Annotated in this window: 86 protein-coding genes and 1 tRNA gene; 26 read left to right on the top strand and 61 right to left on the bottom strand. The window is 43.4% G+C overall.

Features of this window, described 5'->3' with window-relative positions; genetic code table 11:
• Positions 1-155: 155 nt before the first annotated feature.
• From ACFQZX_RS05650 to ACFQZX_RS05600, 11 genes are all read right to left on the bottom strand, one after another.
• Positions 156-1,334, bottom strand: coding sequence for a FecR family protein (locus ACFQZX_RS05650; protein WP_377112382.1), 1,179 nt, complete (start codon positions 1,332-1,334; stop codon positions 156-158).
• A 62-nt stretch (positions 1,335-1,396) separates the two neighbouring features.
• Complete coding sequence (locus ACFQZX_RS05645) at positions 1,397-1,990, bottom strand: RNA polymerase sigma factor (RefSeq protein ID WP_377112379.1); 594 nt, start codon at positions 1,988-1,990, stop codon at positions 1,397-1,399.
• Between the two features lie 157 nt (positions 1,991-2,147).
• On the bottom strand, positions 2,148-3,065 hold the full coding sequence (locus tag ACFQZX_RS05640) for a helix-turn-helix domain-containing protein (protein ID WP_377112376.1): 918 nt from the start codon (positions 3,063-3,065) through the stop codon (positions 2,148-2,150).
• Between the two features lie 90 nt (positions 3,066-3,155).
• The gene (locus ACFQZX_RS05635; protein WP_377112374.1) at positions 3,156-3,929 is read right to left on the bottom strand and encodes an SDR family oxidoreductase; all 774 of its coding nucleotides are present in this window, start codon (positions 3,927-3,929) and stop codon (positions 3,156-3,158) included.
• Between the two features lie 124 nt (positions 3,930-4,053).
• Positions 4,054-4,941, bottom strand: coding sequence for an NmrA family NAD(P)-binding protein (locus ACFQZX_RS05630; protein WP_377112371.1), 888 nt, complete (start codon positions 4,939-4,941; stop codon positions 4,054-4,056).
• A gap of 72 nt (positions 4,942-5,013) precedes the next feature.
• A complete protein-coding gene (locus ACFQZX_RS05625) occupies positions 5,014-6,078 on the bottom strand; it encodes an alkene reductase (protein ID WP_377112368.1) in 1,065 nt (354 codons plus the stop codon).
• 98 nt (positions 6,079-6,176) lie between these two features.
• The gene (locus ACFQZX_RS05620) at positions 6,177-7,160 is read right to left on the bottom strand and encodes a helix-turn-helix transcriptional regulator (RefSeq protein ID WP_377112365.1); all 984 of its coding nucleotides are present in this window, start codon (positions 7,158-7,160) and stop codon (positions 6,177-6,179) included.
• A gap of 118 nt (positions 7,161-7,278) precedes the next feature.
• Positions 7,279-8,370 carry a phosphoglyceromutase gene (locus ACFQZX_RS05615; RefSeq protein ID WP_377112362.1) on the bottom strand — a complete coding sequence of 364 codons (1,092 nt, stop codon included), beginning with the start codon at positions 8,368-8,370 and terminating at the stop codon, positions 7,279-7,281.
• Positions 8,371-8,424: 54 nt separating this feature from the next.
• A complete protein-coding gene (locus ACFQZX_RS05610; RefSeq protein WP_377112359.1) occupies positions 8,425-10,023 on the bottom strand; it encodes a SusD/RagB family nutrient-binding outer membrane lipoprotein in 1,599 nt (532 codons plus the stop codon).
• Positions 10,024-10,044: 21 nt separating this feature from the next.
• The gene (locus tag ACFQZX_RS05605; RefSeq protein WP_377112357.1) at positions 10,045-13,329 is read right to left on the bottom strand and encodes a SusC/RagA family TonB-linked outer membrane protein; all 3,285 of its coding nucleotides are present in this window, start codon (positions 13,327-13,329) and stop codon (positions 10,045-10,047) included.
• A 185-nt stretch (positions 13,330-13,514) separates the two neighbouring features.
• A complete protein-coding gene (locus ACFQZX_RS05600; protein ID WP_377112354.1) occupies positions 13,515-14,102 on the bottom strand; it encodes a phosphonate degradation HD-domain oxygenase in 588 nt (195 codons plus the stop codon).
• Between the two features lie 160 nt (positions 14,103-14,262).
• Between ACFQZX_RS05600 and ACFQZX_RS05595 the strand changes: the two genes are divergently transcribed.
• The 4 genes from ACFQZX_RS05595 (at position 14,263) to ACFQZX_RS05580 (ending at position 18,059) form a co-directional block, all read left to right on the top strand.
• Positions 14,263-14,850: a helix-turn-helix domain-containing protein gene (locus ACFQZX_RS05595; protein WP_377112352.1), complete on the top strand. Its 588-nt coding sequence runs from the start codon at positions 14,263-14,265 to the stop codon at positions 14,848-14,850.
• Between the two features lie 74 nt (positions 14,851-14,924).
• Positions 14,925-15,629: an HAD-IA family hydrolase gene (locus tag ACFQZX_RS05590; RefSeq protein WP_377112349.1), complete on the top strand. Its 705-nt coding sequence runs from the start codon at positions 14,925-14,927 to the stop codon at positions 15,627-15,629.
• Positions 15,616-16,923 carry a DUF5690 family protein gene (locus ACFQZX_RS05585; protein ID WP_377112347.1) on the top strand — a complete coding sequence of 436 codons (1,308 nt, stop codon included), beginning with the start codon at positions 15,616-15,618 and terminating at the stop codon, positions 16,921-16,923. The genes ACFQZX_RS05590 and ACFQZX_RS05585 overlap by 14 nt, the downstream gene beginning before the upstream one ends.
• Positions 16,920-18,059 carry a TIGR03364 family FAD-dependent oxidoreductase gene (locus ACFQZX_RS05580; RefSeq protein WP_377112344.1) on the top strand — a complete coding sequence of 380 codons (1,140 nt, stop codon included), beginning with the start codon at positions 16,920-16,922 and terminating at the stop codon, positions 18,057-18,059. Before ACFQZX_RS05585 ends, ACFQZX_RS05580 begins: the two co-directional genes overlap by 4 nt.
• Positions 18,060-18,264: 205 nt before the next feature.
• Here the strand turns inward: ACFQZX_RS05580 and ACFQZX_RS05575 are convergent, their stop codons facing one another.
• The 3 genes from ACFQZX_RS05575 to ACFQZX_RS05565 all read right to left on the bottom strand — a co-directional run bounded on the left by ACFQZX_RS05575 (position 18,265) and on the right by ACFQZX_RS05565 (position 22,684).
• Positions 18,265-19,518 carry an alkaline phosphatase family protein gene (locus tag ACFQZX_RS05575; protein WP_377112342.1) on the bottom strand — a complete coding sequence of 418 codons (1,254 nt, stop codon included), beginning with the start codon at positions 19,516-19,518 and terminating at the stop codon, positions 18,265-18,267.
• A gap of 93 nt (positions 19,519-19,611) precedes the next feature.
• Positions 19,612-21,870: a TonB-dependent receptor gene (locus ACFQZX_RS05570; RefSeq protein ID WP_377112339.1), complete on the bottom strand. Its 2,259-nt coding sequence runs from the start codon at positions 21,868-21,870 to the stop codon at positions 19,612-19,614.
• A gap of 76 nt (positions 21,871-21,946) precedes the next feature.
• Entirely contained in the window at positions 21,947-22,684 is a 738-nt protein-coding gene (locus ACFQZX_RS05565) for a DoxX family protein (protein ID WP_377112337.1), read from the bottom strand.
• 152 nt (positions 22,685-22,836) lie between these two features.
• Here ACFQZX_RS05565 and ACFQZX_RS05560 point away from each other — a divergent pair, with 152 nt between their 5' ends.
• Positions 22,837-25,455 (top strand): glycoside hydrolase family 2 protein, encoded by a 2,619-nt coding sequence (locus tag ACFQZX_RS05560; protein WP_377112334.1) that lies wholly within the window; start codon positions 22,837-22,839, stop codon positions 25,453-25,455.
• A gap of 133 nt (positions 25,456-25,588) precedes the next feature.
• Here ACFQZX_RS05560 and ACFQZX_RS05555 read toward each other — a convergent pair whose 3' ends face one another.
• The 16 genes from ACFQZX_RS05555 to ACFQZX_RS05480 form a co-directional block, all read right to left on the bottom strand.
• Positions 25,589-26,623 carry a LacI family DNA-binding transcriptional regulator gene (locus tag ACFQZX_RS05555; RefSeq protein ID WP_377112331.1) on the bottom strand — a complete coding sequence of 345 codons (1,035 nt, stop codon included), beginning with the start codon at positions 26,621-26,623 and terminating at the stop codon, positions 25,589-25,591.
• Between the two features lie 77 nt (positions 26,624-26,700).
• Positions 26,701-27,933, bottom strand: a complete 1,233-nt coding sequence (locus ACFQZX_RS05550) for a sugar MFS transporter (protein ID WP_377112328.1) — start codon at positions 27,931-27,933, stop codon at positions 26,701-26,703.
• A gap of 103 nt (positions 27,934-28,036) precedes the next feature.
• On the bottom strand, positions 28,037-30,334 hold the full coding sequence (locus tag ACFQZX_RS05545; protein WP_377112325.1) for a GH92 family glycosyl hydrolase: 2,298 nt from the start codon (positions 30,332-30,334) through the stop codon (positions 28,037-28,039).
• A gap of 179 nt (positions 30,335-30,513) precedes the next feature.
• Entirely contained in the window at positions 30,514-33,642 is a 3,129-nt protein-coding gene (locus ACFQZX_RS05540; protein WP_377112323.1) for a SusC/RagA family TonB-linked outer membrane protein, read from the bottom strand.
• Between the two features lie 36 nt (positions 33,643-33,678).
• A complete protein-coding gene (locus ACFQZX_RS05535; protein WP_377112321.1) occupies positions 33,679-35,382 on the bottom strand; it encodes a RagB/SusD family nutrient uptake outer membrane protein in 1,704 nt (567 codons plus the stop codon).
• 19 nt (positions 35,383-35,401) lie between these two features.
• Positions 35,402-38,530, bottom strand: a complete 3,129-nt coding sequence (locus ACFQZX_RS05530) for a SusC/RagA family TonB-linked outer membrane protein (protein ID WP_377112318.1) — start codon at positions 38,528-38,530, stop codon at positions 35,402-35,404.
• Positions 38,531-38,639: 109 nt separating this feature from the next.
• The gene (locus ACFQZX_RS05525; protein WP_377112316.1) at positions 38,640-39,632 is read right to left on the bottom strand and encodes a DUF4961 domain-containing protein; all 993 of its coding nucleotides are present in this window, start codon (positions 39,630-39,632) and stop codon (positions 38,640-38,642) included.
• A gap of 21 nt (positions 39,633-39,653) precedes the next feature.
• Positions 39,654-40,130: a DUF5004 domain-containing protein gene (locus ACFQZX_RS05520; RefSeq protein WP_377112313.1), complete on the bottom strand. Its 477-nt coding sequence runs from the start codon at positions 40,128-40,130 to the stop codon at positions 39,654-39,656.
• Positions 40,131-40,149: 19 nt separating this feature from the next.
• On the bottom strand, positions 40,150-41,880 hold the full coding sequence (locus tag ACFQZX_RS05515; protein ID WP_377112310.1) for a RagB/SusD family nutrient uptake outer membrane protein: 1,731 nt from the start codon (positions 41,878-41,880) through the stop codon (positions 40,150-40,152).
• 253 nt (positions 41,881-42,133) lie between these two features.
• Positions 42,134-42,856 (bottom strand): alpha/beta hydrolase, encoded by a 723-nt coding sequence (locus ACFQZX_RS05510; protein ID WP_377112307.1) that lies wholly within the window; start codon positions 42,854-42,856, stop codon positions 42,134-42,136.
• A 113-nt stretch (positions 42,857-42,969) separates the two neighbouring features.
• Positions 42,970-44,391 carry an SGNH/GDSL hydrolase family protein gene (locus ACFQZX_RS05505; protein ID WP_377112304.1) on the bottom strand — a complete coding sequence of 474 codons (1,422 nt, stop codon included), beginning with the start codon at positions 44,389-44,391 and terminating at the stop codon, positions 42,970-42,972.
• A 29-nt stretch (positions 44,392-44,420) separates the two neighbouring features.
• On the bottom strand, positions 44,421-46,736 hold the full coding sequence (locus ACFQZX_RS05500; RefSeq protein ID WP_377112301.1) for a GH92 family glycosyl hydrolase: 2,316 nt from the start codon (positions 46,734-46,736) through the stop codon (positions 44,421-44,423).
• A gap of 97 nt (positions 46,737-46,833) precedes the next feature.
• The gene (locus tag ACFQZX_RS05495; RefSeq protein ID WP_377112298.1) at positions 46,834-49,386 is read right to left on the bottom strand and encodes a glycoside hydrolase family 38 C-terminal domain-containing protein; all 2,553 of its coding nucleotides are present in this window, start codon (positions 49,384-49,386) and stop codon (positions 46,834-46,836) included.
• Complete coding sequence (locus tag ACFQZX_RS05490; RefSeq protein ID WP_377112295.1) at positions 49,367-50,794, bottom strand: SGNH/GDSL hydrolase family protein; 1,428 nt, start codon at positions 50,792-50,794, stop codon at positions 49,367-49,369. The genes ACFQZX_RS05495 and ACFQZX_RS05490 overlap by 20 nt, the downstream gene beginning before the upstream one ends.
• 30 nt (positions 50,795-50,824) lie before the next feature.
• Positions 50,825-51,574: an SGNH/GDSL hydrolase family protein gene (locus ACFQZX_RS05485; protein ID WP_377112293.1), complete on the bottom strand. Its 750-nt coding sequence runs from the start codon at positions 51,572-51,574 to the stop codon at positions 50,825-50,827.
• Between the two features lie 100 nt (positions 51,575-51,674).
• Positions 51,675-52,868 carry a DUF4185 domain-containing protein gene (locus ACFQZX_RS05480; protein WP_377112290.1) on the bottom strand — a complete coding sequence of 398 codons (1,194 nt, stop codon included), beginning with the start codon at positions 52,866-52,868 and terminating at the stop codon, positions 51,675-51,677.
• 152 nt (positions 52,869-53,020) lie between these two features.
• Here ACFQZX_RS05480 and ACFQZX_RS05475 point away from each other — a divergent pair, with 152 nt between their 5' ends.
• Together ACFQZX_RS05475 and ACFQZX_RS05470 are read left to right on the top strand one after the other, a co-directional pair.
• Positions 53,021-54,616, top strand: a complete 1,596-nt coding sequence (locus ACFQZX_RS05475; RefSeq protein WP_377112288.1) for an acyl-CoA carboxylase subunit beta — start codon at positions 53,021-53,023, stop codon at positions 54,614-54,616.
• 30 nt (positions 54,617-54,646) lie between these two features.
• Positions 54,647-55,798: an acyl-CoA dehydrogenase family protein gene (locus ACFQZX_RS05470; protein WP_377112285.1), complete on the top strand. Its 1,152-nt coding sequence runs from the start codon at positions 54,647-54,649 to the stop codon at positions 55,796-55,798.
• A gap of 121 nt (positions 55,799-55,919) precedes the next feature.
• Here ACFQZX_RS05470 and ACFQZX_RS05465 read toward each other — a convergent pair whose 3' ends face one another.
• Positions 55,920-56,516: a short chain dehydrogenase gene (locus ACFQZX_RS05465; protein WP_377112283.1), complete on the bottom strand. Its 597-nt coding sequence runs from the start codon at positions 56,514-56,516 to the stop codon at positions 55,920-55,922.
• Between the two features lie 112 nt (positions 56,517-56,628).
• On the opposite strand from ACFQZX_RS05465, the gene ACFQZX_RS05460 reads away from it, so the two are divergent.
• The gene (locus ACFQZX_RS05460; protein WP_377112282.1) at positions 56,629-56,988 is read left to right on the top strand and encodes a winged helix-turn-helix transcriptional regulator; all 360 of its coding nucleotides are present in this window, start codon (positions 56,629-56,631) and stop codon (positions 56,986-56,988) included.
• 624 nt (positions 56,989-57,612) lie between these two features.
• Here ACFQZX_RS05460 and ACFQZX_RS05455 read toward each other — a convergent pair.
• Both ACFQZX_RS05455 and ACFQZX_RS05450 read right to left on the bottom strand, forming a co-directional pair.
• The gene (locus ACFQZX_RS05455) at positions 57,613-57,978 is read right to left on the bottom strand and encodes a VOC family protein (RefSeq protein WP_377112279.1); all 366 of its coding nucleotides are present in this window, start codon (positions 57,976-57,978) and stop codon (positions 57,613-57,615) included.
• 115 nt (positions 57,979-58,093) lie between these two features.
• Complete coding sequence (locus ACFQZX_RS05450) at positions 58,094-58,684, bottom strand: fasciclin domain-containing protein (RefSeq protein WP_377112276.1); 591 nt, start codon at positions 58,682-58,684, stop codon at positions 58,094-58,096.
• A gap of 428 nt (positions 58,685-59,112) precedes the next feature.
• Here ACFQZX_RS05450 and ACFQZX_RS05445 point away from each other — a divergent pair, with 428 nt between their 5' ends.
• Entirely contained in the window at positions 59,113-59,805 is a 693-nt protein-coding gene (locus ACFQZX_RS05445; RefSeq protein WP_377112274.1) for a HEAT repeat domain-containing protein, read from the top strand.
• Between the two features lie 175 nt (positions 59,806-59,980).
• Here the strand turns inward: ACFQZX_RS05445 and ACFQZX_RS05440 are convergent, their stop codons facing one another.
• From ACFQZX_RS05440 to ACFQZX_RS05420, 5 genes are all read right to left on the bottom strand, one after another.
• On the bottom strand, positions 59,981-63,118 hold the full coding sequence (locus ACFQZX_RS05440) for an efflux RND transporter permease subunit (protein WP_377112271.1): 3,138 nt from the start codon (positions 63,116-63,118) through the stop codon (positions 59,981-59,983).
• Positions 63,119-63,249: 131 nt separating this feature from the next.
• Positions 63,250-64,344, bottom strand: coding sequence for an efflux RND transporter periplasmic adaptor subunit (locus ACFQZX_RS05435; RefSeq protein WP_377112268.1), 1,095 nt, complete (start codon positions 64,342-64,344; stop codon positions 63,250-63,252).
• A 136-nt stretch (positions 64,345-64,480) separates the two neighbouring features.
• Positions 64,481-65,755 carry a TolC family protein gene (locus ACFQZX_RS05430; RefSeq protein ID WP_377112265.1) on the bottom strand — a complete coding sequence of 425 codons (1,275 nt, stop codon included), beginning with the start codon at positions 65,753-65,755 and terminating at the stop codon, positions 64,481-64,483.
• A gap of 81 nt (positions 65,756-65,836) precedes the next feature.
• Complete coding sequence (locus tag ACFQZX_RS05425; protein WP_377112262.1) at positions 65,837-67,210, bottom strand: sensor histidine kinase; 1,374 nt, start codon at positions 67,208-67,210, stop codon at positions 65,837-65,839.
• A gap of 354 nt (positions 67,211-67,564) precedes the next feature.
• Positions 67,565-68,242, bottom strand: coding sequence for a response regulator transcription factor (locus ACFQZX_RS05420; RefSeq protein WP_377112259.1), 678 nt, complete (start codon positions 68,240-68,242; stop codon positions 67,565-67,567).
• A 109-nt stretch (positions 68,243-68,351) separates the two neighbouring features.
• Here ACFQZX_RS05420 and ACFQZX_RS05415 point away from each other — a divergent pair, with 109 nt between their 5' ends.
• Positions 68,352-69,554 carry an MFS transporter gene (locus ACFQZX_RS05415; RefSeq protein WP_377112256.1) on the top strand — a complete coding sequence of 401 codons (1,203 nt, stop codon included), beginning with the start codon at positions 68,352-68,354 and terminating at the stop codon, positions 69,552-69,554.
• Positions 69,555-69,729: 175 nt separating this feature from the next.
• Here the strand turns inward: ACFQZX_RS05415 and ACFQZX_RS05410 are convergent, their stop codons facing one another.
• From ACFQZX_RS05410 to ACFQZX_RS05390, 5 genes are all read right to left on the bottom strand, one after another.
• Positions 69,730-70,122 carry a hypothetical protein gene (locus tag ACFQZX_RS05410; RefSeq protein WP_377112255.1) on the bottom strand — a complete coding sequence of 131 codons (393 nt, stop codon included), beginning with the start codon at positions 70,120-70,122 and terminating at the stop codon, positions 69,730-69,732.
• Positions 70,123-70,393: 271 nt separating this feature from the next.
• Complete coding sequence (locus ACFQZX_RS05405; protein ID WP_377112254.1) at positions 70,394-71,308, bottom strand: ChbG/HpnK family deacetylase; 915 nt, start codon at positions 71,306-71,308, stop codon at positions 70,394-70,396.
• 9 nt (positions 71,309-71,317) lie between these two features.
• Entirely contained in the window at positions 71,318-72,472 is a 1,155-nt protein-coding gene (locus ACFQZX_RS05400) for an acyltransferase family protein (protein WP_377112252.1), read from the bottom strand.
• A gap of 134 nt (positions 72,473-72,606) precedes the next feature.
• Positions 72,607-74,013, bottom strand: coding sequence for a glucuronate isomerase (gene uxaC, locus ACFQZX_RS05395; RefSeq protein WP_377112249.1), 1,407 nt, complete (start codon positions 74,011-74,013; stop codon positions 72,607-72,609).
• Between the two features lie 97 nt (positions 74,014-74,110).
• Positions 74,111-75,166, bottom strand: a complete 1,056-nt coding sequence (locus tag ACFQZX_RS05390) for a glycoside hydrolase family 130 protein (RefSeq protein ID WP_377112246.1) — start codon at positions 75,164-75,166, stop codon at positions 74,111-74,113.
• 184 nt (positions 75,167-75,350) lie between these two features.
• On the opposite strand from ACFQZX_RS05390, the gene ACFQZX_RS05385 reads away from it, so the two are divergent.
• The 3 genes from ACFQZX_RS05385 (at position 75,351) to ACFQZX_RS05375 (ending at position 78,172) form a co-directional block, all read left to right on the top strand.
• Entirely contained in the window at positions 75,351-77,330 is a 1,980-nt protein-coding gene (locus tag ACFQZX_RS05385) for a PAS domain S-box protein (RefSeq protein ID WP_377112243.1), read from the top strand.
• Between the two features lie 72 nt (positions 77,331-77,402).
• Positions 77,403-77,726: an ArsR/SmtB family transcription factor gene (locus tag ACFQZX_RS05380; RefSeq protein WP_377112240.1), complete on the top strand. Its 324-nt coding sequence runs from the start codon at positions 77,403-77,405 to the stop codon at positions 77,724-77,726.
• 11 nt (positions 77,727-77,737) lie between these two features.
• Positions 77,738-78,172: an SRPBCC family protein gene (locus tag ACFQZX_RS05375; protein ID WP_377112238.1), complete on the top strand. Its 435-nt coding sequence runs from the start codon at positions 77,738-77,740 to the stop codon at positions 78,170-78,172.
• 46 nt (positions 78,173-78,218) lie between these two features.
• Here ACFQZX_RS05375 and ACFQZX_RS05370 read toward each other — a convergent pair whose 3' ends face one another.
• From ACFQZX_RS05370 to ACFQZX_RS05345, 6 genes are all read right to left on the bottom strand, one after another.
• A complete protein-coding gene (locus tag ACFQZX_RS05370; RefSeq protein WP_377112235.1) occupies positions 78,219-78,692 on the bottom strand; it encodes a hypothetical protein in 474 nt (157 codons plus the stop codon).
• A gap of 72 nt (positions 78,693-78,764) precedes the next feature.
• Complete coding sequence (gene arsB, locus ACFQZX_RS05365; RefSeq protein WP_377112233.1) at positions 78,765-79,832, bottom strand: ACR3 family arsenite efflux transporter; 1,068 nt, start codon at positions 79,830-79,832, stop codon at positions 78,765-78,767.
• A gap of 2 nt (positions 79,833-79,834) precedes the next feature.
• Complete coding sequence (locus ACFQZX_RS05360; RefSeq protein ID WP_377112231.1) at positions 79,835-80,251, bottom strand: arsenate reductase ArsC; 417 nt, start codon at positions 80,249-80,251, stop codon at positions 79,835-79,837.
• A 7-nt stretch (positions 80,252-80,258) separates the two neighbouring features.
• Positions 80,259-80,816, bottom strand: coding sequence for a DUF6428 family protein (locus ACFQZX_RS05355; protein WP_377112229.1), 558 nt, complete (start codon positions 80,814-80,816; stop codon positions 80,259-80,261).
• Positions 80,817-80,864: 48 nt separating this feature from the next.
• A complete protein-coding gene (locus tag ACFQZX_RS05350; protein ID WP_377112226.1) occupies positions 80,865-81,194 on the bottom strand; it encodes an ArsR/SmtB family transcription factor in 330 nt (109 codons plus the stop codon).
• A gap of 237 nt (positions 81,195-81,431) precedes the next feature.
• A complete protein-coding gene (locus ACFQZX_RS05345) occupies positions 81,432-82,376 on the bottom strand; it encodes a Smr/MutS family protein (RefSeq protein WP_377112224.1) in 945 nt (314 codons plus the stop codon).
• Positions 82,377-82,481: 105 nt separating this feature from the next.
• On the opposite strand from ACFQZX_RS05345, the gene ACFQZX_RS05340 reads away from it, so the two are divergent.
• Together ACFQZX_RS05340 and ACFQZX_RS05335 are read left to right on the top strand one after the other, a co-directional pair.
• Positions 82,482-82,988, top strand: a complete 507-nt coding sequence (locus ACFQZX_RS05340) for a DUF892 family protein (protein WP_377112222.1) — start codon at positions 82,482-82,484, stop codon at positions 82,986-82,988.
• Positions 82,989-83,190: 202 nt separating this feature from the next.
• On the top strand, positions 83,191-85,077 hold the full coding sequence (locus ACFQZX_RS05335) for a M1 family metallopeptidase (protein ID WP_377112220.1): 1,887 nt from the start codon (positions 83,191-83,193) through the stop codon (positions 85,075-85,077).
• A 60-nt stretch (positions 85,078-85,137) separates the two neighbouring features.
• Here ACFQZX_RS05335 and ACFQZX_RS05330 read toward each other — a convergent pair whose 3' ends face one another.
• The 5 genes from ACFQZX_RS05330 to ACFQZX_RS05310 form a co-directional block, all read right to left on the bottom strand.
• Positions 85,138-85,503, bottom strand: coding sequence for a YtxH domain-containing protein (locus ACFQZX_RS05330; RefSeq protein ID WP_377112217.1), 366 nt, complete (start codon positions 85,501-85,503; stop codon positions 85,138-85,140).
• 180 nt (positions 85,504-85,683) lie between these two features.
• Entirely contained in the window at positions 85,684-85,878 is a 195-nt protein-coding gene (locus tag ACFQZX_RS05325; protein WP_377112215.1) for a cold-shock protein, read from the bottom strand.
• A gap of 95 nt (positions 85,879-85,973) precedes the next feature.
• Positions 85,974-87,113, bottom strand: a complete 1,140-nt coding sequence (locus tag ACFQZX_RS05320; RefSeq protein WP_377112212.1) for a PAS domain S-box protein — start codon at positions 87,111-87,113, stop codon at positions 85,974-85,976.
• Between the two features lie 258 nt (positions 87,114-87,371).
• Positions 87,372-88,583 (bottom strand): diaminopimelate decarboxylase, encoded by a 1,212-nt coding sequence (gene lysA / locus ACFQZX_RS05315; RefSeq protein WP_377112210.1) that lies wholly within the window; start codon positions 88,581-88,583, stop codon positions 87,372-87,374.
• Positions 88,584-88,725: 142 nt separating this feature from the next.
• Positions 88,726-90,036: an aspartate kinase gene (locus ACFQZX_RS05310; protein ID WP_377112207.1), complete on the bottom strand. Its 1,311-nt coding sequence runs from the start codon at positions 90,034-90,036 to the stop codon at positions 88,726-88,728.
• Between the two features lie 90 nt (positions 90,037-90,126).
• Between ACFQZX_RS05310 and ACFQZX_RS05305 the strand changes: the two genes are divergently transcribed.
• The 4 genes from ACFQZX_RS05305 to ACFQZX_RS05290 all read left to right on the top strand — a co-directional run bounded on the left by ACFQZX_RS05305 (position 90,127) and on the right by ACFQZX_RS05290 (position 93,192).
• Positions 90,127-91,539, top strand: a complete 1,413-nt coding sequence (locus ACFQZX_RS05305; RefSeq protein ID WP_377112204.1) for a phosphoglucomutase/phosphomannomutase family protein — start codon at positions 90,127-90,129, stop codon at positions 91,537-91,539.
• A gap of 181 nt (positions 91,540-91,720) precedes the next feature.
• The gene (locus ACFQZX_RS05300) at positions 91,721-92,242 is read left to right on the top strand and encodes an RNA polymerase sigma factor (protein ID WP_377112202.1); all 522 of its coding nucleotides are present in this window, start codon (positions 91,721-91,723) and stop codon (positions 92,240-92,242) included.
• Positions 92,223-92,492 (top strand): hypothetical protein, encoded by a 270-nt coding sequence (locus ACFQZX_RS05295; RefSeq protein ID WP_377112200.1) that lies wholly within the window; start codon positions 92,223-92,225, stop codon positions 92,490-92,492. The genes ACFQZX_RS05300 and ACFQZX_RS05295 overlap by 20 nt, the downstream gene beginning before the upstream one ends.
• A gap of 19 nt (positions 92,493-92,511) precedes the next feature.
• Positions 92,512-93,192, top strand: a complete 681-nt coding sequence (locus tag ACFQZX_RS05290) for a ClpP family protease (protein WP_377112198.1) — start codon at positions 92,512-92,514, stop codon at positions 93,190-93,192.
• Positions 93,193-93,605: 413 nt separating this feature from the next.
• On the opposite strand, the gene ACFQZX_RS05285 is transcribed toward ACFQZX_RS05290, so the two are convergent.
• The gene (locus ACFQZX_RS05285; protein ID WP_377112196.1) at positions 93,606-94,424 is read right to left on the bottom strand and encodes an alpha/beta fold hydrolase; all 819 of its coding nucleotides are present in this window, start codon (positions 94,422-94,424) and stop codon (positions 93,606-93,608) included.
• Between the two features lie 201 nt (positions 94,425-94,625).
• Here ACFQZX_RS05285 and ACFQZX_RS05280 point away from each other — a divergent pair, with 201 nt between their 5' ends.
• The 3 genes from ACFQZX_RS05280 to ACFQZX_RS05270 all read left to right on the top strand — a co-directional run bounded on the left by ACFQZX_RS05280 (position 94,626) and on the right by ACFQZX_RS05270 (position 99,262).
• The gene (locus ACFQZX_RS05280; RefSeq protein WP_377112193.1) at positions 94,626-95,813 is read left to right on the top strand and encodes an RCC1 domain-containing protein; all 1,188 of its coding nucleotides are present in this window, start codon (positions 94,626-94,628) and stop codon (positions 95,811-95,813) included.
• 611 nt (positions 95,814-96,424) lie between these two features.
• The gene (locus ACFQZX_RS05275) at positions 96,425-97,807 is read left to right on the top strand and encodes an alpha-L-fucosidase (protein ID WP_377112191.1); all 1,383 of its coding nucleotides are present in this window, start codon (positions 96,425-96,427) and stop codon (positions 97,805-97,807) included.
• 123 nt (positions 97,808-97,930) lie between these two features.
• The gene (locus tag ACFQZX_RS05270) at positions 97,931-99,262 is read left to right on the top strand and encodes a zinc dependent phospholipase C family protein (protein ID WP_377112189.1); all 1,332 of its coding nucleotides are present in this window, start codon (positions 97,931-97,933) and stop codon (positions 99,260-99,262) included.
• Here the strand turns inward: ACFQZX_RS05270 and ACFQZX_RS05265 are convergent.
• The 4 genes from ACFQZX_RS05265 to ACFQZX_RS05250 all read right to left on the bottom strand — a co-directional run bounded on the left by ACFQZX_RS05265 (position 99,255) and on the right by ACFQZX_RS05250 (position 111,304).
• Positions 99,255-99,977 carry a 4'-phosphopantetheinyl transferase family protein gene (locus tag ACFQZX_RS05265; protein WP_377112187.1) on the bottom strand — a complete coding sequence of 241 codons (723 nt, stop codon included), beginning with the start codon at positions 99,975-99,977 and terminating at the stop codon, positions 99,255-99,257. The two genes, ACFQZX_RS05270 and ACFQZX_RS05265, sit on opposite strands and share 8 nt — an antisense overlap.
• 25 nt (positions 99,978-100,002) lie before the next feature.
• On the bottom strand, positions 100,003-104,037 hold the full coding sequence (locus ACFQZX_RS05260) for a non-ribosomal peptide synthetase (RefSeq protein ID WP_377112184.1): 4,035 nt from the start codon (positions 104,035-104,037) through the stop codon (positions 100,003-100,005).
• A 3-nt stretch (positions 104,038-104,040) separates the two neighbouring features.
• Positions 104,041-110,736 (bottom strand): amino acid adenylation domain-containing protein, encoded by a 6,696-nt coding sequence (locus ACFQZX_RS05255; RefSeq protein WP_377112181.1) that lies wholly within the window; start codon positions 110,734-110,736, stop codon positions 104,041-104,043.
• Between the two features lie 226 nt (positions 110,737-110,962).
• Complete coding sequence (locus tag ACFQZX_RS05250; protein ID WP_377112179.1) at positions 110,963-111,304, bottom strand: hypothetical protein; 342 nt, start codon at positions 111,302-111,304, stop codon at positions 110,963-110,965.
• 116 nt (positions 111,305-111,420) lie between these two features.
• Here ACFQZX_RS05250 and ACFQZX_RS05245 point away from each other — a divergent pair, with 116 nt between their 5' ends.
• The 4 genes from ACFQZX_RS05245 (at position 111,421) to ACFQZX_RS05230 (ending at position 114,449) form a co-directional block, all read left to right on the top strand.
• Entirely contained in the window at positions 111,421-112,023 is a 603-nt protein-coding gene (locus ACFQZX_RS05245) for a TetR/AcrR family transcriptional regulator (RefSeq protein ID WP_377112177.1), read from the top strand.
• 15 nt (positions 112,024-112,038) lie between these two features.
• The gene (locus tag ACFQZX_RS05240) at positions 112,039-113,196 is read left to right on the top strand and encodes an FAD-dependent oxidoreductase (RefSeq protein WP_377112175.1); all 1,158 of its coding nucleotides are present in this window, start codon (positions 112,039-112,041) and stop codon (positions 113,194-113,196) included.
• 85 nt (positions 113,197-113,281) lie between these two features.
• Positions 113,282-113,752, top strand: coding sequence for a DoxX family protein (locus ACFQZX_RS05235; protein WP_377112173.1), 471 nt, complete (start codon positions 113,282-113,284; stop codon positions 113,750-113,752).
• 139 nt (positions 113,753-113,891) lie between these two features.
• On the top strand, positions 113,892-114,449 hold the full coding sequence (locus ACFQZX_RS05230; RefSeq protein ID WP_377112171.1) for a PAS domain S-box protein: 558 nt from the start codon (positions 113,892-113,894) through the stop codon (positions 114,447-114,449).
• Positions 114,450-114,669: 220 nt separating this feature from the next.
• Here ACFQZX_RS05230 and ACFQZX_RS05225 read toward each other — a convergent pair.
• Positions 114,670-114,743 (bottom strand) — tRNA-Arg (locus tag ACFQZX_RS05225).
• Positions 114,744-114,812: 69 nt separating this feature from the next.
• A complete protein-coding gene (locus tag ACFQZX_RS05220; protein ID WP_377112168.1) occupies positions 114,813-115,226 on the bottom strand; it encodes a BLUF domain-containing protein in 414 nt (137 codons plus the stop codon).
• Positions 115,227-115,343: the final 117 nt, after the last annotated feature.

Genomic DNA, 115,343 nt, shown 5'->3' with positions numbered 1-115,343 from the left:
AGTTGCGGTTAAACAGTTGAATAAAGTAAATTGCGCCAAACGGCATCCAGGGTCCGATCTGATCGGGCCCTGGTTCATTAAGACTGATCTATAGTAATTCTTTTTTCATTCTCTTCTTAAGTTTAAAAGGTTGGTTTATCATGGTTTTAATCATTTTATTTTGTTACATACACTTTGCGGCCACTTAACTCGAAATGTATCTTCCCGGTTTTTTCAAGTATTTTAAGCACAGCCGAAATATTCTCAAATTTTGAAATTGCACCATTAAAGCGCACATCAGGCGCATCCTTGCTGTAGATCACTTCTACATCGTACCACCTTGCTATCGATTTCATTAAGGGTTTGACAGGCTCACTTTCAAACATGAACTGATCATTCTTCCATGCCACAGCAAATTCAGTATCGGTATCCTGAACTTTTAATACTCCATTAAGATCACTAACAACCTGTTGGCCTGGTTTTATAAGGGCTTGTTCCTTCAGAGTGGCAGCCCTGATGCTACCTTCCAGTAAAGTGGTTTTACTCCCGCCATCATCATGATAAGCGTTTACATTAAAGTGTGTGCCTAATACCTTAATCTGCTGGTCATCTGTCTGCACAATAAATGGATGGCGTGCATCTTTGGCCACTTCAAAATAAGCTTCGCCACTAAGTTCAATTTTGCGCTCTTTTAGATATCTAAAATTAGCAGGATACTTTAACTGAGATGCCGCGTTTAACCAAACCTTTGTACCGTCTGCCAAAACCAGTTTGTAGTGGCCACCGTTTGGCGTTCGCAGAGTATTAAAAGCAATATTTTGCGAATTATGCAAACCATGCCGATCAACATATTCTATCTTTTCGTCAGGAGATTTTACAATATCCTTTCCACCATCATTGCCAATAATGCCAGAGCGCTGCTGGGTTAAATAAATACTTTGTCCGTCTGATAATGTTAAATATGCTTTATCGCTTCCGGGCTTTATTTCGGTAGGTTGCGTGTGCCTGGCTATAAACGGATGGGATGCAGGTTGGCGTAAAAAAATGTAACTGCCAATTCCAATCAAAAAAATAATACTCGCCGCGACACCAATTTTCGGCCATAGTTTAATTACGCGTTTCTCAGGCTTTAATTGTAACCTGAGGTTGTTGAGAATACGATCATACCGCTCGCTATAATCACTGCCATGTGGGGTAATGGCAAATGGGTCATTCAATTGCTTTTGAACAATGGCATGAAGTGTATCGTTGTCAGCGTCGCCGAATAATTCCGTCAACAGACGAATATCCTCAGGACTACATTCGTTTTGTAAAAACCGCTTGTAAAGCTCGTTCAGGTTTTCTCTTGAAGCCAATTTTGTTAGGATTTTTCAAGAGTACGAATGAAAAAAGAATAAGGTCTGCTCCCGGGAATAATTTATTTTTTTACTCCTGTGGCTATTATGGCCGCAACAAGCAGCATTAAGGTCAATTCGTTTTCCATAAAATATGCTCTGAGGCTTTTAGTTCCTTTCACAACGTGATCACGAATGGTTGATGTTGAAATGCCAAGCAGGTCTCCCACCTCCTGGTAAGAGCGGCCTTCTATCTTCACCATTGCCATAATTTTTTTCCGTTGAGCGGGCAAGGACTCCAGCGCCTTATAGATCAACTCCTTGTCAAGCGTTTCACCCACCGGATCGTATAGTTCAGCAACTGAACGGATCAAATGCTCCCGTAAAGCTTTATCATGTGCCATCCGGCGATATAAGTCGACAATCAGATTTTGTGCAATGCGATGAACAAAAGCACCAAAGGACCTTTCGGGGTCAATAGCGGCCCGTCGCTCCCAAATTTTCAAAAAAACATCCTGAGTAAGTTCTTCCGCCAATTCTACAGATTTGGTGAGATATTGAATCTTACGGAATACGCCATCCACATAATGCCTGTAAAGATCCTCAAAAGCCTGCTGGTTGCCGGTTCGCAGGCTCTCCATCAGTTCTTTCTCATTTATAAGGCGTATATAACTCATCCGGCGTAATTGGTTATACTAATGTATAAAAAATTTATGCAGCCAAACAAATTGATGATCTAAATCCAGTAATGTATACCAACGGCTACCAACGGAAAATAGGTAATTCATATACCTACCCTCAAAGTATATTAAAGATAAGCCAGGGTCAAAGCCCTTAATTAAGAGCTTGCCTGAATTGTACCGGCGAAAGCTTGGTCCTCATTTTAAAAAGCCTGCTGAATGACTGTGAATGCTCAAAGCCTAACTGAAAAGCCACTTCACTTATAGTGAACGTGGTAGTAGAAAGCAGCTCTTTAGATTTTTCTATCAGCCTTTCATGAATATGCTGCTGCGCGCTGAGCCCTGTAAGCGAACGCAGCATATCACTTAAATAATTGGGCGTATAATTTAATTGCTCTGCCAGGTATTGTACAGTTGGCACGCCCCGGTTAACCGGCTTTTCATCTTTAAAGTAAGTATTCAGCAGGTTTTCAAATTGGTCAAGCAGGTTGCTGGATACTGTTTGCCGGGTAAGAAACTGACGTTTGTAAAAGCGTTTGGCATAACTCAGCAATAATTCTATCTGTGCTATCACTACTTCCTGGCTAAAATCATCTATCCGGCTATTCAATTCTTCCTGAATAATGTTAAAGATAGATGACACTGTCGACCTCTCCTGCTCAGAGAGATGAAGTGCCTCATTAGAGGCATAAGAAAAGAAGCCATATTGTTTGATCTTAGCCGCGAGCGGATAACCTTGCAGGAAATCCTGATGAAAAATAAGTGAATAACCCTCGTTCCCCTTGTAGATGGCTGTACTTCCTACAATCTGATTAGGCGCTGTAAAAACCATACTTCCCTCATCAAAGTCATAATAGCCCTGGCCGTACCTGAATTTGCCGCCTAACTTATTTATAAAAGAAATTTTATAGAGTGTAGTTACATAGCTAACAGGCAACCGGGTCAGGTTAACGTTCTCCTGCCTGGTATCCAGCAAAGTGATGAGCGGATGTACAGGCCCCGGAATTTCCAGCATACGGTGTATCTCTGTTACAGATTCCACTTTAACAAGTTTTGGGGCGTCGTTTTTCATAGTGTAAGATAATAAGTATGACCGGAAGCTGTTTCAGTTGCCGGTCATAATTAAATTTAAGATACGCTTACTTGGGTATTGATAAAGTTATTACCAGGGCAGCGGTCCTTCTGGTCCGGTAAAGCCGCCGGTTGGGCCATCTGTATCCAGGGCTACACGTACCGGCTCGCGCGAGCCCACTTCCAGGCTGTCTGTACCCTGGAAATTGTTTAACGCCGTAGCAGTATAACCGGGGCTGGTAGCGTTTACCTTGATGTTTTCTTTTTCAAGTTCCAAGGCAAAAGCTACTGTAACCGCATTAAGGGCAGTTTTAGAGGCTGCGTAAACAATGCCGAAATGTTCCCTTGCCCAGCATTCCGGGTCAGATATCCAGGTGAGTGAACCTAATCCACTGGATACATTTACAATACGCGCCGCGGTTGATTTTCTTAACAACGGCAGCATTGCCTGGGTAACGGCAATAACGCCGAACACATTGGTTTCCCAAACCGTGCGAACTTCATCCAGTGACACGTTTACTGCGCGCCCTGTGCTCATCAGCTCCTCCGGGCTTTTTGGTGATGTACCGCCATGTGATATACCGGCGTTATTAACCAGCAGGTCCAGGCGGCCATATTCATTTGTTATGCGTTCTGCTGCTGCGGTAATGCTCTGTTGCTGCGTTACATCCAGTTGAATGGCCCTTGCATTCTCGCCTATTTCTGCAGCCGCCTTTTCTCCGTTCTCCAGTTTGCGCGAACCCACATACACGATATAGCCGTTGGCCGCGAGCGCCTTGGCAATTTCATTGCCAACACCCTGATTAGCGCCGGTTACAAGAGCAATAAGCTGATTGTTTGCAGTTGACTCAATCTGATTTTCCATAGTTTCCATGATTTGTAATTAATAAAGCAAACTTCGGCATCCGGCTTTTTAACTTTGTAACCAAATCAAGGAGAGTTGTAACAGAAATAAAGAACATCAATTAAATAACCACAAAACTTATCGATCAATTTTTCTGATAAGCCGCTTTAAACTCTTCGGCAAATTGTTCCAGTTTAATATGGCCGGTTACCGGCGCGCCAGTGTCAAAAAAGTCCTTCGTAATAATACCAGCCCTTACACCCTGCCCCATTTCAGTGATCAGGCCAACCAATTCGGGCGGAAGGCCCGCAGACAACATGCCTTGTTTTAGCTGCTCGTCGGGGATGTTGGTCCAGGTTAGTTCCGGTTTGCCTATCGCCCGGCCAAACAAAGCAGCGATCTTATTCCCGGTAGATATATCGCTTACAATATACTTTACCTCAAAGCCATTCCCTTCGGCCTGTAATTCCGCTGCAATAGCGGCCGAAAGGTCTTGTGGATGTGTGAAGGCTAACTGGTCATCGCCGCTATAATTATTGCCAAAGATCCCCTTGCTTTTGATCAGTGGGATATCCCTTAAGAAATTAACGTAGAAAAACCCTGACCTTAGAACGGTAACATTAACACCGTCCAACTGCTGTAAAATTTGTTCTACACGGTGCACGCCTTGTACAGGGCCTGTTCCTTCAGGTGCATCGGCACCAACGCTGCTCAGCATCACAACCCTTTGTACACCCGCTGCTTTAATGGCCTGTGCATAAGCCTGCCCTGCATCTGCAATATTCTGTATCAAATTGGTGGCACCCATTGAGGGTGGCATCATGGCATAAACCGCATCAGCACCTTTAAAGGCCTGGATAAGAAAAGCAGGGTCGCTAATGGAACCTACGGCCGCTTTTGCGCCCAGTGCTTCAATTTCTTCTTTACGGTCTGCCTTGGTAGTGATCACTGTTACCTCATGACCGCCGGCGATCAGTTTTTTTACTAATGGTTTGGCTACATTACCTAATGAGCCTGTTGTTGTAATTTTCATTTTATTAAATATTGAAAGTGGTGATAAGCTGTTTGTAATGACAGCTATATTGCGTTTTTTGAATGATACTGATTAATTTAATACCGGATAATCAGTGTAACCTTGCTCGCCGGGAGTATAAAGGGTATTATAATCCGGCTCGTTTAGGGTTTCGTTTTTTTCTATCCTCCGTATGAAATCAGGGTTGGCCAAAAAGCTTCTACCAAAGGCTACCAGATCTGCCATACCCGATTGTAATTTTTCTTCGGCAGTTTCTGCTGTTAGTCCGTTACAATATATGATGGTATTAGTAAAGGCATTGCGTATGGCCTGATGTGTTTTTGCAGGTATGCCGGGATTGTCAGAAATATGAAGGTAAGCGATACCTATGCGGTTCAGTTCGCTGGCCAGGTGAACGTATGTTTGGTGTACCTCCGCCTCTTCATAAGCCGGCATATCGTTCGACGTTAGGAACGGTGAAATTCGCAGGCCAAGTTTTTCAGCACCAATAGTTTCAGCGATTTTTTGGGCGATCTCCAGTGTTAAACGACTACGGTTTTCTATCGACCCACCATAATTATCTGTGCGGTTATTAACTTGTGGGTTTAAAGATTGCTCCAGCAGGTAGCCGTGGGCGCCATGCAGTTCTACCCCGTCAAAACCTGCTGCTATTGCATTTTGGGCAGCCTTAACATGATCTTTTATAATGCGGGCTATGCCTTCTGCATCTAACGCAACGGGCGCGGAGTATTCCTGCATGCCGGTATCAGTATATATCTCACCTGCTGCTTTAATGCCAGACAAACCAACCACTTGGTGACCTTGAGGCAAATTAGAGCTGTGGGCAACGCGGCCGGTATGCATTAACTGCAGAAATGTTTTGGAGCCGCCTTCATGTATGGCCGCGGTTACTGCTTTCCAGCCTTCAACCTGTTGCTGCGAAAAAATACCGGGAACACGCGGATAACCTAAACCCTCAGGGCTTGGCGAGGTTCCTTCGGTAATAATCAGGCCGGCGCCTGAGCGCTGTTTGTAATAGGTAGCCATCAACTCGTTAGGCAGGTTGCCCAAAGCCCTGCTTCGGGTCATGGGGGCCATAACAATATGATTTTTTAATTGCAATGTGCCGTTATTGTACGGCATGAATAACTTTTTCATTTTACTATGTTTTGATTGACATAGCAAAGTTGAGCTTAATTAGCAGCTGATAATAGCGCCAAAAGACGTAAAATCAGTCCTATCCGGTGAAAGCTTTATCAAGCTTGAGTAGAAAAGCGCTTTGGGTTAAGACCGTAATGTTTTTCAAAAAGCCTGCTAAAGTGGCTGAGGTTTGAAAAACCTAATTCATAACCTACCTCTGCAACAGAGCGCTTACCCTGCTTTAGCATGAAGGCGGCCTCTTCCATACGTGCCTGCTGATAATAATTATAAATGGTATCCCCAAAGGTTTGCTTAAACAGCTGCTTTAGTTTGGTTTCGCTCATGGCAGCTATCTGCGCCAGCTCACTCAACACCGGCGGCACGCTCAGGTCGTTGAGCATTTCGTTGCGAATATACAATAACCGTTCGGCATCTGCACTGTTTATACTCTGGTGTACATTGCTTTCCCGCGCGGCCAGTTGATGAAAAAGCAGGTAAAGCAGTTCCTGTACCTTGATCTGCATGTAAAAGTGGCTCAGGTTGTCATTCATATTTACTGCGGCTATATTTTTAAGCAGCAGCTTTGTCTCGGCAGCCATGCTTTCAAAAAAAATAAAGGAATTGCCACTGCCGGTAATCGTCCTGATGGTGGAATTGCTGTTATCAATGGCCAGCAAAGCAGTCAGGTAAGCGGGTGAGATAGCTACAACCACATAATGTACGTGATGATTCGCCGGAAAACGTATGGTTGAACTAAGATCGTTAGACGTGACCTGGATAGCCGAGTCGTCCCGCTGAGAAAAAAGCACAGGCGGACTATCATTAAACGCGATACCAAGCGCCTGTTCATTACTGTAAAAAAAGATAGTGATCAATTCGTTGCCAAGCCCGGATGCATTTCTTTTAATGATCAGATCTTCCTGAAGTGTATATCGGTGCAACGTTATCTTAAACTCTTGATTAAAGGAAAGTTTCCGTATGTAACCTTCACCCAGTCGCTCCGGTATAACCAGCAGATCGTTGCGTACCGGCGCTTGTATATATTGAGCAAACCTTGTAAGGAAGTCAAAATCCGGCGTAGCTGAAAAACTAAATATCATGCAGTCAGTGCGTAACTTAAAAGCAAGCTTACGAAAAAGACAACTAAAATGTGCGCTACCAAAAAGTAATTTTAATTTTTAAAGAGACTGCTCTTTTTGAAGCAGCCTCTTTATAGCTTTACTTTAAAACCGTCTTTATAGCGTCACCAACCTCATGGCCTGCATTTTTTTCAAAATCAAAGCCAAGCAATAAGGCTATTGTTTGCGCCAATTGCTTATGGTAAGTTGTGGTTGCTGTCTTTACTTCTCCAAGCGGCGGGGTATCGGGGCCAATAACGGCAAACCAGGTTTGCTCCGAGCCTTTTACTTCGGCGCCATGGCTGCGCCAGGTATCAATGGGCTGCTCGCCCCTGCCATGGTCGCAAGTAATTAATAACGTTGTTTTGTCTTTATACACCGGGTCTTTTTGTACTATCTCCCACAGGGTTTTAATAAAACCATCTTCCTGCTGCGCACGCTCCAGGTATGTTTTGTAGTTCCCATCATGCGCCATATCATCGGTTTCATCAAAAGCCATATAAAGCACACGTGGTTTATACTGTTTCAGATATTCTTTGCTAAACTCATAAGTAATAAAATCAGAGCGTGTAGAGTCGCCAAGATATTTAGGTGTATCATGCTGCAGCTCATTAAGGTACTTTAACCTGGCATTAGCATCAGCATTTTTCACGTCCGCATACCCGGAATAAACCGGCAAGCCGGAGCGCCCTATATTCAATATCTGCGGAAAGCGCTCCCACGATGAAAATGCTACTACTTTACCCTCAAAGCCTTTCTGCTTGTTAATAAATTCCAGCACATTCATGTTTGGATTGGTAACAGGGTCGTTGGTGTTCATCCGCACATCAGGGAAACCGGTAAATATCTCATTATAGCCCGGGTAAGAAAATTTGTACGGGTTAGCTACTTCATCTTTATTACCTATATCGCGGTTACCATATATCTGTCCTTTACTGCTAACAACCGACCATAAGAACGGGAATAATGTTTTACGGCGCTCAGCAGCACTTTCTGCCCAGAATTTCTTTTTAACCGCCTCCTTATCATTTGTGAATTTGGAATTGATAAGCGCGGAATCCGCACCGCGGAAAACATCCTGCCAGCGCATGCCGTCAAGGGTTACAATAATAATATTTCGTGTTTTAGTTTGCTGGGCGCCTGCAACTGATGCAAGGGCAACACACGCCAGCAATAAAATAATTTTTCTCATATCGATAGATAAAAAAAACGGCCGTTATTGCTAACGGCCGCTATCATTAAATCACTATTTAAGTATCCACATAACCCCGTTAATATCATCGTTACCATTAAACTGCGACTGTAAAGCGCTTTGGTAATTAGCAGCATTGGCAGTACGTTCGGCATCATGATACTTGAAACGTTGCGCTATACGCGAGCTGTTACCGGTACCCGGGCCGGTTGTAAACTCGGGCACACCTGTACGGCGATAATTGAAGTATGCTTCCAGCCCTGAGTGGCGGAACAACGCGATGTACTTTTGCCTGAGGATCTTGGTTAATCCAGCCGCGTCATTTGTATACTTAACATTTGCCTGGTTATAGTAAGTATTAAAAGTAAAACCTATCGGGTAAGTATCGTAGTTGCTTTCAACCTTTACGTCTGTAGAACCAGGGCGATAAAAGTACGCGCTGAAGCCGCCTGTTTCAGGGATGCCATAAGATGCCATAGAAGCTTTTATACCGTTCATGTAATACGCTTCGGCATTGCCGCTCGCCCATCCCCTGTTAATACCCTCGGCAATATTGAACATCAACTCAGGGTAGCCAATCTGGATGCTTGGCTCGCCGGTATAAGTTGAATAAAAATGCTTACGGTTTATGAATGAATACTTTTGCAAGCCTGCATTATTATACATATCACCAAGGTCTTCTCCCGGGTCGGCACCAACAAAAGATGAAAAATCGGTAGGGCTTTGTTTTTTCTTATCAACCAGGTCGCGTGCCGGCTCGGCAGTGACGTAAACGCGCGGGTCTTTAAGCTGAGTTAACAAACCTACGTAGGTTGAAGACATATTCTTACGAGAGCCGCTTTGCCCGAAGTTATTCGGGTTCATGGGGTAAAAATTAGTTGGCGCTACAAATGTATATTGCATATTATCTCCGTTGCCTTCCATTAACGGATACTTTGCAGGGTTATTTATAATTGCTGCAAAACGCTCAGCGATTTTCAGGTCGGCATCAGATGTTTTTTTGCTCAGATGTACAAGCAGGCGAATATTCAAGGCATTTACGGTTTTTTGCCATTGTTTAAGGTTATTGCCAAAGTAAATATCGTTAGCTAAGGTAGCGCCCTGGCCTGTACCAAAATCATTAGGTTTTGCTATTAGCTGGCCCAGATCGCTATTTGCGCTTTCCAGCCATTCCAATGATTGCAGCATAACCGTTTTCTGAGTATCATATTTTGGCTCTAAATTGTCCAAACCTTTCAGGGCGTCGGTCATTGGGATATCGCCCATTTCCAAACTCATTTTACTGAACAGGTATGCTTTGAAAAATTTACCAAGCGCCTCATACGGGTTGATAGCGGCACCACCTGTAGCGGCGGCCTGTTTCTCCATAGCTACTACGTTTTTTAATGTAGTGTAATAATCGTCGCCGCCGCCAAAGTCGTAACGGTTATTGCCATAATAGTCATAATTGTAAAGGTAATATTGATCATATACCTCTTTTTGGCCATCGGGTAACTCGGCAATATCGTTCAGCACTCCGTTGAAGAGCAATGATGCCGGAACGCTGCTGGGCAGGTTTGTGTTTTGGGTAAGCTCGTCAAAGCTTTTTTTACAACCCGTTACTGAAAGCAGCAATGCTGCTGGCAGTATATATTTTTTTAATATGGTTTTCATGTTTTACTGCTGATCAGTTTATTAGAATGAAACATTTAGATTGAAACCGTAGCTACGAATAGTTGGCGATTGCAGGCCCGTTAAGCTTGTAGCATAGTTATACTGGTCAAGATCCACGTCTTTAAAGCGTTTATCTTTATAGAAATAAAGCAGGTTACGGCCGTATACAGATATTGAAGCCTTCTGAATGAATGTTTTTTGCAAAAGCTGTTTAGGGAAATCAAAACCAATGGTTACCTCACGCAACTTAGAGAAGGTTTTGCTCATCAGGTTAGCTTCATCAACGTTGTAATATTTACTTACGTAATCCTGCACAAAAGCCTTTTTGCCATTTGGTGCATATTTAAGATCGCCATAATTCAACACGGCACCTGTGTTTGAGTCATAATTGATTACACCACCGTTAGATATTTGCACACCTTCGCCAATGTAACTGCCTGCATACCCGGCTTTACCGTAGTTTAACCAGTCCTGGTAACGTGCTGCACCTAATGCGCCCTCGGCGGTTTCTATATTAGCACCACCGCGCATGGTTTTATTGTGCATGTAATCTACAATCACGCCGCCAACAGAACCATCAAACTGGAAGCCCAGGCTGAAGTTTTTATACTGAACTTTATTGTAAACGCTCCACTGGTAATTGGCGTTCATGTTACCCAGATATTGCGGAACCGGGTTGCTTAGCGGCTTGCCGGCAGCATCATTAATGATCTGTCCGTCTGGAGTTCTAACGAAAGCACTACCGTATAATTTGTCTGTACGGTCGCCTTCTTTAAAAAAGGTTTGATAAGTAGTCTGGCCTGCAGGCAGTTCTTTGTAAACATCTTTAAAAGTAGATACGTTAACCAATACGTTCCAGCTAAAGCCGCCAAGGTTTTTAATTGGGGTACCTTGCAATGAGCCTTCGTAACCTGTTTTCTTGGTTTTTAAGGCGTTTACATATTCAATTGTATATCCAGAAGCCGTTGAAATGGTATTTGCTAAAATCTGCGGACCATCGATATACTGAAACGCAGTACCGCTAAAGCCTAAACGGTTTTGTAAAAACTTGATATCAAAGCCTTCTTCGTAGTTTACGCGTGTAGACGTTTTGATACCATATTGGAACAGATAGTCTGTCGCGTAACCAGCGGTTTGGCTGTTATATGGTTTACCTGTTGAAAACGATGTGTTTAACACATACGACGGACCATTGTATGGAGAGTTGTAAGTACTACCATAACCCAGTGGATTAGTCATTAACGGGTTACTGGTGTTTGGGCTGCCACCTAATGCAGTAATTGAGCTGAATGGTGCGGGGCCAATTGTTGTAGATGTTGCATCAGAACGGATATTTGAGTAAGATGCCCTGCCTTTTAAGAATGTAATAAACTCAGGCAAGGTTACATAATCAGACACCACTGTTGATAATGACAAGCTTGGATAAACATACGTGGTTGGAACCTGGAATGCAGAAGACTTGTCGACACGTAACGTATGCGACAATGTAGCGTACTTGCCAAAGCTTGCATCTAAAGAGTAGTACGCACTCAGAACACGCATATCAGACGTAAAGTTGGAAGACTGTACAGGGTTCATGGAGTTACTGAATGAGTATACGCCCGGTACGTTCAGGTAATCGGTAGACGTCCAGTTAGAGTTGTAACTCAAATTACGTATGTTACCACCAACCAAACCCGATAGGTTAAAGAATTTAGCTATGGTATAATCATAATTGATCATCAACTCCGTGTTATTGTCAAACAGGTCGCGGCGGTCTTCGCGGTAATCGCCCAGGTTGCCTTCGCGGCCGTAAGGGTGGGCAGAGTACGGCATTTTTTCTGTACGCAGCAAATTGTAGGTATCTATCTGCGAGCGCAGGGTGACGTTTAAGTTGTTATTGATTTTAAAGTTACCAGACAGATAGCCTGTAGTGTTATTCTTGTAATGCCCGCGTGTCCACTCTTTAACCATTAACCATGGGTTATGGTAACGTGTATACTCAGCAAATTGCGATTGCACACCCTCTTTTCCTGGCTGCCAGATAGCTTTGATATCAGGGGCGTTAACATCCCAGTCGGCACCTGTCCATACAGCTACGTTATAAATTAAGCTGTTAGGGCCATATTGAACGTCAGGGAAGTTATCTGTGGTCTGGCGGTTAAAATTAACGTTACCCTCAAATTTCCAGCGTGGGTTAGGGTTAAATGACGCGTAAATGTTAGCGTTGGCTATATCCAGGTACTGTTCTGGTATGTAGCTGCTTTGATGTTGCTGCGATGCCGAAAGACGAACGGTGTAATTATCGCCGTTAGCACTCAAAGAAACGTTGTTGTTGGTTTGATAACCTGTACGCAAAAAGTTTTTCAGGTTGTTGGCACCACGGGCAGTATATGGAGTTGGCTGGCGAACACCGTTGATAACCGGGCTATCATACTGTTCTATCAGCTGGCCGGCAAAATAAGGGCCCCAAACATCGTAATCGGCATCTACACCACCTGGCGCGCCACCTTTACCGTCAACAAATTTGTAGAAAGTATTTTCACCGGCACCGTATGAGTGCTGTACACGAGGAAAAGCCAGGAAGCCATCGTTAATAACGGTACTGCTGTTTATATCAACAGTAAGGCCCTTTTTGTTTTTGTTGCCTTTTTTAGTGGTGATCAATATGGCACCATATTGCGCACGGTTACCGTATAGTGCAGCTGCTGCAGGGCCTTTTAGCACCGTATAGCTTTCAATATCATCAGGGCTGATGTTATAGGTATCGGTATTGATAGGAAAGCCATCAACCACATAAAGCGATATCTGGTTACCACGCAGCCTAACGCTGGGCGCGCCTAAAAGCTCGGCTGAGGGGCCTACCGATAAACCAGCAACTTTACCGGTTAAACCGGTAATAGGGTTAGGGTCGCGGGCTAAGGTCAGGTCCTCACCGCTAACAGTTTGCACGGCATAACCTACACGGCGGGTTTCTTTTTTAACACCCAAAGCGGTAACAACTACCTCGTTAAGGGTTTTGTTATCACCTTTAAGGTTAATAACCATGGTTGATGATGTACCCACTGTAGCTTCCTGCTCTGCAAAGCCTAAAAATTTGAAAACCAAAACCTGGCCGGGGCTTGCAGTAATAATAAAGCGGCCGTAAACATCAGTTGTAGTACCCTGGTTGGTACCTTTAAGCATTACACTTACACCAGGTAAGGGCTGCTTAGTCTCGTCATTTACTGTACCTGTTATCTTTGTTTGGGCAAACAAAGCACCAGGCAGCAGGCAGCACATTAATGCAATGGCCAGCCTTTTTAAATTGAGGTAAAATTGTTTCATCTGCTTTTAAAATCTGTAGTTGTTTAAGTTGATTTTATCGGCAGCAATAGTAAACTTTGTTTATTATTTATAAACTAAGTTTAAATTAAGTAAACCTTAAAGTTTTATTCAGGAAATATTAAGACAGGTGTAAATTGATAATACAAAAACTATATGTACATTAAACTGGCTTAACATACAACTATTTAAAGCGCAGCATTTTGTTTTAAGTAGCTCAAAGCCATTTGTTTAAGGCGCTTTACATTAGTAACTGGTATATGTTCTAATTTAGCTTCATCGTCCCAATGGCGAAAACGAATAATGAGCTCCTTATCAGGATTAGCTTCAAATTCCGCGGCTTCCGCAGCGCTCATCACCCCACCCTGAAAATTTAATGTAGCACGGCTGGCAGGCGATAACTTTTCGTAATAATCAGGATATTTAAAAGTAAGGTATCGCTTTGCAATTACATGCCCCTGTACCAAACGTGCAAGGCGCTCGGAGAAACCCAGGTTAAGCAGGTAATCGGCTCCAAGTTTCTCATGATCTACATTGCCCATGCCATCCATGCTCTGCGCTTCACCTTCGGCAGCACAAAGGTGCCCTATATCATGAAAAAAGGCTGCTAATATTACTTCGTCGTCATAACCCTCGGCTTCGGCCAGCGCGGCAGCCTGGGCCATGTGCTCCAACTGCGATACAGGCTCGCCTATATAGTCTTCATCTCCATGCTGCTCATATAAGGCAAAAATCTGTTCTACTACCTTTTCCGGGGTTTGTGATGTTAAGGGCATAACCATAGTTTGCAACAAAGCAAATGCTTGTATATTATATTGATGTTACGGCTGTGTGATTAAATTTATAACCATAGCCTTAACAACCTTAACATAAAAATTACTTGTTGTATATCCATATAATATATACTTTGCTGCCGCCAACCAATTATAAGCACTAATGGAAGATGATATACTTATACAAATAAGTAACCGGATAAAAGAAAAACGCCGCGAGAAAAACATCACCGTACAGGAACTTGCTACCAGGGCCAACGTAAGCAAAGGGCTTATATCGCAGATAGAAAACAGCCGCACCATACCGTCGCTTATAGTTTTAATAGATATCATCAGGGCCCTGGATATAGATTTAAACGCATTTTTTAAAGATATAAAGCATAAAGACCACAACTTTCCGCTTGTAATCAAAAGAAAAAATGAGTACGAGCACTTTGAAAAAGAGGATGCCCGGGGTTTTAGTTACCAGCGCATTTTTACACAGCTTATAAAAAATACCACTATTGACATTGTTATATTAGAACTGGCACCAGATGCCAGCCGCCCGCTTGTAGAGACCGAGGCTTATGAATACAAGTACATCATCAGCGGCGAAATAGAATACCTGTTTGGGGATGACAGCACTTACCGCCTCAACCAGGGTGATAGCATGTTATTTGACGGACGTATGGCCCATACCCCTCGTAATATAGGAACAGGTACTGCCAGTATGCTGGTCATTTACTTTTTTGAAGATAATACAGCCACTTAAAGTAATCTTAACAAACGCTTAGTTTATAATTAATAAACATAGTTTAAAATTGCTAAACCAATTTTTGATTTAGCATGTCTGTTAAACTTGTAGTTTTTGATATGGCCGGCACCACGGTCGAAGATAAGAATGAAGTAACCAAAACTTTTAAAGCCGCTTTAGCCAGTTACGGTTATGATGTACCTGCCGATATCATAAACCCTTTAATGGGGTATGAAAAACGCTCGGCCATTGAGCAAATGCTGCGCCTGCACGAGCCGGATGAAAGCAAAATCACCGCCCAATTGATAAGCAACATTCATCATGAGTTTGTAAATCAGATGATAGCTTATTATGAGCAGGCTACTGATCTTACCGCATTACCGCATGCCGAACAGGTAATGCAGACGCTGCATGAAAAAGGCATTAAAATAGGCCTTAATACGGGTTTTTCAAAAGCGATAGCTGAAAGCATTATCACTAAACTTAAATGGCGCGAAAAGGGGCTGTTTGATTTCCTGGTATGCTCTGACGAGGTTGAAGCCGGCCGCCCTGACCCTCACATGATCAACCGCATGATGGCAGAAGCCGGTATAACTGATGCGCGGGAAGTGGCTAAGGTTGGCGACACTGAAGTTGACGTACGTGAGGGACATAATGCAGGCTGTAAATATGTAATTGCTGTAACAACAGGCGCGTTTACACGTGCGGCGCTGCAACCTTATAACCCTACCCATATTATTGATGATCTGGATGATGTTACAGCTATTGTAACCCAAACCGCCGATGCAACTGCTTGATCAACTGAAAAAGCGGCTTGCCCACCTGCCTTATGGCTTGGTTTCATTCCTGGCAGGGCTATCGGCATTTGGTGCATATACGTCAATGTACGCCTTCAGAAAAGCTTTTACTGCAGGTACTTTTACAGGCCATCAATATCTGCATGTAGATTACAAGGCCTGGCTGGTTATAGCACAGGTATTAGGCTATATGCTCAGTAAATTTTACGGCATACGTTTTATAGCCGAAGTAAAAGCAAAAAGCCGTGGCAAAAACATCCTTACACTTATAGGCATATCATGGCTGGCGCTGCTTGCCTTTGCTTTTGTACCGGCGCCTTACAATATTATTTTCCTATTCATCAATGGCTTCCCGCTGGGTATGATATGGGGATTGGTATTTGGTTACCTGGAAGGGCGCAAGGCAACAGAATTTATGGCTGCTTTGCTTTCCATCAGTTTGATATTCGCATCGGGCTTTGTAAAAACCGTTGCACGCTCGCTAATGGCGGGAATACATATCAACGAGTATGTAATGCCTTTTTTAACCGGTGCGGTATTTGTTTTACCATTATTGCTGTTTGTGTTGGTCCTGGAATGCATCCCCCCGCCAACACAACAGGACAAACAACTACGTACCGAAAGGTTACCCATGAGCGCCGATGAGCGAAAGGCTTTTTTATTACGTTTTTTACCTGGAATCATACTTACAGTAATTGTATATCTGCTATTGACCATTATGCGCGATATACGCGATAATTTTGAAGTTGAGATATGGCATGGGCTTGGTGTTAAAAGCAACACTATATTCACCAATATCGATTCTATTATCTCGGTATTTGTGCTTGTTGGAATGAGCTTGCTTATCCTCATTAAAAAGAACCTCAGGGCATTCAGCGTAATCCATGTATTCATTATAGGTGGCTGCCTGCTTGCCGGTATTGCAACCCTGTTATTTACTATAGGCAGTATTGGCCCCATAGTATGGATGACCTTAGCGGGGCTGGGTTTATACTCTGGCTATGTGCCGTACAACGCTATATTTTTTGAGCGGATGATAGCGTCCTTTCATTATAAAAGCAATGTTGGCTTTATTATGTACGTGGCAGATGCCATAGGCTATCTGGGTAGTATAAGCGTATTATTAATTAAGGAGCTGGGTAACCCTGGTATCAGCTGGCATATATTTTTTAAAGATGGCTTGATAGCGCTTTCTGTCATTGGTACTATAAGCGCTACATTTTCCCTGATCTATTTTCTGCAAACTGCACGAAAAGAAAACCCTGGTAAACAATTAAAATTAACTACAGCATGAGCAGCAGATCGGCCATTGTGATTGGCGCTGGCATTGTGGGTTTAGCCACAGCAAGGGCATTAGCTATAAGAGGTTATAAAGTAACTATTTTTGAGCGGAACAAGCGCGCAGTCGGCGCATCCATACGCAATTTTGGAATGGTTTGGCCAATAGGCCAGCCTACCGGCCCATTGTTTGACCGCGCCATGCTTTCGCGCAGCATCTGGAAACAAGTTTGTGCCGAAGCGAATATCTGGCATGATGAGGTAGGTTCGTTACATTTAGCCTACCACAACGATGAACTGGAAGTAATGGGCCAATATGCTCAGGTAAACTCCGGGTTAAGAGATTGCGCATTGCTGACTGCCGGGCAGGCGCTGCAAAAATCAGCAGCGGTCAATCCCGATGGATTGAAAGGCGCGCTTTGGAGCGGCACAGAAATCATAGTTGAGGCACGCGAAGCCATTGGCAACATTGCAAAATACCTGGCGGAAAAATACGCTGTTGAATTTTACTGGAATACTGCCGTAAATGAAGTTAATGGCTCAACCGTGCGAACAGGCCATAAAACCTATCAGGCTGATGAAGTTTTTATTTGCAGCGGCGTTGAATTTGAGACCCTCTACCCCGAGCTTTTTGCAGCCGCGCCTATAACTAAATGCAAACTGCAAATGATGCGTATGGCTGCCCAGCCCGATAACTGGCGTATAGGCCCCGCGCTGTGCGGCAGCTTATCTATGGTTCATTACCCGGGCTTTCAGTCGGCAGCCTCGTTACCTGCCTTGCGCGAGCGTTATAATCAGCAATACGCCGAATACCTGAAGTGGGGCATACATGTAATGGTATCGCAAAATCAATATGGTGAACTAACCGTGGGCGATTCGCATGAATATGGCCTTGTTCATGATCCGTTCGACAAGGAATTCATCAATAAAATGATCGTTGACTATCTGCATACCTTTACCCGCCTTAAGGATACCCGTGTAATACAAACATGGAACGGTATTTATGCCAAGCTTACCAACGGGCAAACCGAACTGGTACTTGAAGCAGAGCCGGGTGTAACCATTATCAACGGGCTTGGCGGCAACGGCATGACCTTGTCCTTTGGTTTATGCGAGCAGTTGATCTCGGCACGGGTTGATGCAGCGGTTTAAACCTTCCGTTTAAAAAAGCGGCTGTCCCGGGTTGAGACAGCCGCTTTTTTATAACTCTTTGATTTTCAATATATATCGGCACTGACAATGCTTTGTCAGCCAAAATTTGATCGTCCTGATTAACAGAGCTTTATGCATGTTCACAATGTTCACTTGTGTGTTCGTGAAAACTTCATTTATCAAGCTTTTTTAGCGTGAATGCCTCTTACTTCTTTTGCTCAACCACCATCCACTTGTTAACGGCGTTGTATTTGCCTTCTATACAAACTTTGTATATATCTGATGGCATATCTTTTACGGGTATAAGGGCATGTTCAGTATCAGCGTTAAACTCACCTGCTAACTTATAATCATCAGGCTTACCTTCTTTTACATTATTGGTTGATGAAACATAGATCTTCACTTTTTCTCCTTTGCCTAAAGCCTTCCAGCTAATATCAAGGTTACCTTGCACCAGGTTTACCTTTGGATCTGCTACAGATAGCTGCCCGGTAAGGCTTACACCATCAATTTCTCTTTTATACTTTTCAGGGATACTGATATTCATGAAACGGGCTATTGATGGCATAATATCAACAATACCAGGATAAAAATATTTTGAATACGCATTAAGATTTTTAGCGTTGGTTACCATCCAGGTTGAGCGCTGCCGGGTAGATTGCCCGCCGTGGCCTTTTCCATCTTTCTCGCTGCGGCCATGGTCTGTAGTAATATAAATCACCCAGTCCTCATTAAACTTTTGCTCACGATATTTTATGGCTTGCCAAACCTTGCCTACCTGGGCATCCAGCATTTGTATAGCAGCGTAATATTGCGGGCTATCGCCATACCTGTGGCCCATATCATCGGTGTATTCCAGGTAGATCCATGACAAATCCGGCGCTTTGCTTTTTATTGCAGCGGTTGCCTCTTCAATTACTTTTTCATCAATGCGGTGCATGTAAGCGCTTTCCTTATCGTGCTTAAAATTTACGGTATCCAGTTCATAGCCATCAGCGCTGTAGTCAACATGCAGGTTATTGGTTTGCGGCAGGCCATCTCCTACCAGTTTGGTGCGGTTATCCTGCCAGCTGGAAAAAACAGCGATTTTTTTATTCGGGTACTGGTCTTTAAATAACCTGAAAATAGTAGGATAATTATAATTAGGCGCTTTGATATCATTATCCCAAACGTTGTGCTTATTTACCCAGGTGCCGGTGAGTAAGCTATTATAGCCAACGGCGGATATGGTTGGCGTTTGGCTGTATTCGCCTTTATCGCCGCCAACATGTGCCCGCAGGTATTTGCCTTCTTTAGCTACAGCATCAATATTAGGTGTTGAGATTTTTTCGATCACATCAGCCGGAATACCATCAGCAATAATAAAAAGGGCTTTATGGGTTTTACTTTGCGCAGAAACATCAGCGGAGCCCCCCATGCAGACTGCAAAAACTATTGAATAAAATAATGTACGCTTCATAACAAAAATTTGGGCAAAAATAGCAAGCAGTATATTACTGAATGTTATGGCAAGGTTACCAAATTTATCTTACAGCAGAATATCAATCGTTCACTATTTAAAGAAATAGCTGAAATGAAGTACCGGTAAAAACCTGGTACCTGCTGTAAACGCAATGCCATCAACTACCGGCTGATTTTTTAACCGTGTAATTGTTTCAAACTGGGTTTCTTTCCATTTTACGTTAAACAGGTTGTTGACTGTTAAGCCAATTTCATACTTAGGCTTAGTGTAGCTAATTACCAGATCATTTATAAAGTACCCCTCTGCCGTCAGGCTATAATCTTCATTTGCGGGGCGGTTACCCAGCCAGCGATATCTTAAACTACCATTTAAGCCATTTTTTAACATAAATGTAGCGCCGCCGGTGCTGCTCCAAACCGGTGCCAGGGGGATGTAATTTTGGTTAGCAGGTACATCAACTGCACGGCCATGCGCATAATTAACATCCGCATCAAAATATACATTGTTTACCGGCTGGTACCTTGCCGAGAAGTCAAAACCAATACGGCGGGTAGGTCCGCTGAATTCAACAGTGCCCCCATCACCTGCGTAAACGTATTCGTTTTGTAAATAACTGTACCATACGGCAGCGTTTATTAAAACGTTATCGGCCGGCTTTAGTGATGTGCCAATATCGGTACCGTAAGCCGATGGCAAGGTTTGCAAACCCTTTTCCGCCACCACTACACGGGCATCGTTAGAATGGAACCCTTTACCTAAAAACCAGTAAAGCTGCGCCTTTTTGCTCAGCTGATAACTCAGCTTCAATTTCGGACTTATAATCTGATTATCGGCCTTATAAACACCAGCGCCATTCACTGTATTATCTGTCGCCAGCTTGTTATTGTATCTATAATAAAACTTATCAAAACGCAAGCCTGGATTAATGGTAAAACGCGGGCTTACCTGTAAAGTCTCGTCCAGATATGCCCCGGCACTTGTTTCGGTAATGTCGCCAAGTTTAATTGGATCAAGCAAAGTAAAGTTATTGATGGTGTGCGATAGCTCCGAATTTTCAGTAGCGTCATGGCGGGCATTTAAGCCAAATTCACTGGTTAGCTTGCTATTGCCAATATAACTTTCATGTACATAACTACCGTTATATCCGTATAAGTTGCGTGCTTCGCGCTGGCGTATCTCATCGCCGTTAACAGTATCTACCAGGTAAAAAGTAAAATTGGTGTGCAGATCAAACTTATAACGGGAATAGTATAACTGATTTTTAAGCACATCACGATCAGAAACCGTAGTTACTAATTGCGCATTAATATTTGTGCGGGATGTTACACCACCTTCATTTGGATCGAGGGCGCCAAAAAAACCTATTGTACCATCATTTACTGCACTTTCAGGTATCTGGCCTGATGCCTTCCATTTGCTGTACATAGTAGAAGCTGATACGCTAAGCCAGTTATTAGCGCTTAACCTGCCGTGATATTTCGTAAAAAAGTTAAAACGGTTAAAATGCTGCGGATTGTCGAAATAGCCGTTACTATACCTGTACTCAGAAGCGGCATAGAATGATTGATTGTTAGCCCTTGCTTTCTCATTTAGAATATTAGCCATACCCAGCACGCGGTAAGTATCATAAGCGCCTGCTTCAGCTTTGATCAGATTATCGCTAATAGCGTTAGCTGTATGGAAATCTACAAAACCGGTTACCGCAAGGTCGCCTTTCCGGGCGTTGTACATACCTTTTTCGTAAGTAGTACGCTCAATGGTTTCTGGGATGATAAAATGGCTGTCGGCATAACCTTGCCCGTGCGCTTGCGATACCATATTAATGGGCATACCATCCACACTCATGTTGATATCCGTACCATGATCGTTATCAAAACCGCGCAGGAAGATCTGTTCTGCTTTACCCCCGCCCTGATGTTGCCCTATGAACAAGCCGGGCACAATACGTAAAACCTCCTGGGCGTTTGATATGCCTCTTAACTTTATATCTGTCTCACTAATAGTTTTATAAGGATTAATATTGCCCGCCGATATCAATACATCCGCCAATTGGGTACTGTGCTGCGACAGATAAATAACTCTGTTCTGTTTAAATTGCCCAACCGTATAAGTTTTTTCGCCATAACCTATCGCCGAAAAAGAAAGGCTTGCTAAAGACACCGGCATTTTCTTAAAGTAAAACCGACCGCTTTCCTGAGTTTCTGCGCTTTGCCCTGATGGATTTATAGTTACAGTAACTCCTTGTAACGGCAACCTGGTAAGGCTATCAAGTACAATACCTTGAATGGCCTGCTGTGCATAAGTTTGTATAGATAATAGTAGAGATGCAAATAGTAAAAGTTTTTTCAACACGAATCTATATTTCGCGCAAGATTAGGAAATTATTTTTAAAGCCATCAAAGCGTCTTATTATCGCTACTACAATTCACTTATGATTTAAGCTATTAACAGCTTTATTGTACTGTTCCAATGCTTTATCCAGCGGCTCGCCTTTGCTATGAATACAATCGCAAAACACCTTACAGACGTCCTCGTTCTTACTGGTCTTGCATTGCGCCCTGCAATCATTAATGGTATTGCGGGGCATAATGCTGTACACATTCCGTAATGTAAAAATCAAAGCTATGATGGTTATCATTATTACGGCAAAAAATACTTTCGGAAATTTCCTGTCTACTATTTGCCGCGAACGAATAAACTGATGCCGTTGATACGGTAATATAAATTTCAACCTGTCGTAATCCCAGCATAATAAATACAAATTGCCTAAAACCATTAACGGTGATGTTATCAGCGACCCGTCAAAGCGTACTGATAAGGATAAGATGCAGATATTTAAGATTATAGGAAAATAAAGCAACGCTCCTAAAAGCGCCGTACGGGGTATCAGTAATAAAACAGCTGCGGTCATTTGTAAAACTCCAATAAACGTATAGTAATAACCAGTATGGAATAGTGCCTCAAGGTAATGGCCCATCGGGTGATTGTTAGATAACGAGGTAAAACGCTCACCCAGTACTTTAACCAATCCTGAAGGAAAAAAGCCTGCAGCCAGTGCAATCCGTAAAAAAACAGCAAAATATTTAAGCCAAATATTACTTTTTGCTTTAGCATGTAGACTGTCGAGCGAAGATGATAGTTTCATATATAAAGTACTTTGCATTTCAAAGTTAAAATATATTATTGACTCTCTCAAGCATACAGTATTCCTCACATATTTATAAATTGTATGAGTAGTAATATGCAGAATAATTAATAAATCGATTTAGCAAAAAATTGTTATTATTGTGCTGATTATAAAACCTATTCTTTTAGATGAAACGATACATACTTTTGGTTATACTTTTAAAAGTATCAGCTATAGTTAATGCCCAGACTACTTTTCAATTAAAATGGAAAGTTTTCCCTCAATCAACTAACCGGGTAACGGCTAAAGTCATTTCAACATTTGGTTTCAGCCCGCAGAGAGCGGTTGATGCAGTAGTGCCAGGTACTGTTTTTTACTCTTATGTAAAAGCAGGCAAAGAGGCCAACCCCGATTATGCCGATAATATTTACAAAGTTGATAAAGCAAAATACAACCAGCCTTACTGGTACCGTGCAGAGTTTTCGTCGAAAGGATTAGCCAATGGCAAAAGGCTTTGGTTAAACTTTAACGGGGTACACAAACGCGCAGAAGTTTACTTTAACGGCCATCATATAGGCACCATACAAGGAATTGTTCAGCGTGGGCGGTATGACGTTACTGATCTGCTTAACAGCGGTAAACCAAATACCGTTGCTGTATTAATCATCCCTCCGCATGCTGATTACGGGTTGGCTAACCGACAAGCACCCACCTATTTAAGCAGTGGCAGCTGGGACTGGATGCCGGCGGTGCCTGGCCTTAACAGCGGTATTACAGATAGCGTCACAGTAAGCGTTACAGGGCCTGTCAACATACAGGATACCTGGGTACAAACTAAACTGCCAAATAAAAACCTTGCAGAATTGACTGTGAGCGCCGATCTGAAGAACAGCACGCAACAAGCGGTTAGCGGTAAACTTAAAGTGACCATACAACCGGGAAATATAAATATTGATAAACAAGTTACTGTTGCTGCCAACAGTAGCCAAACTATAACTTTAGATAAAAACGCTTATCCGCAGCTGAATATCAGTAACCCTAAATTATGGTGGCCAAATGGTTACGGTGATCAAAGTTTATATACTTGTAAGGTTGCATTTGAGAGCGACAAAGGATTATCCCATGAGTTGGATCATAATTTCGGCATACGTAAAGTTACATCTGATACCACTACCCTGAAAGGCCCTATGCGCGTTTATGTAAATGATGTGCCCGTACTTTTAAAGGGTGGCAATTGGGGAATGAGCGATTACATGCTAAAGGTACGTGGCAAAGACTACGAACCGCGTATCCGTTTTCATAAGGAAATGAATTTTAACATTATCCGTAACTGGACCGGCGAGGTTACCGACGAGGCGTTTTACCAGTATTGCGATAAATATGGTATCATGGTTTGGGATGATTTTTGGCTGAACAATTTTGGGCCGATCGATAGTATCGAAAACTTCCGGGTAAATGCAGTTGAGAAAGTAAAAAAATTCCGTCATCATCCATCAATAGTTATATGGTGCGGTGCCAATGAGGGGCTTCCGGGCGGCGATACCACCGGAGCGTTAAGCATGGCCATCAAAAATGCCATTATAGAAAATGACGGCGACAACAGGCTTTACGTGCCCCGGTCAAATGCGGGCGCTACCAATCTAAACTTTTCTATACATGGCGGCAGCAGGGCTTTATCAGGCAGCGGATTATGGAGTAATGCAGATCCTAAAACGTACTTTACCGATCCGCATAATGGCTACCTGTTCTCTAAGGACTCGTGGGGCATGCGCAGCGAGTTGGGCACCGCTACGTTTGTGAATGTAGAAAGCTTTAAAAGGTTCATGCCCCGGGAATACTGGGTGGCACCGACGGAGCAATCTGTAGATAGCAAAACCAATATGTGGGCCAAACATTACTTTAGCACCAACGGCGAATTGGGCGGAGGTGCCGAACCGGCTAAATATATTCGCTACATCAACAAAAGTTATGGCATAGCAACCTCGCTTGAAGATTTTTGCAAAAAAGCGCAGATGCAAAACCTGGAAACCATGAAAGCCATGTTTGAAGGTTGGAACGACCACATGTGGAACGATGCCACCGGTATGCTGATATGGATGAGCCAATCTGCCTACCCTTCCATGATATGGCAAACATACGATTACTATTACGACCTGACAGGCGCTTACTTTGGCGCTAAAACCGCCTGCGAACCTGTGCATATTCAATGGAACCCGGCAAACAACGCTGTAAAAGTGATCAACAATAAAGCTTATGACATTGATGACCTTACGGCTACTGCGGAGGTATATGCACCAAACGGAAAGTCCATACCTGAATATACCATAAATAAACAGCTTACAGCGAAGGCTTCTTCGGCTACAGAGGCGTTTATTGCCTTTGCCGGAAGAGATACATCGGCCCTGCCGGATGTTTACTTTTTACGGTTAAAACTTTATAATGATAAAAAACAGCTGGTATCTGAAAACTTTTATTGGCTTGGGAAAAAATATCTGGACTATACCGCTTTGAATGAAATGCCATCTGTCGGCAGTTTCTTAAAGGTTAGCAAAGTCAAAGTTAAAACTGCGGCTAACGGCATAAATAAAGTACTTATTTATACCGTAACTAATAATTCTGCGGCTACCGCGGCCTTTGGTATAAGGGCACAGCTGCTTAATAATGCTGGTGAACAGATATTGCCTGCTTTGCTTAGTGATAGCTATTTCACCTTAATGCAAGGCGAAACAAAAAGGTTGGAGGTAGAGGTCAACCCCGCGCTTTTAACTAAAGGATATGTTTTAAAAACCCAAGCATATAACAATTGACCTTATACAAAACATTTGGCCAGGTATCTGTTGTGTTATGATGCTTAATACGGAAAAATACAATAATACCTGGCCACGTTTAAAGCTTAAAATACTACAATATACAAACCAGAAGCTTTGGCCGCAGAAGTAACTACTGTGCAACAGCGTCCGAAAGCCGTTTAGACGAGCGGCGGATGTTTAAATTTGTTGAGAGGGTGATTTTTTGTGTGGTTTGGTTAGCGTTAGAGTCCAGTTTTTTTAGCAACAGGCTGATTATATTATCGGCTATATCCTCAATTGGTTGCGCAATTGCTGTAACCGGGGGAGAATAAAGCTTAAAAACATCATAATCATCAAAAGAAACTACAGCGAGGTCATCCGGAACCTTTAGGCCCAGTTGTTTGATCACCTTAAGGCCGCAAGTGCCAATATGGTCAGTACCAAATAACACGGCATCAATACCAGGATTTTTCTTTAAGTAAGCTGTAAGCGGTTCTATGATAAGATCCTCGATACGATTAAAATCTATTTCTTTTATATATGGTTTCAGCTTTTCTTCCTTTAACGCGTTTTTGTAACCGTTAACACGGTCAAGCATTTGGGTTTGTTCGGAAGAAAAGGTAATAAAGGCAATCTTGGTATACCCCTGTTCCATTAAATGGCGGGTAGCGTTATAAGTACTAAACTGATTATCAACCACTACATAATCGGTATCTATATTAGGCAGGTACCTATCAAACATTACAACCGGCAACCCGCTTTTTATGATGTCCCTCACATCTTCCTCAATATCTTTAGGCGGGGCCATAATATAACCATCCACATGCCTGTCCCTAAACATTGTGATCAGGTCCTGGGTTTTATTTGTATCATTATCTGTGCTGCAATAAATTATGCGGTAGCCCTTTTCATAGGCACGGTCTTCAATAAGGCGGGCTATATTTGCAAAAAAGGGATTGGAAATATCTTCAACCATCAAACCAATAATGTTTGACTTGCCTGTTCGCAGGCTTTTAGCCAGCGAATTTGGTTTATATCCAACTTCTTTAACAAGTTTTAGTACGCGCTCAACTAATTCCTCGCTTATTCTTTTCTCCTGCGCCCTGCCGTTTAATATAAATGATACAGTGGTTTTTGAAATATTTAAAGCGTTGGCAATATCAACAATAGATATTTTTTTACTCATACTAAACCGATTTATGAAAGATGCAATGTAAAGTAAATTTTTAAGTTTTAAAATACCCTAAAGGGTAGGATAAGTGTTTAGCGTTTTCTGAAGCTGTTATAGCTATAGGCAAACGCAAAAATAACCGCGTAACAAATAATAGGCAGCAAATACGATGTGGCTACGTTTTTATTAGCAATTAGCCCCATAAGCGGCGGAAATAATGCCCCGCCAACAACCCCCATCACAATAAATGATGAACCTTGCTGGGTATTTGGGCCCAGGTCTTTTAAACCCAGGCTGAATATAGTAGGGAACATTATGCTGAAGAAAAAGTTGATCATGATGAGAGCCGCGAAGGATACCCATCCAAATGCCTGCGACACGATGATACACATAATGATATTACCCAGCGCGAAAATTGCAAGCAACCTGTTAGGTGCTATATATCTCATCAGCAAGGTTCCGGCAAAGCGGCCAATCATCATCATAAACAAACTGAAGCTGAAATAATAAGCGGCTTTTTCATCGGTAAGATGAACTATTTCATGACCATAATTGATAAAAAAGGCCCAGGTGCCCCCCTGAGCTGCCACATTAAACAACTGGGCTATTACAGCAAATACAAAATGCTTATGCTGAAAAAGCTTCTTGGTGACCTGCGGTGTCTTGCCAACGGCATAGGTGTCGGTAGCAACGGTATGTGGGTCTGTAAGATTTGCAGGAACCTTTAAAAACGAAAAGCTTATACCTACCAGTGCAATGATAATGCCTATGGCAATGTACAGGTGTTTAACGGCTATCAGGTCCTGCGAATGCCCGGCCTCTGCCCTTAAGATAAAGTAACTGCCGATAAGAGGCCCTATGATACCACCAACCCCGTTAAAAGCCTGCGCAAAGTTTATACGCTGATCGCTGGTGCGCTGATCGCCAAGGGATGCCATAAATGGGTGGGCAACCGTTTCTAATGTAGCCAACCCGCAGGCCAGTATAAATAACGCTATCCTGAAAAAGTTGAATGACTCGGCATCAGATGCCGGCACAAACAGGAAAGCACCGCAGGCATAAAGTAACAATCCTAATTGAACGCCCCTTTTATAACCAAAACGTTTCATGAACAAACCTGCCGGGATACCCATTACCCCGTAAGCCCCGAAAATAGAAAATTGCACCAGGCCCGATCGTGATTTGGAGATATGCAGCACGTTTTGAAAATGCTTATTAAGCACATCGCCCATAGTCATGGCTACGCCCCATAGCAGGAAGAGCGAAGTTACAAAGGCAATAATGATATAATACCTTTTTTCGGTGAATTGGGGTTCATTCTCCATTTTGGTTAAATAATTGGTTCACAATTATAGCATTATGGTGCATTGTAAACAATCAAAAGCCGCTTTTTATTATGGCAATAACCAAATTAGACAACCTGACAAGTCAGTTCTTTTTACCGCTGTTTTGTGCAACAGATACAGAGAAAGGACGATCGGCTTTTGCAAGCCCACGCTTGTAGGCCGGTTTATTACCCATAATAAAACGCAGGGTTCCCCCGCTTGTTATGCTACTATGATTTAACCAGTTATGTGTATATGGCTTACCATTAAGTGTAGCCGATTGGATGTATACATTTTGCCTGTTGTTGTTATCGGCCTGTATAATGAACTTTTTACCATTCTCTAAGGTAAGGGTTACTTTTTTAAACACAGGGCTGCCAATAACATATTGATCCGTACCGGGGCAAACGCTGTAAATACCCAATGCGCTTAACACATACCACGACGACATCTGGCCCTGATCCTCGTCACCGGGATAGCCGTTTTGGGTGGAATTATATATCTTATCCATTACCTCACGCACATGCTGCTGGGCTTTCCACGGCTGGCCTGCATAATTATACAGGTAGATCATGTGTTGAATAGGTTGGTTACCATGAGCATACTGACCCATTTTTATCAGTGCCATCTCAGTCATTTCATGTATAACAGACCCATATCCGCCGGGAACAATAGTAGAGGGCTGTGAAAAAACAGAGTCAATTTTATCCGTAAAGTTTTTATCGCCCCCCATCAGATTGATCAAACCCTGCACATCATGAAAAACAGACCATTGCCAGTGCCATGCATTACCCTCGGTATACGGGCCACCCCATGACAGCGGGTCAAATGGTTCTACCCATTTTCCATCTGCGTCTTTAGCCCGCATAAAACGTGTGCCGGGGTCATATAAGCTTTTATAGTTATACATGTTTTTGCCGAAGGAGGCCATGTACTCTTTATTCCCTACCGCTTTTGCCAGTTGGTATCCACAAAAATCATCATAGGCATATTCCAATGATTGAGCTGTTGCACCCTGGGTATGCTCGGAGTAAGGCACATAACCGTTTGCGTTATACTCCTTGGCGTTGCCACGGCCGTTAGCACCTCCCCACGGGCCTTTGTTATTAGCCTCGTGATAGTAAGCCTTAAGCGCCTGCTGGGGGTCAAAAGTACGGATGCCTTTAACCCAGGCATCGGTTAACAACGATATAGCATGATTCCCTATCATCCCTCCTGTTTCTGATGGGAAAGACCATGATGGCAACCAGCCGCACTGCTCCTGCGCGGCCAGCAGCGCCTGCATATACTGCCCTTCCATTTTTGGATGAAGAATTGTATTGAGCGGAAACTGTGCCCTGAAGGTATCCCAAAATCCATTGTCGGTATACATATAACCGTCGTGTACCTTACCGTCATACGGACTGAAATAATAAGGCTTACCTGCTTTATTTAATTCAAAAAAGCGATGCGAAAACAGGTTTGCGCGATAAAGGCATGAGTAAAAGGTAGCCTTTTGCTCCTCTGTACCGCCCTCAACAAGCACCCGGTTAAATAACTTGTTCCATATTTTGTGTGATGCCGCCCGTGTTTCGTCAAAGGTTTTAAATCGGCCAAGTTCTGTACTTAAGTTTAAGCTTGCCTGTTCCGGGCTGATGTATGAGGATGCTACCTTTGCCTGTACTATAGCGCCAGGTTCAAATTCAATATAGGCCCCTTTTCCTTCTCCTTCATCTGATGTGTTATTAGCATTGATCGTACCTTTCTTATTCTCCCAGGTGCCATAGCTTTTAAACGGTTTATCAAAAACTATCTCAAAATAATTTTTGAAATTTTGTGGGGCCCAGCGGCAGTTATTCACCCAGCCGGTTATTTTTTTCTCCTGTGGAAAGATATGCACGTTGCTCATTTTGGTATAGCCATCCAGCACCAGGTAAGCAGGCGCCGATGCAGGAAAGGTAAACCGCAGGTGTGCACCCCGCTCGGTAGTGGTAATTTCTGTTACAATATTATTATCAAGCTTAACTTTATAATAATCCGGATGGGCTACTTCGTTACTGTGCGAGAAACCTGTAGCTCTGTCATCATCTGTTACCACCAATTTCCCCGTTACCGGCATCAGCGAAAACACGGCATAATCATTAACCCACGAGCTACACTGGTGCGATTGTTGGAACCCTCTGATCTTACTTTCAAAATATTGATACTTCCATCCCTCTCCATTTTTACCGGTTTGGGGAGTCCAGGTATTCATGGCAAAGGGTACACTGGTTGCCGGGTAAGTATTACCGTAAGATAATTCGAACTTGCTGTTAGTACCCTGCAAGGTATTGGCATAATGCACAAGATCTGGGGTTTGGCCAATAGCCGGGCCGCTAAGCAGCGTTAAAGTCAGAATTTTTAAAAAGAATTTATTTGGCACAGAAATAATTTAAAAGGTTTATATGGTTGCCAGCAGGTCAAAAAACACCCGGAACGTAATCCGTCCCGGGATGTCAGACTTATATTAATCAACTAAACCAAAAACAAATATAAAATTTAAATCGATTTAGCAAGCATTAATTGAGAAATATTTACTTTCTCAATCTATTATATTATACATTAAAACGTTACCTGTAAACCGAGGTTAGCTATACGCTGATTAGGATATACATCTCCTGCCGAGCTTGTAGCCACCTCCGGGTCCTGCTGATACTTGTTGTAGCTTCTCCACGTAAACAGGTTATACGCGCTTAAATATATACGGGCATTTTTAAAGTGGAATGGCAACATATTACTGGGAAACTGATACCCTATATCTACACTTTTCAACCGGATGTAATGCGCATTGATCAGCCAGTAGTCTGACAGGTAATTAGATGGGCTGCTTACAGAAAGCGGATCTGTAGTAAGGCTCGGGAACTGGGCTGATGCAGCAGTTTCAGGCGTCCAGCGCTGCTGGTGTATAGGTTGAAACTGGCTCTTAAACGGTTCGATACCGGTACCTACCACCGCAAAGCTGTAACCAAATGCGCCCTGCAGTAATACATTTATGCTAAAACCTTTATAAGCCGCACCTAAGGTTAAACCGATATTGGTATTAGGTACGTTAGGCATGCCAATGGCCGTCTGATCATACACATCTATTTTACCGTCATTGTTAATGTCCTTGTATTTAAGGTCACCAGCTTGCACTTTGGCACCGTTGGCTGGTATTGCAGGCCTGTCGGCTGCATTAGCATTTATTTTTTCAACATCCTCTGGTGTATAATAGCCTACAAATTTGTAACCAAACGGCTGATTTATAGGATGACCGGTACGATATAACCAGGGGTATGCAGGCGCTGCTTCGCGCTGATCCAGTATTTTATTTTTGGCGTAAGAAACTACCAGGTTTGTATTGAGTTGCACCCTGCCTATAGAGGTTTGGTAACCTATCTGCGTTTCAAAGCCCCGGTTAACCGAAGTACCGCCGTTAACTGCCGGGATGCCCACACCAATAATGTTTGATATATCGCCCGGATAGATAAGCTGGTTATAACGCACGTTCCTGAAAAACTCAAACATAAAACTCAGTTTGCTATCAAACATATTTGACTCCAAACCGATATTCAACTCTTTTTGCGACTCCCAGAAAACATCTACGTTCGCAAGCGTTCCTTCGCCGATGGTACCTGCCCCCTGCTGGTTCTCGCCAAAATTGTAATCGCCTCCTTTATTATAAAACTGGGTATAAATATATCTGGAACCGCCAATAGCATCAGACCCAACCACACCGTAGGAAGCCCTTAGTTTAAGATATTGAACAAACTTTACCGCATTTTTAAAGTAATCTTCTTTAGCGATGTTATAACCTACAGATACTGCAGGGAAGAATCCAAAACGGTGATTTGCCGCAAAACGATCAGAGCCATTATATGCGCCGTTAAAGTTGATGAGGTACTTATCCATATAGCCATACTCAACCTTTAAGGATTGTCCGTTGAATTTGGCAGGTGGGTTAGCCTGGTCGTTATCCTGGTACTGGTTATAAAGTAACAGACCTGAAAAGTGGTGGACACCGCTGAATACCCTATCGTAAGTGGCAAATGCCTGCAAGTTAACACGGGTAATATAAGTGTTTGTGTTACCAGCCAGGTTGTAATCAGACAATACATATCTTCCGCGTGGGTCAAGCGTGTAAGAGTTATTCAATGGGTCGAAGTGATAGCTTGGCGGGTTGTAATTAGCCAAACCCGACTCGGTATAGCGGTATAACGACTTAGTATATTCCTCAATGCTGGAATAACTCAACCGGCCGGTAACAGAAAGGCCGGGGGTTATGTCATCAAGTTTTTCATTGATATCAAATAACGAATTAAAATCGGTACGGGTGCTACGATCATAACCACCATTAGCTAACCTCGCATTAATAGTGCTTAATTGCTGTGGTGTATTTTTTAACGATGTGCTGTTGAACTGCGAATAATAGTAAGCGTAGGAACCATTTGGGTTAATAAATGGCGCTGAGTACGGTGTTACCTTAGTAAAATCATAAATTTCGCCAAGTACATTTGCAGTATGCGGCTGATTGATAACGCCGAACCTTGCACTAAGGTCAAGCCTTACCGAAAGATTTTTATTTGCCTTAAGATCGAGGTTTGAGCGGAAGTTGTAGCGGTTGTAAGCATAGTTGCTATTGATTTCGTTCTGCGGGTCTGAAAAATCCCGCAATAAACCGTCCTGGCTTAAAGCGCCGCCTGTAATAAAATATTTTACGTTATTGGTACCACCAGAGATATCCAGGTTGGTATTACGCTGAAAGGTATTATTTTTCAAGATCGCTTTGTACCAGTTAACATCCGGGTGGCCATAAGGGTCGCTTCCGGTGCGGAAAGCTTCCAGATCGGCCGGTGTAAAAGAAAGTGTGCCGCCTGCCAAACCATACGTTCTGTTATAATTTGTTTCCGCCTCGTTAATCAATAAAGCCGACTCATAAGAATTTAAGAAAGAAGGTATTTTAGTTGGAGACTGCAAGCCTGTTTCAACCCTTAAGTTAACTGTGGGCGCGCCTGTTTTACCGCGGCGTGTGGTGATAACCAATACGCCATTTGCTCCCTTAACACCGTATATAGCTGTTGTAGAGGCATCTTTTAAAACGGTGATGGTTTCAATCTCGTTTACGTTTATCTGCTGTAACTGATCGGCCTGGTATTCTACATCATCCACAATAATTAACGGGGTATTAGAGCCGTTTATGGAGCTTAAACCACGTATATAGAATGTGGCCGCATCCCTGCCCGGCTGCCCCGATGTTTGCTGTGAAAAGAAACCAGGCACCCTGCCCGATAATGTATTTTGAACGTTGGCTGTTGGTACGGTGCGCACTTCTGCTGCGTTTATTTGGCTCACAGCCCCTGTGCTGGTGATACGCTTTTTTGGCTGGTATGCCATTACCACTACCTCATTCATATCCTGGCTGTTGGCCTGTAATATTACATCAATGTTGTTTGATGTACCTATCTTAACATCCTGCTCGGCAAAGCCTACGTATTTAACAGTAAGCGTATTGGATGTGCCCTTAAGTGTAATTGTAAACTTTCCGCTGGTATTTACAATAGCAATGTTTTTCGGCATCCCCTTTTCCATAACGGTTGCGCCCGGCAAAATGCCGGCTGCATCCTTAACCGTACCAGTTATTACCCTGCCCTGGGCAAAAAGCATTACCGGCAGCAGCATTATAATGATGGGTAGTAATATTAATTTTCTCATGATAAGTTCTTGATTCAATAATTGGTTAGGGGTTAATTACCATCCCGGGTTCTGTTTCAGATTAGGGTTCTTCAAGGTTTCGTTATATGGTATCGGGTACAGGTACATAGGGGTAGTAAACTTGGGCGTCAATACGTCTACATAATTGTAGGTTAAGCCATTAGAGGTATTCCTGATAACTACTCCTTTAAGTGGCTGGTTCATTACATCCTCAGCTATCTTCCACCGCCTGATGTCGAAAAACCGGCTTTCTTCAAAAGCCATCTCTATACGTCGCTCGTTATGTATGGCCTCGCGCATTTGCTCTTTGCTAAGCCCCACAGGCAACTGATAGGGGTTTAACCCGGCGCGCTGCCTTATTTGCTCCACAGCGGCATAAACAGAGGCATCAGGGGCAGCCAAAACCTCGTTCTGAGCCTCGGCATAAGAAAGGAGAATATCAGCATACCTGAACAGCATCCAGTCGCCCGGATGATTGGAGTAATTGCTTTGTGTTTCAAACAAGCCCATAAACTTACGCATGTAATAGCCTGTTTGTGTTTGCAGGGTGCCTGCATTAGGCTTGCTGCGCCCACCCTCATAAGTTTGTACTGTAGCATTTAGCCATTGCGAACCATTGTAAAAAACAGTAGCGGTTAAGCGCGGGTCGCGGTTGGCATAAGGGTTGTTGATGTCGTATTGTGATGAAGGATCACTTATTGGCAGCCCGTTATTCATTGGGAAGGCGTTAACCAGCTCCTGAGTAGGGCTGGTTTTACCCTGGCCTATCGGCGTTGTGCTGAAGCCAAGCGGCCCGTTGTTAGATTCGACATTGGTATTCTGCCCGTTTGGCCTTTCAAAAATCACTTCGGTATTTGCAGGAACCTGGGTTATGAATACGTTTCTAAAGTCGGGCATCAACGAAAAGGCGTTCATGTCCATTACATCCCTGGCAGCCTGTGCAGCTTTTGCCCAACGGCTTGCATCAAAACCAGTGTAGCCGGTAAGTGGATTGTCGCCATCAATATTACCGCCGTTATATAACGGGCTGGCGGCAAACAGTAATACCCTAGCCTTTAAGGCCATAGCCGCAGCGTTGGTTACCCTTTGCGAGTTTGCAGCCGGGTTGGCCAGGGGCGCTGTAAGCAAGCTGTCTTTTATAGCATCGCACTCGCTTACAATATAGTTTACACACTCTTCAAAAGAATTACGGGGAATGTTAAGGTTATCCTCAAGTGTATAAACCTTATCGCCCAAAAGCGGTACTCCTCCATATCTTTTTAAAAGATTAAAATAGTGCATAGCACGTATGAAGCGAGCTTCGCTTTTCCAGGCATATTTCATAGATACTCCCGGCCTTAGCTGGTCTTTAACCGGCACTATATCAATATTGCTGATGAATATATTTGCCTGCCGGATACCTTTATAAGCATCTTCCCAAATGTTGTCACCAGCAGGTAAATTGGTTGCGTTGTAAGCACCGGTAGCTATGCGGTAAACATCTATTGTAGTGTTATTGGTAGCCGATACGGCATCATCAGACGCCGCATCAAGGTATTCACCGTTCACACGGTTGTGGCCCGATTTAAGGTATGCATAAACGCTGTTCAAATACGCATAAGCGTTTGTACCCAACGAGTCGTTTTTGTCAAAAACAAAATCAATGGTGCGCTGCTCGGCAGGTACCGGTTCATCTTTTTTACATCCTGTAATAATGGCAACAGCAATAAGCGCTGCCGATATTTTATATAATGTTTTCATGATCTCTTAATCGTCGGGTTTATAATTTTACACTTACACCGGCATTAAACACCCTTTGTATAGGGTAAGCTATACCGTTAACCTCGGGGTCCATGCCTTTATAGCCTGCAATTGTTACCAGGTTTTCGCCGTTCACAAAAAACCTGAGGTTTGAAACATTAAACTTTGATGTGATGGAATGCGGCAGCGTATAGCCTATTTCTGCATTTTTTAAGCGCACATAATTACCTGAGTGCACATAGAATGTAGACATGGCGCCATTGTTGGCATTTGCACCCGCCGTAAGGCGCGGAAATGTAGCTGTGGCTGCTGTTTCCGGTGTCCAGCGGTTAAGTATGGTATTGTATGCCTGGCCATAAGGTGCGCCGCCAAAGCCACCTTTGCCCATAAATCCCTGGGTTATATCGCCCTGGCTAAATGCTATATCCCTGTTGGTAACGCCTTGCAGTAATACGCCAACATTAAACCCTTTGTAATTAAAACCAAAGTTAAGCCCGTAGAATACCAATGGTTTGGTACCGCCTATAGCAGACTGGTCATTCTGGTCGATAACACCGTCGTTGTTCCAGTCTTTGTATTTTATATCGCCTGGCTTGGCTGTATAGCCTGATGTTGTTGCGCTGGTGCTGGCTTCTTCCTGTGTCTGGAAAAAACCCAAAGCAGTATAACCGAATATAGCGGTTACAGGTTGACCTGTATGCGCCATCCACGGATACATCTGTTTTAGCTCATCTGCATAAACCTGTTTGGTTTTAACCAGGCTGGCGTTACCTGTAACAAAGTAATTGAAATCGCCAACGTTGCTTTGATGGGTAATGGTTAACTCGCCGCCCGACATATTGTTGATGCCAATATTTTCAGCCGGATAAGCCGAACCTATCAGTTGGTTGCTGCTGCCCCTGCCCCGCAGCACATCGTAATAACGATCGTTAAAATAATCTGCTGTAACCAACAATTTACGGCCGAACATGGCTATATCTGTACCAAAATTGATTTTATGTGCCCGCTCCGGATCAAGGTTAGGGTTTACCACACCGTTTACTTCGCCGTAACCCGGGCCATTGGCATAACCTGTGCCTTGCGGATATGCTTCTCCCTTACCCGAGTCATAAGTTTTGCGGTAGCCAAAGTATCCTGCAAGGTCAACGTTGCCGTTACCTGTATTGCCGTATGACAGGCGCCACTTCCACGAGTCGATCCATGAGATATTATCCTTGATAAAATTTTCTTTACCCATGTGCCAGCCTAAGCCACCGGCGTAAAACCAACCGTAACGATGGCCCGGAGCATAGCGGTCGTCGCCGCTGTTGTTAATAGTACCCGTTGCATAATATTTACCATCATAATTATAGGATACCTGTAAGGCCCTGTTCTGTAAAAATCTTGGTAAATCGTAAGTAAGTACTACCGACCGGAAATCGTAAAACAGCATGGCGCTAAAGTTATTTTTACCAAAGCTGCGGTCGTAATTAACAGATGCCTGCGCATACGCATATCTTGAGTTAGATACGTTTATAAAATAGTTATTTTGTGAACGAGGCGAACCGTATACATTGTAAGATCCATCAGTGTTATAGGTATAAACAGCGTTCTGCAAACTTCTGTCCAGATAGTTTTGCGAGTTAATGGCAAAATTTCCTTTGCCACGTAATGATAAACCTTTGATACTGTTATCCAGGTTGTATTTCAGATCGAGGTTGGTTAAAACATCGTGGTTTTGGGTGTTGGTATAACCGGAGAACTGACTCATGGCCAGCAGGTTGTTGTTATAATAGTCGATATTTAAACCACCAAAACTGCCATTGGGGTTACGTGCCGGATAAGCGTTGTTAGGGGTACCATATAACCTGTCTATAATTGTATTAAAACCACTGGCACCCATGCCAGGATAGGTAATGGTTTGCACCCTTCCAAATAGTTGCAGATCTATATTAAAGTTCTTTGAAGCATTGATGTTGATATCCGAGTTAAGGATATACCTGCTTAAATTAGTATTGGTGTTGTAGGATAAAGACTGATCGCTATTTAACAAACCCTCCTGGTTATAATAATTTAGTGATACCGAGTAACGTGCCACATCATTACCTCCGGTTACATTAAGCTTATAGTTACGCATAGGCGCGTTTTTGCGTAAAATGGTATTGAACCAGTTTACATCCGGGTGCCCGTACGGATCTGTATGATTACGATAAGCATCAAAATCGGCACCGGTATAAAGAGGTGTTTTTCCATCATTTTGCAATGCCTCGTTATACAGATAAGCATACTGGTAAGCAGGCAATTGTGTTGGCAAACCCAAAGGCTGCTGTATGCCCGCTTGTGCCGTAAATGAAATTAATGTGCGGCCTTTTTGCGCTTTTTTTGTAGTAACAAGCAATACCGCATTAGAGCTGTTAATGCCCAGTAATATGGTGGATAATCCGTCTTTTAATACTGATATAGACTCGATGGTTTCAGGGTCGATGGACGAAATATCCCGCTGTACACCATCAATAATAGTAATTGGAGCTGACGGGCCACCAAACAAGCCTATTGCGCCCCTAACCTGCAACTCAAACTGACCATTGTTATCGCTTACACCAATGTTATGCGATGTTACATAGTTTACCAGGAATGAATTGGTTGTTGGCGAGGTGGCTTGCGGGTTAGGAAAACCATTTACCTGCCTGGTGTATAAACCTGCCAGCTGACCAGGCAAAGCATACGTATACAATGATGCCGGCGTAGTGGTAAGCTGGTTGGTATAAACAGTAGATATGGCGGCCAGGTTGTCATCCTGATCTATGGTATTATAAAGCACATCCAGCTTTTGGGGTTGCTTTAAAAATTGTTCAGAAAGCTGAATGCTGATACTGTCTGTACGATTTATTTTATACTGTGCAATATTATAACCGGGAGCTGCAAAGCGTAATGTACTGCCGGTTGATGCTGATATTTTGAAATAACCTTTACTATCTGTTGTTACCGTATCAACCGATTTTACTGCAACCACTTTAACGCCTTTTAACGGCACATTAAACTGATTGAAAACCGTACCGCTAACCTGCCCGTTTGCTTGCCCGCTGCTTTGGGCCCAGGCAAGGTCAATACTTATCATGGCGAGCATGATGAGCATTAAAATGCTTTTTGTAACGTATTTATATTGCATTAGATTGAGGTTTGTAGTTGTTAATTGGGCATAAGCCTGGCTAAGCAGCTATATTTTCGCCCATATTTTATTGCTGCTGTATATTGTTTTATAGGTTATTCTTATATGATCAATCGCAAACAAATCTTAGCTTGAACGGAGCATCGGTGTTGCCATAACCTACCTTAACATTACCTGCCTTGTTGGTAAAATAATAATCGACACTGGTGATCGTTTGACCGGCTGAAAGGTTAAAATACTGCCTTGGCCATATAACTATCTGAAACTTGTTGGCCCCAGCCTCTATCATTTTTGAGCGGTCATCCTGAGTACATATTGCAATATCTTTACCATCACTGGTATGAGCAGTGGCACACAGGTAAATATCTGTTTGCCCTTTCAGTTCCGTATTGACAACCGTATTATCAAAAGTTATGGTTTCATAGTCGTTGTCAAGCGCCTTGACAGGGTTAAGTATCGATAACGAGGGGTTACAAAAATCTATCAGATCGCCCGCGCCTTTAACCTCAAGGCAATCTGCAAATTTAAACGGCCACAGGTAAGGGCTGCCATCATCTAATCCATCAGTATCGTTGCAAACTACATAACCTAATCTTACCGATGTATTTTGCCCGTCAACGCCAACCTTCATTTTTATAGTGAACACAGCGTGGATATCATCGTTGTTGTTGGCTGATATGGTTTGTGTGGTAATAAATGGAACCCACTCCATATCGTCGATATAGTTAGGGCCAATGCCCATTTTCTTTTTCATAATGGTTGTCCAGTTCTCGCCATTTTTAGCGTTTCCGGCAACTACATCCGGAGGGATAGGTTTAAATGTACCGGGCCCTTTAGCAGAGGTATAAGTAATGGTGGTGTTCTGGGCCAGTTTCCATGAACGGGGCGCTAATATCCCTATAACTATGTTTTTTGTGTACGGGCCACCATTTATACGAAAGTTTGCATCTAAAACTGCGGTTATTTGTTCACCAGCATTGGCAGTTAAAGGCTGTGTTATAAAGTTTATTACAAACTCACAGTTGCTTAACAGCAATATCAACGCTGCAAGGCCCGTATATTTGAGTAACTTTTTGCGTACGTTACGTAAATGTTTTATCATATAACAATGATTTATAATGCTTTATTTAACTTTTTTTAAAGTGTATTTATAGATGTTTTTTTCACATCCAGGGCTAAACGTGAGTGTTACCCGCCGTTCTCCCTGTACTACCGGAAAGATGAAGCTTGATTTAACAGCACTTGCGGCCTCCGAAGCTTTGAAAGTAATATCAAAAGGATACTGCGGGTCGTTAAAAGTGTACTCACCATCGGTACTTACAATAAATGGAACCGGGTTTTGAATAGTGTATTTACCATCTGTAAAAGTTATCCTGAAGCCGGAAAGGTGTGTCATGGCATCGGGCAGGTTAATTAGTTCGCTGCCATTTTGGGTGGCAGATACAATAGCCCACGTACCGTTGATTTCCTTATTGCTTTCTGTAACATTAGGCACCATTTTTTCAGTTTTGCAGGATGCCATTCCCATTATCAGCAATGCAAGCATAAAAGCGTATGGAGCTTTCATGCGGGTAGCTGATTTGATTTTTTTATATTTCATAAAAATTAAAATATGCATATTAATACCCCGGGTTCTGAACTGTCAGTGGCGATTTGGCTACCTCGCTTGTTGGTATAGGCCACAAATACAAGGCAGGCTTAAAGCCATGTTTACGTACATTGATATGGTTATAACCAAGCAACGCGCCCGATCCGTTGCGTTTTACTTCCAGTCCTGTCATTTGCATGGTTTGCGTTTCCTGCCCCAGTTTCCAGCGGCGTACATCCCAAAAGCGGTGACCCTCAAAAGCCAGTTCTATACGACGCTCATGCTGTATTACTTTGCGCATATCCGCCTGACTGAGGCCAGCAGGAAGCGTGTAAGGATTTAAACCGGCACGCATCCTGATTTTTTGGATCGGCTCATAGGCTTTGGCAGGGCCTTCAAACTCGTTAATAGCTTCGGCATAGTTTAACAGCACCTCGGCGTAACGTATAAGAGGTATACATCTTTCGGTAACATTGAATGAATTAGGCACGGCAGCCGGATCAAGCATCTTTTTGCTGTAATATCCGGTTTTGGTACCGGCATAAATGGCGTCTACCCCTACCCCTAAACCATTTACGGTGTAGATGTTGATAGGCGTTTGGTTTAATGAAGTGTTTGTAATATAGGTAGATTGATCATGTATTATAGAATACTCTAATCGCGGGTCGCGGCCCGCATATGGGTTGTTCGGATCATATTGGGCTTTAGGGTCAGTTATTGCCAAACCTTCACTTGTTTCAAACGCATCAACAAACTCCTGGTACGGGAAACCGCCGCCACGTGCGCCCCTTGACGGGGGCAGATAAATATTTTCAAGCTCCTGGTTAGATGGACGCATTAACTGCCATATGTATTCGGTGTTTACACGTTTTGTAAAAACGTACTGAAAACCGTAGCCCGGTGCGGTAGAATTATCCACTACCAAACTATAGGCACCTAAGTTTATTACTGCTTCGGCGGCTTTGGCGGCATCTTCCCAACGTGATGCCTTATAGTCGGTATAACCTACAAGAGCTTTTTGGTCGCCGTTTGCTATACCGAGCGGCGTATCGCTACCGGGCGAAGGATCGTTAAATAGCGGACTGGCAGCATACAATAGCACGCGGGCTTTAAGGGCTAAACACGCGCCGGTGGATGCACGTCCGTACAATAGTCCTGACTGAGTTACCGGTAACGTTTGTGCCGCGGCATCACATTCTGATACGATATAATTTACACATTCCTCAAAAGTATTGCGCTTTGCATCTATCTTGTCGGTATAATTATATACGGTATCGCCAACCAATGCAACCCCACCATAGTGCTTTAATAAAATTGAATAATACCACGCCCTTAAAAAGCGGGCTTCCGCTTTAAGTTCGGCCTTAGTTACATCTTTAAGCGGGGTTTGTGGAAGGTGCTTTAAAAACACATTTACAGCCCTGATATTGTTGTAACATTTATCGTAAGCATCGCCCGATACGGTATTGGCATCAACCGAGCCATTAGCAAATCCTATGGTAGTAGTTGCAGAGTTATCGTAAGGTTCGGCCTCATCGCTTGCAACATCAAGCCCACCATTAGAAAACCGGTTACCAATTTCGCTAAAGCCAATGGACGTATAAATATTTGTCAGGAACGCGGTGGCGTTGACACTATCTTTAAACACCACATCCTCAGTAAGGTTACTTGTTTGCGTTTGCCCCAGAAATCCATCCTTTTTACAGGAAAACACAGCCAAGCCAATAGTACATAAGAAGATCAGATTGTAGAGTTTCTTCATATCATAATTTAAATTTCATTAAGTGCTTTACCTGGTCAGGGCATTGTTATAATGGCTACCAGGCATGGTATATAATTGGTATTTATATCTATCAAATATAAATTATAAAAACGATTTAGCAAATTTTTTGTTACATAATCACTTCTATACAAATACTTTTTAATTATTATTAAATTTTATAATGATTTAATGAAAAAGCTATTGTAAAAAAGTTATTTAAATAATGAATTATCAATAACAGTGCGATTTTAAATCAATTTAGCTTATCAAAATACCTGTGAAAGAAAAGCATTTGATAATTGATAGAGTTACTCCAGTAGTCCCAGGTGTGCGCCCCGGGGCGTACAATATAGTCATGCGGTATCTTGGCATCAAGTAGTTGTTGATGCAGGGAGTTATTAATGCCTGCAAAAAAATCGTCGGTACCGCAATCAAATATAATTTTTAAAGCACCGGGCTTTAACTGGTTTATCATACCTACCACGCTATGATCGGCCCAGCTTTTAGGATTGTCTTCATAATTACCCAATATCTGGTTAATGGCAAAATCCTTAGCGTATGGTTTAAGGTCAACGCATCCGCTCATGGATCCAACAGCACCATAGGTTTTCTGATGCTCAATGGCCATTGTTAACGCACCATGCCCACCCATACTTAGGCCTGTTATTGCACGGCCCGTACGGTCTTTTATAGTAGAAAAATGGGTATCTATGTATTTTACCAGCTCCTTTGATACATAGGTATCATACATCCAGTCTTTATTCACAGGGCTATCTATATACCAGCTGGCAAAGGCGCCGTCGGGGCAAACAATTATGCAGTGGTACTGATCGGCCAGATTTTTCACTGCCGGATCCTTTGTAATCCAATCGGCATAATTGCCACTAAAACCATGTAAAAGATATACTACCGGGAATCTTTTAGCTTTTGAATAAGTACCCGGTAGTAACACCACTGCTTTGATGTCTTTTTTCATGATATCGCTGTGTGTAACCACTGTATCAACAGTAGCGGCACCAGCTGTTACGCTGAAACAAACCAATAAAAAAACAAGGAGCTTACAATACAGTCTATTCAACATAGGTGATATCAGTTAACAGGTGTGATGGAAATTTTATGTACAACAGGCTTGTTGATCTTATAGATCTGGTTCAACAGCACGTCCATTTCCATTTGCCATGCCTGCCTTACCGATTTATATTGCGATAGTAAATAATTTGGCTTATTACCGGCAACAAATATTTCCTTTTTAGCCACCTTTTCCACTGTATCCATAGCCGCGCGGTTATCTGCATTTAACAGCCCTTTGTCGTACAGCACATTAAACTCTATAAAGGCATGGTTGCGCAGGCGGCGCTCAATTTCCCATCGTTCCTCGTTCAGATCCATTATTTGTATAGCCTGCTGATATTGAGGGGTATTGGTTAGTTCGGCCAGGTTGATACCTGCAGCCAAAGCATCTGCCGACCATTTGCCAATCGGCTCGTTATCAATTTTCAGTTGATAATTTCCGGCAGCCAAACCTTTAACTGTCAGCAGTTCCTGATTAAACTCTTTCATAAAAGGCACCAGCTTCATCGCTTCCGACTGGCGTTTTTTATTTCCCCACCCACGTGATACGGTATCAAGCGGATACGGCAGAGATTTAGCCAGGTAATCAAATGACACACCGTTAGCAGTAGTTTCCAGCTTGTTTATTTTACTATTTTCAGCCTTTATCACTTTTTTGGCGGAGGCGTCAACAATAACATCTGCTACATACTGGTTAGCAAGCCCCTGTGCTTTTAAGATCAGATATGCCATTACCATATGCCCGTCGTTATCAGGGTGTACACGATCGTTAGGTGTTAAACTGAAAGTAGGATTTTTTTCCTGCTCTCGTTTGTTAATGGCCGTCATAGGTCGGTTAAGATCAATAAAACCCCAGTTGTTCTTCCTGGCAGCTTCTTCCTGAAAGTCCGCTACTTTTAATAATGCAGCGCTTTTACCCCTGTATATATTGTTTGGGGTAGCGTAGGTATATTCGTCATAAGGAGATGAAGCGATCAGTATCTTTTTAATGTTTGGAAGCGTTTGGAGCTTAGCCTCCATCTGATGATAGTATTTGAAAGAAGTATCTAAACGGCTTTGCAGCGTTTGTTGCGCATCCGGGCGGTACCACTCAAAATAACCGGTATCATTCATACCCCAGGTAAGCGCGATGACCGTAGGGTTTTTAGTAAGTACATCATCATCAAAACGGCGGGCTATCTGCTTAGCTACATCGCCGCCAATGCCAACATTATAGCAGGTTATGCGCATGTCCGGAAAGTGGGTCATGTAATAAAGCCAGATGTAAGAATGATAATGCCCTCCATCAGTAATACTGTTACCAACAAAGGCTACCCTATCGCCATTTTTAAATGGTGCCACAGTTTGGGCTTTTACAGTTGTACTTGCAGCACCCGCTAATATAGCACCGGCACAAATGATAGATTTTAAACCAGGTTTAAGTATTTTATTCAGAATCACGATTAGGTTATTTTGAGTTTGATTAAAAATTAGTTAGTTACACCCCAGTTTTTTGAGGGATTTGCGCCCATTATCAGTTTTAAGGTTCCACCAGCCATAATGTCTTTATAATCGATAAAGCACTTATTGTAAGGCTTACCGTTTAACTGTGCACTTTGTATGTAAATGTTTGTTGGCGAGTTGTTCTCGGCCGTAATAGTAAATGATGTTCCGCTGGCGTATCGTTTGTCTAACGCGATAGTCACCTTATCAAATACCGGGCTTGTTATTTCCTGCCTTGTATCGCCAGGACAAACGGGGTGTAAACCAATAGCAGATAAAATATACCATGCCGACATCTGGCCGACATCCTCATTGCCAACCAACCCTTCTACGCTGTTATGATAGGCACGGCTGCATATAGCACGAGTCCATTTTTGAGTTAACCAGGGGGCACCAACACGGTTAAATAAATAAGGTACATGATGCACCGGCTCATTAGCATGGTTATAATAATCGTTCCACATCATATCCTGCGGAGCTTTTTCAAAAAACTGCTCCAGGTCGGCAGTTACTTTCGCGTTTCCACCCATTAGTTTAACCATACCATCAACGTCATGCGGTACAAACCAACCCTGCTGATACGGATTGCTTTCCATACAGCCGTACCACTGCTTCAACCTGCCTGAATCTGGCCAGGCAGCCCAGCTACCATCTTCGTTTTTTGGGCGAAACCACCCCTTATCCTTATCAAAAACATTTTTGTAGGCGCTTGCCCTTGCGGCATATTTTTGATATCCTCCATCGTTATTTACTGCTTTGGCTAATTGGGCGGCACACCAGTCAAAGTAGGCATACTCTAAGGTGTACGACAGGCTTAATCCGCCGCCACTAAAGCCTTTGTCACCATTACCAAATTTTTCAACAGATTTGGCAGCCAATCGATAAGCTTTGTTAATATCATATCCGCGGATCCCCTTTGCATACGCATCCGCAATTAACGAAACGGCTGGGTTACCCAGCATACAGCCGGTGTAGGCATTCAATAATTCCCAACGCTCAAAGTAGTCTTTGTTTTTTTCTTCCGCGAGAGACATTAAAGAGTTGATCTCATCATTGATTAAGCCTGGATTAATGATCGTTTGCAAAGGCATCTGGCTCCTGAAAACATCCCATCCGCTAAAGATAGTACGCTTGTTAAATGCCTGCGAGGTATGCGGTTTGCCATCGCCCCCAGGATATCGGCCATCTACATCCTGAATAATGCGGGGATCAAGCATGCTATGATACATGGCGGTGTAAAACACTGCTTTTTCTTCGTTAGTTCCGCCGTCTATTTTAACTTTTGACAGGGCCTCGTTCCATAAAGCTACAGCGTTTTGATGTACATTATCAAAGCTCCAACTGGCAATTTCTTTAGCAAGGTTTTTACGCGCCCCATCAACATCAATAAAAGAAAGACCCGCTTTCATAAACACCTGCTCACCGGCTTTGGTAGCAAATTGTGTGTAAAAACCCAAGTGCTGACCTTGTTTTTCTTTCACACCTTTTAATACAGCAGCCTGCGCTACTCTTTGCTGATATTTAGTACTGGTAACATCCTCGCGTTTACGGCCCCAATCGTCGGGAATATCGGCGCTCCATATGCCATAGTCGGTTATGGGCTTGCTGAACTCCGCATGAAAATAAACGGTATAATCAGCATGTCCGTCGCCATTTCCCCAGCCGCCGCCATCAGGCGTACATTTCATCCAACCTTCAATAGTATGATTGTTAATCACTTTTACGTATTGCAATGTTGAAGTACCTCCTACCCTGCGTGCCAGATCAATCTGTATGCGCGACTGTTTATTTTGAGGAAACGTAAATTTAAGGATGCCGCTATGAGGCGCAACCGTCATTTCGGCCTTTACCTGGTTATCAAGTTTTACGCTGTAATATCCAGCCGAGGCCTTTTCGCTCGCCTTTATGTACCCGCTGCGATAGCCGCCCTGCGGATGATCAAGTGTACCGGCACTTGTATATAGTTTGCCTGTGGTAGGCATCACCAAAAAATTTCCCAGATCGCCGAACCAGCCTACTCCACTCATTTGTGTAAAGGCAAAGCCTTCAATGCTTTTATGCTCATAACTGTAGCCGGGGGCATTGTCGCCGCCGGTTATGGTATTCGGACTAATCTGCACCATGCCGAAAGGCACATCAGCTCCGGGAAATGTTTTTCCTAAGCCATGGTAAACGCCTGCCGCAGCAGTGCTGGTGCTGGCGCCAATTAATGGGTTTACGTACGAAGCAGGCGATTGAGCTTTTAGCTGCAATGCACTGCCTGATAAACAAACTGATAGGGTTAATAAAATTTTAAACTTCATCAGAGTATTACTATTGGCGCAATGTTTTAACGCACTATAATTGGCTATTGACAAATATATTAATTAAAACGTTTTAGCAAAAATATTTCTAATTATCCTACAGCTTCAATTTAACTGTTTTAAAACCAAAGCCGGGAACCTCAAAATCAATAATTGTTTGCTTATCACGACTCCTGTTATTCAGTTTTTTAATCAACCTGCCGTCAAGCTCAACCAGTTCAGCGCTTTTGTATTTAAAATTAAGTGCGACATGCTTTCTATCCGATTGACCGCCCGCATTAAAAAAACGCAATAAGAGATTTCCATCTTTACTTTGCGCCGAACTAAGGACGAGTTGAGAATCTGTTAAGCTGATCAATGATTGTGTATTGATAACCGGTTTCCCTGTGGTGACTGCAGCTGTGAGCGGTTGGTTCCATCCTTCAGAAACAGCCCATACGTTTGCAGCATTCCATTTACCGGTATGAGGCATTATAGCATAATGGATATGGGTTAGCCCATTTGTAGTATAATTGCGCCCCCAAAGCCCCATGCCTGAGTATTGCACAACCAGCCCTAAAGGGAAGTTTTCGCCATGCGTATAACTTGTTGTATGATCGGTAAAGAGGGCCATGCCATATTTGCCGGCATTGTCGGTAACATCTACCCAGTTAAGGATCACATTGTTTTTAATGTTATCCCAACTATCAAAAAAAGTATTTTTAAGCTTGCTTTCAGTAACCTCGAACGGCGCGTTTTTATAAACCTTCTGTCCGGTTAGGTTAAGCGGAAATACAGCCACCAGTTTGTTGCTATCGTTATAAAAAGGCTTTTCGTAATCTGTCCATTTGTAATTGGCACGATCAACATCTTCGCCCACACCCACATTTCGCTGCCAATCAATATTCAAATGCATATCTATTACGGGCTCGCCCTGTGTTAACGAAATAGTTTGAGTAACATCTGTACCGGCTATATTGCTTTTGATCTGTATCAATGCACGTACTGGCCCCTGCTCAATTATGTTTATTATCGCTTGTTGACTTGAAGTAGTTTTAAAACCAACATCATTGTAGAAGTTACCACGCAGTGTGTTAAAACTGTTAGCATGGCCTGTATCAACCATTTCTTTACCACTTGCTTTAACTATCAAACTGCTGATGCGGCCCCCTTTGGCCGGATCGATGATTAGTCTGTAAAGATCAGATTCCATCCGGTATTTTCCGTCGGTCAGTTTCACTGCTTTAGTTCCGTTTCCTAAAGCTGCTTTACCTTGTGCTACAGTATAAGTGCTATAACCAAAGGATGGCACATTGGCTTCAAACAAAATACTGTCTTTTGATATTTGCGATGGCACAATCTTTCCGGCAGCATCTTTTATGAACAGGTTTTGTTTGAATGATTTCGGGATAGCTACAGAGACAAGTCCGGTTCTTTTATGCGCCTGTGTGTTGACTACCGTTATGTTGACGGCTGATGCTTTACCTGTCGATAGTGTTTGCAAAGTAATATTGGCCAAACTATCACTTATACGGTTACTGTTGCCAGTCCACCTTATTACCTTATCAGCCCAGGTATCGCCTTTTTTGCCATTATAAGGAACTATCCAACAGTCATGATGCTGCGATAACAATAAGGTGCGCCAGGCGCTGTCTATCCCTGCCTGCGGCCATTGGGTACCTTTGATGAGTTTGCTTAGGGCAGATAGCTTTTCGGCAGTCAGTAACTTATTTTCCGCTGCGCGTACCCTTTGCGCTATCTGCTGCGTAACCTGTGATCCCCAAACCAGGCTGACTAAAATATCTTCCTGGCTTACTTTCCAATCCTGCCGCTTATCATTAGCGGTTACATTTTCAAAATAATTGCGCCAGGTGGTGTATTCACTTTTAAAACCGGCGCTGTCGGCGTGGCCTAAAAACGGGCCGCCTTTCCAACCTGCATCCTGTAAGGTCATTCCAATGGGATGAGCCATGCCGTATTTAAAAGCTGCGTTAATATAACTGGGCGAATTATTCCAGGCAATGGTTTGCCACGTTGACTTGGGTTCAAGCTTTTCTATCGCGTATCTTGGCGACGTAATAATGCTGCTGCCATCCGGCCCTATCCAGTTCACCAGTTCGCCGCCAAAAGCCCTGGTGTATCCGCCGAAACAGGTGTTCGGGTTTTTTAGAGACGCATATTTAAACCCATACGACTTTAATATACCCGGCAGGGCATTTGTGAAGCAAGGCTCCTCTGATGAATAGGTACTGAACTTAATGCCCGGAAAATATCCCCTTAAGTTTTGTATGCCATAACCCAACTGCCTGATGATACTTTCGCCTTCTATGTTGTACATGTAGCTTTGCCCATAAGCCGGGCTAACATATTCTATCCTTCCATTAACTGATTGATCTGCCATCAGCGTTTTTAATTCGGTAAACGCCTGCGGATCTATCCTGGAAGCGCGGTCCCAGGTTTCGGGTTCTATTTCCAGATTGATCTTCCACTTTGGGTGCTTATTCAGCATATCCACCATAAAACGGGTATTCCAGTCGGGATAATGGCCCCAAACACCGCCATGGTAACCGTCTATATAATAAGCCTGTTGTGCTTTTGCCGGAGTGCAGTTTAGCCAGGCAGCCGCGACTAAACCCGCTATCTTAAAGAAATTATTTTTGAGTGAGCGCATGAGTATTATTGATAACCGCCATAATCTCCACTTTGTGGGCTACCGGTTTATTGATAAGGTAAATCTGATTGGTAAGTAGTTCTATTTCCTTTTGCCAGGCATCCCGTACCGGTTTAAGGCGGGCCTTGTAATAGGTATTTAATACGGCGCCTACAAAAAAGTCCTTTTTAGCGTATTGCTTTACAGAGTCAACTGTCGCTTCGCTATCATTGTGCAACAAGCCTTTAGGTTTTAGTATGGAGTAATGCAGCCACCAGTACTCCCGCAGGCGGCGTTCTGTTGCCCAGCGTTCTTCGTTCAGGTGCATTACTGCTAATGCCTGCTGATATTGCGGCGTTGCCGTAAGCTGCGCAAGGTTAATACCGCTTTGCAATTGGCCTCCTGTACAGTCACTAATGTGTTTTCCGTCGATAGTTAAGCTATAGGTTTGATTGTCTGTCAGACCTTTTATCTGTAATATTTCCTGGTTGAAATCCTTCTGAAAGGGCACCAGCTTTAGGGCGTCTGCCTGAGAACGAGACTGTTTGCCAATGCTTTGAGCCATAGTATCTATAGGGTAAGGCAATGCATTCGCTTTATAGATATAGCTTAAGCCGGTTTGATTGATTTGTAAATCGCTTACAATGCAGTTTTCAACTTTAGTTTGATGTTTTTTGGCATCGATGGCTACTTCTGCTACTTTCTTCCCTGCTAAACCTTGTGCCCTTAAAAACAGGTAGGCCATCACCATGTGCCCGTCAACCGTTGGGTGTATCCTGTCGAAGCTTTGCATGGAGAAGGACGAGTCGAGGCTTTGCTGTTGCCGGTTGATTGCGGTCATGGGCGCATTAAAATCAACAAACTCCCATTTGTTTTTGGTTGCCGCCGCCTGCTGAAACTTTATCACACGCTGTATAGCAGCATTCTTGTTGTAAATGACGCCCGGTTTTATTTTAGCTGTACCATCATACGGCGATGATCCTATCATGATTTTCCGTACAGCCGGATGTGCCTTAAGTTGCTGCTCTATTTTGAGGAAACTGTTGTATGAAGTATCAACCTTTGCGTTGTAATTTGAATCGGCTTTAGCGCCTGTATAAAACTGGTAGCCGGTATCATTCATACCAAAGCTGAGTGTTATTACTGTGGGATTATGGGCAAACACGTCCTCCTGCAGGCGCTCATCTATCTGCCGCGCAACATCACCGCCTATGCCGGCGTTAAAACAGTCGATACGCATATTGGGCATGCGCGTCATGTAATACAGCCAGATGTAAGAGTGATAATGCCCGCCATCTGTAATACTGTTGCCAGTGAACACCACCCTATCGCCTTGTTTAAACGGCTTTATTTGCTGAGATAGGGCAACTTGGGTTAATAGTAAAACACCTGTAAAACAAATGATTCTCTGGTAAATATTTTTTATCATTTAATCGATTTAGCTAAAATTGAATAAAGGCTATTTCAATGCCTTTTTGATCTCTGCCTCGGCAAGCGGTTCCATTACTTTATACCCTGCCATATTGGGATGCACTCCATCAGTAGCCAACTCTTTTTTCATCCCCTTATTGTTATCAACCGTGGCCGAGTAATAATCGATATATCCCAGTTTATTTTGCGTGGCATAAGTTTTAAGCATGCTGTTCAGTTTGGTGACTGAATCCCGGGGGTCGATACCTGGATGCCACGGAAAAGCGGCTGCAGGCAATACCGATGATAAGATAACTTTGATATTATGCCTTTGCGCAAGCTCGGCCATCGAAAAGATATTCCCGGCTACATCTTCAAGTTTTGAGGGCCCATTGTTTTCAGCAATATCATTAATTCCAGCCAATATCACCACCACTTTGGGTTTTAGATTGATTACATCCTCCCTAAACCTCACCAGCATCTGGGGTGTGGTTTGCCCGCCAATGCCCCTGTTGATGTAGGGCCGATCTTTAAAAAAAGCGGGGTCGGTATTTATCCAGCCTTCGGTGATAGAATTACCCATAAAAACCACACGCTTTTCGCCAGGAGCAGGTGCAGGCAGCTTTTGATTATCGTTTTCATAACGCTTTATCCAGGCCCAGTCTTTATGATAGCGTTCTTCAATCATTTTTTGAAAATTAGCCCATGCCTCGGCTTTTTTTTGTTCTTCTGTTTGCTGTCCCATTGCTGCAGAAAAAGCTAATAACATCAACAAGAATGTGAGTTTAAATGATTTCATAAAAGTATGTTTATAACAGTTGGACAGCCAAATGTATTAAAGTTAATTGAATTACTAAAATGATTTAGCAAAATCAAAATCAAACACTTATTAGCAACTATCAATTAAATATTACTTTGATGAACCGTGGCCTGTATAACTGTGGATATTGCTTTAAATCGTTGATAAAATCTACAGAATTGATATTATAGCTAATGAGCAATTCGTTAGCACCGGATAGTGAAGGATGGGCCTTAGCATTGTATACTACAAATGTGTTTTTAATCAGGTCGGGTTTGCAGTCCCATAGCTTAATGATGGGTCCCCAAGGGCCGGTAAGCTTATTGGCCAGACGCATACCAATACCTGTACTCATGCCATCAATCTGAAACACCATAGCATAACGCCCGTCGGCCAGCCTGGATACGCTTAGTTCGTTTGATACATGGTTACTGATGTCAGCCACGCTGCCCATATCAGCAACCCATTTCTTACCATCCCAAAATTCCCAGTGGTTGTAATTTTCAAATTGTTTAGGCAGCACACGTGCAACCATGAGGTTTTTTGCCATGCCCCTAACTCCATATACATAAATATATCCGTCGGCATTTACAGCACCAGCACTTTTGGTATTCACATAAATGCCAGCGCCGAACGAACCTATGTCTTTTTTATCGTCTGTAAGGTAAAGTGGGGTATCTTTTTGTTTGATGCTCTTAAAAGCAGGTGCTTCCTTTGGTTTTAGCTTGAGGAGTGTGTTACCCACTTCTCTGAAACCAAACGCCTCGTTACTTACATTACGCACCCGGTACCCAAAAATGTAGAGCGAACCATCGCCATCGGTGTTTACAAAACCATCCCCAAGCCAGTAATAATCGCCCTTTTGAGTATTTGAGGTTTGAGGAATAAAAACCGATTCGGCACTCCCATCTTTGTTTTTATCCCAAAAAAACTGAATATTACTTTTTACTGGTTTACTCCCTTTTAGCAACGCTACAGAATTATGTATCATTTTGTAGCCGGGCTGCATCACGCTATCCTTTATCTCCCCTACCATGCTGTCGCTGAAGATCAAAAGAGATCGATCATTGGCTGCAGATTGCTTAGCCTCGCTTCCATTCAAAGGAATAGTATAAATACCATCGGCACCAAACCAACCAGATGTCCTTTTGAGTAAGGAAGTCCAACCGGTATCAACCGATACGGTGAATTGTATAGATGAAGCATCCAACGGCAGTTCTTTAGCCTGCTGAGCCATACTGGCATGGGAAAAGGCTGTGCCTATTAAAAAAATAAATAATTGTTTAACACTCATTAGGGTATTGGTTAGCGCCTTAAAGATAGGAAACCTTCATAAAACTACCGACCAGTAGGGCAATTGTAAATTTTTTTTCTTAACAATTCAAAACAATTACTATGCATACATAGTAATTTTATATATCTTGCGTTATCTTATAAACCAAACTAATGAACGATCTATTAACAGAATTATCCCACAAACTGCAAAAGGTAAAGCTTGGCGGCGGGCAAAAGAAGATAGATACCCACAAAGCTAAAGGCAAACTTACCGCCCGCGAAAGGATTGACTATTTAGCTGACGATGGTGCAAATCAGTTAGAAATAGGCGCTTTTGCAGGCGATGGTATGTACGCTGATGAAGGCGGGTGCCCTGGCGGCGGCGTGGTTACTGTTATCACGTATGTCAAAGGCCGCATGTGTGTTGTAGTATCTAACGATGCCACTGTTAAGGCCGGCGCCTGGTTCCCCATCACGGCAAAAAAAATACTGCGTGCTCAGGAAATTGCTATGGAGAACCGCCTGCCCATTGTTTACCTGGTAGACAGCGCCGGTGTATACCTGCCCATGCAGGATGAGGTTTTTCCGGATAAGGAACATTTTGGCCGTATTTTCAGGAACAATGCGCGCATGTCGTCGCTTGGTGTAGTACAGATATCGGCCATTATGGGCAGTTGTGTAGCCGGTGGTGCTTACCTGCCTATCATGTCCGACTATGCTTTTATAGTTGAAGGTACAGGTTCAGTTTTCCTGGCGGGATCATATTTGGTAAAATCTGCCATTGGCGAATCCGTGGATAATGAAACCCTTGGCGGGGCAAGTACACACTCAGAGATATCAGGCGTTACTGATAATAAATACCCTGACGATAAAGCCTGCCTTGATGCTATTAAAAAAGTTTTTGATAAGATGGGGCATGATGTAAAGGCTGGCTTTGACCGCATTACATCCGCGCCTCCCGCAAAGAATATAAACGAATTACATCACATCATACTGCAGGACCGTGCCAAACCTTATGATATGCTGGAAGTGATAGACCGGCTGGTTGATAACTCAGAATTTGAGCAGTACAAGGAGCTTTACGGCAAAACCATTATCTGTGGTTTGGGGCGTATTGATGGCTGGGCAGTGGGTATAGTGGCAAATCAACGCAAAATGGTAAAATCCAAACAAGGCGAAATGCAGATGGGTGGTGTTATTTATTCCGACTCAGCCGATAAAGCCGCGCGTTTTATCATGAATTGCAACCAACAGAAAATACCATTGGTATTTCTGCAGGATGTAAGCGGCTTTATGGTTGGCAGCCGGTCCGAGCATGGAGGCATCATAAAGGACGGCGCCAAGATGGTGTCGGCAATGGCTAACTCGGTGGTACCCAAGTTTACATTCATTATAGGCAACTCATACGGTGCCGGCAATTACGCCATGTGCGGAAAGGCTTACGACCCGAGATTGATATATTCATGGGTCACCGGTCAAATGGCCGTAATGAGCGGCTCATCTGCTGCCAAAACTTTATTACAGATACAAGAAGCGGCGTTAAAGAGCAAAGGCATTGAGGTAGACCCGCAAAAAGAGCAGGAACTGCTGAACGACATCACCCGGAAATATAACGAACAGCTTAGCCCCTACTACGCCGCAGCCCGGCTGTGGACTGACGGCGTGATAGACCCTTTGGAAACCCGCAAAATAATTTCAATGGGAATTGAGGCGGCCAACCATGCTCCTATTACAGAACGCTATAATGTTGGCGTAATACAAACCTGATTTTTACCGACCAATTATAACAAACCAAATATGATACTAAATGACACAGCGGCCGATGAACAATTGGCCATGATACAACAAAGCGCACATGAGTTTGCGGAGCAGTATATACGCCCGTATGTAATGGACTGGGACGAGCGCCAGTATTTTCCGGCAGATCTGTTCCGCCAGTTGGGCGAATATGGCTTTATGGGCGTATTGGTGCCTGAACAATACGGCGGCAGCTGGTTGGACTATCAAACCTACATTACCATTATTGATGAGATAGCACAGGTATGCGGGTCTATAGGCCTATCGTTAGCCGCTCACAATTCACTTTGCACTAACCATATACTGATGTTTGGAAATGAGGCGCAAAAGGCTAAATATCTGCCCAAACTGGCAAGCGGGCAATGGCTTGGGGCCTGGGGACTAACTGAAACCGGCACCGGATCAGACGCGGGGGGCATGAGTACCACCGCCATGCAGGACGGAGACCACTGGATACTCAACGGCTCAAAAAACTTCATTACACATGCTATAAGCGGCGATGTTGTGGTAGTTATAGTGCGCACCGGCGAAAAGGGCGACTCGCATGCTATGACTGCCTTTGTAGTTGAAAAGGGAACTCCTGGTTTTACATCTGGTAAAAAAGAAAACAAGATGGGCATGCGCGCCTCAGAAACCGCCTGCCTGTTTTTTGATAATTGCCGCGTGCCTGCTGCAAACATTTTGGGCGAAGTTGGTGAAGGATTCATACAATCACTTAAGGTACTTGATGGCGGCCGTATCTCGATAGCTGCTTTATCACTTGGTATTGCAAAAGGCGCTTATAAGGCAGCTATTGCTTACTCCAAAGAAAGGGAGCAGTTTGGCAGGCCGATCAGTCAGTTTCAGGCTATTGCGTTTAAATTGGCAGATATGGCTACTAAGATAGAAGCTGCGGAGCTACTGATACGCAAAGCCGGACACTTAAAGGACAGCGGTCAGAAATGCACAAAATTTTCGGCTATGGCAAAATATTACGCATCAGAAGTATGTGTGGAAGTAGCTAATGAAAGTCTGCAGATACATGGTGGTTATGGCTATACTAAAGACTATCCCGCCGAAAAGTATTACCGCGACGCTAAACTTTGCACCATAGGTGAAGGTACATCTGAGATACAAAAGGTAGTAATATCCAGGTTGCTTTTGGAAGAATAGTCATTGGGTCATTGGGTCATTGGGTCATTGGGTCATTTAAAGAATTGCGAACACTTATTTTGTTTGCAACACAAAATGACCCAATGACAACGCATCGCGTAATGACCCAATGAATCTATCATTATAAAACCTTATACGCCTGGCCGGTTTGTGCGCCTAAAACGCTTTTTACATAAGCCTGGGCTACCCGGTGCATAGATACCGGTATATGACCAGGGAAAAATGGAAAATAAGCGGGCGACTCTTCAACTACATCCGGGCCAACGGCGTTGATGCGTACGCCGTTCTCCAGTTCAATGGCGGCGGCTTTTACAAAGGCATCCAACGCGCCGTTGATGGTACTTAATGATGCGCCCAGCACAATCGGGTCTTCACCCAAACTGCCGGAGGTTAGCGTAAACGAACCTTTAGGATTGATGTAATGCTGACCGATAAGTACAACGTTAATCTGCCCCATCAGTTTGCTATCAAGGCCTACCCGGAAATTGGCATCGGTCATTTCCTTAAGCGGACCAAAATGGCCATCACCGGTAGTGCTTACAAGGGCATCAAATAGGCCAACTTGTTCAAACAGGTTTTTTATGGATTCCGGGTTGGCAATATCTACCTGGTAGTCGCCGCTTTTTGAACCAACTTTTACTATCTCATTATTTTCCTGCAGGGCGTTAACTACATGTTTACCAATGGTGCCGGTAGCGCCAATAATTATTATTTTCATAACCTTTTATATTTATTTGATGACGAAGTTAGGCTAATACTTTACTTTTGTCAAGTAGTTACCTTTTTGTCTACTAATGACAATTTTGTTGTAATTTCACGGTATTAAAGATATGGAAGAAAAAAATATTGAAAAATATCACGGCGCCGACGAATGCCCCATCACTGCCACCATTGATGTGATCGGGGGGAAATGGAAACCGCCCATACTTTGGTTGCTGCTTAAGGGGCCGATGCGTTTTGGCGAGCTGCATAAAACCATCCCCGGCATGGCGCTGAAAGTGCTGTCGCGCACCTTAAAAGAACTGGAAACGGACGGCATTATCATACGCAAAGCCTACCCCGAGATACCCCCCAGGGTAGAGTACTCGTTAAGCCCTAAGGGGGAATCGCTCCGGCAAATCATGACCCTCCTGTCCGACTGGAGCCGGGAACATATTATGGGTGAAGTAATGACCGAGCACAGCAAATAGATCTGCATGTTCACGAACACACAAGTGAACATTGTGAACACACATAATTAATTGATGATCAGATCTATGAGAATAATGGTGACATATCAATGTCAGATCAGGTAATTAGGCACATTGAGGCAATCGCTCAGTGGGTTTCTCAAACGAGATTATCGTTCCCCTCTCTGGAGGGATTAGGGGTGGGTTTTTCCAGGTGCAAGGAAAAAATCACAAAGCGATCCTTATGCTTGCGCAAGCTTGTAGCTCGTGGAGCTCTTGGGGTGATACTTATCGGTTGTGCAGGCGCTTAACCCTCCCCTAACCCCTCCGAGGAGGGGAACGCTGAGCTTATCTGAAAATTTGCAGGCTTACTAATGGTTCGACAGGCTCACCATGACCTATCAACAATCAGTTGGAACACGAGCTGCAAGCTCGCGCCAGCACGCGAACGCTGAGCTTATCTGAAAATTTACAGACTTGCTAATGGTTCGACAGGCTCACTATGACTCCGGCTGAAAAACCGCAAGCTTGCGCCAGCACGCGCTTAACCCTCCCCTAACCCCTCCAGAGAGGGAACTTTACTGCAAACGCTACTGCTGCTACGACTACCTTTCGCCTTTTACCTCTTAGCTTTCACCTCAAATATCATCCATTAAACTGCCCAAAGTGCCATAGTATGCCGGATGGGTCATGCAGGAAGCACTCTTTGCCCCAGTCGTCGGTGCGGACGGGTGAGAGGCGGGCCCCGGGATATCTGGAGGGCAAATCAAGGGCCTGCAGTTCGGCATAGTAGCGGTCGGCATCGTCAACCTCCAAAAATATCATGGTGTTGTCTACCCAGTCCTTAGCGTAATATTTTTGCAGGTAAAAGGCTATCTGCCCTATCTTAAATACCGACATATCCGGCGATATAACAAACTCCTCGAAACCCAGGTCGCGGTAAAAGCTGCGGGATAGTTCATAATCCCTGGCGCCAATAAACGGGCGGATAGATTTGATGTTATGCTGCATAGGTTTATGGGTTAATGGTATCAAACTTAAACAATATCAACCGCATTACCACAAACAAAAGCCCGACTGTTTATACAGCCGGGCCATCGTTATAAATTAAAATTGACTTGTTACGTTATTTGGTAGGTAGCAATACGATGTTCAAACCATTCACTACGCCGGTACCGCCTACAAGGTCATACAATACTACCTGCGCACTGTTGCCGGCGGCATTAGTAAGTTGCAGCTTTTTATCGGCGGTTATGCCAAGGGTAAGCGTCTGTCCGTCTATTGTAGTTAATGTGGCCTTACCTTTACCAGCGTTAAGCGCCTTGATAATTCCGGCTTTATCATATTTACCATTTACTACGTGGCCTTTTAAAACGGTTGCCAACTGGGTTTTATCTTTCATTAAAGCATCCAGCTTATCTGCAGGGATTGCAGAGAACGCGTTATTGTTTGGTGCAAAAATGGTATATGGCCCACCTGTTGCCAGTGTTGAATCCAGTCCGGCTGTTTTTACGGCATTAAATGCTGTGGAGTAGTCGGCGTTGCTTTGCAGTGCCTGTACTACGTTGGCAGCATCTGCCTGGGCAGGCTGAGTTGTTGTTGTGGTTGCTGTTTTTTGAGTGGTATCCTGAGTTGTTTGCCCGAATACGTTATTAGCAGCAGCACTCAAAAATAATACGGCACCAACTGCTAAAATGGATCTTCTGATGTTATTCATATACTCAATTTATTTGGTTAATGCGTAAGTGTATGTGCCGATAGTGTATGTTTTTGTTAATTACAACTGTTCAAACGCTTAAATTGTTCGATAGATTGTCTTGCAAACAATATACCAGCTTTTAAAAGCTGGTTTTCAGGATATTAAAAATGAGATTTATGGATAGTATACATTAAACAAGCGCTTTTTAATATATTTCACCTCATGAAAAAGCACCTCATCCTTATCTTTTTGTTTGTGACAGGTTTAACTGTATCAGCTATCAATATACCTCTGTATAGGTATCAGGTTTAATTGGATGGACTTTTATCGGCTACTTTGATTAAAGCTTTGTCTACAACGTCATCATATGCGCGTAATTATTTATAAACAAGTAATCAGCAAGCGCGGCAATTTTTTTTACATATAGTAGTGGCTATAATAACGAAATGAAAGCAGATTTAGAACTAACATATTTAAGGTTGTTAAAAAAACCTAAAAAGTCTAAAGAAGAAATCGAAGAACAAGAACAACTAAGACATATGTTAACGGAAGAGTTACAAAAAGAACTTAAACAATTGTCAGTTGAACTTGAGCAGGCGGAATGTAAATATACTGATCCTTGGGATTTGGTTAATACATCAGAACCCTATCCGGAAGTGATTGACATACTCATTAAACACCTGTCAAAAAATTACCATAAGCGAAATAAGGAAGGAATTGTAAGAGCACTTACAGTAAAGGAAGCAAAAGGTAAAGCTAATGCTGCTTTGATCCATGAATATAATAAAACTTCAAAAAATAAAGATAATCTTAGTTTAAGATGGGCTTTGGGTAATGCAATCTATAACATAGTTACTAAAAATGATATAGCCAGTATTATTGACATTGTTAAAAATAAAGCCAATGGGGAATCAAGGGAAAGGTTTGTTTTAGCTTTGGGCAAAATAAAGTTAGCAGAGTCAGAGACTACATTGATTGAGCTTTTGGATGATAGCGAGATGATTGTACCAGCCTTACAAGCATTAGTAATTTTAAAGTCTCAAAAAGCCAAAACCAAAATTAGCTTATTGACCAATAATTCAAATGCTCTACTAAAAAAGGAAGCTTCCAAAGCGCTAAAGAAAATAGAAATTAAATAACGTTGACTCTTCATCCCGGCGGATTGTTTTACTTGATTTTTAAAATTCCGCCGATACAATATACTCTTCAACTTATTAATGCCCCATCTCCTTTTAATCAGTGCTCAAACTAATAATTGCATACCCTGCAGGCCTTGCGCCTGCCAAACATGGGTATGCAATTTCAAACAATAAACTAAGCACTCACTACACCTATCCTTTTTAACAGTTTGCGGTTTTCGCGCCGGTGTATCAAACGGTACACGATGGAGTAAATAACCGGTAATATTAAGAGGGTAAGTATAGTTGAAGTTACTAAACCGCCTATCACCACAATGGCAAGGGGTTTTTGGGTTTCGCTGCCTATGCCGGTTGATATGGCGGCAGGCATCAAACCAATGGCGGCCATCAGGGCGGTCATCACCACCGGGCGCACGCGCGATATCACGCCTTCCAGTATAGCTGTATTAAGCGGCATATGCTCTTCCAGGTTTTTCTTGAACACCGATATCAGTATCACCCCGTTCTGGATACAAACGCCAAACAAGGCAATAAAACCGATGCCTGCAGATATACTGAAATTAGTGTGTGTAATATGCAGCGCCAGTATACCGCCTATCAGGGCAAAAGGAACGTTCAGGATAACCAACACGGCATCTTTGGCATTACCGAAAGTAATATACAATATCAGGAAGATCACCAGCAAACAGATCGGCACTACGTGCGATAATGTGTTTGAGGCGCGTATCTGGTTCTCAAACTCGCCGTTCCAGGTAAAGGAGTAGCCTTGCTGCAATTTCACATGGCCGTTCACTTTCTTTTGCGCTTCAGCAATGGTACTGCCCAAGTCGCGGCCACGCACCGAGAATTTGACTGCTATGTAGCGCGTGTTATTATCCCTGAAGATAAATGCCGGACCGGTCAGTTGTTTAATTGTTGATATTTCCTTTATGGAGATCTTTGAACCGTTGAGGGTTGGCACCATCAGGTTCTCTATTTTTTCTTCAGTATCGCGGTATTGTTTTTGGTAACGTATGCGGATATCAAACTTACGCTCCCCTTCATACAATTGTGTTGCAGCTTTACCGCCGATGGCCATTTCAATAACGGCGTTGGCATCGGCAGTAGATACACCGTAAAGCGCCATTTTTTGCTGATCGAGCTCTATCCGAAATTCGGGCTGGCCAAGGTTGCGCAGTACGCCAAGGTCATCAACGCCCTGTACGCCTTTTAGCTGCGCCATTACCTCGTCAGCCTTTTTATCCAGTTCCTGAAAATCAGGCCCGAAGATCTTAACCGCCATGCTGGCGTTTACACCGGCTACGGCCTCATCAACGTTATCACGTATTGGCTGCGAGTAGTTGTATACAATGCCCGGCAGCTTGCGCAATTGGGTGTCCATCTCGTCTATCAGTTCCTCTTCAGTCAACCCGCGTTTCCATTCTTTTTTGGGTTTAAGGTCAACCTGTATCTGCACGTTAAAGAAACCCTTAGGGTCGGTACCATCATTGGTACGGCCTACCTGTGCCAACGTTTGCTTTACCTCCGGGAATTTCTCCAGTATCTGCATCATTTTCTGGTTGATGCCTTCTGCCTGGTTGAGCGATACGCTCATCGGCAGCTCTGCTTCTACCCAAAGGGCACCTTCGTTAAGCTCCGGTAGAAACTCCGTACCCAAAAATTTAGCCGAAAAGAATGTCAGCAACATAAATACCAGGGCGATGATCAAACTCAGTTTCTGGTTTTTATAAGTAAAACCAAACATCCTGCGTATGCCGTTTTCAAAGAAGCTTACTACAGGGTTATGCTTTTCTTTTACGTTCTTTTTAAGCAGAATGCTTGACAGAGCAGGCACCAGCGTAAGCGTAAACAGCAGCGCGCCCAGTAAGGCAAAACCTAAAGTATATGCCAGTGGCGAGAACATTTTACCCTCTACCTTCTGGAAAGCGAAGATGGGTATCAAACAGGTGATGATGATCAATTTGGAGAAGAAGATCGCCTTGCCCATTTCGGCGCCTACATTTTTGAACAGGCCGAGCTTGGCTATTTTATTGAATTTCTCCATGCCCAACTCCTTGGCCCGATGGTCGAGCGCAACGAAAATCCCCTCTACCATCACCACCGCGCCGTCTATAATGATACCAAAGTCCACCGCTCCCATCGACAGCAGGTTGGCCGTCATGCCCTTGATGCGCATACATATAAAGGCAAACAACAGGGCCAACGGGATAATGATGGCCACGGTAAGCGTAGTACGCCAGTCGGCCATGAAAAAGAATACGATTACCGTTACCAGGATGATACCTTCCAGCAGGTTATGTATTACCGTTTCGGTACAGAAATCCATCAGGTTGGTACGGTCGTAAAAAGTATCGATCTTAACATCTTTTGGCAGGATGTTATTGTTCAGGTCGGCTACCTTTTCGCGGATCTTATCGAGTACAATTGCCGGGTTCTCACCCTTACGCATCACGATTATACCCTCAATAACGTCCTTCTGCCTGTCGCGGCTTACCTGGCCAAGGCGCGGCAAACCGCTTTCCTTAATATCGGCCACGTTGCGGGCAAGGATAGGTACGTTATTTACATTTTTAATGATGATGTTCTGTATCTCGCTGATGTTATTTATCAAACCGATACCCCTAACCACAAAGGCCTGGTCGTTCTTCTCAATTACATCGCCCCCTACGTTGATATTGCTGCGGTTGATGGCATTATAAACATCGAGAGAAGTAAGGCCATATTTTTGAAGCAAGGCCGGGTTAACACTTACCTCGTATGTTTTTTCTTCGCCGCCAAAGCTGTTCACATCGGCAACACCGGGAATAGATTTGAACTGGCGATCCAATACCCAATCCTGTATAGCGGTAAGCTCATGAATTGAGGCAGTTTTGCTTTTTAAGGTATAACGGTAGATCTCTCCTGTAGGGCCGTAAGGAGGCTCTACTTCGGGTTTAACGCCGTCGGGCAGTTCGGCGTTCATGAGGCGGCTCAGCACCTGCTGGCGCGCAAAGGCATCGTCTACATCGTCATCAAAAATAATGCGCAGGTACGACAATCCGAATGATGATGTGGTTCGCAGGTTGACTTTTTTCTGTACCGAGTTCAACACAGTTTCCATCGGGATGGTCACCATTTTTTCTACTTCCTCGGCGCTACGGCCTGGCCATTGAGCTATTACGATGATCTGCGTATTGGTAACGTCCGGAAACGTCTCGATAGGGGTATTCAAGTAGCTCCAGACGCCCAATACAGCCAGCACCGTTGTCAGAAAGAATACCATCGCCCGGTGCCTGAGCGAAAAGTATATGATATTTTTTATTAGCTTATTCATTTTGAGAGAGTCAGGAATCAAGCGTCAGGAGTCAGGAATTGAGATGATTTTATCCCGCATTCCGGTTCTTATATCTTGATTCTATTGTTATTTCTTGCTTCTTGGTTCTCGCTTCTTGGTTCTATTTACTATTAGTCTTCCGTTAAAGCATTATACAACAACAGCTGGCTTTTTGAGATCACCTTATCGCCAGGCTTTAAGCCCGATGATATATAAGTAACATCATCAACTGTTTTAATGATGCTTACCGGGCGCACCTGCAGGTCGCACTTGCTGTTATAAACCACCACAAAGTTTTTACTGCTATCAAAAATCACTGCCGATGAGGGTATAGCTACCGAGCTGGAGGCCTCTTTATTGGTAATCACCACGTTGGTAAACATTTCCGGTTTCAGCAGCATGTCCTGGTTATTTAGTGCAATGCGCACCTTCATTACCTTGTTATCCGGGTCAAGTACCGAGCTTATTTCATCTATCTTGCCATTAAAAACCTTATCCGGATAGGCAAGGGTGGTTATCCTGGCATCGTAACCTTTTTTTACCTTGGCTATATCTGTTTCAAATACGTTAGCCCATATCCATACATCCTTCATGTCTGATATGGTGAAAAGGCTACTGCTATTGTCAGGACGGATAAAGTTACCTGCCGATATATTTTTCTCTACCACATAGCCACTTCCAGGTGCTTTTATGACCAAAGAGCCGCTGGCGCTGGTGTTACCGCCACCGTTAATAGCTATCTGCTGGCGTACTTTGCTGTTTGCCGCAACCGCTTTATTGTAATTTTCTTTTGCTTCGGTATAATCGCGCTCGCTGGAGATACCGTTTTTGTACAGGTATTCGGCTTGCTCCAGCTGGCGTTTAGCTATTGAAAGGTCTGATTTAGTAGCATCCAGGTCGGTGTAATTACCGGCTACATCCGCACTGCGCAATACTGCAAGCGTTTGGCCTTTGGTTACCTTATCGCCAAGCGATACCTTTACCTGTACTACCTGCCCGCTGGTTGTCGGGAACACCTTTACAACTTTGTTTTCGTCGAATGATACTTCGCCGGAAAGCGTGAGTTCATCTTTCATAGGTGTGCTTTTAGCGGTATCTATCTTTACCATTTTAGATAGCGAATCGCTTATGCAAACCTGTTTGGTTTCCATGGTTCCTGTTTTTTTTTCCTGGCAACCGGCAAGGCCAACTAAACCAAGGCCTATATATATGAATTGCTTTTTCATCGAATTATTGAGTGGATTTCAATTATTGAATTATTGAATTAGTGAATGGTGCTTTTACTTTATGCCCCCTCTAAATCTCACCCGAAGGGGGAGACTTAACTAAGCCCTCCCTATTGGGGAGGGTTTGGGTGGGGCTTTACAGCGGATCAACTACTGTTGTGCCTACGGCCAGGTTAAGATCGGCAATGGCTTTTTGCAGGTTAAGCTGCTGCTGTAAAATCTTTAATTTAGTTTCGCGGTACGAGTCGAAAAAATCTACGAACTCCTGCAGGTTGATCTGTTTTAACTGAAAGGCCTTGGCCATACCCCGGTAAAGCTGATCGTACTTGTTATAAAAATCGTCTTCTTGTTTGGTGAGCAACTGCTGGCTCAACTTAAATTGCTGCACCGCAGAGTATACATCATTGTTTAGCTGCAGCTCGCTGTTTTTCACAATGTATTCCTGGCTTTGGGCCGCAAGCTTTGCGTTTTTAATGTTGCCCTGGTTACGGTTGAATAATGGCAGCGGCAGACTGATCTCCAGCCCCACATAGTTATTGGCATAGCTGCTATGCTGATCGTAGGTACTACCAATAGTAACATCGGGCACGGCCATGGCTTTTTGCAGCGCCAGGTTGTGGTTGTTCTGGTTAAGCAGGTACTGGTTGGCCAGGTAATCGCCACGGTTGGCTTTCGCCTGCTCAACCAGTGCTGCTGCATTTAAAACCGTATCGGTATTGTTAAAAGTTATCTGAGGGGCTATAAATTTCGATGGGTCAACCACAAGCAGTGTTTTCAGTTCGCTTTGCAGGTCGTTTATCTGGCGGTCTATCTCTACCAGGTCGTTTTGCAGGCCAAATAATAATGCCTTTAAACGGATAAGATCTTTAAGCGAGTTATTCCCGCTTTGGTACGATTTATCAATGGCGTTAACCATATTGGCCGCCGATGTAATTTCGGTTTGATACACCTTCCGCTGATCTACCAGGTTAGCTACCTGCGAAAGATCAAGCAGCAGGTTATACCGCAGGTTACGCATCAGATCATTAAACTGGGCTTGCTGTATCTGTACGCCATCCTGTGCTACCTGTACCTGTTTGCCGCGTTTGCCCGCGGTTTTAAATACCTGGCTTAGTTGTACCAGTATCTGGCCGCCGCCATTGCTGTGGTCAAAAAACTTTTTGCCGGCATCGGTGATATTCTGATCGGTGCTTAAGGTGGGGTTATCCCAAAGCTTTGCCTGCTTTACAAGCGCCTGCGAGGCATCAACGTTATATTTCTGAGCAAGCAGTTCGAGGTTGTTATTGATAAATAGTTTTTCGGCTTCTTTAGATGTGATCCTTAATGTATCTGTTTGCGCCAACGCACGGCTGCCGGCAAATACCAATAACAAAAAGGAAATAGCCAATAATTTACATTCTCTGAGTAACATTAGTGCAATTGTTTGATAGAACCAAAACTATTGCACCTGTATTAGAGCGGCATTAAAACTAAATTAGAATGGCATTAGAAATTATGCCTGGGTATTGCTTTTTAAAAACTCAACTGTAAAAACGGCCCCTGCACCGCCGCCGGATGTAACCTTTATAGATCCTTTAAACAGTTCAATTATCTTACTGGTGATGTAAAGCCCTATGCCACTGCCCGCAGTCGACTTATCTTTATTAATCCTGAAAAAAGGCTGAAAAATACGCTCTCTGAACTCCGGAGCTATACCTGCACCCTCATCAGTAACAGATATACGGATACCGGAACCGGTTGCTTCAAAACCTAAAGTAACGGGCTTATTGTAAGAGTATTTAAAGGCATTATCTATAAGGTTGTTTAAAGCCATGAACAACAACTGCTTATGTGCCAATATGGTAAGCAGTTCTTCATCGGCAGGCAGTTCGGCTAATTGCAATTTAAGTTTACCAGGGCCTTTACGCTGTGTCCATTGTTCCTCAAGCTCCCATATCAACTCATCCACCCGTACTGCAGATAGTTTCGCCTGGGTGTAGTTAAGGTCAATCTGGGCCAGTTCCATCAGGCTGGTTATGGTTTCCTGCAAACGGGCGCCGTCATGGGCTATAGAGGCCAGTATCCGTTTATATTCATCGGCATCACGCGGCTTATCCAGCGCCACCTCTACCTCTCCCATTATACTGGTAAGCGGTGTACGTAACTCATGCGATGCATTAGCTACAAAAGTTTGCTGCAGCTCAAAGGCGTTTTGAAGGTGGGCAAGCAATGCGTTAAAGTTATCTATCAGCTCGGCAATCTCATCCCTGTTCCTTACCTGCTTAACCCGCAGATGCAGGTTGCTCGATCGTATGCTTCGTATCTGCGAAATAATACTATCTACCGGCGACAATGCCCTCTGCGCAAATTTACGGCCAGCGAAAAATAATATGATGCCAAATACCACAAAGAGCACGCTGGCAATTTTAGCTAAGATGATCATCCTTCGTTTAGAGCTTACATCAATCGCCGAGGCAAGTATCACAAAATCGCCCTGGTTGTCGTGGTAATACCGGCCCACCACTTTGCGTTTTCCTTCCTCGTAGGCTATGTGGCCGTCTTTCCTAACCTGGTTGATAATGTCTTTGGTCCAGTAAATATTATGGTCCATTTTAAAGGCCGATAGGTTATTCTGATCGTAGATACGCACCACTTCTCCCGAAAGCCTTTCCAGGTATTCGCGTTGGATCTTTAACATCGAATCGGCAGCAAGCTCATCTGCCTTTAAGTATAGTTTAGATGCCAGGTTGGTACGGTCGGTAAGTCGGTTATAAAAATCGGCGGTAAAAAATGAATACACCGCAATATAAAGCGCCACTAACACCAGCAACAACGAGCCGGAACTGATCAGCGTAAAATATAATGATAGACGGGTTTTTATTTTCAATTTATGATCTGTTTATTAGTCCTTAATACTATAGGCCCCCTCTAAATCTCCCCCATCAGGGGAGACTTTATAAAGCTTTAAAACATTACTCCTGAAGCCCTCCCTTCCGGGGAGGGTTGGGTGGGGCTTTTCCTCTAAATCTCCCCCGTTAGGGGAGACTTTTCAAAGCTCTTGATTTTCAAAGTCCTCCCTATCGGAGAGGGTTTGGGTGGGGCTTTTCCTTTTTAGCCCCTCTAAATCTTCCCCGTTAGGGGAGACTTTCAAAGCTCTTATTGATTTTCCCTAAAGCCCTCCCTAATGGGGAGGATTTGGGTGGGGCCACTCCCCCCAAAGAAAGGTGGGTGAAGCTTCTTCCTAATCTTTTAAAATATACCCCATTCCTATAACCGTATGTATCAGCTTTTTATCAAAACCTTTCTGAATCTTATTGCGCAGGTAATTTACATATACATCAACCATGTTAGTTCCGGTATCAAAATTTATTCCCCATACGCGCTCCATAATGTACTCGCGAGAGAGCAGCTTATTAGGGTTTTTAATAAATAGTTCAAGCAGGCTGTACTCTTTAGCAGTAAGGTTGATCTGTTTACCTGCACGCTCTGCGGTTTTATCCCAGGTATTCAGGCGCAATTCGCCAAAACTAAGCACATGGCTATCGCCTTCAGCCATTTTTTTGCGGCGAAGCAAAGCTTCAATACGCGCCAGCAACTCACTGAAATGAAAAGGTTTAACCAGGTAATCGTCGGCACCAGAATGCAGGCCGTTAACCTTGTCGTCTATTGTTCCCAGCGCGCTAAGCATCAATACGGGTACCTGTGGTTGCTCTGTACGCAGCTGGCGGCATAGCTCGATGCCTGTCATATCGGGCAGCATTACATCCAGGATAATGAGGTCATAATCATGGCTGTCGGTCAGTTTGAAAGCATCTTCGCCTGTAGCAGCAACATCTACTTCATAATTGTGCTCATTGAGCCCTTTTTTTATAAAAGACGATACCTTTTCTTCATCTTCAACAACGCAGATTCTGATCATTTAAAATTGTATTTGTCAGTTTACTTTCACAAATATACGCAGCCGGAAGATATAAGTTTAGCAAGGGTTTGATAGCTATATCCATTTACTTACGTTTGCACCCGAAACTATGAGCATGGTCGCAGAAAACAGCAAGCTACATCCGGCAATTATACCTGTAATGGCAGTTGCCGCAGGGGTAACCGTAGCCAACATCTATTATAATCAGCCCATACTTAAGGACATTGGCCAGTCTGTTCACGCTACCGGTGCAGAAATTGGCAAGGTTGCCATGTTTTCTCAACTGGGTTACGGCCTGGGCATGTTTTTTTTGATACCCTTGGGCGATAAGGTGAACCGCAAACGGCTTATCCTGTTATTAAGTATACTGCTGATGGTGGCTTTGGCGGGGTTTAGCTTTGCTACCCGTATTTACCAGGTATATGCAATAAGCCTGCTGGTGGGATTATTAGCTACATCCGCCCAAATTTTGATGCCAATGGCGGCAACTTTAGATAGTGTGAACCGCGGCAAAACCGTCGGTAAAGTTTTTAGCGGGATATTGGTTGGTATTTTGGGTGCCCGTGTCATCAGCGGTTTAATTGCCGACTGGTTGGGCTGGCGATGGGTTTACGGCATATCGGCCATTATGGTCTTCATTTCGGCTATCCTGCTAAAAGTGTATTTGCCCAATGTACCGCCTAAGTTTAAAGGCAATTATGCAGGGTTACTTAAATCGGCCCTTTCAATGGTTGGCGAATTTAAAATTTTGCGCCAGGCCGCCTTGTTAGGCTTTTTCACATTTGGCATTTTCTGCTCATTCTGGACAACCCTCACCTTTCATTTGAGCGCAGCACCACTTAATTATTCAGTAAGCACTATCGGTTTATTTGGTTTTATTGCTATTGGCGGCGCGTTGGTTGCACCCTGGTTTGGTAAACTGGCTGATAAAGGCAATACGCATCGCTCATTAATTATCTCTGTTGGGATGATCATCGGCAGCGTTATATTGCTTAAAGTACTGCCCTATTCGTTAGCTGCTCTTATCATCGCCATTTTCTTTTTAGACATCGGTGTACAGGCCACTCAGATAACCAACTTTGCGCGCATTTACAGTTTGGATGAGCATTCGCACAGCAGGTTAAACACCATTTACATGACCACCTATTTTATAGGCGGCTCGGCCGGTACCTACTTTGGCCTGTTATCATGGAAGCTTGGCGGGTGGGACATGAGCACCTGGCAAATGCTGCTTTGGGGTTTTGTAGCTATTGTTATTGTAATGCTAAGTAAATACGCCCCGAAGCGCCTTAATGGAAAAGAAAAAGTTTAAATTTTTAAATTCAACTTCTAAAAATTAAACTTAAGTCACTATTGTTTTTTGAATCACACAATATAAGCGCGTAGGTAGAAAACAAATCGGCTTTAATGTAAATACGTAACCTATAGTACTTAAAAAGCCGGACGTTTGCCCGGCTTAGTTATTAAGTTAAAACGTTAAAAGTTTTTTAAGCAATGTCTTCTGAATGTGAAAAAGTAAATGTTGTATTATCTGATCTTGTTATAGTGCCTGTTGAATAATACACCGTGCCAGTATGACTGTAAGTGCCGGAAACGGTTGCCGATCCTGGTTGAGGGTAACCTTGGAAATTTACAAGATTAACAAAGGCTATGCGGGTAGGACTGGTTGTGGCATAAAGTTGGTAATATAAGCCGGGTATAAGGGGATCCTGAACTCTCCCAACATACTGGTTAAAAAATTTACCAAAGACTGTTTTTCCATTATATGTTGTATATAATGAAGAGAATGATTTGCTGTCGATATTGTCGACAGATCGCTTTGCGTTAGCAGTAGGAGCCAACACACATAAAACAAAAGCACCAAATAGAAGTTTTTTCATGATAATAGTTATTTAAGTTTATCTTAAAGTTAAAGCTAAGTTTTTAAAAACCCAAATTTATTTTAACCTAAAATTAATTCAACCTTATATATCAAACAAGCAATTCGACTCCTTATTGTAACTTCAATACTTCAGTCTTTAGGTTAATAAAAAGATTTAGTAGTATTTGTCAGAATATTGATCTGTTACCACATTAGAACTTATTATGTCAAATATTAATTAAGCAGGTTTTTTAAGTTTAATTGTTAATTAAAACACAATAGTTGTAACATCAATTCTTAACCGTTTCCATTTTCATGCTTTCCAAACCCTTTTGTTTTACCAGTTCGGTATAGTTGGTCAGCACAAACTTTTTATTTACCATCGCCTTAAACTGCGGCGAAAGCAGCATGTTCAGCTCCGTTTGGCGGTGCAGGCTGGTAAGTGGCTTACCTTCTTTAGTGTTCATCATGCTGCTGTTCATATCAAATAAGGCGTTCATCTCGGGCTGCATCAGGCCAACGTGTATCACAACCATGTTTGGCCTTACAGTGCTGAGTTTATTACTTACATAATTTAAAAAGGCCGACTTTTTGGTAGCCACGGGCTCGCCCCACATTTCCATATAGGTTTCGCCCAGGTAAACTACTTCGCTCAGGGTTGATATGGCCAGCTTGTATCTATGGGCAAGTTTTTCGGTAAGCGCCCTTAGTTGGGGCGTTGATAAGGCAATGCCCATGTGCGGGTCGATGTAGGTGATCTTTAAACCTGATGCCAGCGCCCTTTCTATCTGTGCTGAAAGCTCTTTCTCTACCTCTGCCAGCTTATATTCGTTTTTGGCAAATGCTTCTGTTGATTGCGGGAAATAGCCATTTTTATCTACCAGGCTTGGTACTGCTTCGCGCCCGGTTACAGGCCCCCAGCGGTAGTTTTTCCATTCGCTGGTGAGGGTTAAGTGTACGCCAACGCTTATCTGGGGGTTTTTCTTTAATATCTCAACAGCCTCCTGGTACCAGGGGCAGGCAAACTGTACAGATGCTGAAAAAGGCATACGGGTATCAGCCACCTTCTGCATAGCCATATTTACGGCATGGCACATACCAATATCATCCAGCCGCAACATCAGCCTGGGTAACTTTTGCTGCGCCTTAACACCGCCGGCAGTAATTATGCTTAACAGAAATAATAAATAGATATATTTTTTCATAAGATGGATTTACACTTTAAGGAATGCTTTTTTACGGTATAAAAAATAAAGCATGGCCCATTTAACCATTATAAAGCAAATGGCCATTACTACGATGTTCCATGGGTCGCCAACCAGGTCGCCCAGCCAGCCAAAAAAGCCGGCGGTAGCGTAATTCCAGTTGATAAATTTGCTGGATATGTAAATGAGTATGGAGTTCATGCCGATTACCTTGAAATAAAATGCCCAGCTTTTGTAGCCCAACACATCAATTATATAGTAAAACAAAGCCAGTAAAAGCAGGCTTAAGCCACCTACATTCATCACGAACGAGCTTGTCCACAGGTTTTTATTTATCGGGAAATCGAGGTTCCATAGCTGGGCGATGATCAGGAAAACCACGCCAACCGCAGCCAGTATGAGCGCTTTTCTGGCTTTAGGCTGATTGCCTGTTTTGAGTAATTTACCGGCCAGTATACCTAACAAGCCCGTGCTGATGGCCGGGATAGTTGAGAACAGCCCTTCCGGATCATGTATCTTAAGGTATAATTTGCCGGGTAGGATCAGCCTGTCCATATAAGAGGCAAAGTTGCCCTCCATAGTAAGGTCGCCGGGCGGATATCCGGGTGCGGATGTAAACTTTAACAGCAACCAGTAACCGATGATAAAGATCCAGAACCATGCTATCTGCCACCGGCGGCCGGCAAAAAGGTAAATAAAGTTGGCAAACATATAAGCGATACCGATCCTACCAAGTACCGATGCAAAACGGATATCCTCAATTGGCTTTAGCTCCTTTAAGCTGTTATTAACCAGCAAACCTAACAAGATCAGGATGATTGCACGCTTTATTACACGCCAAACCAGCTGCGGTTTAGTAGCTCCTTTTTCCAGTTCGCGGCCAACAGAATATGGCGTGGCCACCCCGGCTAAAAAAAGAAACAACGGAAATATCAGATCGTAAGCATGAAATCCGTTCCAATCGGGATGGGTAAATTGAGTGGAAAGTGCCTGCCAGAATGGTGAACCGGTAACTTTGGCCAGCGTATGAAAAATCTCTTCGCCGCCAATTATCCAGAACATATCAAAGCCACGCAGCGCGTCGAGCGAGTAAAGCCGCTCGTAGGTAAAAGGAGATGTATTAACATCTGATGACGGGGTTACACCGCCTGTAGTTACTGCCATTAGAATATTAGGTTAATATGCCGCCATTAATTAGCAGCCTGGTCTTTTATAAATATAAAACACTTTTTAAAGAATTTAAAGAAGTGTTTGTCAGAAAATTAACCTTGTATAAGTAATGTTACAATTAGGCGTAACTATAATTTAAAACCAAAGTAATTACGGGCGTTATGGTAGCATATATCGGCAATGATCTTGCCTGTCCACTCAATATCATTGGGCAATTCACCATTCTGTATATCTTCGCCAAATAAATTACATAATAACCTGCGGAAATACTCGTGCCTGGGGAAAGACAGGAAGCTGCGCGAATCTGTAAGCATACCTACAAACCGGCTCAGCAGACCTATGTTAGATAAGGCATTGATCTGTTTGGTCATGCCATCCTTCTGATCTAAAAACCACCAGGCCGAACCATATTGCACCTTTCCGGCAACAGTACCGTCATTAAAATTACCGGTCATGGCGACCATCACTTCATTATCTGCGGGGTTAAGATTATAAATAATGGTTTTTGCAAGGCGGTCCTCTCTATCCAATCGGTTGAGGAATTTGGATAAAGCCCTTGCCTGCCCAAAATCGCCAATGGAATCAAAACCTGTATCCGGGCCAAGTTTGCTCAGCAGCCTTGTGTTATTATTGCGCAAGGCGCCCAGGTGATATTGCTGTACCCATCCTTTTTCGTGATGCCAGAGTGCAAATGTATACAGCATTGCCGATTTAAATTTTACCTTTTCCAGGTTGCTTACCGGCTTTTCGGCGCGTACTTTTTCAAATATACCGCGTATCTCTTCGTCGGTATATTCCTCGGCATAAATGTGTTCCAGGCCATGGTCTGATACGGTACATCCGTTAGCCGCAAAGTAATGATGCCGGTTTTTTAGCGCGTGCAGGTAATCTTCAAAATTGGTAATACTGGTGTTGCTTACCTCTTCAAGTTTTTTGATATAGGCATTAAGGGCGGCCACATCTTCTATGTACATTGCCCTATCTGGCCTGAAAGCCGGGAACATTTTCACCTCCGCCCCTTCTTTTTTTAATTGTTGATGGTGCGAAAGATCATCCAGCGGATCATCTGTAGTACATACCACTTCTACATTCATTTTATGTAACAGCTGCTGCACCGAGTAAGCCGGGCTTTGCAGTTTTTCTGTAGCATCGTTATAAATAAAATCGGCGGTACCGGGCATCAGACGCGAGTCAATATTAAAATAGCGGCGAAGTTCAAGGTGGGTCCAGTGGTAAAGCGGGTTACGAAGAGTATAAGGAACGGTTGCGGCCCATTGCTCAAACTTCTCAAAGTCGGGCTTATTACCGGTTATATATTCTTCGGCTATGCCATTTGTGCGCATGGCCCGCCACTTGTAATGATCGCCGTTAAGCCATGCATGGGTAAGGTTATTAAAATTGATGTCATTGGCTATCTGGTCGGGCGGCAAATGGCAGTGATAGTCTATAATGGGCATGTCTTTAGCATAGTCGTGATATAGCCGCCTGGCTGTATCAGAGTTCAGCAGAAAGTCATCATCTAAAAAGCTTTTCATTTTTGGTTTGATAAATACGGCAAGGTATCAAAGTTTTTTAATTGATGCAGGTAATGCATTGAGCGGCCCTTTAAAATTACGCAAACATTATCTGAAATTACATCCCAAGCGTCGCAAATATCTCTTTTATGGAAAAGTGCGCCCCGCATACATGCTCGTCTGCAGCACCGTAATAAACCGTAATAGTATCACCGTCATCCTCCACTATATGCCCGTTAGTGAAAACAACATGCCCAAAAAAGCCTGTAGTTTCATAAGGGGCGATCGGTTCCATAATAGGCTCGGCAGAACGTGCGATAACTTTGGAGGGATCATTAAGGTCGAGCAGAACGGCGCCCAGGCAGTAGCGGTGTTCTTTTGTTGCGCCATGGTATATCTCCAGCCAGCCCTTGCTGGTTTTTATAGGCGCCGCTCCTGCCCCAACGCGTCCGCTATCCCACATGCCCTCGCGTGTTTTAAGGATGCATTTATGGTTTCCCCAGTGTTTACCGTCGGGCGATTCGGCTATCCAGATGTAATTACCTCCAATATCTACACTGCTGGGGCGGTGCAGGGCGTAATACTTTCCGTTTACCTTTTCTTCAAATATGGCCACATCCTTGTTGTGCGGTGGCAGTATCATGCCATGCGACTGAAACGTTTTCCAATCGGTAGTGGTACGCATGCCTACCCCAACCCCGCTATCGCTTACGGCTGTAAACGTAAGGTAAAATTGATCTTCCATTTGGGTTACGCGGCAATCCTCAATACCAAAAGTTTGCAGTGGCCCGCTGCCAAACAGCTTGGCATAACCTTCCGGCTCATAAAAATTTATGCCGTCGTCGCTGCAAAGCAGGCGCAGGTGCGAAAGGGTGGTCAGGTAATCTACCCCCTTATATCTTACTACACGGGCATCAGTAGCAATCAGATCGGCATCATTCAGGGCGATTTCCATTATTTGTGTTTCTCCTGTTTCTGTCAATATCGGGAATGACACATGCACTTCTGTTTGTTCGGGCCTTTCTGCAACGCGCACCAGCAGCCAGGTTTTACCCTCATATTTGAAAGCGCCCGGGTTAAGTAAACAAGCGATCACCAATCCATCGGCGCTTGGTTTTAAATGGCCTGGAGATAACAACGGGTTTTGCGCAAAACGCTTAGCAATATCAGTCATAAAATAGTTAACATTTTGCCGTTGCAATAGTTTAAACAGGTAATTAACTTTGTTGCTTCTTTCTCCCCTCCCCTTTTTATTAAACTGTTACTTAATTTAATTTTAACTGCTTATTATAATAAAGTAGCTATATTACAACCTTTCGGAATATTATTTTTGAAAAAAAGCTGAAGCTGTAGAATAAATGACCTTACCTGCCAATGATACACAACTACCCTACGAACTGTCTGAGAACCTGCCAGTTGCTATATACCGATGCGATGAACATGGTAAAATAATAGCTTATAATAAAGCCGCCGTTAAGCTTTGGGGCGGCGAACCGCAGCCTGATGCAAAATTCAGCGGCGCCTTAGCTATTTATCAACCCAACCGTAATTTGATGGGTTTAACAGACCATCCGCTTGCCCGCTGCCTTGAACAAGGTATTGCTATTGAAGGTGAAGAGTATATTATACGGCGGAAAGACAACACTGAAGTTAGTGTGCTGGCCTATTGCACGCCGGTACTTGATGAACAAAAAAAAGTTGCCGGCGCTATTAACACACTGATAGATGTTACCGAGCAACGGAACGGCGAACATAAGCATTCCATGCTGGCATCCATCATCCAGTCATCAGAAGATGCCATTGTGAGCAAAACGCTTGAGGGTATTGTTACCAGTTGGAATAACGGCGCCAAACAGCTTTTTGGATACAATGAAGACGAGATTATCGGCAAATCTATCACAACCGTTATACCACCAGACAGGTTAGATGAGGAAACAGAAATACTAAGAAAAATACGCAGCGGCGAAAAGGTAGAGCATTATAAAACGATCCGAATGCATAAAAGCGGGGTTGAAATACCGGTATCGCTTGCCATTTCGCCTATACGGGATAGTAATGGCAATATTGTAGGTGCATCTAAAATTGCCCGTAACATTGCTAAACAACAACAGGCAGAAGACACTTTACAGCGATACGCCGAAAACCTTGAAATTTTAAATACAATTGGTAAGGCGATATCTGAAAACCTTGATGTAGAAGGAATTTTACAGAAGGTTACCGATGCGGTAACTACACTTACAGGGGCTGCGTTTGGCGCTTTCTTCTATAATAAAGTAGATGCGGATGGCGAATCTTACACGCTTTACACCCTATCTGGAGCACCCCGATCGGCATTTGAAAAGCTGGGTATGCCCCGCAATACCGCGGTGTTTAACCATACCTTTAGCGGCCTGGGGATTGTGCGCGTGGATGACATAACCAAAGACCCGCGCTATGGCCATAACCATCCGCATAAAGGCATGCCTTATGGGCATTTGCCTGTGGTAAGCTATTTAGCGGTGCCGGTAACATCAAAATCGGGCGCGGTTATTGGCGGTTTGTTTTTAGGCCATCCGGAAGCAGGCAAATTCACAAAAGAGCACGAAACGCTCGTTCGTGGTGTATCCGCGCAGGCAAGCGTTGCATTAGATAATGCTAAACTGTATGAGGAAATACAAAGACTTAATAATAAGAAAGACGAATTTATAGGATTGGCCAGCCATGAACTGAAAACCCCAATGACCAGTTTGAACGGTTATCTGCAGATAATTGACAGAAACCTGGATGAAGGTGACCGTAATAAAGTTTTCATTAAAAAGGCGATCAACCAGATCAATAAACTATCCGACCTGATATCTGACCTGCTTGACGTAACTAAAATTGAGGCAGGCAGGCTGCCATTGAACTTTACCAATTTTAATTTATCGGCCCTTGTTGATGATGTAACGGAACTGATGCAGCACTCAACTAAAACCCACCGAATGGTAATTTGCACCGAGGACAATGATATTCATGTAAGCGCAGATAAACAGCGTATTGAGCAGGTGATCATCAATTTGCTGTCAAACGCTGTAAAATATTCGCCCGATGCTGACCACATCAATGTTACGGTTTCAAAAAAAGAGCATAATGCTTTGGTTGAGGTACAGGATTTTGGTATTGGTATAAGCTACGAACAACAGGAACGCATTTTTTCGCGCTTTTACCGCGTAGATGATATTGCGGCGCATATATCCGGCCTCGGTATCGGGCTGTATATCAGCCACGAGATTATAGAACGCCATAAAGGCAGCTTTTATGTTAAAAGTACCCCCGGTAAAGGCTCAACTTTCAGCTTTGAAATACCTTTAAGCCAATAACAATTAATTTTTACAGATTACTTGCGTAACCAAACTATTACATATACATTTGTGTAACCAAACGGTTACTAAATGAGAAGAGATGTTTTCCAGGCGATTGCCGACCCTACCCGTCGCGAAATTATTAACCTGCTTGCACGTGAACAGCTTAATTTAAACGCGATTGCAGATAACTTTAACATAAGCAGGCCTGCTATATCCAGGCATATTAAAATACTAACCGAGTGCGGCCTTATTATTATTAACCAACAAGGGCGCGAGCGCTATTGCCGGGCCGATCTGAAAAAATTACAACTGGTGAATAAATGGACAGAGCAATACCGGGCATTTTGGACAGATAAACTTAATGACCTGGAAGATTTTTTGAACAACGAGCAAAAAGAAAGCAAACAATAAACTAAACATATATGGAAACACAACCTTTAATAGTTGAACGCACGCTTAATGCGCCGGTGGCCCGTGTGTGGCAAGCCCTTACAGACAATGAACAAATGAAGAAGTGGTATTTTCAACTGGAAAGCTTTGAGCCGAAAGTGGGCTTTGAGTTCAGCTTTACAGGGCAGGGCAGCAAAGGCGAAAAATTCAGGCACATTTGCCGCATTACAGCCGTAGAGCCTGAAAGGAAGTTAAGCTATACCTGGGCATACGATGGCTACCCGGGCGAGTCTGAAGTTAGTTTTGAGCTGTTTGAGGCGGCCGACCAGACGCTGGTACGCATTACACATACCGGCATTGAAAGCTTTGCAGATAACGGGCCTGATTTTGCCGTTACAAGCTTTACACAAGGCTGGAACCACATATTAGGTATAAGCCTTAAGGAGTTTGTTGAGAAGGCAGCATAAATAAAAAAACCCGGAAAAACCGGGTTTTTTTATTTTAAATATATAGTTATTTACCTGTAGTACGCGGACCAGTAGTTGAGCCTGCAGGTGATGTTGAAGGGCTACCTGTAGGGCTGGTACTTGGTGATGTTGAAGGAGAACCTGTTGGGGTTGTGCCTGGCGTTGTTGATGGTACCGTAGGGCTTGTTGGCGACGGCATTGTTGGTGTGGTTGGGCTTGTAGGCGTGGTTGGGCTTGGCACAGTTGGTGTGCTTGGCGTAGGGTTAGTTGGTGTAGTTGGATAAGTTGGGTTAGTAGGGTTTGTTGGTGTGTTAGGCACCGTTGGAGTGCTTGGATTGTTAGGCATCTTTGGCGTAGCGGGCGGAGATGTGCGTTTTGATGTTTTTGGCACAGTATCCTGGCTTGCGGTTAAATTGTTGCTTTTAAAAGCTATTTTATTATTAGTGTGGTTTTTTGCCACTGCATAATTAATCCCTAATGCTGCTATGGCCGTTGCCATCATTAAACTTACTTTTTTCATGGTATTTGTTTTTATGGTTGATAACTGTAACTATTAAACAATATCCATGCCACTAAAAAGAAAAAAAGTTTATTAATTAACGGGATAGTATCTGTTACGGAGCCAGGTTGCTAACCTAACTAATAATATAAGTGCGGGTACCTCTACCAAAGGCCCTACCACACCTGCAAATGCCTGCCCCGAGTTAATGCCATAGGTACTTATAGCAACCGCTATGGCCAACTCAAAATTGTTACCGGTGGCTGTAAACGCTATAGAAGCGTTTTTACCATAATCTGCACCTATGTATTTGCCTGCAAAAAAGCTCAATACAAACATTATTGCAAAATACAAAACCAATGGCACCGCAATCCTTAAAACATCAACTGGAATAGATATGATTGACCTTGCTTTAAACGCAAACATCACAATAATGGTGAACAACAGCGCAATTAAAGTTAAAGGAGATATGGCAGGGATAAACCGGTCCTGAAACCATTGCAGCCCTTTAAACCTGATCAATGTATACCTGGTTATAATACCAGCTGTAAAAGGCACTCCCAGATATATGGCAACCGATTGTGCGATATCCTTAATACTTATATTTAATGCCGGGATTTTATTACCAAACAGAGGCAATAACACGCCGGTAAATAAATAGGCGTAAAAACTGTACAGCAATACCTGGAAAATGCTGTTAAGAGCCACTAAACCGGCGGCGTATTCCCGGTTTCCATCCGCCAGATCGTTCCAAACAATAACCATTGCTATACAACGTGCCAGGCCAATCATAATAAGGCCGGTCATATATTCCGGTTTATCACTTAAAAATATCACTGCCAATATAAGCATCAGTACAGGGCCAATTATCCAATTAAGAACGAGTGATAACGTTAATATTTTTTTGTTACTGAAAACGACACCTAAATTATTGTATTTAACTTTACACAGCGGCGGGTACATCATCAATACGAGCCCTGCAGCTAAAGGGATATTGGTAGTATCATGAGAAAAGCTGCCAATAAAATTCTGCGCTGAAGGGAAAAAGTAACCTCCTGCTAAACCCAATATCATGGCGGTAAATATCCAAACGGTAAGATACCTGTCTAAAAAACCAAGTCTTTTTCTTTTATACGCAAGTGTACAATTGTCACGCTGCATAGCTAAATAACATTTTGCTTTACAAAGTTTTGAATGTAATTTTTGATCATGCCGCGCACTGTGGCAAAAGCCATTTGTACCTCAGCAGGGTTGCCTGTGGCCTTGGCAGGATCCGGAAAGTTTTGATGAAAACGCTGTACGCTCCCCGGAAAATACGGGCAGGCCTCATTGGCATTATCACATACCGTAATTACATAATCGAACGCTATACCTGCGTATTCATCTACATGGTTTGAAGTTTGAGCCGAAATATCTATCCCATCATCGGCCATTACTTTTATTGCTTGGGAATTAACACCATGTGTTTGTATACCGGCACTGTAAATGTTAGCGTTATTACCTGCAAAATAGCGCAGGTAACCTTCAGCTATCTGGCTGCGGCAACTATTGCCCGTGCACAGCACTAATATATTTTTCATTTTTTGATCAACAACAGCCAGACCCAGGTACGCAGCATAAAGCATCCGCAGAAATATTTTTTAATCGAATTTTAGGTTTGACATCTGCAGCAGGTACACAGCATTCCTGTCCTTGGTTATCAGTTCCGCAACTGCCGCCGCGCTCTATGGCCTTACATTGTACAGTATCGGGCCTAAGATCTATTATTAAGTTTCCGTTTTCCGCCGTAATGCTTTTTGGCAGCATCTGCCTGGTATCAAATTGTGTATTACCAAATTCAATCTTGACTATCGCATCGTCATCAAGCGTTATTTTCTGCTCTACCAGGTTAATTATAGATAACGCTTTAGCTGTTGTCATAGCCCGGTCTTGATCACTGATTTCCGGTTCCCAAATTTGTACAATAATCTCTGTCCAGTTATTTAACACGCCTCCGCAATCAACCGATGTTACAGGCGCCTGCTTTATTTCGGTGATATGATAAGATGCGTCTATCCATTTGTTGTCAGCATACTGAAATTGCAGCATCAACTGCGCATCTGATTGTAAATGTTGTTTAAAGTTAAGCCATTTTAAAGTTTCCATATCATTAACAATTAATCGCAATATTACGATGATTCGCCGCAAAAAAACCTAACAGCAGCTGTGGGTTTGTTGATATGATTTAAAAAAAACATTCAACTGTTTTTGCAGGTTGTTCCAGGCGTTTGGTTCTATACAATAACACACACTAACACCTTCTATAGTGCCTTGTATCAAGCCAACATTTTTAAGCTCTTTTAAATGCTGCGATATGGTAGCCTGTGCCAAGCCAAGTTCATCTACCAGGTCGCCGCAGATACAAGCATTTATTTTTATCAAATGCTGCAAAATAGCGATACGTGCAGGATGAGCAATAGCCTTTAATTGTGCAGCAAGTTTATTTTGCTCATCAGTAAATATATCAGCTTTGGTAACACCCATATCTATCGCAATATTACGATTAATATTTTATTAAACAAAAAACAAAGGCCGGTACTTGGATACCGGCGCTTTGCTTCCTAAATAGATCAGTTATAGTTTACTCTCCTTATCTATCTGATCTGCCCCATTACCCTCATAGTGGGAGCACAAAAATGACCGCTTTGTTTTGCCATTCCAAGCACCGTCGACATAAGGCGCATCTTCGTCGGCCAACAAACCGGTTAATATTGTTAATTACTATTTTAGTATCACTTTGGTTGCCCCGTAACCGAATTTTTCTTTACGGGCATCCATAAAAGTGCTTACTTTTTGGTTTTTACTTAATAGCTTATGCAGCTCATGCTTTAAGATGCCGTTGCCTGTACCATGTATAAAGGTGATCTCATGCATCTGGTGCACTATGGCTGCATCCAATGCTTTCTTAAACCGGTCGGTTTGTATATTAATAATTTCGCTGCTGCTTAAAAAGTGGTGATCATCGCGCAGTTTTTCAATATGCAGGTCTATTTCAGCGTCCGGTTTCTGTACCTCCTGCTTTTCTGCTGCGGGCTTAAAAAAGCTTTCCTTCAGCTTTTCAGCGTCTATAACCAGCTCAGGTTCGTCAAGCTGTATCATCCAGCCGGGTTGCTTAATAAAAGGGACAGTAGTTTTTGCACCGGCAAAATCTTTGGCCTTAAAACTTGTGTTGATGTCAAGCGGTGTTATCGCCGGCTGGTTCTGTTTAGTGTAAAATAAAATCCTGAAGATAAAGCGCGGCCACAACTGCAGGTCCGACAGTTTAGCCGAATAAACTTTGGCAACGCCCTGGGCATCAACAGTACCCGCAAACTCGCCTTTGTATTGTTTTTGCTGCTCGGTATTCAGCGTAGCAAGTAATTGAAATGATGTTTGGTTAATAAGGTAAAAATGCACCACCGAGTTAGCTTTGGCATCGGCCACTACAGCAATATGTACGCCGCTGCTTTTAAACTCACCTACCGGCGCTTTAACTTCGGGAGCTACATCTTCGTCATGGCTTTCTTCCCCGTGGCCATAAACGTAAGTAACCTTGCCGGCCGGCACAGGTATCTCAAAATCATCATCGCCTGTAACACCAATCATCTGCTCATCAATGATACGCGTTACGTAGCCCTCCATTTTTTCATCAACAAAGCGTACAAAATCACCCAATTTATATTTCATGGTACAATATTACATAGTTTAAACGCTTATTTTTTGTTCAATAAGCTTTCTGGTTTCTTTATTAACCAAATAAAAGTCATTTTTGCTTTACCTATTAATTTAACTATGAAACCTTTTACACCATCAGCGCTTGACGAGGATTTTTTAAAACAAATCTTTCTTCACCATCTCAATCGCATTTATAACGGCAAAAGATTTTTAAACGCCCACTGTGCTCATCTGATCAATATAGCCTCATTTGAAGGGCTTAAACTCGCTTTGGATGAATTCAGCAATGACGTGAAAAAACAGGTAGCGCGGATGGAAGAGATATACGCGATCATAGGCGAAACACCGTCGCCAGAAGTTTGCAACCCTATACAGTCTATTGTAAAAGATGATTTTTGCCTGGATGAAAATCAAACCATACCTGTATTGAATGATCTGGATATGATGCTTTATGTGCAGATACTTGAGCACATCAACATTACGTCTTACCGAATGCTGATTACCATAGGCAAATTATTAAAATATCAAGACATCATACAGTTACTTACCGAAAGCTTTGACGAATCTGCAGATAACGATAAGTTATTTATGCTGATAGCTAAAGAATATATAACTAAAGACTAACTAAAAACAAAGCCGGGCATAAAGCCCGGCTCTGTATAGTTATTTAATACCCCTACTAAAATAACTTAAGCAAAGGAAAAGAATTAAGCAGCTTTACGCAAGCTACCATTGTAACAATTCGTTTACCAAGCCTGTATTACTTTTTCATGGTTTATAATTCTACATTTGCTTTATCAATCGTCAACAATATTATTGTTCAATTATGATTAAAAAGATTTTATTAACTGCCGCCTGTGGCATTTTAATTTTACAGTTGCAGGCGCAAAGCCTTTACCTACCGCGCGATATCAAAAAGGCGTATGATAATGGCACCCGCAGCGCGGATGGCAAACCAGGCAGCAAATACTGGCAAAACCATGGCCGGTACAACATCTCGGTAATGCTGGCCCCGCCTGCAAGCCTTGTAAAAGGTGTTGAAACCATTACCTATTTTAATAATAGCCCGGATACTTTAAAAAGCTTGAACATGAAGCTTATATTAAATATTCACAGGCCCGGCGCGGCCAGAATGGGCACTACCGGCCCCGACTATTTAACTGATGGTATACAGATAGATACCTTTTTAATAAGCGGCCAGCAACGTAAGTGGGATAATAATGCTGCATCGTCAACCAACCAGATGGTGGCGCTGCCAAAACCACTGATGCCGCATGATTCTGTTCAGTTAAATATAAGCTGGCACTTTGATGTATCAAAACAAAGCGGCCGCGAAGGTATGATAGATTCGACAAGCTTTTACCTGGCTTACTTTTATCCCCGCGTATCGGTATATGACGATTATAACGGCTGGGACAGGGTACAGTTTGTAGACGCCCAGGAGTTTTATAACGACTTTAACGATTATACGCTTAACGTAACCGTGCCCAAAAATTATGTTGTTTGGGCTACTGGTACGCTGCAAAATGCAGGTAAGGTTTTACAAAAAGATATTGCCAAACGTTTGCAAAAATCTTTTACAAGCGACAGCACCATACATATAGCTACTGCCGAAGAAATGGCCGCCGGAAAAGTTACCGCTCAAAACGCAACCAACACCTGGACCTGGACCTCTGCCAACATCAGTGATGTTGCTGTGGGCATTAGTAACCATTATATCTGGGATGCAGGCAGTGTGGTGGTTGATAAAGCAACCGGCCGCCGCTCCAGCATGCAGGCAGCCTATTCTGTAAAAGGTACCGACTTTAAACAATCTGTACAATATGGCCGTAACGCGCTTAGCTGGTTCAGCAGCAACTGGCCGGGCGTACCTTACCCCTTCCCAAAAATGACCGCATTTCAGGGTTTTGCAGACATGGAATACCCCATGATGGTTAATGACAGCCAGATGGGCGACCCTGGCTTTGCCCAATTGGTACAGGATCATGAGATTGCACATACCTGGTTCCCGTTTTACATGGGCATCAATGAAACCCGCTATGCATTTATGGATGAAGGCTGGGCTACTACCTTTGAATATTTGATAGGCACTGCAGAAAAGGGTAAGGAAAAAGCCGATGAGTTTTATAAACAGTTCCGTATTAACGGCTGGATCAGGAACCGCTCAAGCAATCAGGATATTCCTACCATTACCCAAACCAGCGAGCTGACAACCGGCTATGGCAATAATGCTTACGGCAAACCGTCACTAAGCTACCTGGCACTCAAAGATATGCTTGGCGATGAGTTGTTTAAAAAAGCACTGCACGGCTACATGGACCGCTGGCACGGAAAACACCCTATTCCGTGGGATTATTTTAACTCTATGAGCAATGTATCCGGCCGCGACTTAACCTGGTTTTTCAACAACTGGTTCTTTACCAACAACTATGATGACCTGGCCATTAAAAATGTGGTTACCGGTAAAGATGGTTATACTATTACCGTTGCCAATGTTGGGGGCTTTGCCATACCGTTTGATGTAGTTGCCGAATATGCAGACGGCACCCGGAAAACCTTCCATCAAACACCTGCCGTATGGGAAAAGAATCAGAAAGAAACACTTTTTACTTTCACAGCCGAGCGTGGTAAAAGCTTAAAATCCATTACTTTAGATAACGGCATTTATATGGATGCCAACACGGGCGACAACACCTGGTTGCCGAAGAAGTAAAATTTAATCCAATAAAAAAACCGGCCAAAAGCCGGTTTTTTTATAAGTGACTGTAAAACGTTAAGCGTTTTGTACAGAGTTGTTCCAATCGTCAGCAGTGCTTTTTGCTTTAGATTTAGCATCGCTGTAAGTATCTTCAGCATAGTTTTGTGCTTTATCTTTTGCATTGCTTACCGCATCTTTTGCGTCGCCAACAGCACCATTGAATTTAGTTTTTACAGAGTCGACAACGTTATTGCTGTATTGCTTAACATTATCGGCAGTGTTTTGCGCTTTATCTTTGGCTTTGCTTACAAGGTCATTTACATAATCAGCAATATCGCCGCGTAAATCTTCACCTTTTTCTGGAGCCAACAATAAACCTAAAGCGGCGCCCGCTGCAGCACCCACTAAAAGCGCTGCTATTACTTTTGCTTGATCTTTCATATTTATTACTTTTTAGTAGATGATTTTGTACTTAAGTAACAAATACTGTACCGCAGGGTTTAAATTAATTTCAATTTATTTAAAATTGATCTGTAAAACGCAATTCAGAGAGGCAGACAAAACAAAAGCACCAGCTTTTGGCTGGTGCTTTTTTGTAATTGGAGTTATATAATATTCTAATTAAACAACTTTTACATTTACGGCATTAAGACCTTTTCTTCCGTTTTCAACCTCGTACTCTACCTGGTCGTTTTCGCGGATCTCATCAATAAGGCCTGTTGAATGAACAAAAATGTCCTGGCTACCATCAGTTGGTACAATAAAACCAAAACCTTTTGTTTCATTGAAAAATTTAACTGTTCCTTGTTTTTGCATTATATTATTTATTAAAGCGTGCAAGGTATGTATAATATTTCGTATTAATACTATAATAGCAAAACATTGGATAATTATGGCAAACTCGCGTTATCTTAGGCAACTACTGCCAGGTGCCTGCTATGCAGGGTGCTTTCCGAATCCTTAACTATACCACGTATTTTTTCATCAAGCTCATTAACAGTAATTTCCATCAGGTCGAAGTAATTAAAGTTTACGTTTTCTAATTTAATCAGGTCCATAATCCCTAATAACGAAGCAACAGGCCTGCGTAGCTCATGCGACTGGATAAGGGCAATGCGCCTTAAAGCCTCATTTTGTACATTTATATATTCCTCCTGCCTTTTATGCCGGGTTACATCTATAGAGCTTATAGCTACGCCCATAATTTCGCCGCTAAGATTTTTAACCGGTTTAAAGGTTGTGTGTTTCCAGCAGGCTTTTTGTGTACCAGGCATAAGCAACCATTCGCGTTTAACAATACGACCTGTTAAAGCAATGCTAAAGCATTTTTTAAACTGGTTAAGTATCAGTGGGTCGGTATAATCAAGTATACAATCGCCATCAGAAACTTTATGCCTGTAGCTATCCCTGATAAAAGTCGCCGCCGATTTGTTAAAAGCAATTATTTCAAAATTGCTGTTTACCAGTAGATGAGTATCATTAGAGCTATCGAACATAGCCTTCAGTTTTAGCTCCGATTCGGCTATAGCAATGCTTTGCTCCAGTTCAACTTTACGTTTTTCGGCCAGAGTATGCAGGCTTTGGTTAAGTTCCATTAAATGCACCACCTGTTTGGCCATAACCAATAAGGTTTTTTGCTGATGAGCGCTTAATTCACGTGGCTTAACATCAACTACACAAAGGCTGCCAATAGCAAACCCCTCCTTTGTTACAAGGGTAGCGCCGGCGTAAAACCGCACATAGGGTTCGCCGGTTACCAAAGGGTTGCTTTTAAATTCGTCATCAAGCAAAGTATCGGGTATGGTGTATATTCCGTTTTGCTTTAAGGTATTGTTACAAAAAGAGATTTCCCTGTCAGTACAGGTAATCTCCGTACCGGCAGAAGCCTTAAACCATTGTGTGCTTTCATCTAACAGGGTAACCAGCGCAACCGGCGTTTCGCAAATTTCAGCAACCAGGTTAACTAATTCATTCAGATCGCTGGTAATACCGGCATCAAGCTTTTTAAATCTTTCTACTGTGGCAAGCCTTTGGTGCTCGGTATAACTCATAAATAAATGGTGAATATGTAACTTACACAACGCATTACATTTAACAATACTATTTGTTTGTATTAAATATAATACAACGCATGTTTAAATGGAAATTGACTTACATACGACAAAAACTTAACAACAGTTGCTACAATATTAACAACTATAGCTGCAAAAGCCCATAGGTTTAAATTTTTGTTTGAATATATGCGGGTTACTGCCCGAATGACAACCGCCATGAGCAGCAACCTTATCAATGCGTCAATACAGTTGGGCTTAAGCTATGGGTTCTGAATATACACTTTGCACCTTGTTGCGCAGGTTATAATTTGATGCCATTACCTCGCCATAGGCACCAGCTGTACGTATAGCTATCAGGTCGCCACGGTATGATTGAGGCAGGTCGACATCTTTTCTGAAACAATCTGTACTCTCGCAGATCGGGCCAACAACATCGTATTTTACAGGTGATCGGTTAATCGTAAATGGAGATTGGTTATCTTCTGCTAAATGCCCACTGCCAACTGGCTCCTGCCCACTTAAATTCTCTATTGAATGATAAGCCTGATAAAGCATAGGGCGCATAAGTTCCGTCATGCCGGCATCAAGTACCAGGAAATTTTTCTTTTGGCCATTTTTTACATACAGCACTCTTGCTATTAACGATGCCGATTGCGCTACAAGGGCGCGGCCTAATTCGAAATGTACTTCCTGCCCTGGTTTTACATTTAAAAACTTACTGAATACTTTAAAGTAGCTTTCAAAGTCTGGTATGTTGGTATCGGGGTTGTAATAATCAACCCCCAGGCCACCGCCTGTATTCAACACCTTTACACTAAAACCATGATCCTCAAACCAATCCTGAATTTCGTTAATACGGATGCAAAGGCTCCGATAAACCTCCATATCGGTAATTTGTGAGCCAATATGAAAATGGATTCCTAAGAATTTAATATTTTTTAATTTACGTAATGCATCAGCAACATCATTAAGCTGCCAGGTATTGATACCGAATTTATTCTCATCAAGCCCGGTGGTTATAAAATGATGGGTATGGGCATCAACATTCGGGTTGATACGGATAGCAACACCAGCCACCTTATTTTTGGCGGCGGCAAGCTCATTAATGATCTCCAGTTCCTGTACCGACTCTACATTGAAACAAAAGATATCAGCATCCAAAGCATCGTTTATTTCCCTGTCAGACTTACCAACCCCGGCAAAAACAACCTTTTCTTTACCAAATCCGTTTTCAATGGCGGCAATAACCTCGTTACCGCTTACACAATCTGCACCGAAGCCATAGGCTTGTACCGCCTTAAGCACTTGCGGGTTAAAGTTAGCCTTCATGGCATAGTGTACATGGAAGCCGTATTTTAATGATGCATCGCGGCATGCACCCAGGGTTTGCTTCAAAACCTCCATATCATAATAATAAAATGGAGTTTCGATACCGGTAAAGCGTTGTATGGTATTGTTGTTGAACATGGATTCTTTATCTTCAATGTGTCATTGCGAGGAACAAAGCACTCTCTCTTGCATGTCAGGCCAATAGCCTGTAGATTGCTTCGTCCCTCGCAATGACGCTTAACTATTTTTGGATCGTAAATCGTAAATCTAAAATCGTACTTTAAAACAACCTGCTGTGCAGGCTTCTTAACACCTCGGTCTTTTCTTCTGTTTTTACCAGTAACGACAGGTTATGATCGCTGCCGCCGTATGATATCATGCGCACGGGTATATGTTTAATGGCCTCTAAAACACGCGACGCATAACCATGCTTTTCGGCGCCAAAATCGCCCACTACACAAATAATAGTATGGTTAACATCAACATCAACAGTACCAAATGCAGCAAGCTCTTTGGTAATTTCGCCCAGGTAGGTGGTATCGTCAATAGTTAATGATACGGCCACTTCTGATGTTGTGATCATATCTATCGAGGTACGGTAGCGCTCAAACACCTCAAATACCCTGCGTAAAAAGCCATGCGCCAACAGCATACGGCTGCTTTGTATTTTTATGGCAGTGATACCATCTTTAGCGGCTATAGATTTGATCTTATCTTTCTCGCTGGTATTGGTTATTAAGGTACCTGCCGCCTTTGGGTCCATGGTATTTAGCAGGCGCACGGGTATTTTATATTTTTGTGCCGGGAAAACACTTTGCGGGTGCAATATTTTGGCGCCAAAGTAAGCCAGTTCGGCAGCTTCATCAAAAGATAGCTGGGCTATAGGTTTGGTATTGCTCACTATACGTGGATCGTTGTTGTGCATACCATCAATATCCGTCCATATCTGCACCTCTTCGCTGCGGATACCAGCCCCTATCAATGATGCGGTATAGTCGCTTCCACCCCGGCGCAGGTTATCTATCTCACCAAAGGAATTGCGGCAAATAAAACCCTGGGTGATAAACAGATTAACTTCAGGGTGCTTTTCAAGCAAGGGGGTAAGCTGGCTTGTTATATAATCCACAACCGGCTCGTTATCCTCATCTATCTTCATAAAATCAAGCGCAGGCAATAAAACCGAAGGAACGCCTATTTCTTTCAGATAGATATGGTATAAGGTTGTTGAAAGTAATTCGCCCTGAGCCAGTATTATTTTATCCTCTATCGGCGTAAACAGATCATTGGCAAAACCGCTTAGCAGGTTAAAGTGATGATTAATAACCTCTGTGCCCTGCTCGTAAAATTCGGTCTTGGTATATAATTCTTTTAAAACGTTTTCGTATTTATCCTTCAGAATAGCTATCAGGTTTGCAGCCTTTGCCTTATCGCCGGCCAGGTAAGCTGCGCCAATTTCCACCAAACTGTTTGTAGTGCCCGACATGGCCGACAACACCACTATCTGCCGCTCTTGCGGATTAATGATATCCAGCAGTTTTTGCATGCGGGCGGCACTCCCCACCGATGTTCCGCCAAATTTTAAAACTTTCATTATTTGTTTCCGTTTACGATAAATGATTGATATTCTTGTATCAATATTTAAGGCGCTAAAAATAGGATTTTAACCACTTATCTCTGAACAATGATCAAAATAAAATTTGGAACAGATGGCTGGAGGGCCATTATAGCTGACGACTTTACCCTTGAAAATGTGAAACGCGTAGCCTATGCTACAGCAATATGGCTAAAAGATAATTTTGAAAATCCATCGGCCGTTGTTGGCTGCGACCCTCGTTTTGCAGGGCCAATGTTTGCAGATGCTACTACCTGCGTGCTGGCATCACAGGGCATCAAGGTTTTTCGCGCCGAAAACCTGTTCGTATCTACCCCAATGATCTCGTTAGGTACAGTACGTAAAGAAGCTTCTGCTGGTATTATTATCACTGCAAGCCATAACCCGCCTGCCTATAATGGCTACAAGATCAAAGCTCATTATGGCGGCCCTGCTACTCCTGATGATATTGAGAAAGTGGAAGCCCAGATACCTGATACCATTGACCTGCAACTAAAAACCGTTGCCGACTATGTAACCGAAGGGACAGTAGAATATGTGAACCTGGAAGACATGTATGTTGAGCACGCTGAAAACAGCTTTGATATTCCGGCTATCAGGGATAGCGGATTACAATGGGCTTATGATGCCATGTATGGCGCCGGCCAAAATGTAATGCGTCGCTTGTTCCCGGATATTACTTTTTTACATGCCGACTATAACCCAGGCTTTGATGGACAGGCGCCGGAGCCAATTCAGCGTAACCTGCAGGAGTTTGAGCAGTTGATCAAATTATCTGAAGGAGAAATTGCATCAGGCTTGGTTACCGATGGCGATGCAGACCGTATTGGTTTGTACGATGCCGATGGTAATTTTGTTGATTCGCACCACATCCTTTTACTGCTTATAAATTATATGTATAAAGTTAAGGGCGAGCGTGGTGAGGTGTATTCAACCTTCTCCTGCACCAGCAAAATTCAAAAACTATGCGATGCTTATGGTTTGAATAACACCGTTACCAAGATTGGGTTTAAGTACATCTGCGATCTGATAGTTAACTCTGGTAAACCGTTTATGGTGGGTGGTGAAGAGTCTGGCGGTATCGCGGTTAATGGCCACATTCCTGAGCGTGATGGTGTTTGGATCGGCTTGATGATATGGGAGTTTATGGCGACAAGCGGCCGTACCCTTAAAGAGCTTGTACAGGAAATTTACGATGTTGTAGGTAAGTTTGCTGTTGAGCGTTATGATTTACATGTAACAGAAGAGAAAAAGCAAGCTATCATCAGCAGTTGTAAAGGTGGCCAGTATAATACATTCGGCAACCTTAAGGTTGAACGCACCGAAGATCTTGACGGCTTTAAATTCTTTTTTGAAGATGGAAGCTGGGTAATGATCCGCCCATCAGGTACAGAGCCTGTACTGCGTGTGTATGCTGAAGCGCCTACCACTGCAGAGTCCTTCAAAATATTAGATACCGTAAAAGCTGAGTTGCTGAAGTAGTCTGTATCAGAATTTACAGGATTTAAGAATTAACAGAATAGGTAAAGGCTTGCTTCGGCAAGCCTTTTTTGTTTCATCAACGTGGCATTGCGCAATGAAGCAATCTCTTCATTAAGAAAAAAGTTGGTAACTTGAGGTGATATTGCACTCAAAAACCGCACCTGGTATTAAAAGCATAAGTATGATAAGCAAACATAATCGCGAAGCGATGTTAACGGAGCTTTATAAAAGCGCTTTCCCGGCTGTTGCCAAATACATAAGCAAAATGGGCGGCTCTTTTGATGATGCTAAAGATATCTTTCAGGATGCGCTGGTTATATACTATGAAAAGGCTATCGCAGGCGATGCAGCTGTTGCCAACAAACGTGCATACTTAGTGGGGATAGCTAAACATCTTTGGCTTAAAAAGTTTAATGCAGCTATTCTTTCCACATCCTTAAACGATTTGCCTGTTGATATTATCCAGACTGTTGACGAACAGGTATCTGCAAATAAAGTATTGCAATACCTGCAAACCGCCGGCAAACGCTGCATGGATCTGTTAAGCGCTTTTTATTACGATAAACTACCCATGAAAGATGTCGCCGGCTTATTTGGCTACTCCGGCGAACGCTCGGTAACCGTACAAAAATACAAGTGCCTGGAAAAAGTAAGGGAAACAGTTAAACAACAATCGCTCAGCTATGCGGACTTCATTGAATAATATCAAAGAAACAGACGATTATCTGTTGGGCTTGCTATCAGCTCCAAATGCCCTTGTGTTTGAAGCCCGAATGCTTATAGATGCACAATTACAGGAACAAGCAGCTCTGCATAAACAAACGCACAGCCTTATTCAACAATATGGCCGGGCACGGCTTCGGGCAGATATAGAGGCAGTGCATACGCAGTTATTCAACCAGCCGGAGCATAGCAGTTTCAGGCAGCGCATACTTCGCTTATTTAAAGGTTAACACTTAATTTTTACTGATAATGAATATTAACGAGTTCCGCAAATATGCGGTGAGGCATCGCCATGTCCAAAGTTTACATGTAGACAGGTTTATAGCACAGGTAAATAGCAACCGGTTAAGCGCCTCCATGACACCTGCCATTATGGAAGAGCGGCAAATGAACATCACCCAAATGGACGTTTTCTCTCGCCTCATGATGGATCGCATCATTTTTTTAGGTACCGCTATCGACGATCATGTGGCCAACATCATACAGGCCCAGTTACTGTTTCTGCAATCGGCGGATAGCAAAAAAGACATACAGATATACATTAATTCGCCTGGTGGCTCGGTGTATGCCGGGTTCGGGATGTATGATACCATGCAGTTCATCTCGCCGGATGTGGCTACCATCTGTACCGGTATGGCCGCGTCTATGGCATCGGTTATACTTTGTGCAGGTACGGCAGGTAAACGCGCCGCATTGCCACACTCAAGGGTAATGCTGCACCAGCCATCCGGAGGTACGCAGGGAACAGCTGCCGATATTGAAATCGCCGCGCAACAGATATCTATCATGAAAAAAGAGCTCTATGAAACCATTGCCAAACACAGCGGCCAAACCTACGAAAAGGTGTATCAGGTATCAGACCGCGACCACTGGATGATAGCCGCCGAGGCAAAAGATTTCGGCATTATAGACGAGGTGCTGGGTAGTTGACAAAAGTGGCCTCTCCTAAATCCTCTCCAAAGGAGAGGACTTTATTTTTCTTTATAGCCTAAAATACTCACCCGGCCATCGCTATCGCCCGACCACCCTCTCTCCCGCAAGCGGAAAGAGGGTATTCTTTAAAAGTCCTTTTTCACCCTCTTTGCGCAGCAGAGAGGGTCGACCAGCGAAGCGAAGTCGGGGTGAGTAAATACACCGTAAGTCAACTCACCCGGTCATCGCTACCACTCGACCACCCTCTCTCCCGCAAGCGGAAAGAGGGCTCTTTAAAAGGTCCTCTCCTGGGAGAGGCCTTAGGAGAGGGTAATTCGTAAGCAGAAAGATTAACCATTGTCACCAGTAAACGTTATTTACAAAAAAGGGTGCCTTAACAGTACACCCTTAGTTATAAATATGCGTATTATCTAAGATTGAATAAATTCCAAAATATCGGCGTTGATGGTAGCTGCTTCGGTAGTAGGCATGCCATGAGGAAAACCCGGATATGAGATCAATTTACCATTTTTTAATAATTTAACCGCCTTTGCACCCGAAATCGGGAACGGTACGATCTGATCGTCTTCGCCATGCAATACCAGCACAGGCAGGTCAACACTTTTCAGGTCCTCGGTAAAATCGGTCTCAGAAAAAGCTTTGATGCCATCATGATGTGCCAGTACACTGCCCATCATGCCCTGGCGCCACCAGTTATCACGAATACCTTGTGATATCTTTGCGCCTTCGCGGTTGTAACCATAAAAGGGAATAGTGAAATCCTGGAAATATTGTGGCCTGTTAAAAGCGGTACCCTGGCGAATCTCGTCGAAAACTGCTATTGGAACGCCATCCGGATTGTTTTCAGTTTGTAACATCAATGGCGTAACAGCACTGATCAGTACAGCTTTTGCAACCTTACCCCGGCCGTATTTAGCCACATACCTGATCACCTCGCCGCCGCCTGTAGAGTGGCCTACATGAATGGCGTCCTGCAAACCCAGGTGATCGTAAAGTTCTGCTGCATCGTCAACATAAGTGTCCATATTATGGCCGCTTGCCGCCTGCGACGATCTGCCGTGGCCTCTGCGGTCATGAGCAACTACCCTGTATCCTTTTTGAACAAAAAACATCATTTGCGCGTCCCAATCATCACTTGATAAGGGCCAGCCGTGGTGAAATACAATAGGTTGCCCTTTGCCCCAGTCTTTGTAGTAGATCTCGGTTCCGTCTTTTACTGTAAATTTCATAAAAATGTGATTTTGATTTATCTATATTGTTTAATTGCAAACCGTAGAATATTGAAGTGCCTTATATGCCGATAACTGATAACCAATTGATAAAATATTCAATCTTCTATCGCCAAAAATGCTGTAGTTATTCGGGAACCGAATGCCTAAACAAAGATCATATTTTTAATGTTATGGTGTGATAAATATTATATGACCTTTATGAGACTATACTCTGGTTTAACCTGCAACCACAAGAAGCTCTTATTACCCAAATCTACTCTTTTAACCTTTAGTTGCATCCTTGCATTGCTAATTACTGGTTCGTCCTGTAAAAAAGGAAACAACCCATCGCCGGAAACACCGGCAGAGGGGTCAACAAATAACAGTTACTTTACTGCAATTGCTACCAGCGATAACAATTCATTGGCTGTTGACGATAAAGGCGGGCTATGGGGTGCAGGAGAAAACAATGGAATGGTTTTAGGTACCGGCAATGCAGAAATACAGAAAAAATTCGTGCACGTAAGCGATAAGGTCAAGGACGTTTCCATCAGCGAATCCCGCTCCCTGATCATTAAGACAGACAATTCCGTATGGACCTGCGGTAAAAACACTTTCGGAGATTTAGGTACTGGCGGTTACGAGCCCACAAACGGCGTTTTTGTTAAGGTAGCTGAAGGGGGAGATCAAATCCAGGCAGACCATAACAATGGATATATTGTAAAGTCTGACCATACGCTTTGGGCAGCCGGGTTTAACTATTTCAATCAGTTTGGCCCGGGCTTCACTAAAGCAGAGGTTATTGGCAAATACACGAAGATAGCAGACAATGTTGCCGCTGTTTCTACTGGCCGTAGTTGTATATTTATGTTAAAAACCGACCACAGCCTGTGGGCCTGCGGACAAAATGTATGGGGGCAGTTAGGCCTGGGAAATAAAACAGACCAGTATGGCTTTGTGAAAGTTATGGATAATGTTAAGGCTGTAAAGGCTGCCGAATTCCATTCATTAGTCATCAAAACGGATAACAGCTTATGGGCCGCCGGTGATAATGATTTTGGTGAACTGGGTACCGGAAATAAAACCGGGCAAACCCGTTTTGTAAAGATTATGGATGGAGTAAAGGCCGTAACTGGGGGCGAGTATTTTTCTCTTGCAATTAAGACGGATAACAGTTTGTGGGCAACAGGCTATAACAGTTTTGGAACTTTTGGCATTGCAAGCCCCGACCAGACCAGGTTTATACACGTAATGGATAATGTAGCAGAAGTTACAGCATACATTTATCATGCTTTTATTATAAAAGCAGACAAGACATTATGGGCAACAGGTGATAATACCTATTATCCGTTAGGGACCGGGGATAGAGAAGATCTGTCGGTTTTTACAAAAGTGAAACTGGACTAACTCAGTTTATGAGTAAGGAGAGTATCAATTAAGTCCTCTCCTGGACAGGATTTAGGAGAGGGTTTTTACAAGCAAATCCCCTAAGCCGACTCACCCGGTCTTCGCTAACGCTCGACCACCCTCTCTCCCGCAAGCGGAAAGAGGGCGTTTAAAGTCCTCTCCTTTGGAGAGGATTTAGGAGAGGCAACTCTTTGCATAGCTGAGATGGTCGACCGGCGAAGCGCGGTCGGAGTGAGTAATAGTCCTCAAGCAAACTCACCCAGTCATCGCTAATGCTTGCCCCCCCTCTTCCGCAAGCGAAAAGAGGGCGTTTAAAGTCCTCTCCTTTGGAGAGGATTTAGGAGAGGCAACTCATTGCGCAGCAGAGAGGGTCGACCAGCGAAGCACAGTCGGGGTGAGTAATAGTCCCCAAGCAAACTCACCCGGTCATCGCTAATGCTCGACCACCCTCTCCCGCAAGCGAAAAGAGAAAGTTTGAAGTCCTCTCCTTTGGAGAGGATTTAGGAGAGGCAACTCATTGCACAGCTGAGAGGGTCGAACGGCGAAGCGCGGTCGGAGTGAGTTAATTTCACAAATAATCGCTTAATTTGATTCCTTATCAGCTTTTATACATGAAAAAAATACTTTTAGCCGCTTTTCTTTTACTTTCTGCAGTGTTTAACATTGCTGCTCAAACCAAAACTGACCTTTCCACCCTTCAGCAGCGGTTTGTTGATCTTAAGTTCGGCATGTTTATCCACTTCAATATGCCTACCTATTGGGATGCCGACTGGCCTGACCCTGAAGCTTCTCCCGCGCTATTCAATCCTAAAAAGCTTAATGCCGACCAGTGGGCCAAAGCCGCCAAAAGCGCAAACATGACCTATGGTTGCTTAACTACCAAGCACCACAGCGGTTTTTGCATTTGGGATACCAAAACAACCGACTATAACGTAATGAACAGTCCGCTTAAGCGCGATGTTGTTAAAGAGTATGTAGATGCTTTCCGCAAAAACGGACTTAAAGTAATGCTATATTATTCGATACTTGATACACATCACCGCCTGCGCCCAAACTCTATCACACCGAAACATTTTGAAATGGTTAAGGCGCAGCTTACAGAATTGCTTACCAAATACGGCAAAATTGAAGCGCTGATCATTGACGGTTGGGACGCGCCATGGTCGCGCATTAGTTATGACGATATACCTTTTGAGGATGTATACCGCCTGGTAAAATCATTGCAGCCTGATTGCATTTTGATGGACCTTAACGGCGCAAAATACCCTGCCGAAGGTTTGTTTTACAGCGACATAAAAACTTATGAGATGGGCGCCGGCCAGCGTTTGGATAAAGGCAGCAACGTTATGCCCGCCCTGGCCTGCCTTCCGCTCCAATCAAGCTGGTTCTGGAAAACTAATTTCCCTGCTACACCGGTAAAAGAAGCGGCGAAAATGGTTAACGAACTAACTACTTTAAATAATGCCGGCTGTAACTACATCCTTAATGTTGCGCCTAACCGGGATGGCTTGTTTGATGATAACGCACTCGCCGCCCTTAAGGAAATTGGCAAACAATGGCAAAACAGCAGCGGTGCCCCTAAACTGGCGCCAACCGGAGAGCCCATCATATCAACCAACCTGGCCAAACACAAGCCAACCAACAGCAGTTGGAGCGATGACATGAACATCATGGATTTTGCAAATGACGATGATTTCACCACCTCGTGGATATCAAACACAACTGTAAAAACGCCATGGTGGGAAGTAGATTTCGGCCGCGATACGGAGTTTAATGCCATTGCCCTGACTGAGCCAAAGGCAAACATCAGCAGCTATCACATCGAATATTATCAAAATGGAGTTTGGAAACCTTTGGTTACGGGTAATACAGCAAAACGTGTAAAAATTCATCGCTTTGATACCGTTTGGGGTAACAAGTTAAGGGTTACAATAGATAAGGCAGAAGGGCAGGTTTCGATAGCAGAGTTTGGTGTTTATAACGAAAAGAAATAACTTAAGGCCTTTACTTACCAATTAGTAGCCTGTTACCGCTTACCTCATTTACAAAAGGAGCAATTATAATGCTCCTTTTGTAATAATGTTATCATTATTCGATATTAAAAAACCATTCATACGTTGATACCGTTACTACGTGGCATCAGATACTTAACCATGTTAATAGCCGGTAAACCTTTAGGCCGATTTTTCTTCCTTTTCATATTACTTGCCTTTTCACGGCTAAACGTAAAAGCGTACTCGGTACTGGCACATGAGGCTATTATAGATGCATCATGGAAACCGGTGATGATACCGCTTCTGAAAGAAAAATACCCAAATGCTACCACTCAGGACCTGTTGCTGGCCCACTCTTATGCTTATGGCGGCAGTATAGTGGCCGATATGGGGTATATGCCCTTTGGCAATGGTTTTTTTACCGATCTGCTGCATTATGTACGCAGCGGTGATTTTATTGTTAATCTGATTGCCGATGCCAGAAATTTGAATGAATATGCCTTCGCGCTGGGGGCGCTATCGCATTACATGGCCGATAAATACGGGCATTCCATGTCTACCAACTTAAATGTACCTATCATCTACCCAAAACTTAAAAAAAAATTTGGCGATGTAGTGACCTACGAAGACAATCATCTATCACACAGTCGAATGGAGTTTGCTTATGATGTTTTACAGATAGGCCAGCATGGCTATACATCAGAAGGTTATCATGATTTTATAGGGTTTAATATTTCGGTACCTGTATTGGAAAGAGCTTTTTATACCACTTACGGCCGCCGGCTTAACACCATTTTCGGCAATATAAATGCCGACATTAACACCATGCGATGGGGCGTGCGTAACCTTTTTCCGAAGCTTACCAAATCAGCCTATAAAGCGAATAAGGAGGAGATAGAAAAGCTGCACCCGGGCATAACAGCTAAAAAGTTTCAATACAAAATGAGCAGGCGCGCCTTTAACCTGGAGTATGGCAAAGAGCGTACGGAAGTGAAATTTTTTGCGAAGCTAACCGTGTTCTTTATAAAAATACTGCCAAAGATAGGCCCGCTGAAGGCGCTTAAGTTCAAGTCGCCAGGCACTGAGGGCCAACACTTGTTTGCCGTTAGCTTTGAGGCGATACTTAATAACTATAAATCTGCGCTTGAAAAGGTAAAAGCCAACCAACTGACTTTGCCTGATATTAATTTTGATACGGGTAACCCTACCCTACTTGGCGAATATCAGCTTGCTGATGACACTTATGCTAAGTTGTTAGAAAAACTACAGGAAGAAGGATATAAAAATATCACCCCACAACTGCAAAACAATATACTTGATTATTACGCAAAAGCCGACACTACTGTACTGATGAAAAAAGATAAAAAGAAATGGAGGCTAACAGCGTTAAGGGTTAAAGAAATAGCAGCTTTTAAGGCTGGTGCACCGGATAGCCTTACCGTGATGGCTAAATAAAACAGGCTTCAAAAAATTTAATGTAACAATTTTCGCATCCAATAACCACAGTGGCTGCATAATCATCGGCAAGCGCAAAGCTTTCCAGCTTATAATTATTGTTAATACTGGCTATCTGTGCCGGTAAAGGGTATCTTCCATCAAGCGCAGGGATGGCGTTAAGATACTCTCCAAGCCCGTTGCCAGTGGCTTTTAATATAGCTTCTTTACGTGTCCATAAGTTAAAAAAGCTTTCGGTTGAATTTGATTGATTGATATAAGCAACTTCTTCATCACTAAAGTGCAAGGGCAAAATATCATGATAGTCAAACTCCTTGTCGATATATTCTACATCTGCACCAACTGGCGAAACGGCTACTGCCAATATAATCCATTCGCCGGAGTGCGAAAGGTTATAATGCAACCCGTAGTTATTACCTGCCAGATAAGGTTTTTTGTTTTCACCCGGTATAAACTGAAGCATGTATGGCTCAACATTGACATATCCGCCCAGTAAAACGCGTTGTGCCCCTCGGCTTATAATAAACCGGTGTTTATCCTTTTGCTGTAAATATCTTGCAGCTCTTATATTTTCCTCAGCGTTTAAAAGCCGGGCAAAATTATCAAGGTTGCCTATATTTTGCCGGATGTTAATGCGCCATACATGTACTTCGCCGGGGGCAGGAATATCATATCCCTGGGCTTGCCTGTATAATTGCCAATTTACAAGAGGCAAATAACTATTGCTGATTATCGACACATTAATAATTTATCTTATTGAGGCACTCTTGTAACACCTTTGAGAAAACCTTATCATTAGGTTCTTTAAACATGGTATTGTGCTCGCCTGGAACGCTGTGTATGTTTATACCTTTCAGCGCATAAGCTTTCCAGCCCATGTATTCGTAATCATCCAGGTAATATGACCGTGTTTCTGCCCTGAATAATTGAATCTCCAGGTTTGAAGGCTGTATCCGGTAATGCTTCTGGGCAATGTTGTTCATCTCGTCTATCTTATTGGAGTAGCCAAAAAAGCCAACCTGGTTTTGCTGCTCGCCATGCTTCAGCTTCCAATAAAGCCTTGTTAAACCTCTTTTTACCGCGGTGGATCGCTTTTGTATGGTTTTTTCAAACCCATCCTGAAAGGTAAGGCTGTGCCAAAGCTTTCGGCCAAAGTACAGTCCACGTTTAACATACTGCACATGCCAGGGATCGTAATGTGGGGTACGATAGGCATAAGTATCAAACATACCCAGCATGCGCACATCTTTGTTAAGCGCCTGCATTTGCCTGGCCATTTCAAAAGCGATCAACCCGCCGAATGAAAAGCCTGCCAATGCATAAGGCCCATCAGGGTTTTGCGCCAGTATAGACGATATGTAATGCGCCGCCATATCTTCAATACGGTTCAGCGGCTCATCAACACCATTAAGGCCTTTTGCCTGCAGCCCGTAAACCGGCTGATCGGCATCCATATTTTTGGCAAGCGTATTAAACAATATTACGTTGAGCCCAGCGCCGTGTACAATGTAAATAGGCACCTTTGTACCTGTAGGCTTTATAGGCACCAGCGAATCCCATGTGATGGCCGAGTCGTCTGCCTCCACCATCCGGGCAAGTTTTTCAACGGTAGAGTGCTCAAACAAAATAGCCAGCGGTAGCCGTTTGCCGGTATCTTTCTCAATACGCGCCATCACCTTAACGGCAATCAGCGAGTGCCCGCCCAGCTCGAAAAAGTTGTCATGTATGCCTACTTTTTCAAGGCCCAGCATTTCAGCCCACATCTCAGCAAGCATTTTCTCGGTTTCGGTATTTGGCTCTACATATTTTACAGTTTCTGCTGTGCTTATATCACGTGCAGCCAGTGATTTTTTATCTACCTTACCGTTAGGCGTCATCGGCATTTCGTCAATGATGGCAAAGTTATCAGGCACCATATAATCGGGTACGGAGCTGCGCAACGATGAACGCCATTGCTGTATCATGTCGGCCACGTTATCCGCGCCTTTAAACTTATCTTCAAGGATAATGTAAGCAACCAGTTTGGCAACGCCGTTACCGTCTGCCCGTGCTATTACAACGGCCTGCTTAATCGCTTCTTCTTTAGTAAGGTTAAACTCAATCTCGCCTGTTTCAATGCGGTAACCGCGAATTTTAACCTGGGCATCAATACGCGAGATGTACATCAGCTCGCCATCGGCGGTAAAAGTGCCCAGGTCGCCGGTGCGGTACATGATGGCCCCCGCCCTGTCGTCGAATGGGTCGGCAACAAACTTTTCTGCCGTTAGCTCAGGCTGGTTGAGGTAACCTTTGGCAACCCCTTCACCGGCAATATAGATCTCACCGGCTGCACCTGGTGCAAGCGGATTTAAAAACTTATCTAAAATGTAGATGTAAGTATTGTCTATTGGCTTACCAATGCTGATAAACCCATCACCCGGCTTTATTTCTTTAAGGGTCGACCAGATGGTAGTCTCGGTAGGCCCGTAAACATTCCATAACGATGATGCCCGCTCAAGGATATGCCCTGCAAGATCCATAGGCAGGGCTTCGCCGCCACAAATCACTTTTATTTTTTCTTCGCCCCATCCGGCTTCCAACATAATGCGCCAGGTGTAAGGCGTGGCCTGCATTACTGTAATCTTTTCTGTACGGATAAGGTCGAGCAATGCATTACCATCTTTTGCAGTAGCAGCGTCGGCTAATACAATCTGTGCGCCGGTTATCAGCGGCAACCAAAGCTCGAGCCCGGCAATATCAAAGCTTATTGTGGTTACGGCCAGCAATTTATCTGCAGCCGTTAAACCCGGCTGCTTTTGCATGCTGTATAAAAAGTTAACTACGTTATGATGCTTTATCTGCACACCTTTAGGCTGGCCGGTAGACCCCGAAGTATAAAGAACGTAAAGTAAATCGTCAGGCTTTACATTAACAACAGGGTCGGTATCCGGATAACTTTTAAGCTTAGGCATAATAGTGTCCAGTAAGATCTCTTTTGCATTAGAGACATACTTGCCACTGTAATTATTTGAGGTGATAAGAACTACGGCGGCCGAATCTTCCAGCATGTAATTGATGCGGTTGATTGGGAATATCGGGTCGAGCGGTATATAGGTAGCACCAGCTTTAATGATAGCTAAAAGCGCCACAACCAAATCGGCCGACCGATCCAGCGATATGGCAACTTTATCCAGCGGCTTAACGCCATTTTCTATCAAGACCGCTGCCAACTGGTTGGCTTTTTTGTTCAGCTCCGCATAAGTATACGCTGTTCCGTTAAACTTAAGGGCAATGCTACCGGCATGTTGTTCAGCGGTCTCGCTAATAATCTGATGCAGGGTTTTATCCCGCGGGTATTCTACACGTGTATCGTTCCACTTGTTCAGTTGCTCCCTTATTTGTGTAGCGTTCATTACAGGTAATTTACCTATGAGAGTTTCCGGCGATTGAGCTACCTGGCGAAGCAAATGTTCAAACTCTTTCATGAAACGGCTGATAGTGGCCGGTTCAAAAAGCTGCGTATTATATGACCATTCAAAGGTGAGCATGCTTTTATGATCAGTAATATTGAGAAATATCTCAAATGTTTCGTATTCGCGCGGGTTGTTGATGTATCGGTGCTTAAGGCCATGAAAAGCTACGCCATCATCCATGCCGATATCAATATTGAATACCACAGGTACTAATGGTAAACGCGAGGCATCACGCGGAATATTTAATTTTTTAAGCAGGCTGCCAAAGGTGTAACGCTGATGATCGTAAGCGTCAAGCACCACATTTTTACGGTCTTTAAGATAATTGATAAAGGTTTGGTCACCATGCGGAAAACTCCTTAAAGGCAGCAGGTTAACGCAATGCCCCACCAGCCCAAAGTTACCACTGGCCGACTGCCCTGCGGCAGGCAGGCCTATTATCACTTCATCCTGCCCGGTTACCTGGTGTAAAAACACCTCGAACGATGCCAGGATAGTATTCACAAAGCTAAGGCCTGCTTTACGGGCTAAAGCCTTTAAATCATTTACCAGATCAGCATCAAGCCCAAAGTCGGCACGGGCGCTTTTGAAGGTGCGGGGCGATGGCCTTGGGTTGTCTGCAGGCAGATCAAGCAAATGATTGCTGCCTTTAAATTGCTCTACCCAGTACTGTTCTGTAGAATGGTGTTCCTCGCTCCCACTTGTATTGGCCTCCTCTATAGCGTAGTCACTAAAGCGTGGTGCAGGAGGCAAAGCAGGTTCCTGCCCCTGCGCATAGGCCGAATACAGCTTACCCAGGTCCTGCATAACAATCCCCATGGACCAGCCATCGCAAACAATATGGTGGGTCAGTAAGATCACTACGTGTTCTTCCTCGCTTAGTTTTAACAAAGCAGCCTTAAACAGCGGGCCATTCACCATATCCATTGGTGTTACGGCCAGTTGTTTGTTATAGTTGCTTATAAACAGGGTGTTTTGTTCGTCGTCTCGGCCGGACAGGTCGTGATAATCAACCTTAACCTGAGGGTTTTTATATACAATGATGTTTTCACCATCGGCACTAAATACAGTGCGCAGTGCCTCATGCCTGTCAGACAATGCCTGCAAGGCCTTTAGCATGGCGCCCTTATCAAAACCGGGACCCGTTAATACGATAGAAGCGCAGTCGTTATAGGCACAACTGGCATCATTACCTCCAATGAGGCATGATGTCCATATCTCTATCTGCGGCTCTGTAGCCGGAGCTATTAATAATATTTCGGGTCCTGCGAACGGGTCAAAATCGCCAGAACTGATTTTAGGGGAAGCAGCTATCTGGTTCAAAGCTTAATTGTTATTTATGTTATACTGCAAATATTTACCTGGTTTAGTTTCATCTGCTACAAACCAGGCCGGGTTTCCTTCTTTATCCCTGCCCAGTTTAGCACCTTCAACAGGTGGTTTGTTTATTGATTCGATACTTACTTTTCCGTTTCCTGCTGCATGCGATGTGGCTTCAACCGCCGATTTAAAAAAACCGGCATCTACCATTTCCTGTATGCTTTCGGTGAACTTTTCAATCATAAAGTCAACGTCCTGTTCGGTGTGCGCATCAGTCATGAAGCATGGAAAACCATCCAGAATATGTATACCTTTTAAACGCATCAATGTAAATAATAATTCGCTATATGGTATATCTTCTAAAAGCTTAACGCGCCATAATGAGCCATATCCAACGGTAGATACCGGAATATTTAAGCTGCGGCAAGCCGCTTCCATACCATCCCTTAACCGGCTTGCCAGCGCCGTTAATTTTTCCTGTAAGGCCGGGCCGCGCTCTTTCATGTATTCCAATGATGCCTTAGCAGCGGCTAATGCCAGCGGATGGCGTACAAAAGTGCCCGCAAAGTAAGTTACTCCCACTTCTGGTACTGAGTCGTCGCCATATTGCCAATAGCCGCCATCAAGTGCATCCATATATTCGTTTTTGCCGCAGATTGCTCCAACCGGCATACCTCCGCCTATCACCTTGCCATAAGTGCCCAAATCGGCTTTAATACCAAACAATGCCTGCGTACCCCCGGGATGAAAACGGAAGCCGCTTATCACCTCGTCAAAAACCAGGCATATTTGCTGTGCAGCTGTTAAGGCGCGCAATTTTTGTAAAAACTCTATGGGCTGGAATTCAGGCCTGCGGCTTTGTACTGGCTCAACCAAAACAGCGGCTATCTCGTTTGCACGTTCCTTAATGATGCGCAAAGCCTCATCGGTACCGTAATCCAGTATCAGCATATTTTGTACATTTTCGGCCAGTATGCCTGATGCCGCCGGGAATGTCTTTAATTTTTTTGTCCCACGAACAATAACCTCATCCATAATACCATGGTACGAGCCGCTAAATGCTACGATCAACGGCCTGCCAGTTACCGTACGGGCGATACGCATAGCGCCTAAGACAGCCTCTGACCCTGTATTGCAAAGCGCTGCACGGGCGTGCCCGGTAAATTCACACATCAGTTTGCAAACCTCGCCGGCAAGTTCGTGCTGAGGGCCGATCTCATACCCCAAATCAATCTGCTCATGAATAGCTTTTTTAAGTACATCCGGCTGATAACCCAGCATGTTTGAGCCAAAACCATTCAGGGCATCTATGTATTCATTTCCATCTACGTCCCAAAGGCGGTTACCTTTTGACCGGTTTATCACTATGGGATATACCAACTCTTTGGTCAATGGGCGGAAACCGCTTACCACACGCGGATCGGCCATGTAAGAGCGGTGCTGTTGCGTTTGCTCTTTGCTTTTGCGTGTTTTCTCATTATAACGTTTGATCAGTTCAGCAAGCCAGTCCATTTGTTTATTATCAAGCTCCTGCACTTTACGCTCAATACGCGCTGTTGCTCCGAACGGCTTTTTGATTTCTACCATTTCTTCGGCGGTAACGTCAGGCTCCTGATCCAGTAGCGGTGGCGCTACCGGCTCGCCTTTAAGCTCGCTTTTTATGGGTGGTGGTGGTGGTATACTCACAGTTGTCATTTTCACCTCGCCACCCTGCAACTGCGCGATCTGACTGGTGAGCAACTGCAATTGCTGACTGATCATACTCAGCGCAACTTCACTGCCATTGCCGTCCCTTAGCAGCACGGGGTTATAAGCTCTCGGGACAGGCAAAGCATCGGCCGGTATACGTGCAGCTTGCTTTTGCGTTATTACAGACTCCGGCTCAAACTGACCGGCGGGTAAGTTTTTGTCCAGATAATCTGCAAGCAGGTTAATGGAGTTATAATCTTCAAACAACTTTCTGAAGGTGATATTAACGTTAAACGTCTTTTTCAGATTGGTAGCAATCTGCGTTAGCAGCAGCGAGTCGAACCCTATTTCAGGAAAACTTACATCTGCTGATGTCTTGTCTATTTCAATTCCTGCCGCATCTTCAAAAATCTCCTGAAGTTTTCCGGCCAGAAAATCTTTCCTTATTATCATATTTTGTGCTCTGTTAATTTCTTGGATCGCTTCGGGCGTATCCGGTACAATGTCTGCCGGCTGGTAATTTACCGTTCCGGCAGGATTATCTGATATAGGGTCAACCCAATATATTTTATGGTCAAAGGCATAGGATGGCAACCTTAAGCGCTTACGCTGGCCTATGTAAAATTCGTTCCAGTCTGGCTCTAAGCCGTTTAACCAAAGCTGCCCCAAGGCTTTCAATACCGATTGATATTCGGGTTGCCCGTTAGTACTGTCAATACCAGCAATGGTTATTACATTTCCTGCAACACCTTGTTGCGCAGCCAGAGTAGCCAGTGTGCGGCCCGGGCCAACTTCTAAGAAAATTCTTCCTTTATCTTCTGCAAGCTTATTTACCGCATCTGCAAAGCGTACGGTTTTGCGTAAATGATTTGCCCAATATGAAGGGTCGCAAGCCTCGGCTTCGGTAAGCCAATCGCCGGTAACGGTAGACATAACCGGTTTTACAATTGGGTTAAGTTTTATCGAACGTACTACCGTTTCAAACGGATCAACAATCTCATCCATCATCGCCGAGTGAAACGCATGGCTGGTTTGCAGCATACGGCCCGGGATGCCCGTTTCTTCTAACTGTTTAGCAAAGCCGGCCACAGCTTCTTTTGTACCAGCCACTACCGATAGTTTATTGCTGTTAATGGCGGCTACAGAAATATCAGCCGGCAATATTGCGGTCAATTCACTTTCGGGCATACGTACCGATAACATATCGCCTTCGGCAACCTGGCTAACCAAGCGGGCACGCTCGGTTATTAATTTTAAAGCATCCTTCAGACTGAATACGCCTGCCAAATGCGCCGCAACAAATTCGCCTATGCTATGGCCGGTAAATATTGTTGGCTCTATACACCAGCTCATCCATAGCCTTGCCATAGCATAAGAGGTAATAAAAATTGCAGGTTGTGTATAAAATGTATTTTTTAACTGTTCTTCAGCCTCCGGCGATCTATCGGCATAAATAATATCGAGTATGTTTTCATGCGCAGTACCCCTTAACAGCTCGACACACTGGTTAACCGCATCGGTAAATACGGGCTCATGGTTATACAAGTCGCGGCCCATGTTCAAATACTGCGCACCCTGCCCCGGAAACATAAACACTACTTCGGAGGCATCCTCGTTCAGCACCTTTGAATTGGTAACATCGCGCTTGTAATTGATCAGCTTTTGCAGCAGGTCTTCCTTATCGGCTGCTATGATAAAATTCCTTTCCCTGAAACTGATACGGGTAGTATGCAGGCTGTAGGCAATATCTGCCAGTTGCGCCCCGGGGTTTTCCTGAATATAATGATACAGCCTGTCTGCAAATTTTGAGGCGCTTGTAGCTGTTTTGGCCGACCAACTGATCAGCTGCATCGGCCGGCTGTCTGGCGTTGTTTCCACCTCGTTATCATACTCCTCTAAAATAGCATGTACGTTGGTACCGCCTACCCCAAAAGAGCTTACACCTGCAATACGTTTACCGTCTGTAACCCAGTCGCGCAACTTGGTATTTACAAAGAAGGGACTATCCTTAAAGTCGATATTAGGGTTAGGCTTGTTAAAAAACAACGATGCCGGTATCTTTTTATGGAATAAGGCAAGGGTGGTTTTAATGAATCCCGCCACGCCTGCTGCAGCTACTAAGTGCCCCATATTACTTTTTATGGAACCTATGGCGCAATACTGGTTTCGCTCCTGCTTGCCAAAGGCAAGGTTAAGGCCTTCAATCTCTATAGGGTCACCAAGGGCAGTTGCTGTACCATGGGCCTCAACGTAAGATATCTTTGCCGGATCAACACCTGCATCGGCTATGGCCATGGCAATAGCGCCCGCCTGCCCTGCCGCGCTTGGCGCAGTGAAGCTGCCTTTGCCGCCGCCATCATTATTTACACCTATACCTTTTAAAACGGCAAAAATGCGGTCGCCGTCCCGTTCGGCTTCTGCCAAACTTTTTAATACGACTATGCCGGCACCATCGCTAAATACGGTACCATCGCTTTCCGCATCAAAAGAACGGCAATGCCCGTCGGCACTCAGCATGGTACCCTGCTGGTAAAGGTGGCCACTATTTATAGGCGAGCTGATGGAAGCCCCGCCTGCAAGGGCCACGTTACATTGCCCGTTACGTATGCTATCTGCAGCCTGGGCGATGGCCATCAGCGAGGTTGAGCAAGCGGTATGTACGCTTACCGCCGGCCCCGTTAAATTTAACTCATAAGCTGTGCGTGTGGCTACATAATCTTTTTCATTGACGGTAGATACCAGAAACCGGCCTACGTTCTCAACCTTATCATGGTTGGTTATGATATTATTAGTATAATAAGTATTGTTGCCTACACCCGCAAACACACCTACCGGCCCATTATATTTATCCGGCAGATGCCCGCTGGTTTCGAGCGCTTCCCATGCCAGCTCCAGAAATACGCGTTGCTGCGGGTCCATCAATTCGGCAACCTTTGGATTTATGCCAAAAAACGCCGCATCAAAGCTTTTGGCATTTTCAACTATCCCTCTTGCTTTAACATAATTTGGCGCTGTGCGTAAGTCAAAAGGTATGCTTGGGTCTATTTCTTCATCGGTAAAGAAAGATGTGGTTTCGCGCCCATCAGTCAGCAACTTCCACAGATCATAAATATTATTGGCACCGGGCATACGCACCGCCATGCCTATTACAGCTATATCGTTATTGCTTTTATCACGTTTAGATTTTACGGCATTAACCTTAGCAATGGTTTTGTTTCCGTCGATATAAGAGGCTATTCCGTTTACCGTAGGGTATTGATACAACTTGGTTATCGGTAGTGTATAATTATATTGCTTTTTAAGCGCCGAAACTGTTTTAAGCGCAAGAATGGAATTACCGCCCAGTTCAAAAAAATTATCGTAAACGCCAACCTTGTCAACTTGCAAAAGTTCGGTCCAATAGTCGGAAATCCGCTTTTCGGTTTGGTTGGATGGCGCTTTGTACAGCACAGAAAGGTCGGGCCGCTGCATATCCGGCGCCGGCAAATTATTTCGGTCAATCTTGCCGCTGGTGGTTTCGGCAAAGCCATCTACCCACACAAATGCAGAAGGCATCATGTAATCGGGTAGCTTCTGCTCGATATTTTCCCTTATGAATGATAGTTCTTTCTTTTCGCCTGAAGCCACCAGATAAGCCACCAAGCGCTTTTGCCCCGGCACATCTTCACGCGCTGCTACAACAGATTGCTGTATGCCGTCCAGTTGGTTTAAAAGTACTTCTATTTCCCCTATTTCTACCCGGTTACCACGTATTTTAACCTGCGTATCTTTACGGCCAAGGTATTCGATATTGCCACCGGGCAGGTATAAGCCTAAGTCACCGGTGCGGTAAACTTTTTGGGTATTGCCGTTGGCATCGGTATAGCTAACAAACTTTTCAGCAGTAAGGTCGGGCCGGTTCAGGTAGCCTTCGGCCAGGCTGATGCCACTAATGCAAAGTTCGCCCTGCTCACCATCAGGTACCTCTTGCAGGTCGTTATTCAAGATAACAATATCTACATTGGCAATGGGCTTACCAATATCAGGTAGCAGGGGCCAAACATCGGGCGAACCAGTTAATTTTAACGCGGTGCTGCAAACGCTGGCTTCGGTTGGCCCATACATATTGTAAAAAATACAGCCGGTCAATGCTTTAAAGAACCGGGCTATCTGCGGGGTGATCTTCAATTGCTCACCCGCGCTTATCACATCTTTTAACGATTGCGGAAAATACTGCTCTGCATCGGCTGCTTCTGTTAAATACTGCAGCGCAACAAACGTTATAATTAAACGATTGATCTGCTGTTTATCAATATATTTTAATAAGCGCAATGGATCTATCCTTATCTCGTCTTCAACCAGTACTAATGTACCGCCGGTGCACAAGGTGCAGAATATCTCCATTACCGAGGCATCAAATATCAGCGGCGAAAATTGTAGTGTACGATGACCAACGCCCAGATAAGGAGTTATTTGGCTATTCCATTTGATAAGGTTAACCGGCCCCTCATGACCTACGCAAACACCTTTGGGCTTGCCTGTTGAGCCTGAGGTGTAAATAATATATGCTATCCTGGTTTTAAGAACTTCAGCCGGCGGATTGTTAACAGGAACCGGCCCGTCGTTAACAATTACATTCTTGACAATACCGGTAAAAACCTCTGTGTCCTTATCAGGTGCAAGGCAGGTATCCATACCGCTATCTGCAATGATGTCCTGTAACCTTTCGGCCGGAAAACCGGGATCCAGTGGCAGATAGGCCTTTCCGGCTTTCAATACTGCAAATAAACTGATAATGGTTGCAATGGAGCGGGTAGCGCTTATGCCGATCACTAAACCCTGCGGGGATGTATTAGCTATGACCCTTGCGAGTTCATTTGCACGCGCATCCATCTGGGCATAGGTAATCTTCTCATCGCCAAATTGTACGGCTGTAATATGAGGGTGTTTTTTTGCCTGTTGTTCAAATAACTGATGGATCAATACTTCACCACCCTGATCTTCGTAATATTTATTTTTAGTAAGTATACTCATTAAGTTTATAACAGGTGTTACCTTAACAGTCTCTGTTTAAATCGTGTCGGTTTAAATCGGGTTTAAGATAAAAAATTCAAAAATTAATGAATAGCTTAACTACTATTATTTTTCACAAAATTTTCATTTAAATTAAGGTTTAATAACTATGCGATAATATAATTATTAATTAACGGCATACATTTAAGGTAATAAAAATGAAGTGCAATGTTTCACTTTTATATTATTATTTAACCTCAATTTGATTAGGCTGAGCAGCCACAATTTCAGGTCGGTTTTTATGCATTTGGTAAACGCCGGTAACACATATAGTCTTCCCCTTCAGATTCGCCCAGTCCAGCGTTATTTTGTTGCCTTTTACGGCAATAGTATATTTTTGGTTCGGATAATTTCCGCCCATATTGATCAGTGTTAATGTATCACTGAATATCTTTACAGAGTAAGCTACATCGCAAAGTGTCTTTGTTTTCCCGAGGTTCGCATTAAATTCTTCTGCATTGTAGGTTTGCGCATATGTTTTTGCAGCGAAAACCGCCATGAGTATCAATATCGCATATAGTTTTTTCATCTTGCTAAATTATATATAGTTAACTACAAACTACAGCCGGTTATGTTGGTTTGCCAAAACTCTTAAAAGGTGTAAAATATTAAAATATTATAAGTATACAATCGTTTACTTATAATATGAGAACTAATAACCCTATAAAGGAACAGGCGATAAAGGACATTACCCTGCAAATAATTGCAGCAGAAGGTTTGGAAAACCTGAGCATGCAAAAACTGGCCAAAGCGGCCAACATCTCTCCGCGCACCATCTACCTAAAATATAAAGACAAAGATGATCTGCTGGTAAAACTCTATGTTGATGAGGTGATAGGTACCTATCAAAAAGTTTTACTTGAAGGCCTTACTGATACCATGCCTTTTGACGAAGGTATTAAAAGGTTATGGCAAAACACTTTCAATCATTTAAAAGACAACCGCCCGGCATTTGCGCTGATGCAGTATGGCAAATCTTCACCACTGTTAAATAAAGCCTTTCAGGACAGGGGCATAAAGCAGGAGGATCACTTTAAGGTTTTCCTAAGTTTTTTACAGTATCATATTGATAAAAAAACCATAATAAATCTGCATATAGATGTTTACCTGGCACTGCTCTTTGCACCATTGCATGAGTTGGTAAAAGAATATTTTGATTATGCAGACCGTTCGCAACAGATCATCACGCCTGCAATAGTTACCCAATGCTGCGAGGCCGTGATAAAAGGAGTATTGATCAAAAACTAAAAATAAACGCATAAAATGAAAGCGATTAAGAATAAAACCATAGCCATAGTTGGCGGAGGCCCGGGCGGCCTTACCCTTGCCAGGCTGCTGCAAATGCGTGGTGCTGATGTAAAAGTATATGAACGTGATAGTAACCGAAAGGTACGTGTGCAAGGCGCTACCCTGGATCTGCACCACGACTCGGGTTTGCTGGCCTTAGAAAACGCAGGACTTATGGATGCTTTTAAAGCCAATTACCGCCCCGGGGCTGATGTAATGTGCATTACAGATAAGTATGCAAATGTTTTACTGAAAGAATATGCAGGCAGCGAAGGCGAAGCCTTCCGTCCTGAGATTGACCGCGGGCCGCTTAGAGATATCCTGCTTGATTCATTGCAGGATAATACCGTGGTTTGGGGCAGCCAATTTCTCAACATGGTGCAAACCGGTAATGGATGGGAACTTAGCTTTAAGAACGGAACTACTGCTACGGCTGATATGGTAATAGCCGCCGATGGCGCCAACTCCAGGATACGGCCTTATATCACATCCATTAAACCATTTTATACCGGCTACTGTGCCATAGAAGGCGCTGTTTACAACTCAGCTACCGCTATACCCAAAATACATAAAATTTTAAACGGCGGTAAAATATTTGCCCTTAGCGATGCCCGTACGCTGATAGTTGCCTCTAAGGGTGATGGAAGTGCCGTATTTTACTGCGGTTTTAAGGCCGAAGAAAAATGGGCGGCAACAAGTGGTATAAATTTTACTAACAACGTTGAGGTAAAGGCTTGGTTTGCAAATGAGTTTGGCGGCTGGACTGCATGGCACGAACTGTTTGAGCAAGCTGAACCAAAGTTTATTGTTCGCCCGCAATACTGCATGCCGCCCGACCAAACCTGGAAAAGCCAGGCTAACCTCACCATGTTGGGCGACGCTGCCCACCTGATGCCACCCTACGCCGGTGAAGGTGTGAACATGGCCATGCTTGATGCCCTTGAACTGGCAAACTGCCTAACCGACCCACAATTCGCAGATACACAAACGGCGATTGAACATTTCGAAATACACATGCGTGAACGTGCCCGCGAAACAGCCCAAATGACCTTACAACAAACAGACCTGATGCATTCTGACAATGGCCTGGATAGTATGCTCAACTTTTTTGGCGGCACTTTAAATGTACAATAAAAAGAGAAATGGTATTTTGAAATTACCAGAATTTTATGCGTAACTTTATGAAAACCAATTACAAACACTTAAAAAGGAGGTTATTATGAACATGGTTCGCAGGATTGAACACTGGGGCGATCTACATCATCCCAGGTGGCTGGACTTTATTCGTATTTTTTTAGGGCTGGTAATTCTTGCAAAGGGCGTAATTTTCATCAGCAGTACAAATGTACAGCAGGATTGGATATTTCAAAAAAGCGTTTTTGGTTTTTCCGGACTTATGGCGGTGGTGGTTATACATATTGTAGCTTTTGCCCATGTTGTAGGCGGACTAATGATTATAATGGGCCTGCTTACACGTATGGTAGTAGTTATACAAATGCCTATATTACTTGGCGCGATTTTTTTTGTGAACGCCACCCGTGGCCTTACTTATCTTAACACTGAACTTTGGCTGTCTGTCGTGGTTTTTTTATTACTGGTGCTTATTTGGATAGCAGGATCAGGGTCGTTCTCGGCAGATAACTGGATACGCCGCACCAACGATCATCAGCATAATAATATAAATCATTAACACTTACTTACCGTATCAAAGCCTTTTAGCCCAAACTAAAAGGCTTTGTAAATTTTATCCAGGCATCATTCATTTATTCAGTTTCCTAAGATTAGCATTAAATAGGCTGATAATTTACTGAAAAAATTATATTAGCAACATGAGGTTAGGGCCATTAAAGATTGCAGGACTTTATATCATTGCAGGGATACTATGGATAACGCTAAGCGATAAGTTGTTACAAGTGCTGCAAACTCGGTTTGATTTAAGTACGGTATTGTTTATTGGTAGTATCAAGGGAATAGTATATGTACTTTTAACCGGGATTTTGTTATACTACCTGATACGCTTGCACACCAGCCGGCTTACCGAAAGTGAAGAACGTTACCGAAGTTACTTTGAGGATTATCCATACCCTATGTGGATAATTGATTTACGTACGATGGCATTTTTGGCAGTAAATGAAGCAGCAATTGCCCAGTATGGATACAGCCGTGATGAATTTCTGCACATGAATGTTTTAGACATTTGTCCGCCTGCAGATGTCAATGCCGTTTATACTGCATTTCGTGAGCTAAAGCCTGGCATTAATAACAATGTTTCATGGCATCATCGCCAAAAAGATGGCACAGTGGTAAACGTAAATGTAACCTCACACCTCATAAAAACCAGAAAAGGCGGCCATCTGATGGCAATGGCAAAAGAAGTTGATATATAATTACTATTAATTAATAAAGCCTCTCTAAATGATATATAAAGAGAGGCGCCTGTACATGTTAATAAACGCAGATCTTTGTCATGCAACTTACAGGGGCAAAAGGGCAATGAATTAGTTCGCAAGTTGCACCACTCCCGGCAGGGCAATCATTGTCAACTTCGCACTGGTTTGGGCAAGTGCAAAAAAAGCCTCCTAACTTAATATTAGAAGGCTTATCAAGTGATTCCGTTTGGATTCGAACCAAAGACCTACTGCTTAGAAGGCAGTTGCTCTATCCAGCTGAGCTACGGAACCATCGCGAAAATTTCGCGGTGCAAATATGCAAAATCAGGTTGGATTAGGCAATAGTTAAGTATTAAACAATTATTGCATGTTATTGCTTTCAAAAAAAGATCGTATAAGCAATAACTGAGAACATTCTTCATCTTTAGGAATCTTGATATTAGCAGGATCCATATAAGCTTCAATCTTCGAAAATTCTTCTACAGATACAGTTTTAAATGCCATCGCCCAATCCGGAAAAACCCTTTCGTCTGTTTCACCCTCAAGCATTTTTATAATGCAATTATGGCGCGCATCTTTTTCAATAATTTCAAAAAGCTGCATTACATTTTCTTGTTTACCCTCAATAACCTGCATAAATACGCCCTGGCTATAAAGCAGCAACCCTGTAATTTCTTTGAGCTTATTGCTTTTGCGGCTTTGTAATAATAAATCCTTTAATTCGCTATCGGCAAAAAATTTAGTAGCAGCGCTTATGTATACAATGTAATGCATTATAATAGAAAAGATAACAAACCAAGGGCGCCAAAAATATATATTGCAGTAGCTAAACTACAAATTACCTTAACCCGCCTGGTTGTATTAACTTCAGATGATATTTATAAATGTGCA

The organism is Mucilaginibacter litoreus (assembly GCF_042676805.1).
Taxonomy (GTDB): domain Bacteria; phylum Bacteroidota; class Bacteroidia; order Sphingobacteriales; family Sphingobacteriaceae; genus Mucilaginibacter; species Mucilaginibacter litoreus.
The sequence above is the reverse complement of the archived record's forward strand: the minus strand, read 5'-3'. Positions and strand labels throughout refer to the sequence as shown.

Excerpts from the sequence above, each read along its gene's own strand:
- ACFQZX_RS05455 (WP_377112279.1), bottom strand. The coding sequence starts at position 57,978 with ATGCAGCATAACATCAAATCTATCCGCCCGTTTATTGGCGCCAGGGAT.
- ACFQZX_RS05515 (WP_377112310.1), bottom strand. The coding sequence starts at position 41,880 with ATGAAGAAACTCTACAATCTGATCTTCTTATGTACTATTGGCTTGGCT.
- ACFQZX_RS05285 (WP_377112196.1), bottom strand. The coding sequence starts at position 94,424 with ATGAAATTTACAGTAAAAGACGGAACCGAGATCTACTACAAAGACTGG.
- ACFQZX_RS05275 (WP_377112191.1), top strand. The coding sequence starts at position 96,425 with ATGAAAAAAATACTTTTAGCCGCTTTTCTTTTACTTTCTGCAGTGTTT.
- ACFQZX_RS05295 (WP_377112200.1), top strand. The coding sequence starts at position 92,223 with ATGCGGACTTCATTGAATAATATCAAAGAAACAGACGATTATCTGTTG.
- ACFQZX_RS05590 (WP_377112349.1), top strand. The coding sequence starts at position 14,925 with ATGTCTGTTAAACTTGTAGTTTTTGATATGGCCGGCACCACGGTCGAA.
- ACFQZX_RS05220 (WP_377112168.1), bottom strand. The coding sequence starts at position 115,226 with ATGCATTACATTGTATACATAAGCGCTGCTACTAAATTTTTTGCCGAT.
- ACFQZX_RS05500 (WP_377112301.1), bottom strand. The coding sequence starts at position 46,736 with ATGAAGTTTAAAATTTTATTAACCCTATCAGTTTGTTTATCAGGCAGT.
- ACFQZX_RS05490 (WP_377112295.1), bottom strand. The coding sequence starts at position 50,794 with ATGATAAAAAATATTTACCAGAGAATCATTTGTTTTACAGGTGTTTTA.
- ACFQZX_RS05565 (WP_377112337.1), bottom strand. The coding sequence starts at position 22,684 with ATGCAAAGTACTTTATATATGAAACTATCATCTTCGCTCGACAGTCTA.
- ACFQZX_RS05615 (WP_377112362.1), bottom strand. The coding sequence starts at position 8,370 with ATGAGAAAAATTATTTTATTGCTGGCGTGTGTTGCCCTTGCATCAGTT.
- ACFQZX_RS05610 (WP_377112359.1), bottom strand. The coding sequence starts at position 10,023 with ATGAAAACCATATTAAAAAAATATATACTGCCAGCAGCATTGCTGCTT.
- ACFQZX_RS05400 (WP_377112252.1), bottom strand. The coding sequence starts at position 72,472 with ATGGCAGTAACTACAGGCGGTGTAACCCCGTCATCAGATGTTAATACA.
- ACFQZX_RS05580 (WP_377112344.1), top strand. The coding sequence starts at position 16,920 with ATGAGCAGCAGATCGGCCATTGTGATTGGCGCTGGCATTGTGGGTTTA.
- ACFQZX_RS05245 (WP_377112177.1), top strand. The coding sequence starts at position 111,421 with ATGAGAACTAATAACCCTATAAAGGAACAGGCGATAAAGGACATTACC.
- ACFQZX_RS05290 (WP_377112198.1), top strand. The coding sequence starts at position 92,512 with ATGAATATTAACGAGTTCCGCAAATATGCGGTGAGGCATCGCCATGTC.
- ACFQZX_RS05630 (WP_377112371.1), bottom strand. The coding sequence starts at position 4,941 with ATGAAAATTACAACAACAGGCTCATTAGGTAATGTAGCCAAACCATTA.
- ACFQZX_RS05620 (WP_377112365.1), bottom strand. The coding sequence starts at position 7,160 with ATGATATTTAGTTTTTCAGCTACGCCGGATTTTGACTTCCTTACAAGG.
- ACFQZX_RS05380 (WP_377112240.1), top strand. The coding sequence starts at position 77,403 with ATGAGAAGAGATGTTTTCCAGGCGATTGCCGACCCTACCCGTCGCGAA.
- ACFQZX_RS05415 (WP_377112256.1), top strand. The coding sequence starts at position 68,352 with ATGAGCATGGTCGCAGAAAACAGCAAGCTACATCCGGCAATTATACCT.
- ACFQZX_RS05250 (WP_377112179.1), bottom strand. The coding sequence starts at position 111,304 with ATGAAAAAACTATATGCGATATTGATACTCATGGCGGTTTTCGCTGCA.
- ACFQZX_RS05510 (WP_377112307.1), bottom strand. The coding sequence starts at position 42,856 with ATGAAAAAAGACATCAAAGCAGTGGTGTTACTACCGGGTACTTATTCA.
- ACFQZX_RS05385 (WP_377112243.1), top strand. The coding sequence starts at position 75,351 with ATGACCTTACCTGCCAATGATACACAACTACCCTACGAACTGTCTGAG.
- ACFQZX_RS05485 (WP_377112293.1), bottom strand. The coding sequence starts at position 51,574 with ATGAAATCATTTAAACTCACATTCTTGTTGATGTTATTAGCTTTTTCT.
- ACFQZX_RS05345 (WP_377112224.1), bottom strand. The coding sequence starts at position 82,376 with ATGAAATATAAATTGGGTGATTTTGTACGCTTTGTTGATGAAAAAATG.
- ACFQZX_RS05410 (WP_377112255.1), bottom strand. The coding sequence starts at position 70,122 with ATGAAAAAACTTCTATTTGGTGCTTTTGTTTTATGTGTGTTGGCTCCT.
- arsB (WP_377112233.1), bottom strand. The coding sequence starts at position 79,832 with ATGCAGCGTGACAATTGTACACTTGCGTATAAAAGAAAAAGACTTGGT.
- ACFQZX_RS05405 (WP_377112254.1), bottom strand. The coding sequence starts at position 71,308 with ATGAAAAAATATATCTATTTATTATTTCTGTTAAGCATAATTACTGCC.
- ACFQZX_RS05540 (WP_377112323.1), bottom strand. The coding sequence starts at position 33,642 with ATGAGAAAATTAATATTACTACCCATCATTATAATGCTGCTGCCGGTA.
- ACFQZX_RS05625 (WP_377112368.1), bottom strand. The coding sequence starts at position 6,078 with ATGAAAAAGTTATTCATGCCGTACAATAACGGCACATTGCAATTAAAA.
- ACFQZX_RS05320 (WP_377112212.1), bottom strand. The coding sequence starts at position 87,113 with ATGAGTTATACCGAGCACCAAAGGCTTGCCACAGTAGAAAGATTTAAA.
- ACFQZX_RS05370 (WP_377112235.1), bottom strand. The coding sequence starts at position 78,692 with ATGAAAAAAGTAAGTTTAATGATGGCAACGGCCATAGCAGCATTAGGG.
- ACFQZX_RS05480 (WP_377112290.1), bottom strand. The coding sequence starts at position 52,868 with ATGAGTGTTAAACAATTATTTATTTTTTTAATAGGCACAGCCTTTTCC.
- ACFQZX_RS05390 (WP_377112246.1), bottom strand. The coding sequence starts at position 75,166 with ATGACTGATATTGCTAAGCGTTTTGCGCAAAACCCGTTGTTATCTCCA.
- ACFQZX_RS05555 (WP_377112331.1), bottom strand. The coding sequence starts at position 26,623 with ATGAGTAAAAAAATATCTATTGTTGATATTGCCAACGCTTTAAATATT.
- lysA (WP_377112210.1), bottom strand. The coding sequence starts at position 88,583 with ATGTTCAACAACAATACCATACAACGCTTTACCGGTATCGAAACTCCA.
- uxaC (WP_377112249.1), bottom strand. The coding sequence starts at position 74,013 with ATGAAAAGCTTTTTAGATGATGACTTTCTGCTGAACTCTGATACAGCC.
- ACFQZX_RS05335 (WP_377112220.1), top strand. The coding sequence starts at position 83,191 with ATGATTAAAAAGATTTTATTAACTGCCGCCTGTGGCATTTTAATTTTA.
- ACFQZX_RS05375 (WP_377112238.1), top strand. The coding sequence starts at position 77,738 with ATGGAAACACAACCTTTAATAGTTGAACGCACGCTTAATGCGCCGGTG.
- ACFQZX_RS05440 (WP_377112271.1), bottom strand. The coding sequence starts at position 63,118 with ATGAATAAGCTAATAAAAAATATCATATACTTTTCGCTCAGGCACCGG.
- ACFQZX_RS05550 (WP_377112328.1), bottom strand. The coding sequence starts at position 27,933 with ATGGAGAATGAACCCCAATTCACCGAAAAAAGGTATTATATCATTATT.
- ACFQZX_RS05235 (WP_377112173.1), top strand. The coding sequence starts at position 113,282 with ATGAACATGGTTCGCAGGATTGAACACTGGGGCGATCTACATCATCCC.
- ACFQZX_RS05585 (WP_377112347.1), top strand. The coding sequence starts at position 15,616 with ATGCAACTGCTTGATCAACTGAAAAAGCGGCTTGCCCACCTGCCTTAT.
- ACFQZX_RS05560 (WP_377112334.1), top strand. The coding sequence starts at position 22,837 with ATGAAACGATACATACTTTTGGTTATACTTTTAAAAGTATCAGCTATA.
- ACFQZX_RS05600 (WP_377112354.1), bottom strand. The coding sequence starts at position 14,102 with ATGCCCTTAACATCACAAACCCCGGAAAAGGTAGTAGAACAGATTTTT.
- ACFQZX_RS05605 (WP_377112357.1), bottom strand. The coding sequence starts at position 13,329 with ATGAAACAATTTTACCTCAATTTAAAAAGGCTGGCCATTGCATTAATG.
- ACFQZX_RS05435 (WP_377112268.1), bottom strand. The coding sequence starts at position 64,344 with ATGAAAAAGCAATTCATATATATAGGCCTTGGTTTAGTTGGCCTTGCC.
- ACFQZX_RS05635 (WP_377112374.1), bottom strand. The coding sequence starts at position 3,929 with ATGGAAAATCAGATTGAGTCAACTGCAAACAATCAGCTTATTGCTCTT.
- ACFQZX_RS05575 (WP_377112342.1), bottom strand. The coding sequence starts at position 19,518 with ATGAAGCGTACATTATTTTATTCAATAGTTTTTGCAGTCTGCATGGGG.
- ACFQZX_RS05595 (WP_377112352.1), top strand. The coding sequence starts at position 14,263 with ATGGAAGATGATATACTTATACAAATAAGTAACCGGATAAAAGAAAAA.
- ACFQZX_RS05520 (WP_377112313.1), bottom strand. The coding sequence starts at position 40,130 with ATGAAATATAAAAAAATCAAATCAGCTACCCGCATGAAAGCTCCATAC.
- ACFQZX_RS05240 (WP_377112175.1), top strand. The coding sequence starts at position 112,039 with ATGAAAGCGATTAAGAATAAAACCATAGCCATAGTTGGCGGAGGCCCG.
- ACFQZX_RS05300 (WP_377112202.1), top strand. The coding sequence starts at position 91,721 with ATGATAAGCAAACATAATCGCGAAGCGATGTTAACGGAGCTTTATAAA.
- ACFQZX_RS05465 (WP_377112283.1), bottom strand. The coding sequence starts at position 56,516 with ATGAAAATAATAATTATTGGCGCTACCGGCACCATTGGTAAACATGTA.
- ACFQZX_RS05450 (WP_377112276.1), bottom strand. The coding sequence starts at position 58,684 with ATGAATAACATCAGAAGATCCATTTTAGCAGTTGGTGCCGTATTATTT.
- ACFQZX_RS05470 (WP_377112285.1), top strand. The coding sequence starts at position 54,647 with ATGATACTAAATGACACAGCGGCCGATGAACAATTGGCCATGATACAA.
- ACFQZX_RS05430 (WP_377112265.1), bottom strand. The coding sequence starts at position 65,755 with ATGTTACTCAGAGAATGTAAATTATTGGCTATTTCCTTTTTGTTATTG.
- ACFQZX_RS05475 (WP_377112288.1), top strand. The coding sequence starts at position 53,021 with ATGAACGATCTATTAACAGAATTATCCCACAAACTGCAAAAGGTAAAG.
- ACFQZX_RS05445 (WP_377112274.1), top strand. The coding sequence starts at position 59,113 with ATGAAAGCAGATTTAGAACTAACATATTTAAGGTTGTTAAAAAAACCT.
- ACFQZX_RS05645 (WP_377112379.1), bottom strand. The coding sequence starts at position 1,990 with ATGAGTTATATACGCCTTATAAATGAGAAAGAACTGATGGAGAGCCTG.
- ACFQZX_RS05355 (WP_377112229.1), bottom strand. The coding sequence starts at position 80,816 with ATGGAAACTTTAAAATGGCTTAACTTTAAACAACATTTACAATCAGAT.
- ACFQZX_RS05460 (WP_377112282.1), top strand. The coding sequence starts at position 56,629 with ATGGAAGAAAAAAATATTGAAAAATATCACGGCGCCGACGAATGCCCC.
- ACFQZX_RS05305 (WP_377112204.1), top strand. The coding sequence starts at position 90,127 with ATGATCAAAATAAAATTTGGAACAGATGGCTGGAGGGCCATTATAGCT.
- ACFQZX_RS05525 (WP_377112316.1), bottom strand. The coding sequence starts at position 39,632 with ATGATAAAACATTTACGTAACGTACGCAAAAAGTTACTCAAATATACG.
- ACFQZX_RS05325 (WP_377112215.1), bottom strand. The coding sequence starts at position 85,878 with ATGCAAAAACAAGGAACAGTTAAATTTTTCAATGAAACAAAAGGTTTT.
- ACFQZX_RS05535 (WP_377112321.1), bottom strand. The coding sequence starts at position 35,382 with ATGAAAACATTATATAAAATATCGGCAGCGCTTATTGCTGTTGCCATT.
- ACFQZX_RS05330 (WP_377112217.1), bottom strand. The coding sequence starts at position 85,503 with ATGAAAGATCAAGCAAAAGTAATAGCAGCGCTTTTAGTGGGTGCTGCA.
- ACFQZX_RS05420 (WP_377112259.1), bottom strand. The coding sequence starts at position 68,242 with ATGATCAGAATCTGCGTTGTTGAAGATGAAGAAAAGGTATCGTCTTTT.
- ACFQZX_RS05530 (WP_377112318.1), bottom strand. The coding sequence starts at position 38,530 with ATGCAATATAAATACGTTACAAAAAGCATTTTAATGCTCATCATGCTC.
- ACFQZX_RS05255 (WP_377112181.1), bottom strand. The coding sequence starts at position 110,736 with ATGAGTATACTTACTAAAAATAAATATTACGAAGATCAGGGTGGTGAA.
- ACFQZX_RS05280 (WP_377112193.1), top strand. The coding sequence starts at position 94,626 with ATGAGACTATACTCTGGTTTAACCTGCAACCACAAGAAGCTCTTATTA.
- ACFQZX_RS05360 (WP_377112231.1), bottom strand. The coding sequence starts at position 80,251 with ATGAAAAATATATTAGTGCTGTGCACGGGCAATAGTTGCCGCAGCCAG.
- ACFQZX_RS05640 (WP_377112376.1), bottom strand. The coding sequence starts at position 3,065 with ATGAAAAACGACGCCCCAAAACTTGTTAAAGTGGAATCTGTAACAGAG.
- ACFQZX_RS05340 (WP_377112222.1), top strand. The coding sequence starts at position 82,482 with ATGAAACCTTTTACACCATCAGCGCTTGACGAGGATTTTTTAAAACAA.
- ACFQZX_RS05230 (WP_377112171.1), top strand. The coding sequence starts at position 113,892 with ATGAGGTTAGGGCCATTAAAGATTGCAGGACTTTATATCATTGCAGGG.
- ACFQZX_RS05350 (WP_377112226.1), bottom strand. The coding sequence starts at position 81,194 with ATGGGTGTTACCAAAGCTGATATATTTACTGATGAGCAAAATAAACTT.
- ACFQZX_RS05495 (WP_377112298.1), bottom strand. The coding sequence starts at position 49,386 with ATGCGCTCACTCAAAAATAATTTCTTTAAGATAGCGGGTTTAGTCGCG.
- ACFQZX_RS05310 (WP_377112207.1), bottom strand. The coding sequence starts at position 90,036 with ATGAAAGTTTTAAAATTTGGCGGAACATCGGTGGGGAGTGCCGCCCGC.